101 protein-coding genes, 2 tRNA genes and 2 pseudogenes (2 of these 105 running past the window's edge) are annotated in these 114497 nt (G+C 63.5%); 44 read left to right on the top strand and 61 right to left on the bottom strand.

What is annotated here, in order from left to right; translation table 11 throughout:
• The 7 genes from DQ397_RS03370 to DQ397_RS03340 all read right to left on the bottom strand — a co-directional run.
• Positions 1-75 carry the 5' portion of a hypothetical protein gene (locus DQ397_RS03370; RefSeq protein ID WP_052352487.1) on the bottom strand. The gene continues 834 nt to the left of window position 1, outside the view, so only the first 75 of its 909 coding nucleotides appear in the window; it begins with the start codon at positions 73-75; its stop codon lies off the left edge, out of view.
• Positions 76-283: 208 nt separating this feature from the next.
• Positions 284-1777, bottom strand: a complete 1494-nt coding sequence (locus DQ397_RS03365) for an amidohydrolase family protein (RefSeq protein ID WP_043213628.1) — start codon at positions 1775-1777, stop codon at positions 284-286.
• Complete coding sequence (locus DQ397_RS03360) at positions 1774-2973, bottom strand: amidohydrolase family protein (RefSeq protein WP_043213626.1); 1200 nt, start codon at positions 2971-2973, stop codon at positions 1774-1776. Before DQ397_RS03360 ends, DQ397_RS03365 begins: the two co-directional genes overlap by 4 nt.
• A 51-nt stretch (positions 2974-3024) precedes the next feature.
• Positions 3025-4077, bottom strand: coding sequence for an extracellular solute-binding protein (locus DQ397_RS03355; RefSeq protein WP_043213625.1), 1053 nt, complete (start codon positions 4075-4077; stop codon positions 3025-3027).
• 46 nt (positions 4078-4123) lie between these two features.
• On the bottom strand, positions 4124-4918 hold the full coding sequence (locus tag DQ397_RS03350; protein ID WP_043213623.1) for an ABC transporter permease: 795 nt from the start codon (positions 4916-4918) through the stop codon (positions 4124-4126).
• Between the two features lie 4 nt (positions 4919-4922).
• A complete protein-coding gene (locus tag DQ397_RS03345; RefSeq protein ID WP_043213620.1) occupies positions 4923-5831 on the bottom strand; it encodes an ABC transporter permease in 909 nt (302 codons plus the stop codon).
• 1 nt (position 5832) lies between these two features.
• Positions 5833-6915, bottom strand: coding sequence for an ABC transporter ATP-binding protein (locus DQ397_RS03340; protein ID WP_043213616.1), 1083 nt, complete (start codon positions 6913-6915; stop codon positions 5833-5835).
• Between the two features lie 142 nt (positions 6916-7057).
• Between DQ397_RS03340 and DQ397_RS03335 the strand changes: the two genes are divergently transcribed.
• From DQ397_RS03335 to DQ397_RS03305, 7 genes are all read left to right on the top strand, one after another.
• A complete protein-coding gene (locus tag DQ397_RS03335) occupies positions 7058-7747 on the top strand; it encodes a GntR family transcriptional regulator (RefSeq protein WP_043213610.1) in 690 nt (229 codons plus the stop codon).
• A gap of 237 nt (positions 7748-7984) precedes the next feature.
• Positions 7985-9595, top strand: a complete 1611-nt coding sequence (locus DQ397_RS03330) for a hypothetical protein (RefSeq protein ID WP_043213608.1) — start codon at positions 7985-7987, stop codon at positions 9593-9595.
• A gap of 7 nt (positions 9596-9602) precedes the next feature.
• Positions 9603-10025, top strand: a complete 423-nt coding sequence (locus DQ397_RS03325) for a hypothetical protein (RefSeq protein WP_052352486.1) — start codon at positions 9603-9605, stop codon at positions 10023-10025.
• A gap of 17 nt (positions 10026-10042) precedes the next feature.
• The gene (locus tag DQ397_RS03320) at positions 10043-11086 is read left to right on the top strand and encodes an MBL fold metallo-hydrolase (RefSeq protein ID WP_043213606.1); all 1044 of its coding nucleotides are present in this window, start codon (positions 10043-10045) and stop codon (positions 11084-11086) included.
• Between the two features lie 221 nt (positions 11087-11307).
• The gene (locus DQ397_RS03315) at positions 11308-12075 is read left to right on the top strand and encodes a hypothetical protein (protein ID WP_043213605.1); all 768 of its coding nucleotides are present in this window, start codon (positions 11308-11310) and stop codon (positions 12073-12075) included.
• A gap of 133 nt (positions 12076-12208) precedes the next feature.
• Positions 12209-13102 (top strand): hypothetical protein, encoded by an 894-nt coding sequence (locus DQ397_RS03310; protein ID WP_148921470.1) that lies wholly within the window; start codon positions 12209-12211, stop codon positions 13100-13102.
• 40 nt (positions 13103-13142) lie between these two features.
• Positions 13143-13613 (top strand): hypothetical protein, encoded by a 471-nt coding sequence (locus DQ397_RS03305; RefSeq protein ID WP_043213602.1) that lies wholly within the window; start codon positions 13143-13145, stop codon positions 13611-13613.
• Positions 13614-13687: 74 nt separating this feature from the next.
• Here DQ397_RS03305 and glsB read toward each other — a convergent pair whose 3' ends face one another.
• Complete coding sequence (gene glsB / locus DQ397_RS03300) at positions 13688-14596, bottom strand: glutaminase B (protein WP_043213650.1); 909 nt, start codon at positions 14594-14596, stop codon at positions 13688-13690.
• A 230-nt stretch (positions 14597-14826) separates the two neighbouring features.
• Here glsB and DQ397_RS03295 point away from each other — a divergent pair, with 230 nt between their 5' ends.
• Together DQ397_RS03295 and DQ397_RS03290 are read left to right on the top strand one after the other, a co-directional pair.
• A complete protein-coding gene (locus DQ397_RS03295; RefSeq protein WP_043213648.1) occupies positions 14827-15864 on the top strand; it encodes a diguanylate cyclase in 1038 nt (345 codons plus the stop codon).
• Between the two features lie 266 nt (positions 15865-16130).
• A complete protein-coding gene (locus DQ397_RS03290; RefSeq protein WP_238556632.1) occupies positions 16131-17042 on the top strand; it encodes an HNH endonuclease in 912 nt (303 codons plus the stop codon).
• A 306-nt stretch (positions 17043-17348) separates the two neighbouring features.
• On the opposite strand, the gene DQ397_RS03285 is transcribed toward DQ397_RS03290, so the two are convergent.
• Positions 17349-17582, bottom strand: coding sequence for a hypothetical protein (locus DQ397_RS03285; RefSeq protein ID WP_043213600.1), 234 nt, complete (start codon positions 17580-17582; stop codon positions 17349-17351).
• 552 nt (positions 17583-18134) lie between these two features.
• Here DQ397_RS03285 and DQ397_RS03280 point away from each other — a divergent pair.
• Both DQ397_RS03280 and DQ397_RS03275 read left to right on the top strand, forming a co-directional pair.
• On the top strand, positions 18135-18518 hold the full coding sequence (locus tag DQ397_RS03280; protein WP_043213598.1) for a nucleotide pyrophosphohydrolase: 384 nt from the start codon (positions 18135-18137) through the stop codon (positions 18516-18518).
• Positions 18519-18546: 28 nt separating this feature from the next.
• On the top strand, positions 18547-20460 hold the full coding sequence (locus DQ397_RS03275) for a DUF2075 domain-containing protein (protein WP_052352484.1): 1914 nt from the start codon (positions 18547-18549) through the stop codon (positions 20458-20460).
• 253 nt (positions 20461-20713) lie between these two features.
• Here DQ397_RS03275 and DQ397_RS03270 read toward each other — a convergent pair.
• The 9 genes from DQ397_RS03270 to thrS form a co-directional block, all read right to left on the bottom strand.
• A tRNA-Pro gene (locus DQ397_RS03270) sits at positions 20714-20790 on the bottom strand.
• Between the two features lie 100 nt (positions 20791-20890).
• Complete coding sequence (locus DQ397_RS03265) at positions 20891-21247, bottom strand: MerR family transcriptional regulator (RefSeq protein ID WP_043213594.1); 357 nt, start codon at positions 21245-21247, stop codon at positions 20891-20893.
• Positions 21228-21530 carry an integration host factor subunit alpha gene (gene ihfA, locus DQ397_RS03260; protein WP_003250679.1) on the bottom strand — a complete coding sequence of 101 codons (303 nt, stop codon included), beginning with the start codon at positions 21528-21530 and terminating at the stop codon, positions 21228-21230. Before ihfA ends, DQ397_RS03265 begins: the two co-directional genes overlap by 20 nt.
• Positions 21531-21533: 3 nt before the next feature.
• Entirely contained in the window at positions 21534-23915 is a 2382-nt protein-coding gene (gene pheT, locus DQ397_RS03255) for a phenylalanine--tRNA ligase subunit beta (RefSeq protein ID WP_148921469.1), read from the bottom strand.
• Positions 23916-23946: 31 nt separating this feature from the next.
• Positions 23947-24963 (bottom strand): phenylalanine--tRNA ligase subunit alpha, encoded by a 1017-nt coding sequence (gene pheS, locus DQ397_RS03250; RefSeq protein ID WP_043215859.1) that lies wholly within the window; start codon positions 24961-24963, stop codon positions 23947-23949.
• A gap of 111 nt (positions 24964-25074) precedes the next feature.
• On the bottom strand, positions 25075-25431 hold the full coding sequence (rplT, locus tag DQ397_RS03245; RefSeq protein ID WP_003250671.1) for a 50S ribosomal protein L20: 357 nt from the start codon (positions 25429-25431) through the stop codon (positions 25075-25077).
• Positions 25432-25459: 28 nt separating this feature from the next.
• Positions 25460-25654, bottom strand: coding sequence for a 50S ribosomal protein L35 (gene rpmI / locus DQ397_RS03240; protein WP_003250667.1), 195 nt, complete (start codon positions 25652-25654; stop codon positions 25460-25462).
• Between the two features lie 60 nt (positions 25655-25714).
• The gene (infC, locus tag DQ397_RS03235) at positions 25715-26266 is read right to left on the bottom strand and encodes a translation initiation factor IF-3 (protein ID WP_170831750.1); all 552 of its coding nucleotides are present in this window, start codon (positions 26264-26266) and stop codon (positions 25715-25717) included.
• Positions 26266-28188 carry a threonine--tRNA ligase gene (gene thrS / locus DQ397_RS03230; protein ID WP_043215858.1) on the bottom strand — a complete coding sequence of 641 codons (1923 nt, stop codon included), beginning with the start codon at positions 28186-28188 and terminating at the stop codon, positions 26266-26268. The genes infC and thrS overlap by 1 nt, the downstream gene beginning before the upstream one ends.
• Positions 28189-28521: 333 nt before the next feature.
• On the opposite strand from thrS, the gene DQ397_RS03225 reads away from it, so the two are divergent.
• The gene (locus tag DQ397_RS03225; protein ID WP_043215857.1) at positions 28522-28824 is read left to right on the top strand and encodes a hypothetical protein; all 303 of its coding nucleotides are present in this window, start codon (positions 28522-28524) and stop codon (positions 28822-28824) included.
• A 161-nt stretch (positions 28825-28985) separates the two neighbouring features.
• Positions 28986-29198: a cold-shock protein gene (locus DQ397_RS03220; RefSeq protein ID WP_070091905.1), complete on the top strand. Its 213-nt coding sequence runs from the start codon at positions 28986-28988 to the stop codon at positions 29196-29198.
• Between the two features lie 75 nt (positions 29199-29273).
• Here the strand turns inward: DQ397_RS03220 and DQ397_RS03215 are convergent, their stop codons facing one another.
• Positions 29274-29597, bottom strand: coding sequence for an I78 family peptidase inhibitor (locus DQ397_RS03215; protein WP_070571896.1), 324 nt, complete (start codon positions 29595-29597; stop codon positions 29274-29276).
• Positions 29598-29869: 272 nt separating this feature from the next.
• Here DQ397_RS03215 and DQ397_RS03210 point away from each other — a divergent pair, with 272 nt between their 5' ends.
• A complete protein-coding gene (locus DQ397_RS03210) occupies positions 29870-30082 on the top strand; it encodes a hypothetical protein (RefSeq protein WP_043214792.1) in 213 nt (70 codons plus the stop codon).
• Here the strand turns inward: DQ397_RS03210 and DQ397_RS03205 are convergent.
• The 7 genes and pseudogenes from DQ397_RS03205 to DQ397_RS03175 all read right to left on the bottom strand — a co-directional run bounded on the left by DQ397_RS03205 (position 30054) and on the right by DQ397_RS03175 (position 37170).
• Positions 30054-31060: pseudogene (locus DQ397_RS03205) on the bottom strand (nucleoside hydrolase). The gene DQ397_RS03210 and the pseudogene DQ397_RS03205 overlap by 29 nt on opposite strands.
• 113 nt (positions 31061-31173) lie before the next feature.
• The gene (gene rbsD, locus DQ397_RS03200; RefSeq protein WP_043214794.1) at positions 31174-31572 is read right to left on the bottom strand and encodes a D-ribose pyranase; all 399 of its coding nucleotides are present in this window, start codon (positions 31570-31572) and stop codon (positions 31174-31176) included.
• Positions 31569-32477: a ribokinase gene (rbsK, locus tag DQ397_RS03195; RefSeq protein ID WP_043214797.1), complete on the bottom strand. Its 909-nt coding sequence runs from the start codon at positions 32475-32477 to the stop codon at positions 31569-31571. Before rbsK ends, rbsD begins: the two co-directional genes overlap by 4 nt.
• Positions 32478-32486: 9 nt before the next feature.
• Positions 32487-33509: a LacI family DNA-binding transcriptional regulator gene (locus tag DQ397_RS03190; RefSeq protein ID WP_043214798.1), complete on the bottom strand. Its 1023-nt coding sequence runs from the start codon at positions 33507-33509 to the stop codon at positions 32487-32489.
• Between the two features lie 4 nt (positions 33510-33513).
• Positions 33514-34509: an ABC transporter permease gene (locus DQ397_RS03185; protein ID WP_043214800.1), complete on the bottom strand. Its 996-nt coding sequence runs from the start codon at positions 34507-34509 to the stop codon at positions 33514-33516.
• Positions 34506-36056, bottom strand: a complete 1551-nt coding sequence (locus DQ397_RS03180) for a sugar ABC transporter ATP-binding protein (RefSeq protein ID WP_043214804.1) — start codon at positions 36054-36056, stop codon at positions 34506-34508. Before DQ397_RS03180 ends, DQ397_RS03185 begins: the two co-directional genes overlap by 4 nt.
• Positions 36057-36216: 160 nt before the next feature.
• A complete protein-coding gene (locus DQ397_RS03175) occupies positions 36217-37170 on the bottom strand; it encodes a sugar ABC transporter substrate-binding protein (RefSeq protein ID WP_043214806.1) in 954 nt (317 codons plus the stop codon).
• A gap of 355 nt (positions 37171-37525) precedes the next feature.
• Here DQ397_RS03175 and DQ397_RS03170 point away from each other — a divergent pair, with 355 nt between their 5' ends.
• The 3 genes from DQ397_RS03170 (at position 37526) to DQ397_RS03160 (ending at position 39791) form a co-directional block, all read left to right on the top strand.
• Positions 37526-38614: an asparaginase gene (locus tag DQ397_RS03170; protein WP_043214809.1), complete on the top strand. Its 1089-nt coding sequence runs from the start codon at positions 37526-37528 to the stop codon at positions 38612-38614.
• Between the two features lie 235 nt (positions 38615-38849).
• The gene (locus DQ397_RS03165) at positions 38850-39092 is read left to right on the top strand and encodes a DUF1654 domain-containing protein (RefSeq protein ID WP_043214811.1); all 243 of its coding nucleotides are present in this window, start codon (positions 38850-38852) and stop codon (positions 39090-39092) included.
• Between the two features lie 6 nt (positions 39093-39098).
• Entirely contained in the window at positions 39099-39791 is a 693-nt protein-coding gene (locus tag DQ397_RS03160) for an endonuclease (protein ID WP_043214814.1), read from the top strand.
• Here DQ397_RS03160 and DQ397_RS03155 read toward each other — a convergent pair whose 3' ends face one another.
• Together DQ397_RS03155 and DQ397_RS03150 are read right to left on the bottom strand one after the other, a co-directional pair.
• Positions 39792-40217: a GTP pyrophosphokinase gene (locus DQ397_RS03155; RefSeq protein WP_043214816.1), complete on the bottom strand. Its 426-nt coding sequence runs from the start codon at positions 40215-40217 to the stop codon at positions 39792-39794.
• Positions 40218-40317: 100 nt separating this feature from the next.
• Complete coding sequence (locus tag DQ397_RS03150) at positions 40318-40887, bottom strand: SPOR domain-containing protein (protein ID WP_043214818.1); 570 nt, start codon at positions 40885-40887, stop codon at positions 40318-40320.
• A gap of 105 nt (positions 40888-40992) precedes the next feature.
• On the opposite strand from DQ397_RS03150, the gene DQ397_RS03145 reads away from it, so the two are divergent.
• The 3 genes from DQ397_RS03145 to DQ397_RS03135 all read left to right on the top strand — a co-directional run bounded on the left by DQ397_RS03145 (position 40993) and on the right by DQ397_RS03135 (position 44410).
• A complete protein-coding gene (locus DQ397_RS03145; protein WP_052352510.1) occupies positions 40993-42030 on the top strand; it encodes an AraC family transcriptional regulator in 1038 nt (345 codons plus the stop codon).
• A 327-nt stretch (positions 42031-42357) separates the two neighbouring features.
• Positions 42358-43677 (top strand): OmpP1/FadL family transporter, encoded by a 1320-nt coding sequence (locus tag DQ397_RS03140; RefSeq protein WP_043214822.1) that lies wholly within the window; start codon positions 42358-42360, stop codon positions 43675-43677.
• A gap of 64 nt (positions 43678-43741) precedes the next feature.
• A complete protein-coding gene (locus tag DQ397_RS03135) occupies positions 43742-44410 on the top strand; it encodes a DUF3313 domain-containing protein (protein WP_043214824.1) in 669 nt (222 codons plus the stop codon).
• A 337-nt stretch (positions 44411-44747) separates the two neighbouring features.
• On the opposite strand, the gene DQ397_RS03130 is transcribed toward DQ397_RS03135, so the two are convergent.
• The 10 genes from DQ397_RS03130 to speB all read right to left on the bottom strand — a co-directional run bounded on the left by DQ397_RS03130 (position 44748) and on the right by speB (position 58466).
• Positions 44748-45869: a glycosyltransferase 61 family protein gene (locus DQ397_RS03130; RefSeq protein WP_043214826.1), complete on the bottom strand. Its 1122-nt coding sequence runs from the start codon at positions 45867-45869 to the stop codon at positions 44748-44750.
• Between the two features lie 312 nt (positions 45870-46181).
• Positions 46182-47684: a glycine betaine/L-proline transporter ProP gene (gene proP, locus DQ397_RS03125; protein ID WP_043214829.1), complete on the bottom strand. Its 1503-nt coding sequence runs from the start codon at positions 47682-47684 to the stop codon at positions 46182-46184.
• A 578-nt stretch (positions 47685-48262) separates the two neighbouring features.
• A complete protein-coding gene (locus DQ397_RS03120; RefSeq protein ID WP_043214831.1) occupies positions 48263-49522 on the bottom strand; it encodes an MFS transporter in 1260 nt (419 codons plus the stop codon).
• 29 nt (positions 49523-49551) lie between these two features.
• On the bottom strand, positions 49552-50616 hold the full coding sequence (locus tag DQ397_RS03115; protein ID WP_043214836.1) for a sugar phosphate isomerase/epimerase: 1065 nt from the start codon (positions 50614-50616) through the stop codon (positions 49552-49554).
• 114 nt (positions 50617-50730) lie between these two features.
• The gene (locus DQ397_RS03110) at positions 50731-52227 is read right to left on the bottom strand and encodes a PLP-dependent aminotransferase family protein (protein WP_148921468.1); all 1497 of its coding nucleotides are present in this window, start codon (positions 52225-52227) and stop codon (positions 50731-50733) included.
• Positions 52228-52537: 310 nt separating this feature from the next.
• A complete protein-coding gene (gene betA, locus DQ397_RS03105; protein ID WP_043215795.1) occupies positions 52538-54223 on the bottom strand; it encodes a choline dehydrogenase in 1686 nt (561 codons plus the stop codon).
• On the bottom strand, positions 54220-55698 hold the full coding sequence (locus DQ397_RS03100) for a cytosine permease (protein ID WP_043215794.1): 1479 nt from the start codon (positions 55696-55698) through the stop codon (positions 54220-54222). Before DQ397_RS03100 ends, betA begins: the two co-directional genes overlap by 4 nt.
• Positions 55695-55874, bottom strand: a complete 180-nt coding sequence (locus tag DQ397_RS03095) for a hypothetical protein (RefSeq protein ID WP_043215793.1) — start codon at positions 55872-55874, stop codon at positions 55695-55697. Before DQ397_RS03095 ends, DQ397_RS03100 begins: the two co-directional genes overlap by 4 nt.
• A gap of 96 nt (positions 55875-55970) precedes the next feature.
• Positions 55971-57479, bottom strand: coding sequence for an aldehyde dehydrogenase (locus DQ397_RS03090; protein ID WP_043215792.1), 1509 nt, complete (start codon positions 57477-57479; stop codon positions 55971-55973).
• Between the two features lie 15 nt (positions 57480-57494).
• Complete coding sequence (gene speB, locus DQ397_RS03085; RefSeq protein WP_043215790.1) at positions 57495-58466, bottom strand: agmatinase; 972 nt, start codon at positions 58464-58466, stop codon at positions 57495-57497.
• A 302-nt stretch (positions 58467-58768) separates the two neighbouring features.
• Between speB and DQ397_RS03080 the strand changes: the two genes are divergently transcribed.
• Complete coding sequence (locus DQ397_RS03080) at positions 58769-59683, top strand: LysR family transcriptional regulator (RefSeq protein WP_043215789.1); 915 nt, start codon at positions 58769-58771, stop codon at positions 59681-59683.
• Between the two features lie 761 nt (positions 59684-60444).
• Here the strand turns inward: DQ397_RS03080 and DQ397_RS03075 are convergent.
• From DQ397_RS03075 to DQ397_RS03040, 8 genes are all read right to left on the bottom strand, one after another.
• Positions 60445-60900, bottom strand: coding sequence for a transposase (locus DQ397_RS03075; RefSeq protein WP_043215924.1), 456 nt, complete (start codon positions 60898-60900; stop codon positions 60445-60447).
• Positions 60901-61062: 162 nt separating this feature from the next.
• Positions 61063-62703 carry a fatty acid--CoA ligase gene (locus DQ397_RS03070; RefSeq protein ID WP_256664333.1) on the bottom strand — a complete coding sequence of 547 codons (1641 nt, stop codon included), beginning with the start codon at positions 62701-62703 and terminating at the stop codon, positions 61063-61065.
• An 11-nt stretch (positions 62704-62714) separates the two neighbouring features.
• A complete protein-coding gene (locus tag DQ397_RS03065; protein WP_148921466.1) occupies positions 62715-64487 on the bottom strand; it encodes an acyl-CoA dehydrogenase C-terminal domain-containing protein in 1773 nt (590 codons plus the stop codon).
• Positions 64480-66954: an RND family transporter gene (locus DQ397_RS03060; protein WP_043215714.1), complete on the bottom strand. Its 2475-nt coding sequence runs from the start codon at positions 66952-66954 to the stop codon at positions 64480-64482. The genes DQ397_RS03065 and DQ397_RS03060 overlap by 8 nt, the downstream gene beginning before the upstream one ends.
• A gap of 28 nt (positions 66955-66982) precedes the next feature.
• Positions 66983-68050: a YCF48-related protein gene (locus DQ397_RS03055; protein WP_043215715.1), complete on the bottom strand. Its 1068-nt coding sequence runs from the start codon at positions 68048-68050 to the stop codon at positions 66983-66985.
• Between the two features lie 61 nt (positions 68051-68111).
• Entirely contained in the window at positions 68112-69473 is a 1362-nt protein-coding gene (locus DQ397_RS03050; RefSeq protein WP_043215716.1) for a DUF1329 domain-containing protein, read from the bottom strand.
• 18 nt (positions 69474-69491) lie between these two features.
• A complete protein-coding gene (locus DQ397_RS03045; protein WP_043215717.1) occupies positions 69492-71426 on the bottom strand; it encodes a DUF1302 domain-containing protein in 1935 nt (644 codons plus the stop codon).
• 84 nt (positions 71427-71510) lie between these two features.
• Entirely contained in the window at positions 71511-72077 is a 567-nt protein-coding gene (locus DQ397_RS03040; protein WP_043215718.1) for an alpha/beta hydrolase, read from the bottom strand.
• A 276-nt stretch (positions 72078-72353) separates the two neighbouring features.
• On the opposite strand from DQ397_RS03040, the gene DQ397_RS03035 reads away from it, so the two are divergent.
• A complete protein-coding gene (locus DQ397_RS03035) occupies positions 72354-73367 on the top strand; it encodes an AraC family transcriptional regulator (RefSeq protein ID WP_043215720.1) in 1014 nt (337 codons plus the stop codon).
• 115 nt (positions 73368-73482) lie between these two features.
• On the opposite strand, the gene DQ397_RS03030 is transcribed toward DQ397_RS03035, so the two are convergent.
• From DQ397_RS03030 to DQ397_RS03005, 6 genes are all read right to left on the bottom strand, one after another.
• Positions 73483-73806, bottom strand: a complete 324-nt coding sequence (locus DQ397_RS03030) for a Rieske 2Fe-2S domain-containing protein (protein ID WP_043215721.1) — start codon at positions 73804-73806, stop codon at positions 73483-73485.
• On the bottom strand, positions 73803-74444 hold the full coding sequence (locus DQ397_RS03025) for a DsbA family oxidoreductase (RefSeq protein ID WP_148921465.1): 642 nt from the start codon (positions 74442-74444) through the stop codon (positions 73803-73805). The genes DQ397_RS03030 and DQ397_RS03025 overlap by 4 nt, the downstream gene beginning before the upstream one ends.
• Complete coding sequence (locus tag DQ397_RS03020; protein ID WP_043215842.1) at positions 74441-75748, bottom strand: MFS transporter; 1308 nt, start codon at positions 75746-75748, stop codon at positions 74441-74443. The genes DQ397_RS03025 and DQ397_RS03020 overlap by 4 nt, the downstream gene beginning before the upstream one ends.
• Positions 75749-75849: 101 nt before the next feature.
• Entirely contained in the window at positions 75850-76902 is a 1053-nt protein-coding gene (locus tag DQ397_RS03015) for a 3-keto-5-aminohexanoate cleavage protein (RefSeq protein WP_043215843.1), read from the bottom strand.
• A 55-nt stretch (positions 76903-76957) separates the two neighbouring features.
• A complete protein-coding gene (locus tag DQ397_RS03010; protein ID WP_043215844.1) occupies positions 76958-77806 on the bottom strand; it encodes a TauD/TfdA family dioxygenase in 849 nt (282 codons plus the stop codon).
• A 13-nt stretch (positions 77807-77819) separates the two neighbouring features.
• Positions 77820-78800 (bottom strand): quinone oxidoreductase, encoded by a 981-nt coding sequence (locus DQ397_RS03005; RefSeq protein ID WP_043215845.1) that lies wholly within the window; start codon positions 78798-78800, stop codon positions 77820-77822.
• Positions 78801-79038: 238 nt separating this feature from the next.
• Here DQ397_RS03005 and DQ397_RS03000 point away from each other — a divergent pair, with 238 nt between their 5' ends.
• The gene (locus DQ397_RS03000) at positions 79039-79605 is read left to right on the top strand and encodes a hypothetical protein (RefSeq protein WP_238556651.1); all 567 of its coding nucleotides are present in this window, start codon (positions 79039-79041) and stop codon (positions 79603-79605) included.
• Positions 79606-80080: 475 nt separating this feature from the next.
• On the opposite strand, the pseudogene DQ397_RS02995 reads toward DQ397_RS03000, so the two are convergent.
• Together DQ397_RS02995 and DQ397_RS02990 are read right to left on the bottom strand one after the other, a co-directional pair.
• A pseudogene (locus DQ397_RS02995) lies at positions 80081-80239 on the bottom strand (4-hydroxy-2-oxovalerate aldolase); the annotation flags it as partial.
• 636 nt (positions 80240-80875) lie between these two features.
• Entirely contained in the window at positions 80876-81763 is an 888-nt protein-coding gene (locus DQ397_RS02990) for a LysR family transcriptional regulator (RefSeq protein ID WP_043209252.1), read from the bottom strand.
• A 95-nt stretch (positions 81764-81858) separates the two neighbouring features.
• Here DQ397_RS02990 and DQ397_RS02985 point away from each other — a divergent pair, with 95 nt between their 5' ends.
• From DQ397_RS02985 to DQ397_RS02955, 7 genes are all read left to right on the top strand, one after another.
• Positions 81859-83292: an aldehyde dehydrogenase family protein gene (locus DQ397_RS02985; protein ID WP_043209250.1), complete on the top strand. Its 1434-nt coding sequence runs from the start codon at positions 81859-81861 to the stop codon at positions 83290-83292.
• A gap of 13 nt (positions 83293-83305) precedes the next feature.
• Positions 83306-84292, top strand: coding sequence for a dipeptidase (locus DQ397_RS02980; protein ID WP_043209248.1), 987 nt, complete (start codon positions 83306-83308; stop codon positions 84290-84292).
• Between the two features lie 54 nt (positions 84293-84346).
• Complete coding sequence (locus DQ397_RS02975; RefSeq protein WP_043209246.1) at positions 84347-85897, top strand: BCCT family transporter; 1551 nt, start codon at positions 84347-84349, stop codon at positions 85895-85897.
• A gap of 26 nt (positions 85898-85923) precedes the next feature.
• Positions 85924-87618 (top strand): hypothetical protein, encoded by a 1695-nt coding sequence (locus DQ397_RS02970; protein WP_043209244.1) that lies wholly within the window; start codon positions 85924-85926, stop codon positions 87616-87618.
• Positions 87619-87620: 2 nt separating this feature from the next.
• Entirely contained in the window at positions 87621-88316 is a 696-nt protein-coding gene (locus tag DQ397_RS02965) for a DUF3726 domain-containing protein (RefSeq protein ID WP_043209242.1), read from the top strand.
• A gap of 29 nt (positions 88317-88345) precedes the next feature.
• A complete protein-coding gene (locus tag DQ397_RS02960) occupies positions 88346-88717 on the top strand; it encodes a RidA family protein (RefSeq protein ID WP_043209241.1) in 372 nt (123 codons plus the stop codon).
• 287 nt (positions 88718-89004) lie between these two features.
• Entirely contained in the window at positions 89005-90921 is a 1917-nt protein-coding gene (locus DQ397_RS02955) for a tyrosine-protein phosphatase (RefSeq protein ID WP_043209238.1), read from the top strand.
• Between the two features lie 26 nt (positions 90922-90947).
• Here DQ397_RS02955 and DQ397_RS02950 read toward each other — a convergent pair whose 3' ends face one another.
• The gene (locus tag DQ397_RS02950) at positions 90948-91919 is read right to left on the bottom strand and encodes an AraC family transcriptional regulator (RefSeq protein WP_043209237.1); all 972 of its coding nucleotides are present in this window, start codon (positions 91917-91919) and stop codon (positions 90948-90950) included.
• A 449-nt stretch (positions 91920-92368) separates the two neighbouring features.
• On the opposite strand from DQ397_RS02950, the gene nhaA reads away from it, so the two are divergent.
• Positions 92369-93562 carry a Na+/H+ antiporter NhaA gene (gene nhaA, locus DQ397_RS02945; protein ID WP_043209264.1) on the top strand — a complete coding sequence of 398 codons (1194 nt, stop codon included), beginning with the start codon at positions 92369-92371 and terminating at the stop codon, positions 93560-93562.
• 117 nt (positions 93563-93679) lie between these two features.
• Entirely contained in the window at positions 93680-94801 is a 1122-nt protein-coding gene (locus DQ397_RS02940; protein ID WP_043209235.1) for a mechanosensitive ion channel family protein, read from the top strand.
• On the opposite strand, the gene DQ397_RS02935 is transcribed toward DQ397_RS02940, so the two are convergent.
• Positions 94785-95258, bottom strand: a complete 474-nt coding sequence (locus DQ397_RS02935; protein ID WP_238556603.1) for a nuclear transport factor 2 family protein — start codon at positions 95256-95258, stop codon at positions 94785-94787. The two genes, DQ397_RS02940 and DQ397_RS02935, sit on opposite strands and share 17 nt — an antisense overlap.
• Positions 95259-95598: 340 nt before the next feature.
• On the opposite strand from DQ397_RS02935, the gene DQ397_RS02930 reads away from it, so the two are divergent.
• Entirely contained in the window at positions 95599-97719 is a 2121-nt protein-coding gene (locus tag DQ397_RS02930; protein WP_052352427.1) for a TonB-dependent siderophore receptor, read from the top strand.
• A 49-nt stretch (positions 97720-97768) separates the two neighbouring features.
• Here the strand turns inward: DQ397_RS02930 and DQ397_RS02925 are convergent, their stop codons facing one another.
• The gene (locus tag DQ397_RS02925; RefSeq protein WP_052352426.1) at positions 97769-98857 is read right to left on the bottom strand and encodes a sigma-54-dependent Fis family transcriptional regulator; all 1089 of its coding nucleotides are present in this window, start codon (positions 98855-98857) and stop codon (positions 97769-97771) included.
• Between the two features lie 378 nt (positions 98858-99235).
• Here DQ397_RS02925 and DQ397_RS02920 point away from each other — a divergent pair, with 378 nt between their 5' ends.
• Both DQ397_RS02920 and DQ397_RS02915 read left to right on the top strand, forming a co-directional pair.
• On the top strand, positions 99236-101461 hold the full coding sequence (locus DQ397_RS02920; protein ID WP_043209258.1) for a TonB-dependent receptor: 2226 nt from the start codon (positions 99236-99238) through the stop codon (positions 101459-101461).
• A gap of 47 nt (positions 101462-101508) precedes the next feature.
• Entirely contained in the window at positions 101509-102582 is a 1074-nt protein-coding gene (locus DQ397_RS02915) for an ABC transporter substrate-binding protein (RefSeq protein WP_043209228.1), read from the top strand.
• 74 nt (positions 102583-102656) lie between these two features.
• On the opposite strand, the gene DQ397_RS02910 is transcribed toward DQ397_RS02915, so the two are convergent.
• Positions 102657-103391, bottom strand: a complete 735-nt coding sequence (locus tag DQ397_RS02910; RefSeq protein ID WP_043209224.1) for a class II aldolase/adducin family protein — start codon at positions 103389-103391, stop codon at positions 102657-102659.
• A 331-nt stretch (positions 103392-103722) separates the two neighbouring features.
• Here DQ397_RS02910 and DQ397_RS02905 point away from each other — a divergent pair, with 331 nt between their 5' ends.
• The 9 genes from DQ397_RS02905 to DQ397_RS02865 all read left to right on the top strand — a co-directional run bounded on the left by DQ397_RS02905 (position 103723) and on the right by DQ397_RS02865 (position 112558).
• Positions 103723-104889, top strand: coding sequence for an LLM class flavin-dependent oxidoreductase (locus DQ397_RS02905; RefSeq protein ID WP_043209223.1), 1167 nt, complete (start codon positions 103723-103725; stop codon positions 104887-104889).
• A gap of 21 nt (positions 104890-104910) precedes the next feature.
• A complete protein-coding gene (locus tag DQ397_RS02900) occupies positions 104911-105966 on the top strand; it encodes an ABC transporter substrate-binding protein (protein WP_043209220.1) in 1056 nt (351 codons plus the stop codon).
• A 58-nt stretch (positions 105967-106024) separates the two neighbouring features.
• On the top strand, positions 106025-107077 hold the full coding sequence (locus DQ397_RS02895; RefSeq protein ID WP_043209218.1) for an ABC transporter substrate-binding protein: 1053 nt from the start codon (positions 106025-106027) through the stop codon (positions 107075-107077).
• On the top strand, positions 107064-108254 hold the full coding sequence (locus DQ397_RS02890; protein WP_043209216.1) for an MFS transporter: 1191 nt from the start codon (positions 107064-107066) through the stop codon (positions 108252-108254). Before DQ397_RS02895 ends, DQ397_RS02890 begins: the two co-directional genes overlap by 14 nt.
• A 4-nt stretch (positions 108255-108258) precedes the next feature.
• A complete protein-coding gene (locus tag DQ397_RS02885; RefSeq protein WP_178113766.1) occupies positions 108259-109017 on the top strand; it encodes an ABC transporter permease in 759 nt (252 codons plus the stop codon).
• Positions 109014-109787, top strand: a complete 774-nt coding sequence (locus DQ397_RS02880; protein WP_178113765.1) for an ABC transporter permease — start codon at positions 109014-109016, stop codon at positions 109785-109787. Before DQ397_RS02885 ends, DQ397_RS02880 begins: the two co-directional genes overlap by 4 nt.
• 9 nt (positions 109788-109796) lie before the next feature.
• A complete protein-coding gene (locus DQ397_RS02875; RefSeq protein WP_043209210.1) occupies positions 109797-110591 on the top strand; it encodes an ABC transporter ATP-binding protein in 795 nt (264 codons plus the stop codon).
• A gap of 118 nt (positions 110592-110709) precedes the next feature.
• Entirely contained in the window at positions 110710-111537 is an 828-nt protein-coding gene (locus DQ397_RS02870) for a 5'-nucleotidase, lipoprotein e(P4) family (protein ID WP_043209208.1), read from the top strand.
• A gap of 196 nt (positions 111538-111733) precedes the next feature.
• Complete coding sequence (locus DQ397_RS02865; RefSeq protein ID WP_043209205.1) at positions 111734-112558, top strand: SDR family NAD(P)-dependent oxidoreductase; 825 nt, start codon at positions 111734-111736, stop codon at positions 112556-112558.
• Between the two features lie 192 nt (positions 112559-112750).
• Here the strand turns inward: DQ397_RS02865 and DQ397_RS02860 are convergent.
• From DQ397_RS02860 to uvrC, 3 genes are all read right to left on the bottom strand, one after another.
• Positions 112751-112826, bottom strand: a tRNA-Gly gene (locus DQ397_RS02860).
• A 64-nt stretch (positions 112827-112890) separates the two neighbouring features.
• The gene (gene pgsA, locus DQ397_RS02855; RefSeq protein WP_043209203.1) at positions 112891-113451 is read right to left on the bottom strand and encodes a CDP-diacylglycerol--glycerol-3-phosphate 3-phosphatidyltransferase; all 561 of its coding nucleotides are present in this window, start codon (positions 113449-113451) and stop codon (positions 112891-112893) included.
• Between the two features lie 33 nt (positions 113452-113484).
• Positions 113485-114497 carry the 3' portion of an excinuclease ABC subunit UvrC gene (uvrC, locus tag DQ397_RS02850; protein ID WP_043209201.1) on the bottom strand. Its footprint extends 811 nt past the window's final position, so only the last 1013 of its 1824 coding nucleotides appear in the window; its start codon lies off the right edge, out of view — the gene reads right to left on this strand; the stop codon is at positions 113485-113487.

Here is a 114497-nt window from a genome sequence, read left to right as displayed (position 1 = left end):
CAGTTGTTCGACGCGCATCCGCGCCAGGTAGGTCGAGGGGCGTGCTCCGAGTTCGTCCAAGCGTGTAAGTCTCATCAAGCATCCTGTCTGAAGAACCGACATGGCGCAAAACCAGCCGCCACGTGCAAAACCCGCAGCGTACGGAGCCCTCGATAGTCTGTATGTCGGTGCCTTCCGAAGCGCTTCGTCATCTCTCTACCTGGCCCTTGGACGCCTTTTCGCCCGCCCACTAAAAAAGCCGCCCCAATTGGGGCGGCTTTCGTAGACTCATGCAGAGTCGGTATTACTCGCCAGGCGGCTCGACATCGCTCAACGGTGCCCGCGCACTGGTCGCATCCGCATAGGGGATGACCGGATGGAACAGCTCCCGCCAAAACGGCTCGCCTGGGGCACGCAGGGCGTGGTGTTGCATCTGCTTCTGGAACAATAGGTCCGCCCTGCCCTGCAACGCCTGCAGGTCGATGCCGGGCAACTGGCCGTTCTGCATCACGCAGCGCCCATCGATGTAGCTGGCGATGCAATCGTCCCCGCGCCCGGCGGTGACCAGGTTCTTGATCGGGTCGAAGAACGGCCCTTGGTGGAAAGCGCCCAGGCGAAACACAGTGATGTCGGCGCGCGCGCCGGGGGCCAGGCGGCCCAGGTCGTCGCGACCGAGCGCGCGGGCGCCGCCGAGGGTGGCGGCGTTGTAGAGGTCGATGATGCGGGTGCGCTCGGCGTTGCCGTCCATGACTCGGGCGATGTTCAGGCCCTGGCGCAGGTTGTCGAGCATGTCCGCCGGGAAGGTGTCGGTGCCCATGGCCAGGTTGATGCCCTGTTCGAGGTAGGCGCCGAACGAGTCCAGCGCCTCCCCCTCACGGGCGAACACCACGGGGCAATGGACCACGCTGGCGCCGCTTTCGAGCAGCCGAGCAAGGTCATCGGGGGCGTCCAGGTAGATGCCGTGGGGCAATATGGTTTTGCGGTTGAGCAGGCCGAAGCCTTCGAGCCATTGCAGCGAACTGACACCGCGCAACTCGCGCACCAGGTTGACCTCGAAGCGGGACTGGCAGCAGTGCAGGCGCAACGGCGCGGCCAGCTCGGCCTGCAGTGCGGCGCTGCGCGCCAGCAGGTCGGGCGTGCAGGTTTCGATACGATCCGGCAGCAGCGCCCCACGAATCAGGCCCTGGTGATGGCCGTCGTAGTCGCGAAAGAAACGCTCCGCGGCGGCCAAGCCCGCGAGCCCGGCGGCTTCATCCCAGTGCTGGGCCGGCGAGCCGTCGGTCTTGGCGTAGGTCATGCCGCTCATGTAACAAGGGCCAAGGTAGGTGCGCAAACCCAACTCGGTGGCGACCTGGGCGACACCTGCGAATTCCTCGTAGGTCTCAGCCCAGCGCCGGTAGTACATGGAGGTGATCGGCATGGCCGTGGTGATGCCGTTGCGGATCAACTGGGCGAAGGCATAGCGGTACTTGAACAGCTCTTCCTCGGCGCTGTAGCACTCCTGGGGCCCGCGCTGCAGATACTGCTCGGACCAGGTGCGCCCCATGCGCCATTCGCTTCCGTTGTCCAGGGCGAGGACGGTGGAGTCCAGGTCTCCCAAGGCATCCAGGTCGATGAAACCGGGGCCGATCACGGCATGGCCGTAGTCGATCCACTGGCTCACCTCACCGGGGAAATCACGCCCGACGAAGATGATCTGCCCACCCTCGAACACTACCTCGCCCTGGCGCCACAGCACGTGCTGCTGGCCATCGAAGCCGACCACGAAGCTGGCCTTCAGGCCAGTGCGCGCGCTCACAGGCGGCTCTCCAGCAAGCGGCCATCCTGGGCCACACAGCGGCCGGCCTTGAACACCTGGCGCGCACGGGGCCGTGCGACCACCGCCTCACTGAGGGTTTGCGCCGGGAGCAGGATGAAGTCCGCTGGCGCACCTTCCTCCAGTACCGCAGGTGCGCGGCCCAAGGCGCGGGCACCGTTGCAGGTGGCGGCGGCAAAAGCGCGGGCCAGGTGTTCCTCTTTGCACAGGTCGAAGCGAAACGCCAAGAGCATCGCGCGCTCGAGCATGTCGCCGTTGCCCATCGGTGACCAGGCATCGCGGATGCCATCGGAGCCCAGGCACAGGTTGACACCGGCCGCGTCCAGCTCGAGGAACGGCGGCACCGCGCAGTCCGCCGGAGCCGAGCTCATCAGGGAAATGCCCAAGGCCGCCAGGCGCCTGGCCAGCGGCGCGACCCGCTCCCAGGGCGCCATGCCCAGGCAGTAGGCGTGGCTGATCATCACCCGCCCTTGGCGGTCGAAACGCTCGGTGTAGTCGGCGATCCGGGCGATCTGCCACAGGCCCAGCTCGCCTTTGTCGTGCAGATGGATATCCACGCCACGGTCGAACTCCACCGCCAGACCAAAGACGGTCTCGAGCTGGGCGATGGGGTCGTCATCGATGCCGCAGGGGTCGAGCCCGCCGACCACCTCGACGCCCCGCTCAAGGGCTTCCCGCATCAGTTGCGCCGTGCCGGGCCGGGAGACCAGGCCAGTCTGCGGGAAGACCACGAACTGCATGTCGATCAGGTCGGCGTAGCGCTCGCGCACCTGCATCATGGCTTCGACATGCCGCAGCCCGAGCTCGGGGTCGATGTCCACATGGCAGCGCAAGGTCAGCGAGCCGCTGGCGATGCACTGCTCCAGCAGCGCCCCGGCACGGGCGGCGATGGGCACGTCGATCTCGCGCAGCACGCGCCGCTCGTTGGCGATGTAGTCCTTCAGGGTCGGGCCGGCGCTGTTGACGTGCCAGGGCGTGCCCCAAAGGGTCTTGTCCAGGTGGCAGTGGCTTTCCACCAGGGGCGGCAGCAGCAGTTGGCCGGCGCCGTCGACCTCGCCGGCGGCGATGGGCACGGAGGATGCGGGCCGACGCTCGGCGATCAGGCCGTCGCGCAGGTACAGGTCTACGGCCGGGCCGCCGAGCGGGCGGACATTGCGCAGCCGAAGGGAATCAGTCATGGCAAACCTCGGTTCAGGGGCGGCCCGCCAGCGCAGGCCGCCAGGGGTGGATCAGCCCTTGAGCTTGGACCAGATGCGGTCCTGCAGCTCGCGCGAGTTGTTGCTGCACTCTTTTTCCAGGCGCAGGCGCGAGGCGTACTCGGGCGGCATGTTGATCGCGTCCATGGCACGCCACTTCTTGTCGATCAACGCATCGCTCTCGATGCCGTTGGTGTAGGCGATGGCGTTGGACACTGCCGCCGCGTTCTCGGGTTTCATCATCCAGTTGATGAACACTTTGGCGTTTTCCGGGTGCGGCGCGCTGGTGGGCACCGCGAAGACGTCCTGGAACATCGCCACCCCTTCACGCGGATAGACGTACTTGATGGTGCTCTTTTGCAAGGTGGCGCGGGCGGTGGAGCCGTTCCAGTTCTGCATCATGATGACCTCGCCGGAGGCCATCCGATCGACGGTGTTGTCCGAGCTGTACATCTTCAGGATCGGCTTTTGCTTGAGCAGCAACTCGAGGATGCGCTTGGCCTCCTGGGGTGTTTCGGGGCACTCGTCGATGTTCAGGTAGTGGGCGGCGGCGTTGATCAAGAAGCTCGGGGCATCGAGCGCGCCGATCTGCCCGGCGAGCTCGCTGCGCGGCTCGAAGAACTCCTTCCAGCTGTCGTCGAGCTTGCCACCGGGCACCCGCGCGCTGTCATAGGAGAACCCCGTGGTGCCCCAGAGGTAGGGCGCGGAATACTTGCGCCCCGGGTCGAACGACGGGTCGCGGAAGGCTGGCTTCACGTACTGGAAGTTGGCCATCTTCGGCGCGTCGATCTCCTGCAAAAGGTTCTGCTGGATCAACGACTGCATGATGGTGTGCGACGGCACGATCACGTCATAGCTGGCGCCGCCCGCCTGCAGCTTGGCCAGCAAGGTTTCATTGCTGTCGTAGCCGTCCATGGTGACCTTGATGCCGGTCTCCTTCTCGAACTTGCCGAGCAGCTCGACCGGGTAGTAGTCGGTCCAGTTGTAGAAGTACAGCACCTTGGCTTCTTCGGCCTGGGCGCCGGTGGCGAACAGGCAGGCCAGGGACAGGCCGGCGAAGGTACGGCGCAGGTTGGTGAGTTTCATTGCATTCTCCACGACGGATACTGGGGATCGAAGGGGCACGCGTGACTCAGTTCGCCTTGCTCCGGCCGCGCTGGCCAAGCCAGTACGACAGCACCACAAGGACGATGGACACCACCAGCATGACGGTGGAGATCGCATTGATTTCCGGCGTCACCCCGGCGCGGATCGCCGAGAAGATGTACACCGGCAAGGTCGTCGAGCCGGGGCCGGCGACAAAGAAGGTCATGATGAAATCGTCGAGGCTGACCACGAAGGCCAGCACCGCCCCCGACAACACCGCCGGCCAGAGCAGCGGCAGGGTCACCCGACGAAACACCTGGTACGGGTTGGCGTACAGGTCTCCTGCGGCTTCGAGCAGGCGCTTGTCCATGTCGTTGAGCCGTGCGCGGATCGGCAGATAGGCAAAGGGAATGCAAAAGCCCACGTGGGCGATGGTGACGGTCACCAGGCCCAGTTTGATTCCCAGGGACATGAACAGCAGCAGCGTGGCCACGGCGATGACGATCTCGGGCAACAGCAACGGCAGGTTGATGCTGCCCTCCACCACACGCCGGCCATAGAACGGCCGCGAGGTGGCCAGGGCCGCCAGCAGCGCGATGCTGGTGGACAGCACCGTGGCGATGCTGGCGACCACCAGCGAGTTCAGCGCCGCCACCTGGATGGACGGGTTGTTGATGATCCGTTCGTACCAGGCGAAGGAGAACTCGGTCCAGACCGTGGCCGAGCGGTTGGCGTTGAAGCTGTAGCCGATGAGCACGAAGATCGGCAGGTACAGGTAGGCCAGGACCAGCAGGCTGGTTTCGCGGGTCAACGGCAGTTTCTTGAGGTGCTGGGCAATCATGCGCCTACCCCCGATGCATGGATTTGGCCGCCTTGCGGCTGTACAGGGCGAACAGGATCAGCGCGAGCAGCATGATCCCCAACAGCAGGAACGACAGCGAGCCGCCCAACGGCCAGTTGCGCGCGGTGCCGAACTGCTGCTGGATGAGGTTGCCCACCATCAGTGTCTTGCCACCGCCCAGTAGCGCCGGGGTGATGTACGCGCCCAGGCTGGGCACGAAGACCAGCAAGGCCCCGGCGACCACACCGGGCATGGTCAGCGGCAGGATCACCCGGCGCAGCGCGAGCCAGCGGGTGGCGCCCAGGTCATAGGCGGCCTCCACCAGACGCCAGTCGAGTTTTTCGAGAGTCGAGTAGATCGGCAGGATCATGAACGGCAAAAAGCTGTAGACCAGGCCGACGCTGACCGCGAAGTCGTTGTAGAGCAAGGTGATGCCACCGGCCTGGGGGAACAGCGCGTTGACTGCCTGGGCCAGCCAGCCGTTCTCGCGCAGGATGATCAGCCAGGCGTAGTTGCGGATCAGCAGGTTGGTCCAGAACGGGATGGTGATCAGCAGCACCATGAGGTTGCGCGAGCGCTCGCTCAGGCTGGTCATCCACAACGCCACCGGGAAGCCAAAGGCAAAGCACAACAGCGTGGTGCCGCCGGCCTGGGCCAACGAGCGCAACAAAGCCTGGGCGTAGACCCAGTTGAGTTCCAGGTTGCCGTCGAAGTCCTCCTGGAAAAACAACTGCACGTAACTGTGCCATTGCCAGTCCGCCTGCCAGTCGACACCGCCATAGAGGTTGCGTGGCAAGAAGCTGATGTAGCCCATGATCGCCAGGGGAATGAGGATCAGCCCAAGCAGGGTGAGCCCTACCGGGCCGAGCAAGAGCAGACGCCGGACGACCGGCTGGGAGCCGATAGTGCTCATCTCAGGCCTCCATCAGCAGGCAAGCCTGGGGCGGCAGGTGCACCGCGACGCCCTCGCCGACGTTTCGCGCCAGGCCTCCTTCGTTGCTTTCGCGCAGGGTGATCTGTGATGAGTCCGGCAGGCGGCAGCGGTACAGCGTGGCGGTGCCGACGTACATCACCGTCTCGATCACCGCACGCAGGTGATGCGGCTGCGACGGGTCCACTAGCCTGGAGCGCTCTGGCCGAAACGCCAGTTGCACCCGCGACAGGTCGATCCCGCTGGGCGGCAGACAAGGAATGTCCACCGGCATGGCGGCCGGGCGGAACACCGGCTGGTCATGGCCGGGGCGCATCTGCCCAGGCAGGAAGTTGATATCGCCGATGAACTGGGCAACGAAGCGATGCTGCGGGCGCTCGTAGATATCGCCGGGGGTGCCGATCTGCATGATGTTGCCCGCGGACATGACCGCGATGCGGTCCGAGAGGGTCAGCGCTTCTTCCTGGTCGTGGGTGACGAAGATGAAGGTGATGCCCGCCTCCTGCTGCACCCGCTTGAGCTCGACCTGCATCTCCTTGCGCAGCTTCAGGTCCAGGGCCGACAGCGGCTCGTCCAGCAACAGCACGGCAGGTTGCGGCGCCAAGGCGCGGGCCAGGGCCACCCGCTGCTGCTGACCGCCAGACAACTCGGCCGGCTTGCGACTGGCCAGGTGCTCCATCTGCACCAGCGCGAGCATCTCCTTCACCCGCTTGGGCACGGCCTGTTTGCCCAGGCCCTGCATCTCGAGCCCAAAGGCGATGTTCTCGGCCACACTCATGTGCGGGAACAACGCATAGCTCTGGAACACCGTGTTGATCCGGCGCCGGTACGGCGGCAGGTCGTTGATCCGCTCGCCGCCGAGGAAGATATCGCCACTGCTCACCGTCTCGAACCCGGCGATGGCACGCAACAGCGTGGTCTTGCCGCAGCCTGAGGGCCCCAACAGGGTGAAGAACTCGTTGTGGGCGATGTTCACCGACACATTGTTCAGTGCCGGCGGCAGCGCGGGATCGTCCAGGTAGCGCTTGACGACATTGCAAACATCGACAGCCGATGAGTGACCCATAATGGTGCATTGCCTCTTATTTTTGTATGCCATTTTTGGATGCAATCAGATTTACCCGGTTTAAATTCCCGGTGCAACCGGTTTTTACCCGGGGGGTTTTGCGGCATCATCCGCCGATGCACTTCAGCTTGTGAGGCGGTCAATGAACAAACACCAGGGCTCGGCGGTAGAGCGCGTCTACCATGGCATCTACGAAGCCATCCGCAGCCACGCCCTGCGCCCCGGCATGAAACTCGTCGAAGCCTCGTTGGCCGAACTGTTCAGCGTCAGCCGCACCTCGGTGCGCACCGCCTTGAAGCAACTGGAAGCCGAAGGGCTGGTATCCAGCGAACTGAACCGCGGCGCCTGGGTGTCCTTGCCGGATGAGAACGAAATCCGCGCACTGTTCCAAGCCCGCCGCCTGATCGAGATCGGCATCGTCACCGAGCTGTGCCGGCGCTCCGACGGCGGCGCCATCCTCGACCTGCGCGAGCACATCGCCCGAGAAGAAGCCGCCGCCCATGCCCACGACCACGCCGAGTTCGTTCACCTGCTCGGGGAGTTTCACTTGAAGCTGGCCCAGGCGTTGAACAACCCGGTGCTACTGGACTGCTTTCGCAAGCTCGTGGAGCGCGCCTCGTTGTATGCCGCGACGATGGACAACGAGAAGCGCGATACCTGCCGGGAGAATGAGCACTTGCGGTTGATCGAGTACATCGAAGCCGGGAACCAGGCAGCGGCGATCGAGCTGGTGTGCTTGCACGTGGGGGAAATCGAGCGGGCGATCCTGGAGGGGGCTGCGCAGTTGAAGAAGGGGTATCACCCGTTGAAGCATTTGATTGGGACACAGTGACCCATCCCGGGCGACGCGAGGCAGGTGTAGGAGCGGCCTTGTGCCGCGAAAGGGGCGCGAAACGGCCCCCTGGCCCCTCGCCCAGTAGAGTCGCCGCGTGCCTAGCGCCATACCTGTTTCAGCGCTGAAACACGTCAAGCACGCCGGTTTGACAAGGCCGAAACGGCTGGCTAAACCCTCACTCAATGATCCCCCATTTCGCTGTTGGCCGATCTTCCTCAACCCAAGGAGCGAGCCATGGCCAGCATCGTCCCCGCCAACAAAAGAGACAGCCACACACCCGAAGACGTCGACGTTCGCATGGAGGCCCGCGAACCGGACGCGGACCCGACCCTGGGTATCGCGGTCAAGCTCAAGTCTGTCGCCGGCAAGAGCCTGAACAAGCTGGTCACCCTCGGCGACTCGGTTACCCATGGGTTTCAAAGCGGCGCGATCTACAACACCCGGCTCAGCTGGCCGAAGATCGTTGCCTACGAAGCAGGCTGCGACGCCAGTTTCCGCTTCCCGCTCTACGATGGCTTCGGCGGCCTGCCGCTGAATATCGAATACCTGCTGCGCTCGCTGGAACTCAAGTTCGGCAAGGAGATCGACTTGCTGGAAATACCGCACGCCGCCTTTGAGTTGCGCCACCAGATGGCGCTGATCGAGGACTACTGGGAAAGCGGCCCCGGCGCCAAGGCGCCCATCACCAATGCAATCATGCACAACCTGGCCGTCTATGGCTGGGATGTGCGGGACGCGCTGAGCAGGACGGCGAAAAACCTCAGGGCCGACATGGTCAAGCCCAAGGACAATGTGTTTTCGCAAGTGGTCGAAAACGCCAATATCCGCGCGGCACTCGGCGTCTATGGCTCCATGGACGACAATGACACCGTGCTCGACGCAGCGATGAAACTGGGCGAGCAAGGCGCCCTGCCGGGCAGCGGTGGCAACAGCCAGACGCCCGGCATCGAAACCTTGGTGGTGTTTCTGGGTGCGAACAATGTGTTGGGTTCGGTTACGCAATTGAAGGTCAACTGGAGCGATACCGGCTACAACAAGCTAGGCCCAGCCAAGAACCGCTACACGGTCTGGCGACCGACGCATTTCGAGGCGGAATACCAATTGCTCGTGCAGCAGATTGAGCAGGTCAACGCCCAACACGTGATTCTCATCAACGTCCCCCATGTGACCATTGCACCCGTAGCACGCGGGGTGCAAAAACAAGTGGAAGACACCTCGCGCTACTTCCCCTACTACACGCGCCCATGGATCAACGACCAACAATTCAACGCAGCGCATGACCCGAAAATTACCGAGAACCAGGCCCGCGCCATCGACAGCGCGATCGACCAGTACAACGATGTGATCAGCGATGCCGTGCGGCAACAGCGCAAGGCCGGCAAGGACTGGTATGTGCTCGACATCGCCGGCATGCTCGATCGTCTGGCCGCCCGCCGCTACCTCAGCAACATACTGGCCCGCCCCACTTGGTGGACACCCTACGAGTTGCCAGCGGCGCTCAAGGCCCTGCAACCGGAGCCCAACTCCCGCTTCTTCGCCTCTGGCCCCCTGGGACGGCAGGACGGTGGCCTGTTCAGCCTCGATGGCGTCCACCCCACCACCATCACCTACGGCCTGATCGCTCAGGAGGTGATCAACATCATGCAGCGGGCCAATGTGCAGTTCTACCACCGCGATGGCGTCACACCACGCAATGGCCCTGTGCAAGTCGATTTCCAGCGGCTGATCCAGCTCGACTCGCTCATTTCCCGTCCACCGACCTCCCTGTCCGGGGACATGAAGATCATCGGCTGGCTCGACCAGACCGCCGATGTCTTCAGCAAATTCAACCCCTTCAGCCGGTAACGCAACGATGAACGATCACGTCGCACAACCGCCTCAGGGTGCCTCGAGATTGCTGGTGCGCAAAGTGGTGCACAGTTGCGAGCGCTGGGTGAAAACAGATGTGAACCTGGTGCAAGGCGCACGCTACTACTTCCGCGCCACCGGCACCTGGCGTGACGCGTGGATCCCGTGCGATGCAAACGGCTACGACCGCCCTTATCTGGGGTGGGTAAAAGGCACCTTGCGCTGCCACGCGGACGGCGCGCGCTGGTTCACGTTGATTGGCGCGATCGATCGAGCCGGCGCCAGCCTTTTCGCTATCGGCGATGGCAGCCGGTGGGCCGAGGGATGGCGAGCCTCGGCGGCGGGCAGGCTCGATGTGTTCGCCAACGACACCGCCTTGATGTACTGGAACAATCACGGGGCAATCACGCTCGAGGTCTGGCAGTAGCCCCTTGGAGGCCTATCATGGGTAAGCTGTTCGGCAGCTTGCTGCTTATGCTACTCGGTTTCTGCACCACTGCACAGGCACTAGACATCACTCGCTCGCACAACCTGAGCGAACCGAAGATCCAGTACCTGGGCGTTGGCGGCTGGCTGCTGCACTGGCAGGGTGAAGGCCTGCTCATCGCGCCCTCGTTCAGCAACCCCGCCCTGTTCGACCGCGAGGGCTGGCCACCGCTTCGGGTCGCGGCGAATACGCAGCGCATCGACAAGTACATGCCGAAAGCAGATGACGTGACCGTATTGCTGGTAGGACATGGCCACTATGACCATCTGCTGGACGTACCTTGGGTGATGCACAAGCACACACCCAAGGCCACCCTCTATGGCTCACACACCGTCATGCATATTCTCAAGAGCATGAAGGACAAAGACGGCGGCACTGTCGCGCTGGACCCGGCGCGCCTGGTAGACGTCGAGGACAGCATGGCCAAACTGCCCGGTGACGGCCAGCCGCCGACACCGGGCAAATGGTTCGAATCCAGCGCCAAGCACATCCGCATGATGCCGATCCAGAACGCGCATGCCGGGCACATCTTCGGCATCAACCTGATACAGGGCACATACGATGCCCCCCTGGACGAACCGCCGAGCACGATTTTCGGCTGGCGGCCCGGCCAGCCCATGGCGTGGTTGATCGACCTGATGGAGGGCGAACGGGTTGTCTACCGGATTCACTACCAAGACAGCACCGCACAACCTCCCAACGGTCTGCCGCCCACCCTGCCCTCGCCCGACGACAAGGCCGTGGATGTCGAGATTCTTTGCGTCGCTTCTTGGGAGCAGGTGGATGACTACCCCCAACGGCTGCTCGCCACCACTCACCCACGCATGGTCGTGCTGGGGCATTGGGAGAACTTCTTCGGAAATGATCCTGCAAACCCGCAGCCGCTGATTGGCCAGGACGTCGAGGGGATGGTGCAGGCAGTGAAGCAAGCACTAGGGCCGGGTGTTCCGGTGTACCTCCCGGCGCCGCTGGCTGAAATGGCTTTGCCCAGTGCGCGATGACTGTCTCGAAGAGGGCAATGGATATGGGTTAAGCCCCGCTGCTATCGGGCAAGCGGTGAAGGGATTGTCAAAAATGTGAGATGTGCGAAATTGCTTTCTGGTCATTCATGGCGGGCTTCCACCAGGACTACATCGCCGACCTTATCGAAACCATGAAAGACAAATCCAATCCCCCTTGATCAATGGGGCCATTGGTTACCACGGAAGGCATCCGAGCCGTCATGACCCTCTTCTACCTCAAGCTCATCGTCACCCCATTGCTAATGTGGGCCGTCTCCCTCGCCTCACGACGCTGGGGCGGCCTGCTGGGCGGGCTGCTGTCCGGCTTGCCCATTACCTCCGCCTTGGTAATGACCTTCCTGTGCCTGGAACAAGGCAGCGCCTTCACCCTACGCGCAGTGCCCGGTGCCCTGGGCGGCCTGGCGGCGGTGCAAGCCACCTACGTCTGCTACCTGTACGCGACCCGGCGCACCGGCATCGGCTGGGCCGCCCTGCTGGCGTTGGTGCTCTATGCCGTGGCCGCCTACACCTTCACCCATGGCGGCAGCCTGTACCTGTCGATCGCCGCCGCCCTGGCGCTGATCACCTGGCTGATCCGCGCCACCGACCGTGAACCCAAGCCCGACCTGCTGGCCAAACCCCGTCATCGCTACTGGGAAATTCCCCTGCGCATGGTGGCCGCCACCACCTTGCTGATGGTCACCACCGGCTTTGCCAGCTGGCTGGGCCCGGCGGCGAGCGGGATGCTGGCGCCGATTCCGGTGATCGCCTGGCCGTTGGTGGTGTTCGCCCATGTGCAGGGCGGGCGCGCGGGAATGGCGGCGATGGTGCGGGGCAATGCCATTGGCGCGGTGGGGGTGATTGCGTTTTATCTGGTGGTGGCGGGGCTACTGGAGACGTTGGGGATTGCGGCCACGTTTACCTTGGCCGTGGTGCTGGCGGTGGTGTTGACCGTGGCGTTGGCGGCGGGGTTGCGGCGCGGCCGTTGATGCAGCCATGGCCAACGTTCTACAGCGCACCGAAAAGGCTCAAGTTCTCCGAACGGTGGGCGATCTAGCTGGGAACCCTTGATTCTTCTCGCGACCTTCGGACAAAAACGTGCAGTCGAGTATCCAACCGCTCTTGAGCAACCTGCAGCAGGAATACTTCTCCAAGCTCGATAACTGGAACGAGCTGATACAAACCCCGTTCTTCGACATGCTCGTCGTCTGGGGCATTGTGACCTTCGTCGCCGCGATCATCCCGCTGAAGTTGAGCACCGCACGTGGCCTGATGCTGGGGTTTACCTTCGCCATCTGCGGGGCGGTGGTCATCACCGCGGATATTGCCGCGGGGAACCTCAGCGCCAAGAAACAACTGATCGAGGTGGAGGCGCAACTCTCAGAGCTCAAAGCGCCGGCCCCCTTGGATGAGAAACGCACGCCTGCTCAGGCAACTACACCGCCCAAGAACGCCGCCTCATTGAAGAACGAACGCGAGCGGCTGCTCGGCAAGATCGAGTTGGCTGGCCTGCTGACGACGTTCACCGCCATGACACTCGGAGGCCTGGGGGGAGGATTGCTGACGGCCGCCGTGAGCATGCCGAGAAACAGACAGGAGGAAGAACGCCAGGAAAAGCCTCTGCTCGAGCGCATCTTGAATGGATACTTCTACCTGTTCGCCTTTGTATTGACCTCCTCCCTGATCCTCCTGGCTGGCGCATATACCTTAATTGCTCGCCAGCTGGCCTACGCCGGCACTGCGCATCCACTCTTGCTGGTCCCTATCGTTGGGTTCCTGTTGAGCATCGTGTTCAGCGGCATTGCCTTCGACAGAACCCGCAGCCACTTGAAAAAAGACAAACCGCAGTTGCTGCTGCAGTCGATCATCGGGCTGTTTGCGCTGTTCTTCTATCTCAATACGGTTGCGCACGTCTGGTACGACATCGGCGCGATTTCCATGGCCTTGCACATCCCCGTGGTCCTGGCCTTGTCCCTTCATGCCCTGCATCGCTATCGCCAACCCGAGCGCAGATGACACGCCAACACGCCTACTCGATCCCTGCCCAGAGAATCCCATGACCGAATTCACCGTTGTCGATATCTCCTGGTCCGATCGGATCAAGATCCACTATGACGCCAACATCCAGGTGCATGGGCTTCCAGAGGCAGACGACTTTCAGCGCACCGGGTTCTACTGCCTCTATGGGCGTCATCCGGTCTATGGACCGGATGTACTTCTGTACATTGGCGAGACGAAAATGTCCGCCACTGGCCGGTCTTTTCGGGCGCGGCTGGGGGAGCATCTAAAGGGCCGCTTCTGGTATCACGCCAATCTCTCGGTCTCCCTGGGCACCCTTGAAAAGGGGCAACAGCTCACCGCGCAAGCAATCCGCGCCGTGGAGTCGGTGTTGATTGCAGCGCACAAACCGGCGCTCAATCGCCGCCATATCGACTGCGCGCTGCCGGGTGCGGAGCAGTACCTGATTCGAAACTGGGAATTCCCGGGGGCGCTTCAACATGAGTGTTCAGGGTACTACTGGCGGTAGGCTGCGTGGCGAGGTTTTACAGCACGACAGCCCTCAAGCTGTCGTGCTGTAAAGATGTTGCGGCCGAGTGCCGATCAGAACACCGACCAGCCGATCCTTGAGCTGAGCAACTCGAGCGCCGCCATCCCGGCCAGCGAGTTGCCTGCGGCGTTCAACTCCGGTGACCACACGCAGACCGTGAACTGCCCCGGCACGATCGCAACGATCCCGCCGCCTACGCCACTCTTGCCGGGCAAGCCCACGCGGTAGGCGAAGTTTCCGGCTTCGTCATACAACCCGCTGGTGGCCATGATCGAGTTCACCTGCTGGGTCTGGCGCTGGGTCAGAATCTGGTTGCCGCTGTGCTTGCAGAACCCATCGTTGGCCAGGAAACAGAACGCCTTGGCCAAGTCCAGGCAGTTCATTTGCAGCGCGCAGTAGCTGAAATAACTGCGCAGCACCGTCTCGACCTCGTTATGGAAGTTGCCGAATGACTGCATCAGATAAGCCATGGCCGCGTTGCGCGCGCGGAACTGATACTCCGAGTCAGCGACCCGGGTATCGATCGCAATGTGCGGATTGCCCGACAACCGCCGCACGAAATCGCGCATCGACAACGTGGGCGCGGCGAAACGCGACTGGTTGATGTCGCAGATCACCAGCGCTCCGGCATTGATGAATGGGTTACGCGGACGCCCGCGCTCGAACTCCAGCTGCACCAGGGAATTGAACGGCTGGCCCGAAGGCTCATGACCCAGCCGCTCCCAGATCGCCTCACCCGAGTGCTCGATCGCCTGGACCAGGCTGAACACCTTGGAAATACTTTGCACCGAAAAAGGCACCAGCGCGTCGCCTGCGCAGTAATAACTGCCATCGTTGCCATAGACCGCGATGCCCAGCTGGTTCGCGGGCACATCGGCCAGCGCGGGAATGTAATCAGCCACTTTGCCCTTGCCGATCAAGGGACGCACTTCGTCGAGAATTTCGTTCAACAGCGTTTGCATGGAAGGCCCAGTCATCAGTCCCCCAGACGACAGCGAGGGGTGGCATTCTTGACGACAATCGAGTGGGAGAAATCACATGTTCGCGAAGAAATGGATGACGGGCGTTCAGGGCGTGTCCTTACTGTCGTAGTCTTGATGCCATGACCTATGCTGTGCTTGGTTTGACGAACGAACAGAAACTGCACCTTGCCAACTCCGGAAGCCGTGAACCAAGGAATGGGAGATTGAACATGCCAGCTTGCCCTTTGCCCGTTGACGAAGCGCTTCGCCAGCGCGCCCTCGATGACATGAACCTGGTCGATACCCCAGCCGAGCACTACCTCGATACCTTAGTACGGCTCACCCAAGATCTGGCCCACGTGGACACGGTGCTCATCAGCCTCATCGACCAGGACAGGCAGTGGTTCAAAGCCCGAATCGGGCTCGAGGTAAGCGAAACGACACGGAGTATTTCCTTCTGCGGCTACGCCATTCTCGGTGAAGATACCTTGATGGTCCCCGACGCCAGGTACGATGAGCGCTTCGTTGACAATCCGCTGGTGCTCAACGCGCCCCATATCCGCTTCTATGCCGGCCACCCGCTACGCGCTGGCAACGGCAAGGCCATCGGCACGCTGTGCATGTTCGACCCCCGCCCCCGCGTGCTCAGCGACACCCAAAAAGCGAACTTCAAGGACCTGGCCACCCTCGCGGAGGGCTATCTGCAAATGCGCGCCTTGGCCCAGGCCAACCGCGACCTGCGCCTTGAAATGGATCGAGAGCACCGTAAAGCGCTGCTCGACCCTTTGACACAACTGTGGAACCGCGGCGCGTTGACCGCGTTTGAAGAGCACCAACGGCGCATGTCCGCAGCCAGTGGCTTACGCCTGGCTGCGATTTACGCAGACCTCGATCATTTCAAATCCATCAACGACAAGTACGGCCATGCAAGCGGAGACAAAGTGCTCTGTGAATGTGCACGCCGCCTGCGAGCCGCCCTTCGCCCCGACGACCTGCTCGTGCGCCACGGCGGAGAAGAATTCGTCGCTATTTTGCAGGTCAACGACAACGAAGAACTGAAGCGGATTGCCGAGCGCATTCGTGAACAGGTCGGCAGCAGCCTGATGCAACTGCCCAGCACTCAGTTGAAGGTTAGCGTGAGCATCGGCTGCACCCTCTTCGCCCCGGGTGAAAAAATCGATGACGCACTGGAGCGCGCCGACAAAGGGCTCTATGCCGCCAAGCAGAATGGGCGTGACCAGGTTGTGTATGTCAGGCCGCCGGTGTGAGGGCGGCAGGCTGACATTCAACGCCAAAGGTAAACGCTTTACGTGTGGTAGCGGGCTTTTGTCGTGATGGGCTACTCGGTGCTTAATTTGCGGTACGGGCACAAAAAAGCGCTTCTGGCAGCCACCAGAGGCGCCTATCCATCTGCCATCTGTAACTAGAGAATTCTCCTACATGCTTCCTCATTAATTCTGAAGGAAGTAAGGTATCGGGCATCCCTGGCAGCGCCGAAATGTAGGCCCCTGCCCTCGCTTGCAAGGATGCCCTCGTGACGCTGCCCTCCACTCTTCCACCTAACGGAATCTCACCCAGCGTATTCACATCGCAGCAGTTGGAGCCAGGCAGCGTTTACAGCCGAGCGGACCTCAAGGCACGCTTCGACATTCACGACGCCACGCTCAACACCGGGATCTTCCGCCCGAAGGGGTACGACTCTGTCTGGCTGTTCATCACCGAACACAAGACGTCTGACAGAACCCAATACGAAGACACCCTGGAAGGCGACACCCTTCGCATGCAAGGACAAACCCTGGGGCGAACCGATGCCCTCATTCTGGAGCATCGTCAGCGAGGCCTGGAGTTGCTGGTTTTCTATCGCAAGGCGAAGTACGAACATCCCAATGCGGGTTTTCGGTACGAGGGTGTTTTCACGTGTGAAAGCAGTGAAGGCAGTCGACCGACATCGTTCGTATTGAAGCGTGTACCAGTCGCGGCTGGAGAAGATCTTCCGGTAACGATCGAGCAAGCACTGGAAACCCAAGGCGCCTTCAATCCCGATGACCTGAGCGACGCGCGCACGCGCACCCTGGCGTCGATCGTTCGGCGACGCGGCCAACCTCAATTCCGAAAGCAACTGCTCAAGGCCTACAAAGGCCGCTGCGCCATGACAGGCTGCACCTTGCCGCAGGTGTTGGAAGCAGCCCATATCCACCCCTACCTCGGCGATGAAACCAACGTAGTCACCAATGGGCTGTTACTGAGGGCTGACGTGCATACCCTATTCGACTTAGGGCTGTTATGGGTCAACCCAAGCGATATGCGAATTGGCATCGCCGACGCGTTGAAGCAGAGCGAATACGTTTCGCTGGAAGGCCAACCCTTGTATCTGCCGGAAAACGAAGCAGACCGCCCTAGCCTCCGAGCGCTGGCGTTTCGCTTCAACGCGATTGCAGCCCGCTAATTGCACGCCCCCTGTGTAAAAGCGTCTTTGTGCCGCGATGGCCCGCAAGGCGATCCCCGCCTTTCATCACTTGCCCTCAACGCAAAAAAAAGCGCCCCTGGGTATCCACCAGAGGCGCTCACTGATTCAAGGGCTCGTCGCTCAACATCAACCAGAGCGACCAAACCAACCTGCGCAACCCTACGCAAATCTCTGCCCATAGCCTGGCCAGCCCTGGTCGATGAAGAACACGAACACTGCGAGGCTAGATCATCTAGCCAGGCTTACGAGGGAACTCGCGTCATTTGGGAAACGGACTACAAGTGATCAGTGCTGCGCCTGCACACGACTCAGCGCCATCTCCGCCAAAGCGTGGGCGCGCTCGATTTCGTGCATGGCTGCCAAGGCCAGGACCTGGCCGGGAGGCTTGGCGTGAAGCTGGACGCTGTGCTGGGACACGGTCAGGGCGCAGACGAGGTATTCGGAAATCTGGATGAGGATCTCTTCGAGGGTGGTGAGGGATTCGGATGGTATGGGTGGGTCGGGGACGATTTTGAGCATGACAAACTCCGATATCAATGAAGCTGCCACGTCTCTGCTGTCAAACAAATGGGTGGCAGCTGTACGCGGGTTGACAGACCGAGGATATCGGAACTCGGCGCACCGAAGTGCCCCACGACAGCTGCCATAAAGCGATGCGCTGTGGTCCGAAAATCAGAGTCGGCCTGTCAAAACCGGTCGTTGAATTTGCAACGACCCGGCGAGACTAGAGCGCTGATGGAGCGACAGCAATGGGCTGGAAGGCGGTAGAAGTATGTTTGGGAAAGGGACTACAGGGAAGTGGGAAAGTCTGATCCAACCCACCGCAGCTATTGCAAGTAGCTGCACCACGTTTCATCAACAGCACGCTCAGTGAACATCTCAATAGCGATTTCTAGCTTGGAAGGCAGCTGTAACTTCTAGGCCATGCGCAAAAATCATGCAGAGTACATAGATTTTTCTTACGATCTTCCTCATTCAGTCTGAAGGAAGTAAGGTGTCGAGCATACGTAAAAAAGGCGAAACGATGGCACGCCCGCCCTGTTCGCCTGCTCGACACCACAGGAAGCATCCGTGACAGCCCAAACTCCCTCCTCGCCCAAACTCGTCGAAGTCAGCCAACTCGCACAGGCGCTTGAGCAGTTCGCCACTGACCGCAATTGGGCTCAGTTCCACTCGCCCAAAAATCTGGTCATGGCGCTGAACGGCGAAGTGGGAGAGCTGAACGAGATATTCCAATGGCTGACCGAGGAAGCATCGAAGTCTGCCGCTCGCTCGCCCGAGACCGGCCAAGCAGTTCAAGACGAGTTGGCCGACGTGCTGATGTATCTGGTGCGCCTGGCATCGGTCCTGGGCGTCGACCTCAATGCTGCCGTGCAAAACAAGCTGCGAATCAACGGCGAAAAATACCCCGTCGATAAGGCTCGGGATACCGCCAAGAAATACGACCAGCTCTGATTGCAGCCTTGAATAAGGAAGAAAGGCCTTGATCGTTTACGAAGCGACCAAAGTACGGTTTTTGCACGACAACGATAACGATGACATCGAAGACGTGATCTTACAGAGCTTCAAAACTGCGACCGGCAAAGCCGTGGCCGTTGCGGAGATGAACGCCTGGAAGAACTCCCTCGGCGCCATGGCGAAGGTACTGCGCGATACCGAGATCCCGGATGACATGGGGGTAGCGATTGAGCTGCACATTCCCCAAACCTCCAAGCGCATCGACATCACCCTCACCGGGTATAACGCCCAAGGGCAACGCAATGCCCTGTTGGTTGAACTCAAGCAGTGGAGTTCGGCCAAGGCGACGGGTAAGGACGCTATCGTCAAAACGGCGCTGGGCGGCGGTCTACGTGAAACAGTTCATCCGTCTTACCAAGCTTGGTCGTACGCCTCGTTGCTAGAAGGCTTCAACGAAGCAGTATATTCCGGCGGCATCCAAGTCAATGCATGCGCCTACCTGCACAACTACGTAGGCGATGGCATGATCGATGCCCACCATTATCAGGACTACATCAGTAAGGCCCCGCTCTTCCTCAAAGGTAAAGAAGAGCTCGCTCGCATGCGCACCTATATCAAGCAGCACATCGCCATGGGTGATGAGAACAGCGTGCTGCATGACCTGATGGCCAGCCCGATCCGGCCTTCAAAAGCGTTGGCCGACTCGTTGAAAGGCTTACTCAAAGCGCAGCCCGAATTCATTCTGATCGACGACCAGAAAGAAGTATTCGAAGCCGCTGCCGCCGCTGGTACAGCCTCGTCCGCAGAGCATCCCAGAGTCGTCATCATTGAAGGAGGGCCCGGCACCGGTAAAACCGTGGTGGCGCTCAATCTGTTAGTCAAACTCACCAGCCATGGTCTGGTCGGTAAGTACGTGTCGAAGAATGCTGCACCGCGTAAGGTCTATGAGAGCAAGCTTGCCGGCTCCATCACTCGCAGCCGCTTCTCTCACATGTTTACTGGCTCCGGCGCGTTCGTCGATACCGAAGCGAACACCTACGATTTCCTGGTCGTGGACGAAGCCCACCGCCTCAACGAAAAAAGCGGGCTGTATGGCAACCTCGGCGAGAACCAGATCAAGGAACTGATCAATTCCTCCAAGTGCACGATCTTCTTTATCGACGAAGACCAGCGTGTAACCCTGAGCGATATAGGCAGCCGCGAAGCCATTCGTGCATTTGCCAAAGCCAAGGGCGCCGAGGTCGAAGAATACAGCCTGGCCTCACAGTTCCGATGCAACGGTTCGGATGGATACCTCGCTTGGCTCGATGATGTACTGGAGATTCGAAATACCGCCAACCGCCATCTCGATACAAGCACCTACGAGTTCAAGGTATTCGAAACACCTGAAGCGCTACATGAAGCCATTCGAGAGAAGAACAGCCAAAACAAATCCCGCGTAGTGGCCGGTTACTGCTGGCCCTGGAGCAGCAAAAAGCAGGCGTCTGCCTACGACATCGTGATCGGTGAAAATTATCGGCGTAAATGGAATCTCGACCAGGACGGTAGCCTTTGGATCATCGCCGAAAACTCGATTGAGCAAGTGGGGTGTATCCATACCTGCCAAGGGCTGGAAGTGGACTATATCGGCGTGATCATCGGGCCGGACCTGGTTATCAGGAATGGCCGAGTCGTCACCGCACCGGAAATGCGCGATAAGCAGGATCGCTCGATTCGGGGTTACAAGACTCGCATGAAGTCTGAGCCGGAAGAGACCCGTAAGCTGGTCGACCTGATCATCAAGAACACCTACCGCACTCTGATGACACGCGGGATGAAGGGGTGTTACCTGTACTGCACGGATGAGCAGACTGCACGGTACTTCCAGGAGCGCTCGATGTCAGTGGAACTGGAGGTCAACGCCTCCGCGCTACGGCAACCCACTGCCTCGATGGCGTAACGTATAACCTTGGCTTGCCAACTGCGGATCAAGTCATGACGATCCGCTGGCATAAAGCTTAAGCCTCATTAAATGAAACTGAATCGCTCCTAGTTTCGCCCAAAGCCCTGAAATTGACTTCCTCTACGAGCAATCGCTACTCATCCAAGCTGATCACCACTCGCCGTGCCGCCCAGTCTCCCGAGGCACTCGAAAACCACCAGACATAAAAAAATCCAGTCACCTCGCGGTGACTGGATTTTCTAGGGATTTTTGGTCGGGACGGAGTGATTCGAACACTCGACCCCTTGCACCCCATGCAAGTGCGCTACCGGGCTGCGCTACGCCCCGACATCATTCTCGATATTGCTGAGAACGGTGAAGAATCTACCCTAACCTTTTGAATAATGGAAGCTTTTTTTCAAAAAACTTTCCATTCATCGGGTTCGGTTCACTTCTTCAACACCACCAACACATCCTCCAACTCGGCAATCATCTGCCGGATCAGTTGCTTGTACTGGGTAGTGTCATCCTTGGCCTCGTCACTGGAGAGGCGCAGTCGCGCCCCGCCGATGGTGAAGCCCTGGTCATACAGCAGCGCGCGGATCTGGCGGATCATCAGCACGTCTTGGCGCTGGTAATACCGCCGGTTACCGCGGCGCTTGACCGGGTTGAGTTGCGGGAACTCCTGTTCCCAATAACGCAGCACGTGCGGTTTTACCGCACAGAGCTCACTGACCTCACCGATGGTGAAGTAGCGCTTGCCCGGAATGGGGGGCAGCTCGTCGTTATGGCTTGGTTCCAGCATAGGCCTCAACCCGGGCTTTCAGTTTCTGCCCTGGACGAAAGGTGACGACGCGGCGAGCGGTGATCGGGATCTCTTCCCCTGTCTTGGGGTTGCGGCCCGGCCGCTGGCGTTTGTCGCGAAGGTCGAAGTTGCCGAAACCGGACAGCTTGACCTGCTCGTTCTCTTCAAGTGCGTGCCGAATTTCTTCGAAAAACAGCTCGACCAGCTCCTTGGCCTCTCTCTTGTTGAGCCCCAGCTCCTCGTACAGCCTTTCGGCCATCTCAGCTTTCGTCAGAGCACCCATACGCTATTTCCTTAACGTGGTGTTCAACCTTTGTTCAAGCGAGGTGAGGATGTTTTGCAGGGTAGTGTTCACCTCATCGTCGTTAAGAGTGCGCGATGGATGCTGCCAGGTCAAGCCGACGGCCAGGCTTTTTCTATCAGGATCAATGCCTTTACCTTGGTAGACGTCAAACAGCCTGAGGTCTGTGAGCCATTCGCCCGCATTGTCACGAATTACTTCAAGCACGGAGCTAGAAGCAACATCACGTCCTGCGATCAAAGCCAGGTCACGCCTCACTTCTGGGAACTTGGACAGTTCGCTGAACTTCGGCAGGCGGCCTTCGACCACGTCGCCCAGTACCAGCTCGAAGACGAACACCGGACGCTCCAGGCCCAGGGTCTTGGCGAGCTCTGGGTGGATAGCGCCGATGTAGCCGACTTCCTTGCCGTCGCGCTCGATGCGGGCGGTCTGGCCAGGGTGGAGGGCTGGGTGCTTGCCGGCGACGAACGTGAAGTCGTCCAGGGCGCCCGAGTAGCCCAGCAGGGCTTCCACGTCGGCTTTCACGTCGAAGAAGTCGAGGCTGTCACGGCCGTTCGCCCAGCCTTCCGGCAGGCGGCTGCCCGTGGCGACGCCGGCGATCATCGGCTGCTGCTTGAGGTCGCCCAGCTGGCCGACGAAGCGCAGGCCGCTTTCGAACAGGCGTACGCGGTCCTGCTGGCGGTTGAGGTTGTGCTGCAGCGCCTTGACCAGGCCCGGCCACAGGGACGCGCGCATGGCGGCCATGTCGCTGGAGATAGGGTTGGCCAGCAGCAGCGGCTCGACGCCGGGGGTGAACAGCTCGAACAGTTTCGGGTCGATGAAGCTGTAGGTGATGGCTTCCTGATAGCCGCGGGCGACCAGCAGGCGGCGCAGGGTCGGCAGCTCGCCACGGGCTTCCGGGCGGGTCTGCGGAGCCAGGCGGGCTTGCGGGTAGCGGACCGGCAGGTTGTTGTAGCCGTACAGGCGGGCCAGCTCTTCGATCAGGTCGACTTCGAGGCTGATGTCGAAGCGGTGGCTTGGGACTTCGACAGTCCACTGCCCTGCCCCATCAGCGCTGGTTTTCAGCTCCAGGGCGTTGAGCAGTTGCTCGACCTGGGCAGCGTCCATGTCCATGCCAAGCATCTGGTTGATGCGGTCGGCGCGCAGGGTGACCGGCGCGACCTTCGGCAGGTGCTGCTCGCTCACGGCCTCGACGATGGGGCCGGCTTCGCCGCCGACGATCTCGAGGACCAGGGCGGTGGCGCGCTCCATGGCTTCACGGGCCAGTTGCGAATCGACGCCGCGCTCATAGCGGTGCGAGGCATCGGTGTGCAGACCGTAGGAACGGGCCTTGCCTGCGACGGAAATCGGCTCGAAGAAGGCGCTTTCCAAGAACAGATCGCGGGTCTTCTCGGTATTCACGCCGCTGTGTTCGCCACCCATGACGCCGGCGATGGCCAGGGCGCGGGTGTGGTCGGCGATGACCAAGGTGTCGGCACGCAGGGCGACTTCCTGGCCGTCCAGCAGGACGAGCTTCTCGCCCTCCTCGGCCATGCGTACGCGGATGCCGCCGTTGATTTCGGCGAGGTCGAAGGCGTGCATCGGCTGGCCGAGTTCGAGCATCACGTAGTTGGTGATGTCGACAGCGGCGTCGATGCTGCGCACGTCGCTACGGCGCAGGCGCTCGACCATCCACAGCGGGGTCGGCTTGCTCAGGTCGACGTTGCGGATGACGCGGCCCAGGTACCGTGGACAGGCCGCCGGCGCGCAGACTTCAACCGGGCGCACTTCGTCGTGGGCCGGGGCAACGGCAGGCACTTGAGGACGGGTGACCGGCACGTCGTACAGGGCGCTGACGTCGCGGGCCAGGCCTGCGATGGACAGGCAGTCGCCGCGGTTCGGGGTCAGGCCGATTTCGATGCTGGCGTCGTCCAGGTTCAGGTACTGGCGAATGTCTTCGCCGACCGGGGCGTCAGCCGCCAGTTCCAGCAGGCCGTCGTTCTCTTCGCTGATCTGCAGCTCGGCGGCCGAGCACAGCATGCCGAAGGACTCGACGCCGCGCAGCTTGGCCTTCTTGATCTTGAAGTCGCCCGGCAATTCGGCGCCGATCATGGCGAACGGGATCTTGATGCCTGGGCGCGCGTTCGGAGCGCCGCAGACGACCTGGAAGGTTTCCTGGCCGTTGCTCACCTGGCACACGCGCAGCTTGTCGGCGTCCGGGTGTTGTTCGGTGGCGAGGATCTCGCCCACCACGATGCCGCTGAACTGGCCGGCAGCGGGGGTCACGCTGTCTACTTCAAGGCCGGCCATGGACAGGCGGGCGACCAGTTCGTCACGGGAGACTTGCGGGTTTACCCAACCGCGCAGCCACTGTTCACTGAATTTCATGCTGTTCTCCTAGAAAGTGCGTCGATTGGGCCTAGCGGAATTGGGCGAGGAACCGCAGGTCGTTGTCGAAGAACAGACGCAAATCGTTGACGCCATAGCGCAGCATGGCCAGGCGCTCGGCGCCCATGCCGAAGGCGAAGCCCTGGAACTCTTCCGGGTCGATGCCGGACATGCGCAGCACGTTCGGGTGGACCATGCCGCAACCCATGACTTCGAGCCAGCCGGTCTGCTTGCACACGCGGCAGCCATTGCCGGAGCACATCACGCACTGGATGTCGACTTCAGCCGAAGGCTCGGTGAAGGGGAAGAACGACGGACGGAAGCGTACCGCCAGTTCTTTTTCGAAGAACACGCGCAGGAACTCTTCGATGGTGCCCTTGAGGTCGGCGAAGTTGATGCCGCGATCGACCAGCAGGCCTTCGACCTGGTGGAACATCGGCGAGTGGGTAATGTCCGAGTCGCAGCGATAGACGCGGCCCGGGCAGACAATGCGGATCGGCGGCTGGCTGGACTCCATGGTCCGCACCTGCACAGGCGAAGTGTGGGTGCGCAGCAGCATGTTGGCATTGAAGTAGAAGGTGTCGTGCATCGCCCGGGCCGGGTGATGGCCGGGGATGTTGAGCGCTTCGAAGTTGTGGTAGTCGTCTTCGACCTCAGGGCCTTCGGCGATGCCGTAGCCGATGTGGGTGAAGAACTGCTCGATGCGCTCGAGGGTACGGGTGATCGGGTGCAGCCCGCCGGTGGTCTGGCCACGGCCTGGCAGGGTCACGTCGATGCATTCGGCGGCCAGGCGAGCGTTGAGCTCGGCTTCTTCGAAGGCAGCCTTGCGTGCGTTGAGCACGTCGGTGACGCGCTCTTTGGCGTCGTTGATCAGCGCGCCGACTTTCGGGCGCTCTTCGGCTGGCAGGTTGCCCAGGGTCTTCATCACCTGGGTCAGCTCGCCTTTCTTGCCGAGGTATTGGACCCGGATCTGTTCCAGGGTAGTGATGTCTTCAGCGCGTTCCACGGCCTCGAGGGCTTGGGCAACCAGCGCGTCCAGGTTTTCCATGTACAGACTCCAGATACGAAAATAGGGGAAGAGCTTTTGAAGGCTCTTCCCCTATCGATGACGTTTTACACCCGACGACGCAAAGCGCCGCCGGATGATTGTCGTGGGTACTTAAGCCAGGACGGCTTTAGCTTTCTCGACAATCGCAGCAAACGCCGCTTTTTCGTTCACTGCCAGGTCGGCCAGAACCTTGCGGTCGATTTCGATCGACGCTTTCTTCAGGCCAGCGATCAGACGGCTGTAGGACAGACCGTTGGTGCGGGCACCGGCGTTGATACGAGCGATCCACAGAGCGCGGAACTGACGCTTCTTCTGGCGACGGTCACGGTAGGCGTATTGGCCAGCCTTGATGACAGCCTGCTTGGCAACGCGGAATACGCGCGAGCGTGCACCGTAGTAGCCTTTAGCCAGTTTCAGAATTTTCTTGTGACGCTTACGAGCGATGACGCCACGCTTTACACGAGCCATGAGTAACTTCCTCTATCGTTGACCAGAATTAACGTACGCGCAGCATGCGCTCGACTTTTGCCACGTCAGACGGGTGCAGCAGGCTGGCACCGCGCAGTTGACGCTTACGCTTGGTCGACATTTTGGTCAGGATGTGGCTCTTGAAAGCGTGCTTGTGCTTGAAGCCGGAAGCGGTTTTCAGGAAACGCTTCGCAGCACCGCTCTTGGTTTTCATTTTTGGCATGTTGGAACTCCGCATTCGATAAAATTACACATAATCATCAGGCCTGCCGTGCCCGGGAGATTACTTCTTCTTTTTGGGGGCGATGACCATCATAAGCTGGCGTCCTTCCATCTTCGGATGCTGCTCAACGGTGCCGTATTCGGCGAGGTCAGCTTCGACCCGCTTCAACAGCTCCATGCCCAGCTCCTGGTGGGCCATCTCACGGCCGCGGAATCTCAGAGAGATCTTGGCCTTGTCCCCATCGCTAAGGAAACGTACCAGGTTGCGTAGTTTTACCTGGTAATCCCCTTCTTCCGTCCCTGGACGAAACTTGATTTCTTTGATCTGGATCTGCTTCTGGTTTTTCTTGGCTTCGTTGGCCTGCTTCTTCTTCTCGAAGAGGTGCTTGCCGTAGTCCATGACCTTGCAGACAGGCGGTTGCGCGTCTGCAGAGATCTCCACCAGATCCAGCTTCGCTTCATCAGCGATACGCAGCGCTTCATCAATCGAGACGATGCCAATCTGCTCGCCGTCAGCGCCAATTAACCGAACCTCGCGTGCCGAGATATTCTCGTTGATCGGGGCTTTCGGTGCAGTTCGTTTATCGTTTCTCATTTCACGCTTAATAGTCATTACTCCGATTCTAGGCGACCGCGCTGAGCCACGGCGTCAGCGAGCAGTTGGGTGAATTGGGAGACGGGCATGGAGCCCAGGTCTTTGCCATCACGGGTACGCACTGCAACGGTCTGCGTTTCGACTTCGCGGTCCCCTATAACCAGAAGGTATGGGACCTTGAGCAAAGTATGCTCGCGGATTTTAAAGCCGATCTTCTCATTTCTCAAGTCGGACTTGGCACGGAAACCAGCCCCATTGAGGGATTTTTCCACTTCGAGTGCGAAATCGGCCTGCTTGTCGGTGATGTTCATGATCACCGCCTGGGTCGGGGCCAGCCACGCCGGGAATACCCCCGCGTAGTGCTCGATCAGCATGCCGATGAAGCGCTCGAAGGAACCGAGGATCGCACGATGCAACATGACCGGGCGCTTACGGTTGTTATCTTCGGCGATATAGCTGGCATCCAGACGCTCCGGCAGGTTCGGATCGTACTGCAGGGTGCCGCACTGCCAGTTACGGCCAAGGCAGTCACGCAGGGTGAATTCGATCTTCGGACCGTAGAAAGCGCCCTCGCCCGGCTGGTATTCCCACTCCAGGCCCGACTCGTTCAGCGCATCGGCCAGGGCGCCTTCGGCGCGGTCCCACAGCTCTTCGGAGCCCACACGCTTGGCGGGACGGGTCGAGAGCTTCATGGCGATGTCGGTGAAACCGAAGTCCTTGTAGACATCCAGGGTCAGCTTGATGAAGTCGGCCGCTTCTTTCTTCACCTGATCTTCGGTGCAGAAGATGTGGGCGTCGTCCTGGGTGAAGCCACGCACACGCATGATGCCGTGCAGGGCGCCGGACGGCTCGTTACGGTGGCAGGCACCGAACTCGGCCAGGCGCAGCGGCAGGTCACGGTAGGACTTCAGGCCTTGGTTGAACACCTGTACGTGGCACGGGCAGTTCATCGGTTTTACCGCGAAATCGCGACTTTCCGACGAAGTGGTGAACATGTTCTCGGCGTAGTTGGACCAGTGGCCGGAACGCTCCCAGAGGATGCGGTCGACGACCTGCGGCGTCTTGATCTCCAGGTAGCCGTTTTCGCGCTGCACGCCGCGCATGTACTGCTCGAGCACCTGATAGACGGTCCAGCCGGCCGGGTGCCAGAAGACCATGCCCGGGGCTTCTTCCTGCAGGTGGAAGAGGTCCAGCTGCTTGCCGATCTTGCGGTGGTCGCGCTTTTCGGCTTCTTCGATGCGCTGGATGTAGGCAGCCAGTTGCTTCTTGTCAGCCCAGGCGGTGCCGTACACGCGCTGCAGCTGCTCGTTCTTGGCATCGCCGCGCCAGTAGGCGCCAGACAGCTTGGTCAGCTTGAAGGCCTTGAGGAAACGGGTGTTCGGCACGTGAGGGCCACGGCACATGTCGACATATTCTTCGTGGTAGTACAGGCCCATGGCCTGTTCGTCCGGCATGTCCTCGACCAGGCGCAGCTTGTAGTCTTCGCCACGGCTCTTGAACACGTCGATGACTTCGGCGCGCGGGGTCATCTTCTTGATGACGTCGTAGTCCTTGTCGATCAGCTGTTGCATGCGCTGTTCGATAGCGGCCATGTCTTCTGGGGTGAAGGGGCGCTCGTAGGCGATGTCGTAGTAGAAGCCTTCGTCGATCACCGGGCCGATCACCATCTTGGCGGTCGGGTATAGCTGTTTCACTGCGTGGCCGACCAGGTGGGCGCACGAGTGACGGATGATCTCCAGTCCCTCTTCATCTTTAGGGGTGATGATCTGCAGCGTGGCGTCGTTCTCGATCAGGTCGCAGGCGTCGACCAGCTTGCCATCGACCTTGCCGGCCAGCGTGGCCTTGGCGAGGCCCGCGCCAATGGAGGCGGCGACTTCGGCAACGGTGACGGCCTTGTCGAACGTACGTTGACTGCCATCGGGAAGAGTAATTACGGGCATGGCGCCTCCTCTCCTAGTGGTGACCCCTACCAAAGGTCACATGGGTTGGGATGAGCCAGTACAAGATCCGACCTGCCTTTCCCGCGGGAAAGCCTGCCTCACAGTGGCAGGAGCCTTTCGGCCAACCAGGGACGAACCAGAGTGACTGGAAAGAAAAATGGAAAACAGCTGCCAGGGTGCAGCTGCAAGCCGAGCATGCTAGCACGCGGCTTGGGCGGCAGGCAGAAATATTTGGAAATTAAGCCGTCTGGGTGAACTTGTTCGGAAAATTCCACCTCAGAGTTTCTGAAGCATCCTACTCTTGATGAGATCCAACCCAAGGAGTGTGTGGTTATGCGACTTCAGTCTCTTCTGGCCCTGACCGCCGCCAGCGCCCTGCTGCTGCCCCTGGCGGCACATGCCGAGTGGCCTGCCGGCAAGAAAGGCGCCTACATGGAGCAGTGCGTCCAGGTGGCGTCGGCTCAAGGTGTCGATGCGAAAACGGCGGACCAGCACTGCAAGTGCGGCGCTGATGCGATCGAGAAGAACTTCACCAAGGCGGAAATCGAAGACCTGGACAGCAAGGACGGTGTCGACGCCAAGCTGATGCAGCGGGCGCAAACCGTGGTACGTCAGGCCTGCGCACCTAAGAGCTGAGCCTTTTTGCGGGGCGATGCACGCATTATTTGCCGTGGATCAGTATCCTGCGAAGGTAACAGGCGCTAGATACGCAGAATTAGACTATGATGTCGCCGGTGCTGCGTAGCCTCGGCAACATCGCACCTCGAAAAAAAACCATGTTTCTGGAGATTCACCCCATGTCCAATCGCCAAAACGGCACCGTCAAATGGTTCAATGATGAAAAAGGCTACGGCTTCATCACCCCAGCAGGCGGCGGCGACGACCTGTTCGTACACTTCAAGGCCATCGAAACCGACGGCTTCAAGAGCCTGAAAGAAGGCCAGTCCGTTTCCTTCGTTGCCGAACGCGGTCAGAAGGGCATGCAGGCTGCGCAGGTTCGTCCGGAGTAATTCGGATACGAATACAAAAAACCCGCCTTCATGGCGGGTTTTTTGTGGGTGTTCGCTTTTGTCGCAGGCGAAACCTCAACCGCAGTTAACGCGGGTCACCACGCCTTTGTCATCGACGTTCAGGTTCAGCCGCTCGGAGCGGTATTCCAGGGTGATTACATCGTGGGGCTTGAGGATACGTGCCAGTTGCGAACCGCTGGCCTTGCGTGCCTGCTCCAGCAGCGCCGGGGTGGCCTGTTTGCCGATGGTGAAGTCGGCACCGCTGGCCTCGCAGCGACCGCCGTTATCGGCCGAGGTGCCTGGGGCCTTGTCGCCACCGCTGGAAGAACCGCCTGTGCTGCAACCTGCCAGGACTGCAGCCGCCAGCAAGGTCGCCAGGTAAGCACGGGTACGGAACATGAATCCTCCTAATCATCATGGGAACTGTCTCATGCGACAGCTCCGCTCAACTTTTGTTGCAAAACCGGGCAAGTCTGCCTGAACCGGCCCCTGATGGCGAAAGGGAATCGTGACTGGATTTTGCGCCGTACGCCTGGCGGTTTATTCGCCAGCGGTCGTGCGACGAATGCAAAGGCATGATTTACTGCAACAACCGGAGCGCAGCACGCCTCCCTTCGAACGCCAGGGTCCGGTGTTCGCCCCTTAGCCCAGGCTTGCCACGAGAGCCTCCCATGAGCAGCCACAGCATCGACGCCGACATCAAGGTCAAATGGGCCGAGGGCCAGAGCGCCTACAGCCCCAGCACCCCCGAAGAACTGCTGCTGATCGCCATCGACTTGTTGGTCCGCGACCGCGGCAGCGAAGCAGCGCGCAGCTTCATCGAGCAGGTATTCGAGCGCTACGCCCCGCACGCCGCTATTGCAATCGAGCCAAGCGCTCGCTGAGCAGGTCGAAGAAGCCCTGGGCATCGCCCTCGTTCAGCCACAGCACATTGGCCGGACGCTTGAGCACCGCGTACCAGTCAACGACGGTCTGGCCAAAGGTCGGGCCTTCACGGCTGTCGACCTCCAGGTGGGCCCGCCTGCCGCTGAACAGCTCGGGCTTGATCAGGTAGGCGATGACACTGGCATCGTGCACCGGGCCTCCGGGCATCCCGTACAGGTCCATGTCGTGCTTGACGTAGGCGTCGAGGATATCCACCACACGCTGGCTGGCCTGATTGTTGATGGCTGCCAACTGCTTGAAGCGCGCTTCACTGGTGATCACCTTGTGGGTCAGGTCCAGGGGCACGTAGGTCAGCTTGACGCCGCTGGCCAGCACCACCTGCGCAGCATGGGGGTCGGCGTAGAGGTTGAACTCGGCCACCGGGGTGATGTTGCCGCCATTGAAGTGAGCACCACCCATTACCACCACTTCCTTGATGCTTTTGGCGATCTCGGGCTTCTGGATCAACGCCAGGGCCAGGTTGGTCTGCGGGCCGAGCATGGCCAGGGTGATGCTGCGAGGCTCGGCGTGGGACAGCGTATCGACCAGGTACTGCACGGCATTGCCCTGGGCCAGCCCCTGTTTGGGCTCGTGGACCTTCACCCCTTCCAGGCCCTCCCGACCATGGATATCGTCAGCGTAGATCGGCTTGCGCACCAGCGGGCGCCCTGCCCCGGCGTAGACCGGGATGTCTTCGCGCCCAGCCCATTCCCGCGCGAGGCGAGCGTTGCGTGAGGTCTTGTCCAGACGCACGTTGCCGGCCACGGTGGTGATGGCGCGAATGTTCAAGTCCTCGGCGAGGCCATGGCGAGCAGCAGCGCGACGACGTCGTCGGCACCCGGGTCGGTGTCGATGATCACATCCCGCGTAGCGGCCTGGAGGGAGGTGGTGGCCACGGCTGACATGAGGACGACTCCTTTGAGGAGGTGTTTGAACATAGGGCACTCCTTGTTGCCTTCGATAGTGGGGCCGCGTTGCGGCCTTTCGTGGGTAAACCCGCTCCCACAGGGTTCGGCGCAGGACCGGGTTTACCCGCGAGTGGGCCTTGACCTCAGAACGTGACACCCGCCACTAGCGCGATGTTGCTGTAGGGTTTGCACTCCCCGGTTCGCACCACGGCCTTGGCCTGGCGGCACAACTCTTTGAACGCTTGATGGCTCAGCAGCTCGCGCACGCCCAGCTGTCCTTGCAGCCCCTGTACCTGCGCCAAGGCTGGCGGCGCTACCTCGAGCATCTGCTCGGCCAGCACATGCCGCTCCACTTGCATCTCTCCCAGCACCGCCTGCAACACACTGGCGAAATCCGGCACACCGGGGGTCACGGCTAGATCGATCAGTTCTACGCCCGGCGGCACCGGCAGCCCGGCATCGCCGATCACCAGGATGTCACCGTGGCCCAGCCCGGCGACCACCCTGGACAACGCCACGTTCAACAATCCGGTCTTCTTCATGGCGCAAGCTCCGCCAAATAGGGAATCGAAGGCTGGGCGCCCACGCGGGTCACCGACAACGCCGCGGCCCGCTGGCCGAAGGCGATGGCCTCGCCCTCCTCCAATCCGCGCACCAGGCCGGCAGCGAAGCCGCCGATGAAGGTATCCCCTGCCGCGGTGGTATCCACGGGCTTGACCACCGGGGCGGGAAAATGCCGGCTACCCGCAGGGCTGAGGAACAACGCACCCTGCGCCCCCAGCGTGACGATCACCTTGCCCGCGCCCAGCTGCAACAGCCGTTCACCGGCGCGGCGTGCACTGTCGATGTCGTTCACCGGCAGCCCGGTCAAGGCTTCGGCCTCGCTCTCGTTGGGCGTGAGGTAATCGATATGGGCGAACCAGTCCGACGGCAGCGGGCCGGTGGCAGGCGCGGGGTTGAGGATCACTGTCTTGCCCAGTTCACGCCCACGGGCCAGCGTCCAGGCCACCGTGGTCATGGGCACTTCCAGCTGGCAGATGATCACCTCGGCCGCTTGCAACAGAGCGTCGAAACGCTGCACGGACGCCGGCGTCAGCTGGCCGTTGCCGCCGGGGATGATGACGATGGAGTTCTGGCTGGCGGCATCGACCATGATCAGCGCCACGCCGCTGGAGACACCTGGGCATACGCCCACCGCCTGGCAATCGATGCCCTCCTGCTCCAGGGCCTTGCGCAGTTGCTGGCCATAGGCGTCGTCGCCCACGTTGCCGACCATGGCCACCCTGGCCCCAAGCCGAGCCACGGCCACCGCCTGGTTGGCGCCCTTGCCGCCGGGCACGGTGAAGAAGCTGTCGCCGGCCAGCGTCTCGCCGGGCCGGGGCAAACGCTGGGTGCGGGCCACCAAGTCCATGTTGAGACTGCCGACCACCACGACCTTGGCGCTCATGGTCACTCCTTAGCGGTAATCATTGAACAGGTCCGGGCGCGGCCCGGTGGATTCACGCAGCACGATGCGCGGGGCGACGATGCGCTGCTCCACGCCGCCGCTGCGGGGGGTGGCGATGCGCGAGAGCAGCAGCTGCGCGGCGCTTTCGCCGAGCTCGCGGATCGACTGGCCGACCGTGGTCAACGGCGGGTACACGTAGCGGCTGAGCTCGATGTCGTCGAAGCCGACCACCGACAACTCGCCCGGCACGTGGATGTTGCGCTCGGCCGCCGCACGCAACACGCCAAAACCGATCATGTCGTTGCCGGCGAAGATCGCCGTGGGCCGCGGGCCGTCGAGCAGGTGCACCGCGGCGTCGTAGCCACCGGGGCTGCTGAAGTCACTGTGCAGAATGCGATTTTCACCCTCCGCCACGCCCTGCTCGGCCATGGCCCGACGGTAGCCCGCCAGGCGTAACTGGGCAGGCCCTGAGTCGGCCGGCCCGCCGATGCAGGCGATGTCGCGATGGCCCAGGTCCAGCAGGTGCCGGGTGGCGAGGTAGCCGCCCTGTTCGTGGTCGATGCGAACCAGGTCGGCATCGATGCCATCCAGGGCGCGATCGACGATGACCATTGGCGTGCGCACGCAGGCCAGGCTTTCCAGCAGGTCGCTGTCCTGGCCGACCGAGGCGACGATCAGGCCGTCGATGCGCTTTTCCAGCAAGACCCGAAGGTAGCTGCGCTGCTTTTGCGGATTGTCGTCGGAGTTGCAGAGGATCACGCAATAGCCATTGCGCTCGCAGCCGTCCTCGATACCCCGGGCCAACTCGGCGAAGTACGGGTTGACGCTGTTGGGCACCAGCAGGCCGATGGTGGCGGTGCTGCGGGCCTTGAGCGAACGGGCCACGGCGCTGGGCACGTAGTCGAGCTCGGCGATGGCCGCCTCGACCTTCAGGCGCACATGCTCGCTGACCGGGCGGGTCTTGTTCAGTACATGGGACACGGTGGTATAGGAAATACCTGCCAATGCCGCGACGTCTTTGATGGTTGCCATGGGTTCAGTTCCGCCGGCCTGCGCGCCGGCTCCGGTAAGTGTCGAGCACCACGGCGATCACGATGACCGCCCCGGTGATGATGCGTTTGGTGGGTTCGGAGGCACCGATCTGCGCCAGCCCCGCGGCCAACACAGAGATGATCAGCACACCGAAGAAAGTGCTGATGACCGAGCCGCGCCCGCCCATCAGGCTGGTGCCGCCGATGACCACGGCGGCGATGACCTGCAGCTCCAGGCCAGCGCCGGCATTGGGGTCGGCGGCTTCCAGACGGGAGATCTGGAACAGCGCGGCCAGGCCCGCGAGTAGCCCCATCAAGGCGAACACCAGCACCTTGTAGGGGCGCGGGTCGATGCCGGCCAGGCGCACGGCCTCCTCATTGGTGCCGATGCCGATCAGGTAGCGGCCGAACACCGTGCGGGTCAGCGCCAACTGGGCGACGACGATGACCAGCAAGGCGATGATGAAGGCTGGCGAAATACCGAAGGCGATGGGGTTGGAGAACCAGGCGAAGGCATCGCCGATGTAGGCGGTGCGCGAGTCGGTGAACTGGTAAGCCAGGCCTCGGGCCATCTCCAGCACGCCCAAAGAGACGATGAACGATGGGATGCGCCAGGCCACGGTGATGCCACCGGTGACGCTGCCGGCCAGCGCCGCCACGGCCATGCCCAGCAACGCCGCAGGCAACGGGCTCCAGCCCCAGCCCAGGATCGCCACGCTGACCGCCGAGGCGGCCAGGGCCAACACCGAGCCCACCGACAGGTCGATGCCGCCGATGATCAGCACGAAGGTCATGCCCACCGCCAGCACCATGAGGTCCGGGATCTGGTTGGCCAGGGTACTGAAGGTGGCGTAGGACAAAAAGTGGCTGCTCAAGAACGAGAACAGCACGATCATCGCCAGCAAGGCGCCAGCCAGGCCCAGGTAGGTACCCAGGCCGAAGTAATTGGCGCTGCGGCGCACGGGGGCGCGGCCCGGGGTGTCGAGGGGTGTGGTCTTCATGGGTCCATCCTGGGAGCTGCTTCATGCAGCAATGCGTCACGTTTCTGATAGCCGGCGAAGGCGGCGGCGAGCAGTTGATCCTGGCTCCAGCGCTCGCGGTCGAAGGTGTCGATCAGCCGGCCCGCCGAGAGCACAGCGATGCGATCGCAGATCAGCATCAGCTCGCGCAGGTCGCTGGACACCACCACCAAGGCCTTGCCCTGGCGCGCCAGCTCGGCCAGCAGGCCATAGATGTCGAACTTGGCGCCGACATCGATGCCCCGGGTCGGCTCGTCGAACAACAGCACCTGGCAGTTGCGCTCCAGCCAGCGGCCGATCACCACTTTCTGCTGGTTGCCGCCGGAGAGCTCGCCCACGGCCTGGGCCGGGCTGGCGCTGCGAATGCGCATGGCATTGATCTGGCGCAGCGCCTGGGCGCGCTCGGCTTCGGCGTCGAGTATGCCCGCGCGGGACACCGCCCCCAGGTTGCCCAGGGCAATATTGGCGCTGATCGATTGAGTGAGCAGCAGGCCTTCGCCCTTGCGGTCCTCGGTGATCAACGCGATGCCCGCGCGCACCGCCGCCTTGGGCGAATCGAGGGTGACCGGCTGCAAGGGCTGGCCAAGTTCGATCTGCCCGCTGTCGGCGCGGTCGGCGCCGTAGATCAGGCGCAACAGCTCGGTGCGTCCGGCGCCGATCAGGCCGGAAATACCGAAGATCTCCCCTGCCCTGACCTCGAACGACACCTCGCGCACCTTGTCGCCACGGCTTAGCTTGTTGACCTTGAGCAGCGTCTGGCCGATCTCGCGACGACCGAGGTCGATATGCTCGCCCAGCTCGCGACCGACCATGAGGTTGACCAGCTCGGCGCTGCTGTAGCGCTGGATCGGCTCGACGCACACCAACTTGCCATCGCGCAGCACGGCGATGCGCTGGGCCACGCGCTGCAGCTCTTCCAGGCGATGGGAGATATAGACGATGGCCACGCCGCGCTGGCGTAGGCGTTCGATCTGAGTGAACAGCAGCTCCACTTCGCGAGCGGTGAGCATCGCCGTGGGCTCGTCGAAGATCAGCACATGGCAATCGCCAATGAGGTTGCGGGCGATCTCCACCATCTGCTGATGGCCGATGCCCAACTCGCCGACCGGGGTGTCCGGGTCGATGGCATCCAGGCCGACCTGGGCCATGGCGGCGGTAGCCAGTTGGCGCAGGCGTTTCTGACTGATCCAACCGGCGCGGCTGGGCAGGTTGTCGAGGAACAGGTTCTCGGCCACGGTCAGGGTGGGCAGCAGGTTGAGCTCCTGCATCACCATGCGCACGCCCAGGCGCTCGGCCGCGCTGCGACTGCCGGGCGCGTAGGGCTCGCCGCGATAACGCATCTGCCCTGTGGTGGGCGTTTCCAGGCCGCTGATGAGCTTGGACAGCGTGCTCTTGCCCGCGCCGTTCTCGCCGGTGAGCGCCAGCACTTCGCCCGCGCGCAGCTCCAGCGTCACATCGCCGAGCACCGGCTGGGTGTAAGTCTTGCCCAGGCCGCTGACGGCAAGGGTGACCTCATTCGCTTCTTTCATGGCAGACACCCCGCCCCAGGGAACGCAGCGGTCTTGTATTGGCTGTGCTGGCCTCCTCGCGGGTGAGCCGGTGCCCACAGACCTTGCGCAGGCCTGGAAAACCCTGCTGTACCTGTGGGTGCGGTCCTACCGGCGAAACCGGCGCCGCGATGCCGCATCATCATTTGGTAACCAGTTCGACCGGGGTCTGGATGACGTTGTCGGCATCCACCGCAGGCTTTTCGCCCTTGAGCATCTGCAAGGCCGCCTGGATGCCGAACACTGCCTGGTCGGCGCCATGCTGCTCGAGGGTGGCAAGCACACGGCCGTCCTTGAGCATGGGCTTGATGGCGCGGATGTTGTCGTACCCAACCACTTGCACCTGGCCGGTCTTGCCTGCCGCCCGCACCGCCGACACAGCGCCCAGGGCCATGCTGTCGTTGCCGGCCAGCAATGCCTTGAGATCGGGGTATTCGTTGAGCATGGCGGCGGCGACGGCGTTGCCCTTGTCGATCTCCCAGTTGCCCGACTGCACCGAGACCACTTTCATCTGCGCAGCTTCCATGGCGTCCTTGAAGCCTGCGGTGCGCTGCTGGGCGTTGGTGGTGGTCGGCACGCCTTCGATGATACCGACCTGGTCCCCGGCCTTGAGCTTCTGCTGGGCCAGGTAGTCGCCGACCAGGCGAGCGCCCTTGCGGTTGTCGGGGCCGACGAAGGGCACGCTCAGGCCTTTGCTCTTGAGCACGTCGGGGTCGAGGCGGTTGTCGATGTTGACCACGGTGATGCCCGCGTCCATGGCCTTCTTGATCACCGGCACCAGGGCTTTGGAGTCGGCCGGAGCGATGACCAGGGCGTTGACACCGGAGACGATCATCTGCTCGACGATGCGGATCTGGTTGCCAGTATCGGATTCGTCCTTGATGCCGTTGGCCACCAAGTCGAAATCATCAGCGTGGGTTTTCTGGTAGGTCTTGGCGCCGTCTTCCATGGTCAGGAAGAACTCGTTGGCCAGGGATTTCATGACCAGGGCGACCTTGGGTTTGTCCTGGGCCTGGGCGGCGGACACGGGGAGCGAGAGGGCAAGCGTGGAGAAGACAGCCAGGGCCAGCAAGCGGCCAGGGAATGGCAATTTCATGAATTTGACTCCGAATCTTGTGTTTTTTATCGGATCGCAAACGTTTGCGTTGCCTAACTATGGAAACAAGACCTGCTTTTGTCAAATCCCTCACGCGGTTTTGCCCAGGCCGCGTACGTCGGGATTATCCGAAAAATTTCCGAAAAACCGAACACCTTTTCCTACTCTCATTCGGGATACCGAACGGAACAGGCTGTCATGCAGCCCGAACCAGTCTCACAGGTTTGTCGTAACGCGCCCTGATCACGGCCTCATCCAGCCCTTGCTGGGGCCACGGCCCCCGCTGGTACGAAACCTGCCTGCTTTAGGGCGCGACACAGCCAACCGTCTCATTTGGAAGAGAGAAAATAAAAACATGAATGCTGCAGTGAAAACCTTCGCCCCAAGCGCCCTCGCCCTGTTGCTGATCCTGCCGACCGGCCTTAGCGCCAAGGAAGCCGAGCAACAGCAGAAGCTGGCCAACGTGGTCATCCTCGCCACCGGCGGCACCATCGCCGGCGCCGGTGCCAGCGCCGCCAACAGCGCCACCTACCAGGCCGCCAAGCTCGGTGTCGACAAACTCATCGCCGGCGTACCGGAGCTGGCCACCTTGGCCAACGTGCGCGGCGAGCAGGTGATGCAGATCGCCTCCGAGAGCATCAGCAACGACGACCTGCTCAAGCTTGGCAAACGCGTCGCGGAGCTGGCCGACAGCAAGGACGTCGACGGCATCGTCATCACCCACGGCACCGATACCCTCGAAGAAACCGCCTACTTCCTCAACCTGGTGGAGAAGACCGACAAGCCAATCGTGGTCGTCGGCTCCATGCGCCCGGGCACTGCCATGTCCGCCGATGGCATGCTCAACCTGTACAACGCCGTAGCAGTAGCCAGCGACAAGCAGTCCCGCGGTAAAGGGGTGCTGGTGACCATGAACGACGAGATCCAGTCCGGCCGTGACGTGAGCAAGTCGGTCAACATCAAGACCGAAGCGTTCAAGAGCGCCTGGGGCCCGATGGGCATGGTGGTCGAAGGCAAGTCCTACTGGTTCCGCCTGCCGGCCAAGCGCCATACCGTCAACTCGGAGTTCGACATCAAGCAAATCAGCGCCCTGCCCCAGGTGGACATCGCCTATGGCTACGGCAACGTGACCGACACCGCTTACAAGGCGCTGGCGCAAAATGGCGCCAAGGCTCTGATCCACGCCGGCACTGGCAATGGCTCGGTATCGTCGCGGGTGGTGCCAGCCCTGCAAGAGCTGCGCAAGAACGGTGTTCAGATCATTCGTTCGTCCCACGTCAATCAGGGTGGTTTCGTGCTGCGCAACGCCGAACAGCCTGACGACAAGAACGACTGGGTCGTGGCCCATGACCTGAATCCACAGAAGGCGCGGATCCTGGCGATGGTGGCGATGACCAAGACCCAGGACAGCAAGGAGCTGCAGCGGATCTTCTGGGAGTATTGATTCGTTGCCATGACGTCGGGCCGGCGCGTTGTATGAGCCGGCCCCTTCGCGGGTAAACCCGCTCCCACAGGGTCCAGAGCGGACGTGGGAGGAGCGGGCTTACCCGCAACTGCATTCACCCGAGAGTGAACCAATTACATCCCTGCGGTCATAGACGCTTTCGCCTTACACGCTGTTGCGAAATGCCTTACAGTGAAATACTGTATGCGCATACAGCAAAACAAGGAAAAGCCCCGTGGCCAGTACCTCTGCAGCATCCCCTAGCACCTACGAACAACTGGGTCTGCGCATCCAGAAGATCATCAACAGCCCCATCGCCCAGCGCAGCCGCGCGGCCTTGATCTTCCGCCTGGAGCACGAGTCGCCCGACGACTGGGAAACCCTGCTCGAGGAAATCGCCGAAAACGACAACGTCACCCTCGCCCACCGCGATGACGGCGGCGTGCAGATCTTCTGGACTGTGCCCAAGGAAGACTGACCGCGCATGAGAGTTTCGCTTTTCGCAGGCCTGTGCCTGCTGTCCACCGCTGTCACTGCCCACGCCGACGCCCCACGCACCTTCCAGGAAGCCAAGAAGGTCGCCTGGCGCCTGTATGCACCGCAATCCACCGAGTTCTACTGTGGTTGCAAGTACAAAGGCAACAAAGTGGACCTGGCCTCTTGCGGCTACACCCCGCGCAAGAATGCCCAACGCGCTTCGCGCATCGAATGGGAACACATCGTGCCTGCCTGGCAGATCGGCCATCAGCGCCAATGCTGGCAGAATGGTGGACGCAAGAACTGCTCGCGCCACGATGAGGTGTACAAACGCGCCGAAGCCGACCTGCACAACTTGGTACCGAGCATCGGCGAGGTCAATGGCGACCGCAGCAACTACAGCTTCGGCTGGCTGCCGCAGCAACAGGGTCAGTACGGCAGCTGCCTGACCCAGGTGGACTTCAAGGCCAAGAAAGTGATGCCGCGCCCGTCGATCCGCGGGATGATCGCGCGCACCTACTTCTATATGAGCAAACAGTACAACCTGCGCCTGTCCAAGCAAGACCGGCAGTTGTTCGAGGCCTGGAACAAGACCTATCCACCGCAGACCTGGGAGTTGCAGCGCAACCAACAGGTGGCGTGCGTGATGGGCCATGGCAACGACTTCGTCGGGCCGGTGAACATGCAGGCCTGTGGCTGATCAGTTGAGGGTCTGCAGGTAGGCGCTGGCCTGCTGGTAGCGGCAAAGCCGGGCCAGGTCCGCCGGGCCCGGGCATGGGATACGCGACAGGTCACTGTTGTCGGCCAGGTCCGCCAGCTTGACCTGCCGCGCCAGCGGGTCGCCGCCAAGGCGCACCACGAACGCTTCGTAGCTCTCGCCTTCACGCCGGCTCAACGCCAGCACGGCGGCGAGGATCTTCAGGGGGAAGCCTTCGCGCGCGAGGTCCGACAGGGTCAGCGGGGTGTCTTCCAACACGTCGTGGAGCACCGCGACGATCCGCTGCTCGGGCGTCGAAACCCGCATCATCACCCGCAACGGGTGGAGAATGTAGGCCGCCCCACCCTTGTCGTATTGCCCTTCATGCGCCCTGGCAGCGACGGCAATGGCCCGTTCCAGCGTAGACATGAGGCCTTTCCCCCTCAACCACCTGCTTCCCTGCAAGCATAGCCGCACACGCCCCGGACATGCATTTTTGACGCCCTGGAGCCGCTGTGCGGCCCGTGCCTTAGCGCTGTGCGCCGTGCTGGATGACGATCGAGTCCGTGCCCAGGCGCGCCATGACATCGGCCTTGCGTGCCTCGGCCTCGGCCTTGGTGGGGAATGGCCCCATCAACACCACCGGCTTGCCATTGCGATACTCGACCGAGGACGGGATGCCCTTTTCGATCAGGCGGGCAGTCATGTCGGTCAAGGCGCCCATGTTGGCCCCTTGGATCACTTCCACATCCCAGCCTTCCGGGGCCGGCTGGTCAGCCAGGGCATCGGCGCGGCGTTGCAGCTCGGCACCGCCGCAGACCTCACGGATGCGCAGGTTGTTGCCGGTGTCATCGACGAGGATTTCATACTGGCCATCGTGCTTGATCGCCACATAACTGCGGTACGCCTCGTACTGCCCGGCGTCGTCCTTGCCGCGCACCTGGCCGCAGATCGAGCCCTGGGTGTCGATCCGCACGTTGGCGAACTTGGCCGTCTTGGGGTTGTGCAGGTGTTCGGCCACCTGTTTGTGGACACCTTCGACCTCGTTCTCACAGCCCGCCAGGGCCAGCACTGCCATTACCACTGCCAGTTTGCGCACGCGTCTACCTCCTGATTCGAAGCGGCGGATTCTAGCATGTCGCGCGGACAGCCTAGACTTCGGCGACCATACTCAGTGCGAACCTGCTGAACACAAGGCCAGAATATGGACAGCATTCGCGGTACCGCCTTCTTGCAGTTCGGGGAGCTGCTCGCCGCCCACGGCGCTTGCATGCGCGACTATCTGTCGCCCCACCGTATCACCCTGGATGTAGTCGGCAACTATGAGAAACGCTTCGCCTACCAAAGCCTGGTGCAGATCTTCGAAGGCAGCGCCCATGCCCTGCGCTTGCCCCAGCTCGGCCTGGAGCTGGCGACCCGCCAGGGCTTGACCCTGCTCGGCCCGCTGCAGCATCTGGCGCGCTCGGCCCCCACCGTGGGCGAGGCGCTGGTGGCCGTGCTGCGCTACATGCGCGTCTACAGCCCGGCGATTCAATTCAGCCTGGAGCGCCGGCCAGGCAGGGCCCTGCTGTATTTCGACAACACTCTGCCCAGCAGCCAGCCCATGCCGCAGATCGTGGAAAAGTCCATCTTGCATGGCAACCTGCTGGTCAGCGAGCTGCTCGGTATCGCATTCAAACCCAGGGCCGTGCTCTTTCGTCATCAACCCCAGGCTAGCCTGGCGCTCTACCGACGCTACTTCGACTGCCCCGTGCTGTTCGGTCAAGACCACAACGCCCTGGCTCTCCATCCCGAAGACCTGCAAAAAACCAGCGTTCAATACGACCCCACGCTACACGACATCATGCGCCTGCACCTGGAGGGGCAGTGCGCCGAAAACATCGACCTGCAAGACAAAGTCCGCCAGCACATCCTGCTCATGCTACCCAAGCGCCGCTGCAGCCTCGAGCAGATCTCGCTGGTGTTGGGCCTGCACCCGCGCACCCTGCAACGTCGCCTGGCCAGCGAAGGGATCGAGTTTGAACAGCTGGTCGAGCAGGTGCGCTGTCAGCAAGCGCGGCAACTGCTGCAAAGCACCTGGCTCAGCGTCGCCCAGATCGCCCAGGAGCTGGGCTATCTACGCACGGCCTCGTTCTGCCGCGCCCACGCCCGCTGGTACGGCTGCACACCCCTGGAGCACCGTCGGCAGTTGAGCAGCAAGAGCGTCGTGGCGACACCGGTCCCTGGGCGTATTCACATTTGATGACGGATGCCTGGAACCCCTATGCCGCACCGCTCCGTTCAGTGCGACGTCGCATTCGCCGGATTGACAGCGCAAGGCGTCATGGAAAAAACAAAACCTTCACCTAAAGTCTTTTGAGTTCGAAATCGATGGGATCAGCCGTCCCTGGCTGTCGTAAAAGGAATACAGGCCACCCCGTCGAAATTGCTATAGCGCCGCTATGCTACTGGGGAAAAACGAGTAGCCCGAAGTGATGAGTTACGTCACAGCGAAAAGGAGTTTTGTATGTAGCGATGCGTGACGCATCGCCTACCTACCGATCCTCAACCTGAGGGGACATTGAAGTCTATGCATGCTTTGCTTCCATTCCCGGCTACGCGGACTCACCCACGCCCTTGGTGGCGCGCCCCTACCCTCGCCTGCGCGCTGCTGCTCGGCAGCCCGACCGTCTCTGCCGGCGGGATCTTCATCTATGAAGCCGGCCAGGAAGGCAACGGCCTGGCCAACGCAGGCTCCGCAGCCCTGGCCAAGGACCCGAGCGTGCTGATGAACAACCCGGCGGGCCTCACGCAGTTGCGGGGTACCCAGGTCAGCGCCAATGCCCAGGTGATCCTGGGCGATCTACGTTTCTCCCGCGACAGCAACAATCAGTTCGATGGCAACGAAGGCGGTAATGCCTTGCAGTACCTGCCCGGTGCCAGCCTGTTCATCAGCCACCAGCTCGATGACCGCGCCGCGATCGGCTTTGGCATGTATGGCAATTTCGGCTTGGCGCTGGACTACGACGACGATTGGGCCGGGCGCTATTTCACCCAGGAGGCTGCGATCATCGGCGTCTCCTTCCAGCCGACGCTGGCGTACAAGTTCACCGATGACCTGTCCGTGGGCGTCGGCCCGCGCATCATGTACGGCTATTACCGCACTGAAATGGCGGTCAACAACAACCTGCTGGGGCTGCGCGACCGCCCGGACGGGCAACTGGAATACAAGGACACCGACGTCGGTACTGGCGTCAACCTGGGAGTGCTGTACCAACTCACTCCACACACCACGCTCGGCTTTGCCTACACCAGCAAGATCAAGCTGGAGTTCGAAGACAGCCCCCACGTACGCAACATCAGCAACCCGATCCTCAACGCCGGTTTGCGCAGGCTGGATGTGGACGCCCTGGAGCTGGACCTGAATGTCCCGCAGACCGCCACGTTCAGCGTGGCCCACCGGCTGGACGAGCAGTGGACACTGCTGGGCAGCCTTGGCTGGCAGGACTGGAGCGATTTCGGCGACGTGGGCGTGGACGTAGACGCCAACAACGCAGGCGCGAGCCGCACGGTCGACCGCAAGTACAAGGACACCTGGCACGCCTCGCTTGGCGCCCAGTACCAGGCCACACCGCGCCTGCGCTGGAGCATGGGGCTGGGTTACGACAGCTCGGCAGTGGACGATGACGACCGCACGGTAGACAACCCTATGGGCGAGACCTGGCGCCTGGCCACGGGTGTGAATTACATGCTCGATGAAGGGCTCGACGTACACCTGGCCTATACCCTGGTGTGGCTGGGCGACATGGACGTTGAACAAACAAAATCGCGCTCGGGCAATACATTGTCCGGCAGCTTCGACAACAGTGCGCTACATATCATTGGAGGAGGCGCAACCTGGCGCTTCTAGATACATCACGCGTAACTCGCCACAAGACCGCGGAGCAATGCCCAATGTCCCAAGGAGAAATTGCATGAACCTGAAGTCGTTCGCTACAACCTTGTGCCTGTCCTCGCTACTGCTCTCCGGTTGCGCGAGCAAATACGTGGAGTCCGATCAGTATTCCGGCTTTCTGAAGGACTACAGCATCCTCAAGGAAGAAAAGTCCCCCTCCGGTGCGCCGGTGATGCGCTGGATCAAGCCTGGCGTCGACGTCAACGCCTTCCGCAGCGTCTACATCGAGCCCAGCCAGCTCTATCCGCGGCCGCAGCCGACCGAGAAGGTTCCGCAGTCCACGCTTCAAGGCATCACCCAGTACTACGACCAGACCTTGAAATCACACTTCTCCAAGGTCCTGCCGCTGGCCACCAGCCCAGGCCCAGGCGTGTTGGTCGTGCGCCCGGCGATCACTGCGGTCAGCGCCTCCACCAAGAGCCTGCGCCCGTATGAAGTGATCCCGATCGCCCTGATCGCCGCGGGTATCAGCACCGCCACCGGCATTCGCGACCAGGACACCAGCATCGCCACCGAGGCGGCCTTCATCGATGGCAGCAGCAACCAAGTAGTGGCCGAGGTGGTGCGCAAAGGCGCCGGTACAGAGCTGGAGAACTCGTCGCAAGTCATGCAGGCCAAAGATGCCAAGGCCGTGCTCGACGGTTGGGCGCAGGACATGGTCAAGTCGTACCAGGCCCTGAAGAAATGATCCTTGTCGGCGCTGCCCTTCTGCGTGGCGCCCGCTTCGCGGGTGAATCGGTTCGGTGTCCGGTTTACCCGTGAAACCTGCACGACCTCACGGTTTTGTCGCGGGCACGGCTTCGAGCAGCGCGCTCACGGCATCCAGATCACAGGCTTCGGCCAATGCACACATATGGGCCGCCAGCATCTCGAGCTCCTGCGGAAGACCTTGCACCCATTCGAACAGGTCCGTGACCGCCCCCGGCAGAAGAGGTTGGTGACCGAGCAGGAGTGGATTCAAATGGTGAAGACGGCAAACCTTCTCCTGGCCCGGGCCACATCCTGAACGTGCTCTGGGTCACGGCTCACGGCGGTGGAATCAAATCCAACGTGCGCTCCACTTCCTCGATGTCGATCCTGAAACCGTCGCCATCGGGGGTACCGACCACATAAGCGAAGTGCTGGTTGTCTCGGTCGGTGTGGTACTTGTAGTAGCTGACGAAGCGATTGGGCGGTTGCAGGGCGAGCAAAGCACCGCCCGGTTGCAGGACATTGACCCCATGCACCAGCTGGCTGCCCTCGACACCGATCACCACCTGCGCCCCGGCGCAGGCCGCAACGATGGACGGCACGTCGCTTTTCAGCGGATCGACCACGTGAAAACCACGGGTTCGACGCAGGTGCTCGGCCAACTCCAGTTCGTTGCGCAGCAAGCGCAGGTCGCCGTCGCCACCGCGCAGCAAGAACACGCCGGGGTGAGACTGATAGTTCACCCGCGACAGCAGCTTGTCGCCCATGGCGCGAAAACGCAGATACTTGTTGCGGTTGTTACAGAAGTCATCGAACAGCACCAGTTCATGGAAGTAGGCGCCACTCAGGCGCCTTGGCTTCATGCCGAGCCAGTCTTCGTAGGGCGGCGCCTGGGTGTAGATGGGAAACCGCGCCGACGGCCCGACAGTGACCGGCACACCTTCCTCGGCGGCCAGGGGATAGGTCACGCAGTCTTCGACCATCCAGTTGCCGAACCAGGTATTGCCGTTGACCGAACAGTAGATCGCCCCGCGGTCGATCTCATGCTCCACGACCACAGGCGGGAATGCCCTGGGCCGTTGGGAAAGCCAGAAACTGGCCCGCCCCTTGTACAACACTCCGTCGATCAACCAGACGTCCTTGAGCAGATAGCCCCGGGTCGGGCCCTGCACCACTTCGCCCAACCCTGCCATGGTGCGGGCCGGGTGCTCATATGGATAGAAGCGTTTTTCCTCCCAGCCGGTGACGCGCTCCAGCTGGCCGGGCAGCGCAATGGCTGGCGGAGAGAACGACAGGCAACCTGGGGCGATGTCCCAGCTTCTTTCCGCGATGCTTTTCAGGCTGATATCGACATGACGAGCCAGCCGTTTTCGCGCGATGTATTTATACGCGGCCAATGTCCAGTGCCGACGATGATGGGAATCCAATTGACTGAACGCCGACACCTCACTTTCCATGAACAGTCCTCCCCACTGAGCGGGACCCGTCAGGAACGGCAAACCCATAAAGGATGTAGCCACCCTTTATGAACCTGACAAATAGGCCGGAATATCAACGCGAAACGTCAATGCACCCTTTAACTCATCGATATGAAAGCCACGCTTCATTGAAACAGCGCCCCTCATATCCAGTAACAAGTAAAGGTGCCAACAAATGACTTTGCAAGCGCTCTACCTCGGGTATTTGCCAATTATTTTATGGCGTCAAATTAATCACCCGACTTAAATAGTTTGCACTTGCAATGAACATTCAGACTCCGCTTCGCGCCGTCAGTCGATATGAGGATGCTGTTGCGCCAAACGTGCGCGCTGGGCTTGAAGCTCGGCAATCTTCGCGTCGATGTCTTCGATCTTCTGCTCCAGCGTGTCGTGGTGTTCCTGCAGCAGCTCGCGCGCTTCTTCGATGTCCGAGGCAGCGGGGGCAGCGCCGTGCAGGGGCTTGTTGGCCGTCTCCTTCATCGACACGCCCGTGGCCAATCCCACCAATGCGATCACCATCAGGTAGTAGGCCGGCATGTACAGGTTTTCGGTGCTCTCCACCAGCCAGGCGGCGATGGTTGGGGTCAGCCCGGCGATCAGCACCGAAATGTTGAAGGCGCTGGCCAAAGCGCTGTAGCGGATATGGGTGGGGAACATCGCCGGCAAGGTAGAAGCCATCACCCCGATGAAGAAATTGAGCAGCACGGCCAGGATCAGCAAACCGGCGAAGATCACCCCGAGCACGCCGCTGTTGATCAGCATGAACGCCGGAATGGCAAGCACCAACAGCCCCACGCTGCCACCGATGATGAAGGGCCGGCGGCCGACCTTGTCGCTCAACAGGCCAATGATCGGCTGCACGAACAACATGCCGACCATGATCGCGATGATGATCAGCACCCCATGGTCTTCGCTGTAGTGCAGGTTATGGGACAGGTAGCTGGGCATGTAGGTGAGCAGCATGTAGTAGGTGACGTTGGTGGCGATGACCACACCCACGCAGGTCACCAGGCTGCGCCAGTGCTGGGTGGCGACCTCCTTGAACGACACCTTCGGGCCTGAAGCCAGGCCCTCGCGATCGCCCTGCTCCAGCTTGTCGACATGCTGCTGGAAAGCTGGCGTCTCTTCGAGGGCGTGGCGCAGGTAGAGGCCGATCAGGCCCAGCGGCAAGGCCAGGAAGAACGGCAAGCGCCAGCCCCACTCCAGAAACGCCGCCTCGCCCAGTGCAGTGGAGATGAGCACCACCAGGCCCGCGCCCAGCACGAACCCTGCGATCGAACCGAAGTCCAGCCAACTGCCGAGAAAGCCCCGCTTGCGGTCCGGTGCGTACTCGGCCACGAAAATCGACGCCCCGGTGTATTCGCCGCCCACCGAGAACCCTTGGGCCATCTTGGCCAGCAGCAACAGGATCGGCGCCCAGATGCCGATCGAGGCATAGGACGGGATCAGCCCGATGGCGAACGTACTCAAGGACATGATCACGATGGTCGCCGCCAGCACCTTCTGACGCCCATAGCGGTCACCCAACGCGCCGAAGAACAGCCCACCCAGCGGGCGGATCAGGAATGGCACCGAGAACGTGGCCAGTGCCGCGATCATCTGCACCCCGGGGCTTGCGTTAGGAAAGAACACCTTGCCCAGTGCATAGGCAACGAACCCATAGACACCGAAGTCGAACCACTCCATGGCATTGCCCAGCGCCGCCGCGGTGATCGCCTTGCGCATCTTGGCGTCGTCGACGATGGTGATGTCCTGCAAGCCGATCGGCTTGACGGTCTTTTTCCGTGATTTCATGGCCAGTCCCTGTCGCGGATGCATGTTCTAAGGCATCAGATACAGCGGAACGTAAAAAAATTCACCGTGAACGCTGGGCAGGCTTTGTGGCGCTGCACGGCGCAGCCTTCTGCAAGAGCAGATTTACCCAAAGACTGCACAATCCTGTGGGAGCGGGTTCACCCGCGAATGCGGTAGTGGATTCACCAACGTATTCGCGGGTAAACCCGCTCCTACAGCTGGCGAGGCAAGCCCCAGTAAAGTGTTAACGGCGATGCACTGCGCAGCCGCCTGCAAGAGCAGATTTACCCAAAGACTGCACAGCCCTGTGGGAGCGGGTTCACCCGCGAATGCGGTAGTGGATTCACCAACGTATTCGCGGGTAAACCCGCTCCTACAGCTGGCGAGGCAAGCCCCAGTAAAGTGTTAACGGCGATGCACTGCGCAGCCGCCTGCAAGAGCAGATTTACCCAAAGACTGCACAGCCCTGTGGGAGCGGGTTCACCCGCGAATGCGGTAGTGGATTCACCAACGTATTCGCGGGTAAACCCGCTCCTACAGGGATCGCGCCAGCCCAAAAGCCAGCGCCCCAAACGGGATCAGGCAATCGCCTGGGCCCCCGCGGCCTCGCGGTGGCGTCTGACCATCCGCTGCAGCAGGCTGGACACCACCACACCCACCACCGCCAGCACGCTCATCAGGCTGAACACATAGGTGTAGCCCTGCTCGCCTGGGTAGTGGTCCAGCAACGCGCCATAGATCACGTAGGCGAACATGCCCGGCGCATAGCCGATCAGGCAGCCGATGCCGAATGCGGAGCCGGTGATGCGCGAAGGGATGCCCACTTCGCTCATCGGCGCCCAAAACACCCCACGCATGGTGAACACCACCAGGGCGAAGGACAGTGTCGCTGCCAGGCCCGCGTAGATGTAGCTTTCACCACGCGGAATGCTGAGGATGACCAGCATCAGCGGCAGCAAGGCAACGAAGGCCCATTTGAGGTAGCGGCTCGAACTCTTGAGCTGTTTGTCAGCGATGAAGCCACCGGCCGGGCCACCGAGGACCTTGAGGAAGTACTGGTTGATGATGCCGTAGGCGCCCACGAGTGCCACCGGCAGGTGGTACATGTCCTTGAGGTATGGGATGAAGTAGGTCAGGCCGCAGTACACGATGTAGACCATGAACACGTTCAGGCTCACCAGCCAGATCCCCGGCATGCGCACCGCCTCCAGCAGCCCTGACAGACCGATGGGCTCGCGGGTGCTGTTGACCTGGCGCGCATCCTTGAGCAGGAACAGCGCCAGCACGCCAACTCCAATGTCGATCAGCGAATAGAACGCGATGGCCGCCTTGAGGCCGGCCGCACCGGAACCCAGGGCAACGAACACGCCGAGGGCGGAAAACGCCACCAGCGTGTCCACCGCGCCCCGCCCGCCTTCGAGCAGGCCGAACATGCGGCTTTGCTCCTGGTCATTGCCCAGGTTGCGGATGGCCTTGAGCAGCGAAGGCCAGAAGATGCAGTCGGCGCACACCGCCAGCAGGCCGAAGATGATGAGCAACTGGTTGTAGCCCGGGAAGCTCGCCAGGTACAGGCCCAACCCACCGATGCTCACCAGCCCCAGCGGGATGAGCTTGCGCGTTTCGAAGCGGTCGGCCAGAAAGCCCCCCACCACGAATAGCGCGGTGGCGACGATGGCGTTGACGCTCAGCAACGTGCCGATCTGGGTATGGGTCAGGCCCATGTGCTCCTGCATCGGGATGTAGAAAGCGTCCTTGAGGTTGGACAGTTTGTAGATGGTCCCGCCGCCGAGGACGAGGATCAAAAAGCGTAGCCACTTGGCTTTGACCGAAGCTGTCATTGTTGTTCTCCACGGTTCCAGGGTGAGGGTCAGGCGTCGGCGGCCAGGGTCAGCTCGGCCAACACGCGCATCTCGGCCAGCAGCTCACGGACATAGCGCACCTGGTCATTGGCCCAGCGGTGCTCGTCGGCCAGCATCTGCTCCAGGCTGTAGCCCGGTGGCAAGGGTGTTTCGCTCATCTCGCGGTAGACGATGAAAGGGTCGGCGTCTTCGCCCACCTGGCGGAACGCCGGGGCGATGTAGTGGTTTTCCTGCTCGAGGATGAACGCCACCACCTGGGGTGTGGACTCACCCAGCAGCAACAGTTCCATCAGCATGCGCGCGCCGGGCAGTTGATCCTCGGCGCTGCCCTGCAGCACGCCGTAATGGCCAAAACCGTTGGCCTCGGGCACCACGCGCACGCCCTTGAGGTGGACCTGGCGAATGAACGGCGCCAGGTTCGCCAGCGCAGGCAACGGCTGCTCGCAGGCATTGATCATGTTGCCGAAGTCGAACAAGGCATTCAGACGTGGGTGCCCGACCCGACGTAGCAAGGTGGCGATCTCGTCGCTCTTGAGCTCTTCGTGTTGCTCGAAGTCGAAGTTCAGGTCGTGCTCATCGGCCAGGCGCGCCAGGCGGCGCAGGTCATCCTCGATGATGCTCATCACCCGCGACAGGTGCCCTTCGTAGCGCGAATACACGCGGATGTTGCGGCTGCCGATGGCACGGGCGACGGCCACAGCCTGGTCAACGTCCGCGGGCAGCGTGCTGCTGATCTCCAGGTGCACGTCCAGCCCGAGGCCACGGGCTTTGTCAGCGAAGGCCGCCAGGCGTTCGGGCGTCATGCGCGAGAGGCTGTTGTGCTCGCCATCGAGCAAATGCAGCGAGAGACCGTCGAGCCCATGCCGGTAGGCAAAGTCGAGCATGTCCTCGGGGGTGACCCGTCCGTGGGTGAGGTTGGTCAGAAGCGGATAACCGTGGGCGAACAACCGCAGGCTGTCCAGACGCGCCAGCAGACGGCGGGCAAGGTCGGCGGTGAGCAGCACGGGCGTGCACGGCGCCTGCGCGTTGTGGCCCATGAGACCGGCGAAACGGGCTTGGATAGGATTCATTATTGTCATTTCCTCAGAGCGATGCCGGGGTGGCCGGCCGTGCCTTTATCGCTCCGAAGTGGCCCCATCCATAGAGCCATTAATCTTTTGTTGGTATAGCCATTTTGAAGGCCTGGCTCAGACCCGCATACCCAACGCGTCAAGGGCCTGGGCAAGCTCGCGCACCCGCTGCGTGGCCTGCTCGGCGGGCGTGGCGGCAAAGCCCAGCAGCAGGCCCGGCGGCAGGTAGCGCTGCAGGCAGTAGTCGTTCAGCGCATAGGTATAGACCTGGTGGTTGCCCAGCCCGCGGGCCAGGGCATCGTCGTCCACGCCCTCGGGCAGCCAGCCGATCAGGTGCAGCCCCGCCTCCACTGGCGCCACCGAAAGCAACCCGCCCAACTGGCGTTGCAGTGCCTCCACCAGGCTGGCCTGGCGCTCCTGGTAGAGCGCGCGCATATGGCGGATATGGCCGAGGAAGTGGCCGTCAAGCATGAAGTCGGCCGTGGTCGCCTGGTGCAATGTGGAGGGGCTGCGGTCCATCACCGCACGGATCGCGCAGAACGGCTCCACCAGCGCTTCGGGCAGGATCACATAGCCCAACCGCAACGACGGATAGAGCACCTTGCTGAAGGTGCCGACGTAGATCACCCGCTGCCATGGATCCATCGCATGCAGCGCCGGCAGCGACCGGCCCACGTAGCGGAACTCGCTGTCGCAGTCATCCTCGACGATCCAGCCCTGGCTGCGCGCGGCCCAGTCGATCAGCTCCTGGCGCCGTGGGTAGCTCATGGTGGTGCCCAAGGGGTGCTGGCGCGAAGGCGTGGTGAAGACCAGGCGCGCTTCAGGGCACTCACGTATCCCTTGCTGCACGTCCAGCCCCTGCTCGTCGATCCGCAGGGGCACGAGCTGGCAGCCCAATGCCTGGAAGGCGATGCGCGCGGCAATGTGCCCGGGGTCTTCCATCCACACCCGGTCACCTGGGTTGAGCAGCAGCATGCCCAACAGGTTGAAGGCTTGCTGGGCGCCGGAGGTGATCACCACCTGCTCCACGTTGCACTCGATGCCACGCGCGTCGAACACATATTCGACGATGGCCTCGCGCAGGCGCTGCAGGCCTTTGAGTTCGCCATAGGCCAATTGGGCTTTGTCGGGTTTGCGCAGGTGGCGGTTCATCAGGCGCTTCCACACCGGCATGGGAAACGCATCGTAGGCCGGGTGGCTGGGCAGCAAGGACACCGGGCGCTGCGGGTCCCAGGCGCTGTAGGAGATACCGCTGAAGTGCTCGCTGCGCAGCGAATGCACGGCCTGGCTCAGGCTCGACAGGCGTGGTGGCTTGGTGGGCAGGTCGGCCTGGGCCACCCTGCCCTGCCATTCGTTGCCCACGTAGGTGCCGGCCCCGGTGCGCGAGGCGAGAAAGCCCTCGGCGGTGAGCAGGTCGAAGGCGTTGAGCAGCGTGATCCGCGACAGCGACAGTTCCTTGCACAGGGTGCGGGTAGAAGGCAGGCGCGTGCCACCGGGCAAGCGGCCGCTGAGGATCTGCTTGCGCAGTTGCAAGTAGAGTTGGCGGTAGAGCGGGATCGAGCTGCCGCGATCAAGCTCGACGCCGCTGAGCAGCACGCCACCGGGGGTTTTCATGGATTTCGTGTCCTGAGGGCCAGAGGGCTATTGTGCGCTGGCTCTCACCTTCCATGAAACGGGTTTACCCGCGAATGCGATAGTGAACTCACCGACGCTTTCGCGGGTAAACCCGCTCCCACAGAGATCGCAGCGTACCTGGAGATCCTCGACGTTTTCGTAGGTAACCACACCCACAAAGATCGCAGCGCGCCTGCGGATTCTCAGGTTGCCGCAGCCCATTGTGGGAGCGGGTTTACCCGCGAATGCGATAGTGGATTCACCAACGCTTTCGCGGGTAAACCCGCTTCTACAGCGATCGAGGCGCGGTTTAGGCCCGCACTTTGCGCACGGGCTCGGCGCTGCGTTGTTGCTCTTCCCAGCCTTCCACCAGTCCGACCGGCACATCGGCAGGCGCGAGCGGCTGGCGGCCGCGGACCAGGTCCGAGGCGCGTTCGGCGAGCATGATGGTCGGCGCGTTGAGGTTACCGTTGGGCTCGCTCGGGAACACCGAGGAGTCGATCACCCGCAGGCCTTGCAGGCCACGTACGCGCAGCTCGGAGTCGACCACCGCCATGTCGTCCTCACCCATCCGGCAAGAGCCGCAGGGGTGCATGGTGCTCTCCATGTTGGCGCGCACGAAGGCGTCGATCTGCTCGTCGGTCTGCACATGGGGGCCGGGCGCCAGTTCCTCGCCACGGAAGCGGTCCATGGCCGGCTGGGCGATGATCTCCCGGGTCAGGCGCACGCAACGTCGGAAGCCTTCCTTGTCCTCCTCGCTTTCCAGGTAGTTGAAGCGAATCTCCGGGTGCTGGTACGGGTCGGCCGACAGCGCCTGCACATGGCCTCGGCTCTTGGGCTTGTTGGGCCCGGTAAGCACCATGAAACCATGGCCCTTGAACGGTTTGTCGCCGTCATAGCGCATGGCCGCCGGCAGGAAGTGGAACTGAATGTCCGGCCAGCGCAGGCCCTTGGCCGAGCGGATGAAGCCACCGGCCTCGAAGTGGTTGCTCGCCCCCAGGCCATCCTTGAACAGCAGCCAGCGCAGGCCGATCATCGCCTTGCCCAGCAGGTTCATCTTGCCGTTGAGGGTCACCGGCTCCTTGCAAGCGTACTGGATGTAGATTTCCGAGTGATCCTGCAGGTTCTCGCCCGCGCCCGGCAGGTCGTGGCGCACTTCGATGCCGGCCTTCTTCAGCACCTCCTGCGGGCCTATCCCTGAGCGCTGCAACAGGTGCGGCGAACCGATCGGGCCCGAGGACACCAGCACTTCGCGGTTGCAGTAGACCTTATGGGTCTTGCCGCCCTCGTCGTATTCGACCCCCACCGCGCGCTTGCCGTCGAGCAGGATGCGCCGGGTCATGGCGTGGGTGACGACGGTCAGGTTCGGGCGAGTCATGGCCGGGCGCAGGTAGGCATTGGCGGTGGACCAACGCACGCCATCCTTGACCGTCATGTGCATGGCGCCAAAGCCTTCCTGCATGTAGCCGTTGCAGTCGTCGGTCTTGATGTAGCCAGCCTCGGCGCCGGCTTCCACCCAGGCGCCGTACAACGGGTTCTGCATGTTGTTGCCGTTGTTGGTGGCCAATGGGCCGCTGGCGCCGCGGTAGTCGTCACCGCCGAACTTGAAGGTCTCGGCACGCTTGAAGTACGGCAGGCAGTTGCGATAGCTCCAGTTCTTGGCCCCCAGGCTTTCCCACTCGTCGAAGTCGTGGGCATGGCCGCGGATGTAGACCAGGCCGTTGATCGAGGACGAGCCGCCCAACACCTTGCCCCGCGGGCAGTGCAGGCGCCGGCCATCGAGATGGGGCTCGGCGACGGTCTCGTAGCGCCAGTTGTATTTCTTGGTGTTCATCGGCAGCGAGAAGGCGCTGGGCATCTGGATCAGCACGCTGCGGTCGCTGCCGCCGAACTCCAGGACCAACACCGAGGTGCCGGCGTCTTCGGTCAGGCGGTTGGCCAGGACGCAGCCGGCAGAGCCTGCGCCGATGATGATGTAGTCATATCGCTTGTTCATTTGCTGTAACCCTTTGCTCCGAGGCCTGCTGCCTCGATGTTGCGTTCATTGCCCTTTGGGTAGCCACCCCAGCCCAGGCGAGTGGCCAGTGCGCGGGTCAGCCCGTAGTGCACCAGCCCAGCCAGCAGGCAGGACGGCAGCGAAGCGGTGGCGAAGGTGAAGAAGGAGGTGTGGGCCAGGGTCTGCGGGTTGAACACCACCACGTAGATCACGAAGCCTGCCACCAGCGCCACCAGTGCGATGGGGTTGAAGCCGCCGCAGAAGCGCAGTGGCGATGTGTCTTGCGCGGCATAGAGCTGGCGCAGGTTCACCAGCTTATGGCGCAGGAAGAAGTAGTCGGCGATGCCGATCCCGGCCAGGGCGCTGTTGAGTGCCGAAGTCCACACCAGGAAGATGAAGAAGCCGTCGTAGATGCCTGGGAAGAACAGCACGATGGCCACCGGAATCACGCAGAACAGCCCCACCAGCACACCCCAGCGCACACTGCGCAAGCGCTCCCCGGTCACTTGCCGCAAACCGATGACCGCGGTGTAGAGGATGTTGACCATGCCAGTCAGGTTGGCCAGTGCCAGAAAGCCCAGCGCCACCACGCCGAAGGCCATGCCACCGGCCAGGCGCATCCAGGCGGTCGGGTCGCTGCTGCCCAGGGTCGATGCGGCGAACAGGCTGACGGTCTCACCCAGGGAGGCGGCACCGAAGATCCCTACCAGGTTCGGCCAGAAGGCCGTGCGCTGGTTGCTGCACAGACGCGACAGGTTGCCGATGTAGGGCCACCAGGAGAACCCGGCCGCGATGTTGATCTCCACGGCGATCATGAAGTTGATGCGCGAGTCGGCGAACGGCGGTTGCAAGGCTGGCATGGCCAGCAGTTGGTCCAGGCTGTGGCTGCGGGAGATGAAGTACATCAGCGCCAGCATGATCAGGATCAGACTGGGTGCGATGATCGCGCTCAGCAAGCGGATCATGTCCGGCCCACGCATGGCCACCAGCGCCGCCAGCACGATGGCCAACAAGGCACCGCCGGTCACCAGCCAGCCGTCGCCATCGGGCGGGACTTGCTGCACCAGGGTTTCCAGGTTGTCCAGCGCTCGCCCACACATCAGCCCCAGCACCGCCAGCCAGCCCATGGTGAGCACCACCACCGACAGGATGTAGACCAGGCGGCTGCCATTGAGGCCGAACATGCTGCGCAGGAAGGTGAACTGCTCCACCCCATACTTGCCGCACGGCACGCAGGTGGAGAACGCCGCGAGGATCACCCCCACGATGTTGCCGATGACGATGGCGCAGATCCCTTGCTTGGGGCCGACGAACAGCGCCGTAGCGCCGCCGATCAGAAACACCCAGGTGGCCACCGCCAGCGCGGAGTTGGCGTAGGCATAACCCCAGAAGCCCCAGACCCGCTCGCTGGGCAACAAGGGGGTGTCGCCGCGTTCGGCGGCCAGTCGGAATTCCTGCTCTTTGGACGGGCTCATGCTTGGCCCCCCCACAGATAGAAGCCCACCATCACGACCAGGGCGAACACCGCCAGCGCCAGGTAGTCACCGACGCCCATCGCACCTGGCCAATCCGTCCGTCCTTCCAGTTCCTCATAGGCGCACAAGCGCCTTTCCAGATCTTGCGCTCGCTCTACATCTGCTTGGCTGTTCATGGGCATCACCTCGATAGGTTCTTGTTCTTGAAATTCGATGCATCCGATAAATCAGCGCCGCCCGCCAACCTCAGCGGCGCTGGCCAGCCCTGGACCTCAGGGCAAGGTGATCCAGACCGCCTTGGTCTCCAGCAAGAACTCCAGTTGTTCGGCGCCCATGTCCTTGCCATAGCCCGACTGCTTGTAGCCGCCGAAAGGCATGGAAGGATCGAGGGTGCTGTGCGCGTTGACGTAGACGGTCCCTGCCCGCAGACGCGGAATCAGCCCGTGGACCCGGCCCAGGTCGTTGGAGTAGATGGCCGCGGCCAAACCGAACTCCGAGTCGTTGGCCAATTCCACCGCCTGCTCCTGGGTATCGAACGGCTGGGTCACCAGCACCGGGCCGAAGATCTCCTCACGCACGATGCGCATGTCGTGGGTGCAGTTGGCGAAGATCGTCGGCTGCACGAAGAAGCCTGGGCCTTGGACCGGCTCACCGCCGTAATACACCTGCGCGCCTTCGGCCTTGCCGAGGGCGATGTACTCCAGCACCCGCTGCTGTTGCTGACGCGACACCATGGGGCTGATGAAGCAATCCGGGTCCAAACCGGGGGCGATCTTGAGCGTTGCGGTGTAGCGTGCCAGCGCCTCCAGGAAGGCCGGATAGATGCTGCCCTCGATGTAGACGCGGGTCCCGGCGTCGCACACTTGGCCTGAGTTGAAGAACACGCCGTTGGCCACCGCCTGGGCGGCGGCTTCGACGTCGGCATCGGCGAACACGATCACCGGCGACTTGCCACCGAGTTCCAGGGTCAGGCGCTTCATCTGGTCCATCGAGGCCTTGCCCACCGCACAGCCGACCGGGGTGGAGCCGGTGAAGCTCAGCTTGTCGATGCCTGGGTGGCTGGACATGGCGTTACCCACCACGCTACCACGGCCGGTGACGATGTTCACCACGCCGTCGGGCAGCCCGGCTTCCTGCACCAGCTCGGCGAAGCGCAGGGCCGAAAGCGAAGTGAGCTCAGCCGGTTTGACCACCACGGTGCAGCCAACGGCCAAGGCCGCGCCCAACTTCCAGGCCATGGTCTGCAGCGGGAAGTTCCACGGCACGATCACCCCGACCACGCCCACCGCTTCCTTGCGGGTGTACGCCAGGTAGTTGCCCGGCAGCGAGGGTTCGACGGTGCGCCCGTGGATCTTGCTGGCCCAGCCGGCGAAATAGCGGAAGGTGTCGATGGTGCCCTGGATGTCCACGGCACGCGCCTGGTCGACCGACTTGCCCATGTCGATGGACTCGATCTGCGCCAGCTCCTCGCCATTGGCCTCGATCAGATCGGCAAGGCGGTGCAGCACGCGCTCACGCTCCAGCGGCTTGAGCTGGCTCCAAGGGCCGCCGTCGAACTGCGCACGCGCAGCCTTCACGGCGCGGTCTAGGTCCTCGGCGGTGCCCATGGGGATGCGGGTGAGCACCGCTTCGGTGGAGGGCTCGACCACCTCAGCGGTGGCGCCATCGCTGGCCTGCACCCAGGCGCCGCCAATGAACATGTGCTGCTGTTTGGAGAGAAAGCGCTGGGTCGCCTCGGAAACACCGAAGGTCTGCAGGTAGTTTTTTACCTTGTTGTCCACGTTGGAAACTCCGGATCAGCGAGCTTTGGCGCGCGCGTGGAAGATGAAGCCGATGCTGTTCATCAGCAGTTGCGCGGCGAGGATGGACGTCACGCCAGCAGGGTCATAGGCCGGGGCCACTTCCACCAGGTCCATGCCGACGATGCGGCCGTTGCTGCGCTTGGCCAGCGCCTGGATGATCTCCAGCACTTCGTAGTACTGGAAGCCGCCATGGCTCGGGGTGCCGGTGCCCGGGGCGATGGACGGGTCGAAGCCATCGATGTCGATGGTGATGTAGTAATCGATGTCCTGGGGGATCTTCGCCAACACGCCTTCGACACCCAGGCGGCGCACGTCGCGCACCGAGAGAATGTTCGAGCCGGCATCGCGGGCGGCGTCGTAGTCGTCGCGGTTGGAGGAGGACACGTTGCGGATGCCCATCTGGGTCATGCCGGTGATGTTCGACAGCTCCGAAGCGCGGCGCAGGGGGTTGCCGTGGCCATAACGCACGCCGTGGCGCTCGTCGACGAAGTCCAGGTGGGCGTCGAAGTGGATGATGTGGATCGGGTCGCGTCCTTCGAAGGCCTTGATGACCGGCGCATGGATCGAGTGGTCACCGCCCAGCACTACCGGCATGGCGCCGCTGGCGAGGATCTGGCGCACGGCCGATTCGATGTTGGCGTTGCTGGTGGCCATGTCGGTGTGCACGATGTCGGCATCGCCCACATCGACCATGCGCACCTGGTCTTCGGTCAGGTAAGTGGCGTCATCTTCGTGGTCATAGGCGCCGGAGTGGCCGAAGGAGAACAGCGTGGATGCCTCGCGGATGCCGCGCGGTCCGAAGCGTGCGCCGGAGCGCCATTGGGTACCCATGTCGTTGGGCGCACCGAGGATCGCCACATCGGCGTCGATGGCGTTCCAGTCGGTGCAGATGGGCGACTTGGCGAACGTGCAATGCCCTACGAAGGGCAGGTTCAGGCGGCCGGATTCATAACCATGCTTTGCCATGTTCGAGCTTCTCCAATTTCTTGTTCTGGTCAGGAGACGGGGCGACTGTGCGACACCTTTGAATCCACTATGGGCCCGGCCAGGCCCTGGAAAAATGCGCAAGTCCAGATGCATACATCGGCTGCGCCGAAGTATCTGGCGCGGCCGATGTCTGCATCTGCGCAGACCGACGCTGCCGCAGGCGTTTTGCCAAACGCCGGGATTGCGGTTGCTCTGCGTGCAGGGTTAGCTTTGGCAAAAACACATTCAGCCGAGCGTTCATATCAGCAACCCGCGATGTGACCTCGGCCCGGGAGGCCGCGGTGATCCAGCTCCACGATGTCGATCTGAAGCTCCTCAGGGTGTTCGCCACCATCGTCAAGTGCGGCGGGTTTTCCGCGGCGCAGGCGGCGCTGAACACCGGCCAGTCCACCATCAGCGAACAGATGACGCACCTGGAGACCCGCCTGGGCGTCAAGCTCTGCCAGCGCGGGCGCAGCGGCTTTCGCCTCACCGAGCAGGGCGTGGCCATCCATGAAGCCACGTTGCGCCTTTTGAGCGCGGTGGAAAGCTTCTGCATGGACGCCGACGTGCTCAAGCAGCACATCAGCGGCCAGCTCAATTTGGGGATCATCGACTCCACGCTGACCGACCCCGACTCACCGCTGCCGCGCACCACCCAGCGCTTCGTCTCCCGAGGCCACGATGCCCAGCTGAACATTTACATCGGCGCCCCGGCGGAGCTCGAAGAGCGGGTACTGGACGGGCGTCTGCACCTGGCCATCGGGCACTTTCCCCTGAGGGTGCCGGGGCTGTCCTACCTACCGCTGTACAACGAAGCCCTGGGGCTGTATTGCGGCCGTCGCCACCCGCTGTTCGCCAGCAAACCGGCCAACGGGCGCCTGCTCGAAGAGGTGCGCGCCTGCCGGATCGTGGTGCGCGGCTACATGCAGCAGTACGACCTGACGCAGTTGGGCATGAGCAAGGCCGACGCCACCGTGGAGAACATCGAGGCGGCGGCGATCCTGATCATTTCCGGGGCCTATATCGGGTTCTTGCCGGTGCACTTCGCCGAGCAGTGGGTCAAGACCGGCGAGATGTACCGCTTGGGCGCCAACACCCTGGACCTCACCTCCCCCTTCGACGTGATCACCCGACGCGGCGTGACCCCGCCGCCGATCCTGCAGGCGTTTCTGGAGGACCTGAACACGTGTATGTATCTGCCCGGCTTTGCGTGAATACGCGTCGAGCAGTGGTTGGTTTTGAGGTTGTGAGTTTATCCATTTGACCTGGCGACGCTCGTTCACCTTTGCGCCCTTACGGCGGTGCCTGGGCTGGCGTTATTTCATTCAGTGGTTTTCGTGGTGAACTTTTTGGCGCATTCGCGGGTAAACCCGCTCCCACACGGATCGCGTCGCTCTTGGGGTTGTGTTGCGCCTGTCAGACCGGGCGCAAACGTTAGGACGACGCGATACCTGCGGGTTTACCCGCGAAGAGCGCACCATGGATTCAAAGCCAGACTGCATCCCAGTGCAGGTACTCCCTGACTGAGCACAGACGCCAGGGCGACGCGATTCCTGTGGGAGCGGGTTTACCCGCGAAGGGAGCACCACGGATTCAAAGCCAGACGGCATCCCAGTGCAGCGGGTTTACCCGCGAAGGGAGCACCACGGATTCAAAGCCAGACGGCATCCCAGTGCAGGTACTCCCTGACTGAGCACAGACGCCAGGGCGACGCGATTCCTGTGGGAGCGGGTTTACCCGCGAAGGGAGCACCACGGATTCAAAGCCAGACGGCATCCCAGTGCGGGTACTCCCTGACTGAGCACAGATGCCAGGACGACGCGATCCGTGTGGGAGCGGGTTTACCCGCGAAGGGAGCACCACGGATTCAAAGCCAGACGGCATCCCAGTGCGGGTACTCCCTGACTGAGCACAGACGCCAGGACGACGCGATCCGTGTGGGAGCGGGTTCACCCGCGAAGGGAGCACCACGGATTCAAAGCCAGACGGCATCCCAGTGCGGGTACTCCCTGATGCTACTCACCAAGCCCGCACGCAGCGGGTTGGCCACAATGTACCTGGCCACTGCCTTAACCTCCTCCTCCCGACGCAGCGCCCGGTCTTGGTAGCCCGGTTGCCAAATCGGATGATCTTCAACACCTGACTGATGCAAGGTACGGCTTGAGCGCGACTTGAACCTGCGCATCAAGGTGCCCAGCGTTGCAGCCTTGAGTTCGATCAACCAATGAAGATGATCCGGCATTACCACCCATGCCAACGATCGACAGGCCTGCTCCTGGTCCAACAGACGTAGATGGTGAATCACCAGGCGAGCAGGTCGAAGATTGCAAAACAGCGGTTTGCGACGATGCGTGACAGTGGTCAACAGGTACAACCTGCCAGGCGCCGAGTAGCGGCCACGGCGCAGCAGGTGGGATTTGGCGAGAGGCATTGGATCTTCCTTGAGTCAGGTCTCGCCTTAAGCCTAATGATTCGGTCGAACTACCCAAGTGGGGAATGGTTTCTGGATATGCTTGTGTTGTCCTCTTCGCGGGTAAACCCACCTGGTCCGCGCAGCCCCTTGTGGTGGGTTTACCCGCGAAAAGCCCAGTGCCTAAAGGCAGGTCTGGCGAATGCGCTTCTTGTCGATCTTGCCCACGCTGGTCTTGGGGATTTGGTCCACGAAACGCACCTGCCGGGGCACGGCCCATTTGTTCAGCCGCCCGTTGTCGACATATTGCTGCAGATGCCGGGCAAGGGCTGGCTGGTCCAGCGTCATGCCTTCGGTGCAGACCACCAGGGCCAGCGGCTGTTCGCCCCAGCGCTCGTCCGGCAGGCCGATCACGGCGACCGAGTCGACGCCGGGGTGCTGGCTGATCAGGCTTTCCAGCTCTACCGAACTGATCCACTCGCCTCCGGTCTTGATCACGTCCTTGATCCGGTCGCGGATGCGCATCACCCCGTGCGCGTCGATGCACGCCAAGTCGCCCGTGTGCAACCAACCGCCAGCCCAGAGCGCGGCGCCTTGCTCGGGCGCATTGAGGTAGCCCTGGGTCAGCCAGGGCGCACGCACCACCACTTCGCCGAGGGTTTCGCCGTCATGGGCCACGTCTTGGCCCTCGCCATCGACGATGCGCAGATCCACCAGCGGGATCGGCACGCCGGCCGCGATACGCAGGGGCACCTGCTGCGCCATGGGCAGCGCCAGGTCCTCGGCACTCAGGCAGGTCAGGCTGAGCAATGGGCAGGTTTCGGACATGCCGTAACCGCAATGCACGCGAATGCCCCGCTCGCTGGCTCGCTGGGCCAGGCCCTGGGTCAGGGCGCTGCCGCCCAGGAGCATCTTCCAACCCTTGAGGTCTGTGCGCTTGCCCTCTTCGCAGTCGAGCATCATCTGCAGCAAGGTGGGCACGCAATGGGAGAAGGTCACCCCTTCGTCACGGTACAGGCGCACCAACTGATTGGCCTCGTAACGCCCGGGGTAAACCTGCTTGATACCCAGCGCCGTGGCCACATAGGGCACGCCCCAGGCATGCACATGGAACATCGGCGTGATCGGCATGTACACATCGCCCGTGCGTAACAGCGGCTCACCACCACAGGCGGCGAGCGTGCCCAGTTCGTTGAGGGTGTGCAGTACCAGCTGGCGATGGGTGAAATACACGCCCTTCGGATCGCCAGTGGTGCCAGTGGTGTAGAACAGCGTCGCGACGGAGTTTTCATCGAAATCGGGGAAGTCGAAGTGGCTGTCCACCGCCGCCAGCAAGGCCTCGTACTCGCCCACCAACGGCAGGCCGGTCACCGGCACCAGGCCTTCGCCGAGGCGGATGAAGCGCTCGACCGTGCCCAACTCGCCGTGCAGTTGTTCCATCAGCGGCAGGAAATCGTCATGCACCAGCACCAATCGGTCTTCGGCGTGGTTCATGGTGTAGCGGATCTGCTCGGCGGACAGGCGCACGTTGACCGTGTGCAGCACCGCGCCGAGCATCGGCACGGCGAAGAAGCATTCCAGCGCCCGGTGGCTGTCCCAGTCGAGCAAGGCCACGGTATCTCCCGGGCGCACGCCGGCCTCGGTGAGCACATTGGCCAAACGCTGGATGCGCGTCTGCAAGGTGGTGTAGCTGTAGCGCAACTGGTCGGCGTAGACGATCTCCTGCCCCGGCTGGTAGCGCACGCCCGACAGCAGCAGGCGCTTGATCAGCAGCGGGTAGGTGTAGGCCTCGGCCGCCGGTGCGATGACGCGGGTCTTGATCATGGCGCCCTCCATCACAGCTGCGCCTCGTCGAGCAGGTAGAGGCTGTCGCTGCCTGCCTTGACCACGGCGCTGAGCGAATGGATGCGCGGCAGCACGCGAGCGAAGTAGAACCGCGCCGTGCCCAGCTTGCTCTGGTAGAACGCGCCCTCCTGCGCCATGGCCACATCGGCCATCCGCGCCCACAGGTAGGCGTACAGCGTGTAGCCGAAGGCGTGCAGGTACTCCACCGCCGCCGCGCCGATTTCTCGCGGGTTGCCCTGGGCGCGGTCGAGCACCCAGGCAGTCAGTTCGTCCAGGTTGTCCAGCGCGGCCAGCAACGGCGTGCGGAACTCGCCGCGCGACGGCGCCAGGCCTTGGGCGAATGCGCGCATCTCATCGCACAGCAATTGATAGCTGCGCCCGCCGTCGGCGACCAATTTGCGACCCACCAGGTCCAGGGCCTGGATGCCATTGGCCCCCTCGTAGATCTGGGTGATGCGGCAGTCGCGGATCAACTGCTCCTGGCCCCACTCGCGGATATAGCCATGGCCGCCGAACACCTGCTGGCCATGCACCGTCGTCTCCAGCCCCATGTCGGTCAGAAACGCCTTGGCCACCGGCGTCAGCAATGCCACGCGAGCCTCGGCCTGGCCGCGCGCGTCGGCTTGCTCGCTGTACTTGGCCACGTCCAGTTGCTGCGCCACGTAGGTGGAAAACGCTCGCCCGCCTTCGTTGAGCGCCTTCATGGTCAGCAGCATGCGGCGCACGTCCGGGTGCACGATGATCGGGTCGGCCGCCTTGCCGGGCGCCTCGGGGCCGGTGGGCGCCCGGCCCTGCAGGCGGTCGCGGGCATAGGCCACGGCGTTCTGGTAGGAGCGTTCGCCCAAGGCCAGGCCCTGGATGCCGACGCCCAGACGCTCGTAGTTCATCATGGTGAACATGGCGTTCAGGCCCTTGTTCGCCTCCCCCACCAGGTAGCCGAGGGCACCATCGAAGTTCATCACGCAGGTGGCCGAGGCCTTGATGCCCATCTTGTGCTCGATGGAGCCACAGCTGACCGCGTTGGCCTCGCCCAGCTCACCATCGTCCTCGACCATCACCTTGGGCACCAGGAACAAGGAGATCCCCTTGGGTCCGGCCGGCGCGTCAGGCAGCTTGGCCAGCACCAGATGGATGATGTTTTCGGTCAGGTCCTGTTCGCCGCCGGTGATGAAGATCTTGGTACCGGTGATGCGGTAGCGGCCATCGGCCTGGGGCTCGGCGCGGGTGCGGATCAGGCCCAGGTCGGTGCCGGCGTGGGGCTCGGTCAGGCACATCGACCCAGTCCAGCGGCCTTCATACATCGGCGGCAGGTAGCGGGCCTTGAGCGCGTCGCTGGCATGGTTGAGCAACGACAGGCAGGCGCCGGCCGTGAGCATCGGGTAGAGGCCGAACGACAGGTTGGCGGCGTTGAGCATTTCCTCGACCTGGGCGCCGATCACCTTGGGCATGCCCATGCCACCGAACGCCTGGGAGCCCGTCACACCCACCCAGCCATCGGCCGCGTAGGTCCGGTAGGCGTCGAAGAAGCCATCCGGGGTCGTCACCGTGCCGGCCTCGAAGCGACAGCCTTGTTCGTCGCCGCTGCGGTTGAGCGGCGCCACGACCTGGGCGATGACCTTGCCAGCCTGTTCGAGCACGGCCTTGGCGGTGTCGGCATCGACCTGTTCCACCAGTGCAGGCGTCTGCGCCCACCAAGCCGGGATATCGAAGACTTCGTTGAACAGAAAATCCATATCGCGCAAAGGCGCAAGGTAATCAGACATGAAACGAACACTCGGCTTCTTGGTTGTTGGAGTGCAGCCCACCTTGGGTGCGGGGGCTGGTGGCGTTCGCCCGGACCTTGTCGCCGGGCAGGAGGAAGTACGACAGCGCCGGGATCAGCACCAGCGCGCCGAGCATGTTCCACAGGAACATGAAGGTCAGCAGCAGGCCCATGTCGGCCTGGAACTTGATCGGTGACCAGGCCCAGCCCACCACACCGGCGGCCAGGGTGATGCCCACCAGGCCCACGACCCGGCCGGTGAAGGCCACGGCGTTCTGGTAGGCCTGGGCCAGCGAGAGCCCCTTGCGCTGGTAATGCAGCTGCACGCTGAGCAGGTACAGGGCGTAATCCACACCAATGCCCACGCCCAGGGCGATCACTGGCAAGGTGGCGACCTTCACACCAATGCCCATGGCCACCATCAGCGCCTCGCACAGCACCGAGGTGAGCATCAGCGGCAGCACCGCCACCAAGGTGGCGCGCCAGCTGCGGAAGGTCACCAGGCAGAACAGCGTGACGGCCAGGTACACCAGCAACAGCATGGTGCGGTTGGCTTCGCGCACCACGATGTTGGTGGCGGCCTCGATCCCGGCGCTGCCGGCAGCCAGCAGGAACTGCCGATCATCACTGCTGTTGGCCTGGGCGAAACGCTCGGCGGCAGCCACCACCTCGTCCAGGGTGTCGGCCTTGTGGTCCTTGAGGTAGGCGATCACCGGCATCAGCGAGCAATCGTTGTTGAACAGCTCTGGGGCGTTGACCGAGGCCTGCTGGGCGGCGTAGTTGAGCACGTCCTGGTTGCGCTGGATGCTGTTGAGCTTGGGGTTGCCCTCGTAAGTACCGGCGGTGATCTGGCGCACGGCGTTGGTCAGCGACAGCGTGGTCTGTACACCTGGCAGCTGTTGCAGCTCCCAGGCCAGGCGATCGGCCAACACCAACGTCTGGTAGCGCAGACAGCCTTCAGGCGCGGTCTTGACCATGACCGCGAAGGTGTCGCTGGAGAGCGCGTAATGGTCGGTGATGTAGGCGTTGTCGCGGTTGTAGCGCGAGTCGGCGTGCAGCTCCGGGGCGCCGCTGTCCAGGTCGCCGATCTTCAGCTGCAGGCTGGCCCACAGCCCCCCTGCCCCCATTGCCACGGCCACCAGCACCGCCGCCGTGGCCCACTTGCGCTCGGTAAAGCGGTCCAGCACATCCCACAGTTTGCCGAAACCTCGGTGCGCGGCGGCGCGCGAGTCGATGCGCAAGGCGCGCTCAGCGGCCTTGCGCCCGACACCGATGTACGACAGCGCCACCGGCATCAACAGCAGCGAGGTGAAGATCAGCACCGCCACGCCGATGCTGGCGGTGATGGCCAGGTCCTTGATCACCGGAATGTCGATCAGCATCAGCACGGCAAAACCCACCGCGTCGGCCAGCAGCGCCGTCACCCCGGCCACGAACAGGCGGCGGAAGGTGTAGCGGGCCGCGACCTGGCGGTGGGTGCCGCGCCCGATGTCCTGCATGATGCCGTTCATCTTCTGCGCGGCGTGGGACACGCCGATGGCGAAGATCAAGAACGGCACCAGAATCGAGTACGGATCGATCGCGTAGCCCAGCCAGGCGACGATGCCCAACTGCCAGACCACCGCGGTCAGCGAGCACAGCACCACCAGCAAGGTACTGCGCACGCAGCGGGTATACAGGTAGATGATCACCAGGCTGGTGACCACCGCCAGGGCGAAGAACAGCATCACCTGGATCAAACCGTCGATCAGATCGCCCATCAGCTTGGCGAAACCGATCACGTGGACCTTGTAGGGGCCGGCCGCTTCGTAGTGGCTGCGCAGCTGTTCGAGCTGGCGGGAGAACGCGTGGTAGTCCACGCCACGGCCAGTGGCCGAATCCCGGTCGAGCAGCGGCACCACCAGCATGCTCGACTTGAAGTCGCGGGCCACCAGGCTGCCGACGATGTTGGCGCGCTCGATGTTCTGGCGCAGCTGCTCGATGTCCGCCTGGGCCCCCTGGTAGCCGTCCGGCATCACCGGGCCGCCCTGGAAGCCCTCCTCGGTGACCTCGGTCCAGCGCACAGCCGGACTCCACAACGACTTCATCCAGGCGCGGTCCACGCCCTGGCTGAGAAACAGCTCATCGTTGATGTGCCGCAGGGCCTGCAGGTAGGCCGGGTCGAAAATGTCGCCCTCGGTGTTCTCCACCACCACCCGCAACGAATTGCCCAGGCCGCGCAGGGACTGGCGGTTGTCCAGGTAGTTCTGGATGTAGGGGTGGCTCTGCGGAATCATCTTCTCGAAGCTTGGACGCAGTTCCAGGCGGGTCAGCGCCACGTAGCCCAGCACCAGGGTGGCCAAGCACATGGCGAGCACGAACGCCAGGCGATGGTTGAACACCAGGCGCTCCAGCCCGTTGCCCGAGCGCGTGTCGAAATCTTCGAGGTTGCGGATCACCGGCAGGGTGTCTTGTTGGATATCGGCCATCAGGGTTTTCTCTTGTTATGGGTGGCGCTTACTGAAGCGCCAGCGTGCGTACGCCGCGCTCGCCCACCAGCACCAGGTCGGTGGCGGTGTCGAAGGCGCTGGCACTCACGGGGGTGCGCGAGGTTTGGCGCACCAGGATGAAACTGGCGCCCCCATCGCGGCTTTGCAGCAGGTCACCGGCCTGGCTCGACAACCAGAACTGGCCGTGGCTGTCCAGGCTGGCAGCGGTGAGGCTGGTGGCCAGGCCCGTGTTCACCGGCTGCCAGTTCAGGCCGCCGTCGGTGCTGCGGTAGGCATGGCCGCGCAGGCCGTAGGCCAGCAGCACCCCCGCTTTGCCGGTGATGCCGAAGAACGTGCCGCTGTAGGGCGTGGCCAGCCGGGTGAAGCGCTGGCCGGCGGCATCGAGCTTGAGCAGCAGGCCCTGCTCGCCGGTGATGTACAGCGCGCCGTCGACCTGCGCCAGACTGGTCAGGTGCAGACCCTGGGGGTTGTCGCTGCGCTCGAGCCAGGGCGTCCAGCTGCGCCCGCCGTCAGTGGTGTGCAGCAGCAGATTGAACACGCCGACGGCAAAGCCGTGCTGCTCATCGGTGAACCACACATCCAGCAGCGGCTTGTCAGCGCCTTCGGCCACCAGGCGCTCGCCCTCGGCCACCCAGGCGGCCCAGCGTTCATCCTGCGGGGCGGCCTGGGCCTGGGCGAGGTACCAGGCGAGCACTTGCTCTGCGAGCACGCGACCGTCCAGTTGTTTTTCCCAATGCTCGCCGCCATCGCCGCTGTGCAGGATCACCCCGTCGTTGCCCACGGCCCAGCCACTGCGGGGAGTGGGGAAGCTCACCGCATTGAGGTCGGCGCTGACCGGTACCTGAGCCTGCTGCCAGTGCGCGCCGTGGTCATCGGAATACACGATGTGCCCACGCGGACCGACAGCCACCAGCCGCTCACCGGCACGGCCCACATCGCGCAAGGGGCTGACCGGCGCCAGCGCGCTGGGCATCGCTGGCAGGTCCAGCACATCCACGTAGGGCGCGGCCTGGGCCAGGCCCTGCAGGGCGGCACAGAGCATCAGCACCTGGGCGCTTGATTTGAAGACAGACATCCCGAACCTCCCGATTCGTCGGACGAGGCCTGCGCAAGGCAGCCGCGCAGGCCCCAGGCACTCAGCGAATACCGGCCCCCGCCAGGGACTCGGGCGACCATTGGGTCTTGGACAGGGGGTCGATGTAGCGGATACCGCCGTAGGCACCGACCACGCCATTGAGGTTGTAGGTGCCACCGATCAGGTCGTAGATCATGAACGGCGTGGCATCGGGGGTGGTCTTGTCATAGCTCTGGGTGAGGAAGGCGAACGAGCCACGGTACAGCTGGCCACGGGCGTCGTACTGGTCCGAGGCCAGGGCGACCCAGCTGTCTTCATCGAGGTAGAAGCGGCGCTTGTGGTAGATGTGGCGCGCGCCGTCCTTGAGCTTGCCCTCCACCACCCAGACCCGGTGCTTCTCCCAGCGCACGAACTGCGGCGCCAGGTGGTTGGGCGTGGTCAGCTGGCTGACATCGGTGTTGTAGGTCAGCTTGTAGGTGTTGTACGGCACGTACATTTCCTGCTTGCCCACCAGGGTCCAGTCGTAGCGGTCCAGGGCGCCGTTGAAGACGAACACGTCATCGTAGGTGCCCGAGCCCGAAGTGCCCGGGTTAGGCGTGTCGTAGGCCAGGTTCGGCGCCAGCTTCACCCGGCGCTGGCCCGGCAGGTACTGCCAGGCGCTGCGTGGCTGGGCCAGGGGGTTGGCGGCGTCGCGCAGCATCATCGCTTCGCCGGCGCGGCGGGCTGGGGCGGTGTACACCAGTTTCATCTGGTAGTAGGTGTCCTTGGCGCCGATGGTCTTGCCCATGTCTTCATAGACCGGGTAACTGATGTTGGCCTGGCCTGTGGTGGACAAGGTGGCCTTGCCGGCCGCATCGACGTTCCAGGAGTCGTACTTGGCGGTCATGCTCACGCCCTGGTAGCGCAGCAGGAAGTTCCACATGGCCTCGGCGCCGGTCTGCGGAATCGGGAACGGGATGCCCGGCAGCACATTGTCCACCGCGGTACCGCCCTCCTGGCTGCGGGCGCCGGTGGCGTTCTTGAGGGTGTTGTCCAGCACCGGCTGCGGCAGCGCGACGGTACGGTGGGTCGGGTAGACATCCACCTGGAAGGTGGGGAAGCGCTTGAGCAGCTCCAGGGTGGTGGCGGTGAGCTGCGCCTTGTACTGCTCGGCGTTGGCAGCGTTGATCACCAGCAGCGGCTTCTCGCTGGCGAAGGGGTCCGGGCGCATGCTAGCGCCCTGCTGGTAGCTGGCCGGCGGGGTGACCAGGCCGCCCTGATAGGCCGGGATGCTGCCGTCGGCGCTGGCAGCCTTTTCGGCCCCCACCGACGTCAGGCTGGTGCCCAGGCGCGCGGCCTGGTCACTGGAGACTGCCGCCTGGGCGACATTGAGGGCGAGCAGTGACAGGCACGAGGCCAGCAGGGTGTTGTGCAACGTTTTCATGATTGGGGGTTCCTGTACTCAGAAGGTGGTCTTGAGGGTCAGGTAGAGCGCACCACGGTCCTCGGTGGTGGCGCCGCCACCGGAGAAGGAGGCGTAGCCGCCGCCATAGCAGGTGTAATCCTGCTCACCATCCAGGGCATTGGGGGTCGAGCCGTCGGTCTGGCCGTCCTTGCAGGACTCGGCCTTGCCGAAGCTGTCGACGTACTTGAGATCGACGAAATACTGGTTGTAGAGCGCAGCGCTCACACCGACGGCGTAGTTGCCGGTGTCTTCGGCGCCACCGCCCTGGACCGGCGACACACCGTCCAGGCCGACGTTGATCGACAACGGCAGGCTCATGTCCACGCCGGGGAACACCTGGTACCAGGTGGGGGTGAAGTTGACCGCGATGCCCCAGTTGTCACGGGTGGGCTTGTCGATGCCGCGGTAGCTGCCCTTGCCCTTGTACAAGGCCTCGTTGTGGCTATCGAGCTTGAGCAGGTTGCTGTAGAACAACTCGCCCAACAGGGTCGCCGAGTCGAACAGCGGCGTGTCGCCGATGCTCATCAGGCCGTTTAGGGTCCAGTGCAGGGTGTCGCCGGTGGCGCTCATGCTGTCGCCATCGTGTGGGGTCTCGTAGACCACGCCACTGCTGGGCAGGCGCGGCGGCAACAGGCCGAAGCCGTTGCCCAGGCCGCCCTGACCAGGCGCGCTGACGATCGCCGGGATGCTCGAGAGCGGCATGTTGTGGCGGATGTTCAGGTCGCTGCCGACGCTGATGCCATCGACGTCCTTGGACAGGCTCAAGCCATAGATGTCGATGTCGTCGGCATAGGCGAACTGGTACGTGGCGCTCTGCAACGAGTTGTACAGGTTGCCCACGGCGCCCTGCAGCCCGGCCGGCGGGTTGCCGAACGGGCCGCGGGCGACGGTCAGGCCGCGGGCATCGAGCCAGGCCTGGGGCAGGATCTCCGAGCTCTTGCGATAGTAGAAGCCCAAGGTGCCATCCAGCCATTCGGGCGACCATTTGGCCATGACGCCCCAGTCGCCGCGCTTGCGCGGGGTGAGATCGTGGCCACGGCGAATGTTGGTCAAGGCGCCCTGCACCGGAATCAGCCCTGGGGTGCCGGTGTGGCCGAGCAGGAAGCTCTGGGCGCCCTCGCCCACCAGGTCAGAGCCGCCGTAATAGGTGCCCGCCTCCGGCAGCCGCGCGGCGTCCCAATCCAGGAAGTATTGGGCACCCAGGGTCAACTCGGGATTGACCAAAAACGAGGCCGACAGCTGGTTGCGCGGCACGAACAGCTCCTTGGCCTCGGTGCCGGGCGAGGCCGCGAGCTTGGCCAGGTCCAGGCCGGACTGCCCATAGCTCAGCGAATGCACCGGGTTGAGCAGGGTCTCGCCCCAGAACAGGTTGTGCTGGCCGAGTTTGCCGCTGAGTTCGGATGCCTCGCCCACCTCGGTGCGCATGAACACGAACGCATCGAGCACTTCACCGGACGGCCCGCTGTAGTAGCGCTGGGCGTAGTTGCTCAGGTGCGGGCTGCCCAGCGGCACACCGGTGCCGGGCAGGCCATTGAGGCTGGGGTTGATGCCCGATTGCTCGCCGTTGCCGTTGACGAAGGGGTTGGAATTGGAACCGGTGTTGTCGTAGGCCTTGTCGTACCAGCTGGCAGCGCTGACACGAAAGCCCATGCGCTGCTGGTAGATCACATCCAGTTCGGTCAGCAGGTCGACCCGGTTGGTGACGGTGGTACCGGCCTTGCGAAAGTTGTAGTCGCCGTCGTTGTTGTTCGGCGTGGCCAGCATGCGCTTGTCGGCGCTCTCGGTGCGGACGCCGTAGTTGTACTTGACGGTGTTGTCCAGGCGAACGGACCAGTCCTCATGGCCGGTATCGACTTCGAAAGCCTGGGCACCAGGCAAGGTGAGCAGGCCAACGGTGCAGGCCAACAGGCAGTGGGTGCGTGACTTGGGCATTGCGTGACTCCGGTTATTGTTATTGTTCTGTTCACCGCCCGTCATGCGCGGGCGTTGGTCAAGCGGTGTTGCGGTATTACGGTGTCAGCGGTCGAGTTGCTGGATGAGGGCCTCGGCCTGGGGCCAGGGGCCAAAACCGGCAGCCGGGTTGAGATGACCGACCGCGCCCAGCGCCAGCAACTCGCTGCCCCAGGCCTGGGCCATGGCGGCGGCGGCGTCCAGGCTGGCCAGGTGATCGTTGCTGCTGGCCGCGACGATGCTGGGGAACGGCAACGGCGCGAGCGGCAAGGGTGTCCAGCCGTTTTCCTGCAGGCGTTCGGGGCTTGGATAGGCGGCGGGCCACTGGGCCTGCAAGTCCGGCGGTGCGGCCAGCAGCGCGCCCTTGATCGGTCGCTGATGGCGCGTCGCCCAGTGGGCCACCATCAGCACCCCGGCGCTGTGGGCCACCAGCACCACGTCGCCGTCGATCTGCTCGATCTCACGCTGGATCGCCTCGACCCGGGCAGTGCAGTCCAGGCCATTGACCTTAAGCGGCGGCACCGTACGCACCTTGGCCAGGCGTGCGTGGAGCAAGGTCTGCCAATGCTCGGCAACGTGCTCGCGCAGGCCGGGAACGATCAAGACGGTCGCGTTGGTATGCAGTTTTTCCACGTCGGCACCTCAGCCAGGGGTGGTGCGCCACCTGGTCGCAGGGGCGCGTTGGACCTCACAGTAATGAGCGGTCCAAACAGGCGCTTTACATTGGGCGTCAGTGACTTTTCATTTGATGACAGCGACTTTGCCGGGGGTCGGCATCGCCTGGGTTATGGGGAAATGGCCGAAATTTCCAGACCAACAGCAGCTTCTCATTTGGTGACACCCGAGCTATAAGAAGAGACCCGTGGGCCGTCGCGGGTCACCTAATGAGAACGCGTGGAAAACAATAAAATGACCGCCCTCGTACGTGCTGCAAGCCTGACCAACTACCTCGAAGTGTCCCGTCATCTGGGGCTGAACCCCCATGCCTTGCTGGCCCAAGTCGGGCTCAGCGCCAGCCTTCTGGACGACCCCAACCAGCGCATCCCTGCCGCCACGGTGATCGCCTTGCTGGAGGCTTCGGCACAGGCCAGCCATTGCGAGACCTTCGGCCTGCGCATGGCAGAACTGCGCCAGTTGTCGGACTTCGGCGAGATCAGCCTGCTGCTCAGCCACCAGCGCACCCTGCGCGATGCCTTGCAGGTGATCGTGCAGTATCGGCACTTGCTCAACGACGCCTTGGCCATCCATGTCGAGGAAGCCGGCAAGACAGTGATCATTCGCGAAGAGGTGGTCACCGACCGCGCCCACGGCAGTCGCCAGGCCACGGAACTGGCCATCGGCGTGATGCTGCGCCTGTGCGCGGCCCTGCTGGGCGCGCACTGGCGGCCGATCAGCGCCAACTTCACCCATACCGCGCCCGCCGATCCGACGATCCACCGGCGTATCTTCGGCTGCAAGCTGGTGTTCGGCAGTGAGTTCAACGGCATCGTGTGCCCGGCGACCGACCTGGACACCACCACCCCGTTGGCCAACGAAGCCATGGCACGCCTGGCCCAGCGCTACCTGGACACCCTGCAGGCCAGCGGCACACCGTCGCTGGAGCTGGAAATGCGCAAGACCATCTATCTGCTGCTGCCCATGGGCCGCGCCACCATCGAACAGGTGGCGCAGACCCAAGGCATGAACGTGCGCACGCTGCAGCGGCGCCTGGAGGACTGTGGCGTGACCTTCAGCGACCTGGTCAACGGCGTGCGTCGCGACCTGGTGCTGCGCTACCTGGAGAACCCCAATTACTCGTTGGGACGCATCGCCGACATGCTCGGCTATTCGATGCCCAGCTCCTTCACCCGCTGGTTCATCGCCCAGTTCGGCATGCCACCGGCCAGCTGGCGGGCCCAGCATCCCCAATCGGCGGCGCATTGAGGTTTTTGGGGCCGCTGCGCGGCCCATCGCGAGACAAGCCCGCTCCTACAAGAGATGGCGCTGGACCTGTAGGAGCGGGCTTGTCCCGCGATGGGCTGCGCGGCTGCCCCAGGGATCAACAGACCACCTCGGCCTCGAGCAGGATGAACACGGACTCCCCTTCCCGCTCCACCGGATAACGGGCCACCTTCAGTGCCGTGGAATTGAGCAGGTACCCGCTGGCCAGGTCGAAGCGAAGCCCATGGGCGCAACACTGGATGGTCCGCCCTTCCAGCCGCCCGCCGCACAGCGAGGCCCCCTGGTGCGGGCAACTGTCGTCGATGGCATAGAGCACACCTTCGACATCGAACAAGGCCAGGCTTTTTTCCTGGTACTCGAACAATGCCCTGCCGTTACGCGGCGGCAACTTGCCCGGCGGCACCGCGACACGCCGGCTCATGCCGGCTGCGCCTCGCACAAGGCCTCGAACAACACATCAGCAGGTTGCGCGCCCGACACCACGCGACGCCGGTCGACCACAAAACACGGCACCCCACCCGCCGCCCGACCCTGCTCGCCCACGAACGTCCGTGCATCCTCGCGCAGGCAGTCGGTAACCTGCGCGGGCATCAGGCCACAGCCCTGGGCGATAGCGAGCAAGGTGGCGCGATCGCCCAAGTCCTGCCCTTCATGGAAATACGCCGCGAACAATCGCATCAGCAAGGCATCGGCCTGTTGCCGGTTGCCCAGCGCCTGCACGCGCTGCAACAGGCGATGGGCATTGGCGGTATTGGGCATGCGCCGGATCCGGGCAAAGTCGATGTGCTCACCCACCGCGCTCGCCGCGTCGCGCACCTGGGCCTGGCGCTGGCGCACAGCTTCTTCGCTGCCCAGCCGCTCGCGGTAGAACGCCTCGAACGGCACCCCTTCAGCAGGGAGACCAGGCAACAACTGCACTCCCCGCCAGTGCACCCGGACCTGGCGCTGCGGCTGCTCGCGACGCAACCGCGCCAGGGCCTGGTCCAGATGGCGCTGGCCGATCAGGCACCAGGGGCAAATGAAGTCAAAGAACACCTCCAACGTCACCGTCTGCATCATGGCTGCGCTCCGGGGACCAGGGGTGGCTCGTTGTCCTGCAAACGGGCCATGTCCCGGTGGTAGTGACGCTTGGCGATGAAGAACACCAGCGCAGCGCCAAGGCTCATCAACGGCACCAACTGCATCGCCGCGTGCAGGCCAAGCACATCGGATACGCGGCCAGTGATCAGCGGCCCGGTGGCTAGCCCCAGCAGGTTGTTGGCCAGGGTCAGGGTGGCGAACGCCGTGCCGTGCACCGAATAGTGGGTCAGGTTGGCGACCATGGCGCTGGACGGCCCGCTGGTGCCCGCCGCGACCATCATCCCCAGGCAGATCAGCACCAGTTGCGCCGTGCCCGTGGGCAAGGCGAAGGCCACCGACAGCAGCAGGCAACTGCCCAGGCAATAGGCGATGGCCAGGCTGATCTTGCGGTCCTGGCGTACCCGCCCCAGGCGGTCGCAGAGCATGGCGCAGAGAATCATGCCCACACCGCTGCACAGCACGATGATCGCGGCGATCACCCCGGCCCGGTCGGTGCCCATGGCGTAGTAGCGGCTCAGGTAGCTGGGCATCCACACGATCACCGTGCCGCCGACGAACAGCTGCAGGCCGCTGCCGACGTAGGCGGCGATCACCGAGCGGCTGCTGTACAGGGTGCGCAGCGGCCGGGCTGCCTTGCACAGGGCCTTGTCCAGCCGCCGCGGCGCGACCTTGGCCTCCTTGACCACCAGGGGGTAGATCAGGGCCAGCAGCAACCCGAACAGCGCCATGCCGGCGAACGACCAACGCCAGCCGAAGTGCTCGGCCAGCACCCCGCCCAAGGCCATGCCCAGCACCGAGCCGAACATGCCGCCGGCCATGAAGGCGCCCGCCAGGGTGGCGCGCAAGTCGCGGGGGAACACCGCGACCACCACGGCGATGCCGACGCTGCCATAGGCCGCCTCGCCCACCCCCACCAGAAACCGCGCCACGAACATCTGCGGGTAGTTCTGCGCCAGGGCGCAGCCCAAGGTGGCCAGGCTCCAGAGCACGGCCATCAGCACCAGGCTGCGGACTCGGCCGAAGCGGTCGGCCAGCAGCGACAGCGGAAAGGTCAGAAGCCCCACCATCAGCGCGACGATGCCGCTGAGCAGCCCCAGCTGGCTGTCGCTCAGGGCCCACTCTTGCTTGAGCAAAGGAAAGACCGCATTGAGTACCTGTCGCGACATGTAGTCGGAGATCAACAGGCCAAAGGTCAGGGCAAAGACCATCCAGGCATATCGCCTGGATATGCCACGGGGAGTGTCAGCGTCATCGTCTGCGGCGCTGGCGAGATAGGCGGCCATGGTGCCTCCTTGGGGTATCTGGCGTGGATGTTGTTTTTGTTGTTATGAGATGAAGCCAAAAAACCTGGGCCGCCTTTTTAAGGCACAGGGCCCGCACGCTATCAGGCGCGTTGCGGCACGCCCTTGCGCCCGGGCTGGCGGTTGGGCGCCATGCCATTGGCCTTGAGGGTCTGCTCGATGCTGCTGTACTGCTCGCCAATGCGGTAGATGGCGCGGGCCTCTTTGCCGGTGGCAATTTCCCGGCCCAGCTCGTGGGCCACGCGCACGGTCTGCTGGATCTGCTGCACCGAGGTAAAGCGCTTGCCGTGCTGGTCGATGATGGTGTCTTCGTTGCCGCAGCGCGGGTGCAGGCCCATGGCCAATGCCATGGTGTTGAACGGCAGCACGTTCTTGAGCAGCGATTCGGCGGTCAGGGTGCAGCCATCCGGCGCGCGGTGGATGAAGTTGAAGAAGTTGAACGGATTGGGGCCGTCGAAACCGCCGCCGATGCCGATCCAGGTCAGGTTCAGCGGGCCCATGTAGTCGCCCCGCCGCACGATGCGCTCGAGGGTTTCCAGGGCATGCATGCCGGTCAGCTGGAAGTGCGGCTGGATGTTGCTGGCCTGCAGGCGACGCAGGTGCTCGCGCACCCAGGCCGGCCCGGCTGGCACGGTCATTTCGCTGTAGGCCGCCTGGATGGCCGGATGGGCCAGGGAAGTGCCTTCGAGGTACTCGGGGTACAGCAGCTCCATGATGTTCATCTGGGTGGTGTTGATCGCCACCGTCACCTGGTCGGGCTTGGGCGTCAGCTCGGCCAGCATGTGCCGGGTGTCGTCGGACAGCCACTTGGCCGCCTCGCCCTCGCTCTCCGGGGCAAAGGAAATCGAGCCGCCCACCTGGATGATCATGTCCGGTACCGCTTCACGCACGCCGGCGATCAGCTCGTTGAACTTGGACAGGCGCTTGGAGCCCTTGCCGTCCAGCTCGCGCACGTGCAGGTGCAGCACGGTGGCGCCGGCCTCGTAGCAGTCGACTGCCTTTTGCACCTGCTCGTCCATGGTCAGTGGAATGTCCTCGGGGAAGTCCTCAGGCATCCACTCCGGGCCATAAGGGGCCACGGTGATCACCACCTTTTCCATGTTTTCCGGGTGCAACGAGTCGTCGAAGAATTGCATGAAGTTGTCCTCGCTATTGTTATTGTCCTGGTGCCACCAGCCGGCGACGGGTGACTCAGAAAGTGCGATCGCCCTTGATCCCGGCCCGCTCCATCTTGCGGTGGCAGGGCGGGTAGTCCATGACCGCGTAATGCTGGGTGCTGCGGTTGTCCCAGATGGCGATGCTGCCCGGCGACCAGCGCCAGCGGACCTGGTACTCGGGCAAGTAGGCCTGGCTGACCAGATAGCGCAGCAGGTCTCCGGCACCGGGGTTGGCATCCTGGCCGAAGCGCACCCGCTGCGGGGTGTGGTAGTTGGTGAAATGGGTGGTGAAGGCGTTGACGAACAGTACCTGCTCCCCGGTTTCCGGGTGGGTGCGCACCACCGGGTGCTCGGCGTCGGGGTACAGGGCCTTCAAGGCCAGGCGCTTTTCCAGCGCCATGGCGGCGCCGAAGCTCGCCTCGATGCTGTGGCGCGCGCGCAGGCCTTCGATCTTGGCTTTCACCTCGTCCGGCAGGTTCTGGTAGGCCAGCACCATGTTCGCCCACATGGTGTCGCCCCCTACCGGCGGGCACTCCACGCAGCGCAGCACACAGCCCATGGGCGGGGCCTCGCGCCAGGTGGCGTCGGTGTGCCAGGCGTTTTCGTAGCGATCGGCCGGCTGGTCGGGGCGTTTGTAGATTTGCACCAGGCCTGGGTGGTCCGGGTCGCTGCCGGCCACCGGGTGGTCCTCCAGCTCACCGAAGCGCCGGGCGAAGGCCACATGCTCGGCGCGGGTGATGGTCTGGTCGCGCAGGAACAGCACGCGGTGCTTGAGCAATTGCGCACGGATCTGCTCGAACAGAGCATCGTCGTGGATCGCGTCCGCCAGCTTGACCCCGATCAGCTCGGCACCGATGGCGCAGGTCAATTGTTCTACGTGCATGGTGTTGCCCTCTTCAGATGATGAAGATCGACGAGCCGGTGGTTTTGCGTGCTTCCAGGTCACGATGGGCCTGGACCGCGTCCTGCAAGGCGTAGTGCTGGTTGATCTCGATCTTGATGCGGCCGCTGCTGACATGGTCGAACAGCTCGCCGGCAAGATCGGCCTTCTCGGCCGGATCGGCGATGTAGTCGGCCAGCGCCGGGCGGGTCAGGTGCAGGGAACCCTTGATCGCCAGCAACTGCGGGTCGAACGGCTCGATGGTGCCGGAGGCGGTGCCGACGCAGACCATCAGCCCGCGACGCTTGAGCGAATCGAGCGAGGCCATGAAGGTGCTGCGGCCAACGCTGTCGAACACCACGTTCACGCCGACCCCGTCGGTGAGTTCGCGCACGCGCTTGGCCACATCCTCGACGCTGTAGTTGATGATGTGGGTGCAGCCGTGGGCGCGGGCAAGCTCGGCCTTGGCCTCGGTGGACACCGTGCCGATCACGTTCACGCCCAACAGCTTGGCCCACTGCGAGACGATCAGGCCGACGCCACCGGCGGCGGCGTGCAGCAGCACCGTGTCACCGGGCTTGAAGTCGTACAGCCGGCGCATCAGGTAGGCCGAGGTCAGGCCACGCATGGTCATGGCCGCCGCGGTTTCGAAGGCGATGGTTTCCGGCAGTTTGATCAGTGCATTGGCCGGGATCAGGCGCTCGGTACAGTAGGCGCCCAGGGTGTTGAGAAAGCCGGTGTAGGTCACCCGGTCGCCCACCACCACGCCGGTCACGCCCTCGCCCACCGCCTGCACCACGCCGGCCGCCTCGACGCCGATGCCGTTGGGCATCGGGATCGGGTAGGTGCCATTGCGAAAATACGTATCGGCATAGTTCAGGCCCACCGCCACATGGCGCAAGCGCACCTGGCCCGGTCCGGGCTCGCCGACCTCGGCATCTTCATAGCGCAATACCTCGGGACCGCCAGGTTCATAGAAGCGTACGACTTTGGCCATGCTCTCACTCCAATCGATCGATCTGGACGCACTGCGTCAGTTCAGGTTGATTGGACTCTAAGCGCTGCGCCCGGCAGGTGCTTCGCATCCGACGACACGGGTTTTTCATTTGGTGACAGCTGCGGCGCTTCGTCACGGGCTGTCCAGGTAGCAGGCATATCGCCAGTGGCTGGCTATGCTTGGTAGGCGCGTGCGTAGCGCACGCCTAACCGGAATCGACGACATGGAAAGAAGCCCGATGAAATTCACCCGCTCCCTCGCCCTTGCCTCGCTGACCTGCGCCGCCAGTTTCACCGCCGTTGCGGCCCCGCTGCCGCTGGGCAGTGAAGCCCTGGAAAGCCACGTCTCCACCCATGTACTGGCGGTCGATGCACCGAATTACCAAGTCACCGTCGAAGGCCCCAACAAGAAACCCGTGACCTTCCAGCTCACCGAAAAAGCCAAGGCCCTGCCCAACCTCAAGGTGGGGGACAACGTGGACATCTACGTGACCCGGGCGGTCGCCTACGCACTCAATACCGAGGTCGGCGGCGCGCCGAAGATGAGCGAGGAATCCGGCACCATCCGCGCCACCAAGGACAACCCCAACCCCGGCGGCGAGGCGTTCCGCCAGGTCAAGGTCACTTCCAAGATCAGCAAGATCGACCTGAAGAACCATGAAGTGACCCTGCTGCCGCCAGAAGGCAAAGTGCAGGTGGTCAAGGTCGAGAACCCCGACCTTCAGGCCCGCATGAAGAACCTCAAGGTCGGCCAGACGGTCGATGCCATCTACACCGAAGTGCTGCGCGTCGAGACCTCACGCTGACGTCGGGGGCTGCTTGGCAGCCCCTTGCAGGTTTCCACCGATTCAAGCGCGACGCGGTACCTGTGGGAGATTCTATGGTGCTGGACAACCTCGAATCGCCTTCGGTTGGTATTCCTTGACACGGCTCAGCCGGGCAAATACCCGCCCAGGCTTCGTCGGCTTCCACCGGAATTGCACTGCTCTCAAGACTTGCGCAATCCCTGTGGGAGCGGGTTTACCCGCGAAGGAGGCACCACAGAACAAGGCCAAGCGTTGACCTGACAATCGGCGCAAACACGTGTAGGCGCTGGCGAAGCCTGCGATGGGCTGCAACGCAGCCCCATGCCGCCACATCCTAGGGCCGCTGCACGGCCCTTTCGCGGCACAAGGCCGCTCCTACAGATACTGCGCAATCCGTGTAGGACATGGGTTGAGCTGTACGGGTGTAGGAGCGGCCTTGTGCCGCGAAAGGGCTGCGCAGCAGCCCCGTGGGATTTCAGGTCGGCAGCACGCCTCGGGCGCGGGAGAGGGTCAGGGCGAGGTCTTCGATCATGTCTTCCTGGCCGCCTACGGTGCCTCGGCGGCCTAGCTCGACCAACAGCTCGCGGGCAGAGATGCCGTACTTGAGCTCGGCGCGTTTGGCGAACAACGGGAACGGCTTGCGCAGCGGGGGGGAGTTGGGCTTGGGCTTGGGCTTGGGCTTGGGCTTTCAGTTTGGGTGAATATCCGGTTTTAGCGGTGGCGCCACTGGCGCTTTTCGCCTTTACGGCGACCTACTTTTGCTCTTGGGCAAAAGTAGGCAAAAACCGCTGGCTCCCACATCCGGCCCCGGCGCTGCGCGCCGGGATTCCCTCGTTGCGGTGTCTTGCGGGGCTTCGCGGCCTCCGGCTGGCTGCGCCAGCCTCCATCTCGCGACTTCGGCTCTCGCCGAAGGGCGCTACGCGCCTGCCCCTCCAGACACCTCCACTCGGCCTCCTGAGGTCGCGATTGGTGGTGCCTGGTCCATCGCGCATCAACGGCAACGGCAACGGCAACGGCAACGGCAAATAAGCTAATTATTTGTTGACAGTTCCGACCTATTCGCGGGTAAACCCGCAGGTCAGCGCCGGGGCTCAACCGTGCAAATACCAGCCCTGGCGCAGTTCCCACAGACACAGCGGTGTTGTTGAGAACACCGGAGAACCTGTGGGGCGGGTTTACCCGCGAACACCGGCGCAGCCGGTGCCCTAGCTTTGCGGGGGAGCTCCCACACAGGCCGTGCAACATCTGTCAGCGGTGCACGCCCAGGCCTTCATTCAGTGCTCGGCAACTGCGCCCGCAAGAACGCCATCAGCGCCCCCGCCGCCGGTGACAGGCTGCGCCCTTTGCGGGTGAGCATGCCGATCTGGCGCTCTACCTTGGGCGCGGCCAACGGCAGGAAGGCGAGTTTCTCGTTCTCCAGCGGAAACGCCAGGTACGGCAAGGTGCTGACCCCCACCCCTTCTTCCAGCATCGCGATCAACGAAATCATGTTGGAGACGAACAACCGGCTGTGCTCCAGCAAACACGCCGCATCCGTGCCTTCGAGCAGCCGCGAGGTGCCGTTGCCGATCATCGGCAGGCCCTGCAATTGCGACCAATGAAGGGCCTCACCCACCTGCACCAGCGGATGATCGGCCCGGCACACCACGCCCACCTGGTCATGGGCGATGGGCGCGAACTCGATCTGCTCATCCTCCATCCACAGGCTGCTGATGCCGAAATCCACCTGCCCTCTGGCCAGCAGTTGCTGGACACTTTCGGCGGTGCCGTCCTGGATGCTGACCTGCACGTTCGGGTGCTCGGCCACGAAACGCGCCAACGGCCCTGGCAGCAAACGGCTGGCCACCGAGGGCACGGTGGCGATGCTGACCTGGCCGATCTCGTGCCGGGCCAGCAAGGTGGCCTCGCGGGCGATGCGGTCGTGGTGTTCGATCAAGCCGCGAAACAGCGGCAGGCAATGCTCGCCGAACGGCGTGAGCTCCACGCGGCCACCGCCCTTCTCGACCAGGGCCTGGCCCAGTTTCTGCTCCAGCTCCCGCACCGCCAGGGAAATGGCCGGTTGGGTGCGAAACGCCTGGCGTGCGGCGGCGTGGAAGCTCTTGAGTTCGGCGACCAGCACGAAATAGCGCAGTTGGGCAATCTTCAGTTCGGGCAGCATGGTTAGCGATCCTTATCAAAGCATTTTTTTTATTAATTTTTATTTGCTGCATATTGCTCGCAAGATGAGAGCCAGGCAAACGGAGGCTTTCATCCATGACGTACAAGAACTACATCGATGGCCAGTGGTGCGAAGGCCAGGCCACCCTGGCGAATCACAGCCCCTCGGATACTCGCGACCTGATCGGCGAGTACCACCAGGCCAGCGCCGAACAGGCCCGCCAGGCCATCCAGGCCGCCCGCGCCGCGCAACCCCTGTGGGCCGCCTCGGGCCTTGAGGCCCGCCAGCAGGTGCTGATGGCCATCGGCGACGAGCTGATCGCCCGCAAGGAAGAACTCGGCGAGCTGCTCTCGCGTGAAGAAGGCAAGCCGCTGGCCGAAGGCATCGGCGAGGTCTACCGCAGCGGCCAGTTCTTCCACTACTACGCCGCCGAAGTGCTGCGCCAGATGGGCGAGACCGCCGCCTCCGTGCGTCCAGGGATCGATATCGAAGTGCACCGCGAGCCAGTGGGCGTGGTAGGCATCATCACCCCGTGGAACTTCCCCATGGCTACGGCGGCCTGGAAGATCGCCCCGGCCCTGGCCTTCGGCAATGCCGTGGTGTTCAAGCCGGCCAATCTGGTGCCGGCCAGCGCCTGGGCCTTGACCGAGATCATCAGCCGCCAAGGCCTGCCCGCCGGCACCTTCAACCTGGTCATGGGCAGCGGCGCCAGCGTCGGCGAAACCCTGGTCAACGCGGCCGACATCGACGCCCTGACCTTCACCGGATCCCTGGAAACCGGCCGCCGCGTCGCCGTCGCCACCGCCGGCAACTTGGTGCGCTGCCAGCTGGAGATGGGCAGCAAGAACGCTCTGGTGGTGATGGACGACGCCGACCTGGACCTGGCGGTGGAATGCGCGCTCAACGGGGCGTTCTTCGGCACCGGGCAGAAGTGCACGGCGTCTTCGCGCTTGATCGTCTGCGAGGCAATCCACGACCGCTTTGTCGAGGCCCTGCGCCTGCGCATGCGCCAGCTCAAGGTCGGCCATGCCCTGCAAGCCGGGGTGCAGATCGGCCCGGTCGCCGATGCGCGCCAGCTGGAGCAGAACCTGGAGTACCTGCACCTGGCCCAGGCCGAAGGCGCCACCTTGATCGAAGGCGGCGAACGCCTGCAGCTGGACACCGACGGCTATTACATGCGCCCGGCGCTGTTCATCGACAGCCGCAACGACATGCGCATCAACCGCGAAGAGGTCTTTGGCCCCATCGCCTGCGTAATCCGCGTGCGCGACTTCGAAGAGGCCCTAGCCACGCTCAACGACACCCAATACGGCCTCACCGCCGGCATCATCACCCAGTCCCTGCGCCACGCCAGTGAGTTCAAGCGCCGCGCCCAGACCGGCTGCGTGATGGTCAACCTGCCCACCGCCGGCACCGACTACCACGTGCCGTTCGGCGGTCGCAAAGCGTCGAGCTTCGGCCCGCGCGAACAGGGCCAGTACGCCCGCGACTTCTACACCGTGGTCAAGACCACCTACCTGCGGCCCTGAAGGAATACGCGCCATGCATGACCTCTTGATGATCGACGGCCTGCAGTACTCCAACTGGGGCCCGGAGATATTCCAGCAAATGCAGGCCGGTGGCCTGAGCGCGGTGCACGCCACCATCGCCTACCACGAGAACGCTCGCGAAACCCTGTCGCGCCTGGGCGAGTGGAACCGCCGCTTCGAGACCTGGCCCGAACTGATCCGCCCGGTACGCTCGGCCAGCGACATTCGCCTGGCCCATGAAGAGGGCCGCGTGGGGATCTTCTTCGGCTTCCAGAACTGCTCGCCGATCGAGGACGACATCGCCTTGGTGGAAGTCTTCCGCCAGCTCGGGGTGTTCGTCATGCAGCTGACCTACAACAACCAGAGCTTGCTGGCCAGCGGTTGCTACGAGCGCGAAGACAACGGCATCAGCCGCTTCGGGCGCCAGGTGATCGCCGAGATGAACCGCGTCGGCATGCTGATCGACATGTCCCACAGCGCCGAACGCAGCACGCTGGAAGCCATCGAGCTGTCGACCCGGCCAGTGATCATCTCCCACGCCAACCCGTCGAGCTTCCACGCCGCCAAGCGCAACAAGTCCGACGCGGTGCTGCGCGCAATCGCCGAGTCCGGCGGGCTGCTGGGCTTTAGCACCTACCCGTTCCACCTCAAGGGCGCTTCGGAGTGCTCCCTGGAGAGCTTCTGCGACATGGTCGCGCGTACCGCCGACCTGATGGGCGTCGAGCACATCGGCATCGGCACCGACCTGTGCCAGGGACAGCCGCTGTCAGTGCTCGAATGGATGCGCAACGGCCGCTGGAGCAAGGAGAAAGACTACGGCGAAGGCTCCAAGGACAACGCCAACTGGCCAGCGCCGTTGCAATGGTTCCGCGACAGCCGCGACTTCCCCAACATCGCCCAGGGCCTGCGCGCCCGTGGCTTTGCCGAGGAAGACGTGCGCAAGATCATGGGGCTGAACTGGTTGCGCCTGCTGGAATCCGCCACCACGGCGCAGGCCTGAGCCCCTCGCACGGACAGCCTTACAAAAACAACAATCACAGGTTCCGGAGGCTAAATGAAAAACCCAACCACCCTGCCGGCTGACGACCAGACCCTGCGCCTGCCGCTGTCGCGGGACATCGACTGGCCGCTGTTTCTGATCAGCGGCGGTTTCCTTGGCGCATTCCTGTTGGCGGCCCTGATCGACATCGATGTGGTCTCGGCCCTGGTCAACACGTTGTTCGCCTGGTCGACCAAGGCCTTTGGCCTGTATTGGCAGGTCTTGATGCTGGCGACCTTCGTGGTCAGCCTGGCCATTGGCTTTTCCAAGTGCGGGCGCGTACGCCTGGGCGGCGTGACCCAACGCCCGGACATCAGCACCTTCAACTGGATCGCCGTGATCATGTGCGCCCTGCTGGCCGGCGGCGGCGCCTTCTGGGCCGCGGCCGAGCCGCTGATGCACTTTGCCAGCCCGCCACCGCTGTTCGCGGGCGTGCAACCGCACAGCGAAGCGGCGGCCACTGCAGCCCTGGCGCAGTCCTTCGTGCACTGGGGTTTCCTGGCCTGGGCGGTGCTCGGCAGCTTGCTGGCGATCGTGCTGATGCACCTGCACTACGACAAAGGCTTGCCACTGGCTCCGCGCACCCTGCTCTACCCGCTGTTCGGCGAACGCGCGCTCAAAGGCCCGATCGGCACCCTGGCCGACGCCACCTCGATCATCGCGGTGGTCGCCGGCACCATCGGCCCGATCGGTTTCCTGGGCTTGCAGATCAGCAGCGCCTTGCATGCGGTGTGGGGTGTCCCCAACGGCATCGTCACCCAATCGATCACCATCGTGCTGGTCACGGCGATGTACACCGTCTCCTGCCTGGTAGGGCTCAAGGGCATCCGCTTCGTCAGCGAAATCAACGTCTGGCTGATGATTGGCCTGGCGGTGTTCATGGTGGTGTTCGGGCCGACGCTGTTCATCCTCGGCGGTTTCCCGCAGGCCTTCGCCCTGCATGTGGAGCACTTCATCCCGATGACGATGTTCCGCGCCGATCCCAAGTGGCTGGACTGGTGGACGGTGTTCTACTGGGGCTGGTTCATCGGCTATGCGCCGATGGTGGCGCTGTACGTCGCGCGGATCTCGCGGGGCCGCACCATCCGCGAGATCATCATGACCCTGTCGATCATCGCACCGTTGGTGACCATGTTCTGGTTCACCGTGGTCGGCGGGACCGGCATTGGCCTTGAGTTGCAGACCCCAGGCATTGTCACCGCTCATGGCGCCCAACCCGAGGACCTGCTGCTGGGCGTGACGCAGAACCTGCCGCTGGGCGGCTTGATCAGCGCGCTGTTCCTGTTCCTGAGCTTCATCTCGGTAGCCACCAACGGCGATGCCATGGCCTTCACCGTGGCGCTGGCGATGTCCAGCAACGATAAACCGAAGAAATGGCTGTGCGGCTTCTGGGCCATCGGCATGGGCCTGGCGGCGGTGGTGCTGATCACCATCGGCGCAGGCGGCGTGACCGCCCTGCAGTCCTTCATTGTCATCACCGCGGTGCCGGTGTCGCTGGTGATCCTGCCAGCGTTGTGGGATGCGGTGCGCATCGCCCGGCACATGGCCCGCGAACAAGGCGTCTGAACATGATGCATCCAGGTACGACAACAATGTCCAACACCGTGCTTGCCACCCCCACGCTGCGCCCTGCCGACCAGGTCATGGACTTGGCCCGGTTGGGCAGCCACTTCCAAAGCCCGCTGAGCTTCGTGCGCAGCAGCATGCGGCGGATGATGAACCAGCGCTGGCAGATCCAGCGCAGCCGCTTCGACCTCGATGGCGAAGGTTTCGGCACTGTGATTTACCGCATCGACACGCCGAGTGCCCATTACCACTGCGTGATCTTCTCGGCCTACCTGCCGCCGGAAAAGCGCAGCGACCGGGTGATCGCCGACCAGTGGGACGTGACCTTCGTGCTGGTGGCCGGGGATGTCGACGCGGCGCAACTGGACGACCTTGCGCGCAACGTGCCGCTGCAGGAAGCCGGTCGCTTCGATGCCCGCGTGCTGGTGCTGTCCCGGGCCAACCGCAGCCTGCGCAATTTCGACCGGTTCCTGGCGGCGCTGGCCGAAGGTCAGCAACCGGACCCGCGTCAGCTGGCCGAGGTGGGCTACCTCTACCGCACCACCGCCGTCTACGGCAACGGTAAGTTCGGCATCGCCGACTTTGGTTGCCTGCAAGACAACCCGGACTTCAACCAGCCGTTCAGCGCGCAGATGTTCACGGTGTACCTGCTGCGCCATTTCAGCATCGAGCAGATCGAGCACATGGCCCGTGCGCTCAACCCACAACGGGCGGTACAGCTGGCCCCGGCACTGCAACGCTACCTGGGCGTAGGCAATGCCACGGGCCTGGGCATGGCGCCTTTTTTGATCAATCACCCGCAGCTCGTGGAGCGCTGGATCAGCACGCGGGAAACCGCCCTGGCGCAGGTACTGGCACGATCGGCCGAACCTGCGCATCTGGCCCGCCTTCAGCGGTTGCTCAGCCGCGCCCACCTGCACCTGAGCCAGACCCAGACCGAAGATGTGCGCCAGCATGAGCAAAACCTGCGCACCCTCGCCGAGCTGTCGGCGTTGGCCGACTGGCTCGGTGGCCAGCCGGCGGGCGACGATCTCTGGCCGCGCCTGCTGGCCTGGAGCGAAGCCCACGCCGGGCTAGGTTGCCAGGAACTGCTGGTGAGCCTGTTGCTGGAGCTGTACCCCGAGCAAGTCACGCCGCTGGCCGAGCAGATGGGTGTGGTCGAAGGCCTGCGCCTGGATGCCCAGATGCCCCTTGCGCAGTTACGTGAACTCATCGAGCGGCAGTACGCCTGGGCCCTGGCCTACGACTTCGGCAATGTCGAAGCCGAGCATTTCTTCTGGTACCGCTCGGCCGAAAAAGAAGAGCCGCGCCTGGGCATGCGCGCCGAGGAGCCGGGCGCCGAAAAAGAGATGCAACTGGGCATCGCCCGCAATATCCAGCGCTGCCATGGAGCGTTAGTCGAGCACCTGCGCGAGCAGCCCCAGGCACTGACCGCGCATTTCCTCATCGCCCAACCGGCGTTCAAGGGCACGGTGCGCCGCCTGCAAGGCATGGCCCATACCAGCTATGGCGAAATCCGCGCCAACCTGCTGGCCCAGGACATGCTGCCGATCCACCTGCTGCGCTGCAAACTGGCGTTCTTCGGCGCCGGCAAGTTCGACCCCAAGTCCAGTCGCTGGGTACGCATCACGCTGTTCCAGGGCGCGCCGCTGGTCAGCGACATCGGCCAGCCGTTCGATGACGACTGGAACTTCGCGGTGATGCCGCAGGAGGGGCTGTGACCATGCGCGTATCGCTCAACGAAATCCAGGTGATGTGCCGCAAGGCCTTCGAAGGCATGGGCTTTGCCGCTGGCGACTGCGAGGACGCCGCCGACCTGGTCGGCTGGTTGCACCTGCAGGGGCTGGACGGCATCGGCACGCTGGAAAAAGCCCTGGACTACCTGCAAAGCGAAGCCGAGCAGCCGTTCACCCTGTGCTACGAAGACAGCGCCCTGCTGGTGATCGACGCCAAGGGCCAGAGCGTGCTGCGTTGCGCCGCGACCGTAGTGGAACTGGCGCTGGGCAAGGCCCTGCGCAGCGGTCAGGCGGTGCTGCGTATCCACCACTGCCACAACCGCCTGCTGTTGCTGGGCTACCTGAGCCGGGCGGCCGAGATGGGGCTGCAGGTGCAGGCCCGCTGGGACGATGCCCGCCAGCGCCATGTGGCCAGCTTCGCCGCAGGCGCCAACCATCCTCAACTGCACTGCGACGCCCCGCCCGGTGCCGGGGATGCGATCGAGCAAAGCATCACGGTGTTGTTCAGTCGGCCTGCCCGGGCCATCGCTCCGGTCGCCGCGACCCACAGCCTGCTCAACCAAGGGTTCACGGTCAGCGAACACACCTGGCGCAGGCTCAAGCAGATGGCCGATCACATCCTCGTCGAAAGCACCGAAGCCTCCCGCCGCCATGGCGCGGGCGGCGGCAGCGATGCCGACTGACCCTTACCGAACACTCAGGAATTTCCTTCATGAAACATGCGATCAAGACCAACCTGTTCGCCTCCAAGGCCCCATTGGAATGGGCGGTCGTCGGCAATGGCACTCTGTACACCGCACAGATTCCCATCGACGCCCACGGCCAGGTCGTCGCTGGCGGCATCGAGGCCCAGACCCGCCAGACCCTGGACAATCTGCGGCACACCCTGGAGGCGGCCGGCAGCTCGCTGGACGCCGTGACCCAAGTGCTGATCTACGTCACCGACCGCAGTTACCTGGCCACGGTCAACAGCCTGTACACCGATTATTTCCATGCGCCCTACCCCAACCGTGCAGCCGTGGTGGTGGCCGGTTTGGCGCGGGAGGAAATGCTGGTGGAACTGGTGGTCTACGCCTGCGTGTAAACCCACCCTGAGGCTGCCTGGCAGCCTCGCCCGCGCAAGGCACCGGCCGTGCCGTTCACGGCAGTTCGGTTAACCCGCTCGCACAGGATTCACCGGGGGCCAGGTGGGTGTCGATTTGCACGCGAATGGGCCTCGAGAGCCCTGCAAGAACAGGAGGTGGATAGACAGATCGCGCACCGCGCAGACCGATCGCGCACTCATCGTCGTTGCCAGGGGCCTGTGCAATATCGCGGCCCAAGGAACGCGCTAATAGTGGCTAGCCCCTACACAACAACGAGGCTAGATCCGTGTATTCACGCGTCCTGTGTTCCCTGTCCCTGCTCACCCTCGCCATTGGCGCCGCTCACGCCGCCGACCCGCTCAACACTCCGCGCCTGGTGGGCATGGACAACTTCCGCGACATTGCCGGCACCACCACCGCGTACAGCACCGCCCACAATGGGACCCTGCGCGCCGGCGTGTTCTACCGCACCAACGCCGTGACACCGACCAACGCGGACATGGCCACCCTCACCAGCCTGAACATCGGCAAGGTGTTCGACCTGCGCACCCCCAACGAGATCGCCGTCACGCCTGACCGCCTGCCGCCCGGCGTTCGCTACCAGAACATCGACATCATCGGTGCGACCACCTCGGGGGTGGACATCACCAACACCACGTTCCACAACGCCGACGAGGCGATTGCGATGATGAAGGAGACCAACCGCGCATTCGTCTATGACGCGGGCATGCGTAGCCAGTACACCGTGCTGTTCAACGAACTGGCCAGCGCCGAAGGCGCGACATTGTTCCATTGCACCGCCGGCAAGGACCGCACCGGCTGGACCGCTGCGGTACTGCAAAGCATCGCCGGGGTGGACGACGCCACCATCATGGCCAACTACCTGGCCACCAACGACTACACCGCTGACCGCATCGCGGCGACGCTGGCAGCGCTGCCGCCGAACCTGGCGGCGATCTACGGGCCGATGATCGGCGTGGACGCCAGCTACCTGCAGGCTGGGCTCGATGAGGTCAAGGCGCGCTACGGCACCATGGACAACTACCTCAAACAGGGCCTGGGCCTGTCCCAGGAAACGATCTACGTGCTGCGCGGCAAGATGGTCCGCTATAACAGCCTGCCCGGCCAGGCCAGCCTGCAAGGCAACGCTGCCGCCGGCGCAGGTCTGTTGCAGGACCTGCAGGACAGCTCGCTCTCTGGCACTTACAGCGCCTACAACTACTACCTGCAATCGGCCATCGATGCCGGCACTTTGGGGGGCTTGGAATCCACTGTCGGGGGCCAGGTGCATGCGGATGCGGCCAGCTACCTGCTGCGCCAGGGCGCGATGATCGACCAGGCAGCAGCGCCCTTCACCCATGGCGCGGACCTCAAGCCTGGTCAGTCGCGCCTGTGGAGCACGGCGCTGGCCGGCTATGTGGGCACCGACGGCTCGTCCCACGCACAAAGCAGCAACGAGCACAGCCAGGGTCTGATGATCGGCGTGACCCAGCGCGTTTCCGAGCAGCTCAGTGCCCATGCCGGCTTCGGTTACAGCAACGGCAACGTCGGCGGCGCTGGCGGTGAGGCAGACACCGACCTGACCTTCCTCAGTGCAGGTGCCCGCTTCGCTCCCGGCAGCCTGGAGCGAGGGCTGTTCATCGATGCCAAGGCCAGCGCCGGGTGGTTCGACTATCAAAGCAAGCGCGATCTGGGCGGCGGCCTGGGCCGGGCCAAGGGCGACAGTCACGGCAACCTGGCGGGGGCGAGCGTTGCCTTGGGCTATCGCCTGAACAGCGGCGCGCTGGTGCTGGAACCGAGCCTGGGCGTGAGGGTCAGTCATGTGGACCTGTCGGGGTTCACTGAAAAAGGCAGCGAGCTGGCCCTGGACGTCGATGGCACCGGGCAGACCCGACGCAGCGCCGTGGCCAACCTTCAGGGCAACCTGGCGGCGGTGCACCTGGACAGCGGCTGGCAGCTGGTGCCGGGCTTCTCGGTGGGTTACGAGCATGTGCTTGGGGATCATCAGGTGGACAGCGAAGGTCATCTGCTGGGGCTGGATATCGAACAACGCGCCGCGTTCGACAATCGCGACCAGTTCACCGGCGCGGTCAACCTCATGGCCAACCTGGGTGCGTTCAGCGTGGGCGGTGAAGTGGCGGCCATGGGGGGCGGTGACAGCCATGGGGTGAGCGGGAGCCTGAAGGCCAGCTACGCGTTCTGACCCCCACTGCTCTGCAGAGCGGGGGCTTACACTCCCCGCAGCACCTGAGCGGGGCTCACGCCATAGGCCTGTTGGAAGTAGTGCGAAAACCGCCCGGCGTTGCTGAACCCATGACGCAACGCCACCTCCGACACCGAGCCGGACTCCCCACGTGCCAGGGCTTCATAGGCCCGCTCCAGGCGTACCTGGCGTTGATAATCGACGATCGATGCCCCCACGAACCGCTTGAAGCCCTGCTGCAGAGCCCGCAGGCTGACGTTGGCCAGCGCTGCCAGCTCGGCCCCGCTGGTCAGGCTGTGGGGGTTGGCGCGGATGTAGTCCATGGCCAGCTTCACATGCCGCGGCGCGATTTGCGGCGAGGGCCGGCGCAGCGCTTCGCTGTGGTTGTGCGGCCAGGCCTCGAGCACCGCGTCGACCAGCATTTCCTGCAAGCGCACTGGCATCAGCACGCCCGCGTGGATCAACGAGTCGAACGCGTTCCCCGTGGCCAGCTCGAGCAACGCACGAATGCCCTGGAACGCCGCGACACCCAGGTCCACCACCGGCTCGAAGCGGATCGGCTGTAATACCGGACGGCCCAACAGGATCGCCAGCCGCTCGGTGATCAGCCCCCGGCGGATCGACATGCCGCACTGGGCATGGTCGTCGGCAAAATGCAGGGTCCGGATCGCTCGCTTGTCGATGGCCAGGCCCATACCGGGCCGGCCGGTCGTCTCGACGCCGTGCTCGAAGACGACCCGCCCGGCGCTGGGCAGCACGAAGGTGATCTCATCTTGCGGGGCGCCAAAGGTGATGGAGCAATCGCCCCGGTAGTGCATGCGGCGAAAGCTGACGCCCTCGTGCCGCCCATAGACGCCACTGATGACGATGTCGTCCGACAGCGCCAGCGAGTCGGCATAGAGGTTGTCGAACATCTGCGAGAACAACGCACCGAAAGCGTCGCTGCGCAGGCCTCGGGAGCGGAGGATGATCTGTTTGCGGGGCGTGCCGGAAAACACCTTAGGGTCACCTTCTTGTTGTTTGGACGCATGGGCGCCTGACCTTACCAAGGGGGCATGACAGCGACGTGACCTGCACATGGCCAGGGCTTGAGCAAAACAAAACACAACCGCGGCAACATTTCGAAGTAAATTCCTACAGAAAGTAGCGAATTACCCTCGTAGAATTGTCGCCTGGCGTGTGCTGCGTGCGCCCGGGAGCCTTCCCGAATACGGAGAACATTCATTTGTTTTCCGAGAGCTATTTTCATGTTGCATGCAGCCTCCACACTGTTTTGGCGTTCCCCGCTCCGCCGTGTCTCGGCCGGGCTTTCCAAGCGCCATCCCCTTCCCTTCTTCCCATCCTTTGCTGCAGTGGCCCGGAACGTCCGGGGCCATCGTTTTGCTGTGTCCGCATTCCGACGCGCCGCTGCCCTCGCGAAGGTGACGTCATGAACGAGGACTCCCGTATGAATGCACCTGTGCCCACCCTTGCGCGGCCGTCGCTGCTGCACCGCCTGCTGACCAGCGAGGCCGCTGGCGGCGTGCTGCTGATGATCACCGCTGCCCTTGCCATTGTCCTGGCCAACAGCCCTTGGGCCAGCACTTACCAACATCTGTTGCACTTGCCCGTGGGGCCCACGCTCAGCGACAAGCTCGGCCCGATGACCGTTCACCTGTGGGTCAACGACGGGTTGATGGCGGTGTTCTTCCTGCTGGTGGGGCTGGAAATCAAGCGCGAGCTGGTCGATGGCCGTCTGGCCACCTGGGAGCAACGCCGCCTGCCGGCGTTGCCCGCCTTGATGGGCATGGCCGTCCCGGCGCTGATCTTCCTGGCGGTCTCGCGCAGCGAACCGGGCCTTGCCAGCGGCTGGGCCATCCCCGCGGCCACGGACATCGCTTTCGCCGTCGGCGCCCTGGCGCTGCTGGGTCGGCACGCACCGCTGTCGCTGAAGGTGATGCTGGTCTCGGTGGCGATCATCGATGACATGGGCGCCGTGGCGATCATCGCGCTGTTCTACACCTCGTCGATCAACCTGCTGGCCCTGGCTGCAGCAGGCGGGATCATCCTCGTGCTGCTGGCGTTCAACCGTCTGCGCGTGGTGTCGCTGTGGCCGTACCTGCTGGGTGTCGCTGCGCTGTGGTACGTCACCTTGCTGTCGGGTGTGCACGCCACCATCGCTGGCGTGGTCGGCGCACTGTTGATTCCCTACAGCGCCGGGGTCGGCAAAGCCAGCCCGCTGCTCAAGCTCGAGCACGCCCTGGCGCCATGGGTCGGGTTCTTGGTCGTGCCGGCCTTTGGCTTTGCCAATGCGGGGGTTTCCTTCAGCCACTTGAGCGTGAGCGATGTGCTCGCCCCGCTGCCACTGGCCATTGCCCTGGGCCTGTTGCTGGGCAAACAGCTGGGCGTGTTCGCAGGCGTCTGGCTGGCGGTCAAGACCGGCCTTGCGGCCAAGCCGCGCGGCGCCAGCTGGCTGCAGATCTATGGGGTGGCGATGCTGTGCGGCATCGGCTTTACCATGAGCCTGTTCATCGGCGAGTTGGCTTTCCCAGGGCAGCCCGAGCGGATCGACGAGGCCAAGATCGGCATCCTGCTCGGCTCGCTGGTGTCGGCGCTCGTCGCCTGCGCCATCCTGCGCTTTGCGCCCAAGCGCCAAGCCTGAAGCGCGGCAGTCACGCGCGCACCGTTCGTCGAGGGCCGCACACATGCGGTCCAACCCCCGATGCCAATGCCCTTCTAACGAGCACGTGTTCAACACTGCCTTGGAGGGCAACCGACGATGAACGAACGATTCCTCGAATCGCTGACGACCACGACGCTCTTTGGCATCTCTGTGCTCAACCTGATGCTTGCCCTGGCGGTCAGCATCCTCACCTTCCTGATCGCTCGCTGGGCGATCAGCTTCGTCAAGCGCCGGGTCCAGCATTGGTCCTCCCACGATGGGCATTTCGCCCAAGTCCTGGCCAAAGTCCTCGATGGCACCAGCAACGTGCTGTTGCTGCTCGCCGCGCTGCTGGTGGGCCTGGGCGTGCTGGACCTGCCCGAGCGCTGGCTGGACCGGGTCGGCAGCCTGTGGTTCGTGGTCGCCGCCCTGCAGATCGGCCTGTGGGCCAACCGCGCCATCGCCCTGGGCCTTGCCCGCTATTTCGCGCGGCACAGCGCCGAGGGCTTCTACCAAGGCAGCGCCCTGGCCACCCTGTCGGCCTGGGGCGCGCGGGTGCTGCTGTGGTCGATGGTGTTGCTGGCGATGCTGTCGAACCTGGGGGTGAACATCACCGCCTTCGTCGCCAGCCTCGGCGTGGGCGGGATCGCCGTGGCGCTGGCGGTGCAGAACATCCTCGGCGACCTGTTCGCTTCCCTCTCCATCGCCGTGGACAAGCCATTCGAGGTGGGCGACTTCATCGTCATCGGCCCACTGGCCGGCACGGTCGAACACATTGGTCTGAAGACCACGCGCATCCGCAGCCTGGGCGGCGAGCAGATCGTCATGGCCAACGCCGGCATGATCAGCAGCACCATCCAGAACTACAAACGCCTGCAGGAACGGCGCATCGTCTTTGAATTCGGCCTGTCCTACGACACGCCCACCGAGGCGGTGAAAAAGGCGCCGGGCATCGTCGCCCAGGTGATCAAGTCCCAGCAGCAGGTACGCTTCGACCGCGCGCACCTGCGCGGCTTCGGCAAGGAGTCGCTGGAGTTCGAATGCGTCTACATCGTGCTCGACCCCGGCTACAACCTGTACATGGACATCCAGCAGGCGATCAACTTCCAGTTGCTTGAGCAGTTCGCCAGCATCGGGGCCAAGTTCGCCGTGCCGGCGCGAGCGATCAAAGTGACCTCCCTGCCCCAGGCTTCGAACCAGATGGGCCGCGAAGCCGGCGTGTTCAAGGCCAGGGACTGATCGGTCCGGGCTTTGGCCGCACCACTTCGAAGTGCCCGCGAAATACCGTTTCGACGATGCGCCACTGACCCGCCTCTCGTCGGTAGCGGTCCTGGTAGAAGCCACCAAGCTGGCGGGTCACGCCGGTTTCAGCGTCGCGGTTCTGGTAGTGCAAGGCCCAGCGCGCCTGGGCGTTGTCTGGGTCTTGGTAGTCGATCTGCGGGTTGGCGGCGTGGTGCAGATCGATCACCCGGGGCACACAGGCCAGTTCGCGGTATAGCGCCAGGAACGGTTCGCGGTCGTTGAACACGCCCAGCGGGCCGTAGTCGATCAGCACCGGGCCTTGAGCGAAACAGTCGCGAATCGCGGCCACGTCCTTGCGATCGCATGCGTTCAAGTAACGATGCTTGAGCTCTCGGATGGCCTCCAGGGCCTCGAGGCGGGCGATGCGTTGCTCCAGTGTCATTGCGTCTTGCATGAGGTTCTCCCTGGGATGGTTGCCACCAGACGCTGTTTTCATCTGCTGCACCTTGGGCAGGTGCGCGCCCTCGCAGCCCCCTGCCCTTGAACGTTCCGGGCGCCGCCTGCTGCTTGTCCTGTCGCGGACGGTGCTAGCAAACCTATCCTTACGCGAACGCCCGATGCACCCTCCATTTGGACTAGGTCTGTAGCACAGACCCCGACACCCTCCAACGACATCCCTTTGCCCACTCTCGCCATGCATAAGCATTCGATTGAGTGCGCGCTTCTTTACACTTGCTTTACATTTGTGAATCGTTACTATTTGCGACAGAAAACAACAACGCGAGTGATTCGTAATGGCAAAAAGGTCTGTCGCCCCAGCATCGCTGTCGATGCTGGGCCTGTTGGTAATCCCTGCCGCCTACGCTGAAACCCAGCAAACGCTGGCCTTGCCAGCGACCTCGGTCACCGGTGCCTACGAGCAGCAAAGCTACAAGGCCAGCGAAAGCAAGAGTGCCCTGAAGATCGATGCGCCCCTGCGCGACATTCCCCAGACGGTCAATGTGGTGCCAGAGAGCGTGATCAAGGATCAAGGCGCACAGTCCATGGAAGACGTGCTCAAGAACGTGCCCGGGGTCGGACTCTCCAACGGCGATGGCCAACGCGACCAGGTCACCATTCGTGGCTTCAGTGCTATCGGCGATATGTACATCGATGGGGTTCGCGACGACGCCTTGTATTTTCGCGATCTGTCCAATATCGAGCGCGTCGAGGTCATCAAAGGCCCGGCTGCCGTGCTCTACGGCCGTGGTTCGTCAGGTGGCTTGATCAACAGCGTCAGCAAGAAACCAGGCTTTGCGCCCAAACACGAAGTGGGGATGACCTTCGACACCGAAGGCAAGCGCCGCACCCAGTTCGACACCGGCTATGCCGACCCGCAGGGCAACCAGGCCTATCGCCTCACCGGCGCGTTCGAGGACAGCGACACCTTCCGCGACGATGGCTACATTGATCGCAAGGCCATCGCACCGTCGGCGTATTTCCGTCTTTCTGACGATTTGGAATTGAACCTGGGTGCCACCTACCTGTACGACAAACGCCTGATCGACTTCGGTATCCCGGCCCTGGGCAACCGCCCGGTGGATGTGGACCGCGACAAGCGCTTCGGCTCCGGCGACGCCGACCAGGACTACGCCCGCAGCGAAGTGTTTTCCTTCACCGCGAGCCTGGACTACCGCATCAACGACGACTTCACCCTGACCAACACCAGCCGCTACTACCACTACGATCTGGACCGCAACAACACCCTGGCCGACAGCAGCCCGACCCGCTTCGTCACCGCGCCGGACGGCGAGCTGTTGGTCAAACTCAACCGCGGCAACGTGGCCCGCGACGAGTACGGCGTGTTCAACCAGACTGAGCTCAAGCAGCAGGCGCAACTGGCCGGCATGCAGCACAACCTGCTGTATGGCGTGGAAGTGGGCTATCAAGACAAGTACCAACGCGTGTTCAGCCAGAACAACGTCGCTCAGGTACCGGTGTATCGCGACGGCTTGGTCCCGGTCCCGGAGCATGCCGCCAACCTGACCTCAAAGGGCACCAATTACCAGCAGACCGCAGGCTTTTACGTGCAGGATCTGATCGAGCTGAACGAGCACTGGAAAGCGCTGGTCGGCGTGCGGTATGACATCTTCGGCCAGGAGTACGACGACATCCGTGCCGACGACGTCGACCTTGACCGTACCGACAAGACCTGGAGCCCACGCGTGGGCCTGGTGTACCAGCCCGACCAGATCCAGTCGTACTACGTATCCGTCAGCCGCAGCTACCAGCCTTCAGGGGAAATGTTTGCCGTCAACGCCGGCAACGCGGATTTGGAGCCTGAGAAAACCACCAACTACGAGTTGGGCGCCAAGTGGGACTTGCTGGACAACAAGCTGGCGGTGACTGCAGCCATCTTCCGCCTGGAGCGCACCAACATGCGGACCCCAGACCCGGTCGTCCCAGGATTGACCATCCTGGCCGGCGAGCAGCGTACCGACGGCTTCGAGGCGACGGTCACCGGTCAGCTCTCGGACAAATGGCAGGTCTATGCCGGCTACGCCTACCTGGATGCAGAAATCATCAAGTCCAACGCCAAGACCAACGGCATTGCCAACGAAGGCCAGACCCCAACGCTCACTCCACGCAACAGCGCCAACCTCTGGCTGGTACGCAGCCTCAACGCACAGTGGCGCGTCGCCGCCGGCGCCAATTATGTGGACGAGCGCTACACCGCCTTGGACAACCGTGTGGTGATGCCTGGCTACACCACCTTCGATGCCGCGCTGCTGTACAGCGAACAGCACTGGGACATGGCGCTGCGCTTGAAGAACGCATTCGACCGGGACTACTACGCCTCTGCCCATGGCTCGGTGGACCTGATCACCCCAGGTGCCCCTCGTACCCTGGAAGCCAGCCTGGCCTACCGCTTCTGATGCCACAGGCTGTCCTGGTGCCTGACCAGGACAGCCTGCCACTTGCCACTCACCCCGACGCCAGCCACCGCTCATTGGCTTTCAATGTCCGGCTGGAAGGCTCCAGTTCCCCGATCCGCTCCAGCCGAGCCCGCACGATGTTGCGGCTGATGCCCAGCAGCCGTGCGGTCTGCAACTGATTGCCATGGCAGTAGCGATAGGCCGTGCGAAACACGGCCTCCTCGATGTGCTCGTAGAGGTCCGGCAGGTTGCGCTCGTACAACGCCAGCAACGCAGCATCCAGGCTCGCTTCGAGGGGCGGGGCGGGTAGCGCCTCATGGCGTGACGCAGGGGTGCGCATGTCGGCCAGGTGCAAGTCGCCCGGCTGAACCCGCTGCTGGCGGCAGACCAGCAGCGCATGGTGGATGGCGTTCTCCAGCTCGCGGATGTTGCCAGGCCAGCTGTGCCCGAGCAGCTTGCGTTCGGCCTCGGGGCTCAAGATGGCGCGCTGGTAGCCCAGACGCTGGCAATGCTCCTCGACGAAGAACCTGGCCAGCGGCAGGATGTCCCCGGGCCGTTCGCGCAGCGGCGGCAGGCGGATGGTCGCCACGTGCAGGCGGTAGAACAGGTCCTCGCGAAAATGCCCGGCCACCACGGCATCGGCCAGGTTGACGTTGGTCGCCGCCACCAAGCGTACGTCGATGGGGATAGCGTTGCGCGAACCCAGGCGCACCACTTCGCGCTCCTGCAGCACCCGCAGCAGCTTGACCTGCATGTTCAGTGGCAGATCGCCGATCTCGTCGAGAAACAGCGTGCCGCCATTGGCCGCCTCGAACCAGCCGGCCTTGCTGGTGGTGGCCCCGGTGAAGGCGCCCTTCTCGTGTCCGAACAGCTCGCTCTCCACCAGGCTCTCGGGGAACGCGCCGCAGTTCACGGCAACGAACGGCGCCCGGGCGCGTCGGCTCAACTGATGGATATGGCGGGCGACCAGTTCCTTGCCCGTGCCCGTCTCGCCGATGATCAACGCATTGGCTTCACTGGGGGCAAGGCGCTCGATGCGGCTGAGCAGTTCGCGCGAGCGCGGGTCCTCGAAGACCAACACGGTGGCACGCACCGATTTGCTCAGTTCACGGGCGTGGGGATGGGTGAGCAGCGACATGGCGGCAAGTCCTTTGGCAGGCAATGGGTCGATAGTGCCCGAAAATCCTTATTACAAAATAATTATAAATATGCATTTGCTTATAACTTTAGTGGCACTGTTGCACCAGCAGCACAGCAGCAGCAACCCTTGCTGCCAGCGCAGATCCCCCCAGCCCATGCGACAAGCCCGCCAAAAACAAGAAAATCACAATAAATTCAATTAGTTATCCAGCAAAAATAAAAACCGGTACGGTTGTTGCCCTACCCCCAAGGTGTCCTGCCAGACCAGGACGCGCCGGATGCCATGCGCGCCAGCCAACGGACGCACGCACCGTCATTACGACAACGCAGCCACACCGCTGCACGACGTCCGTTCCGAATGCCATTGGGGATCAGCATGTTCAAACGCACCGCACTTTCCATCGCCGTCGCCCTGGGGGGGCTGCCCGCATTGACGGCGCTGGCTGACGAAAGCCTTACGCCCAGTGAGTCGACCACCGTCGACAGTACCGGCTCTACCTTGTCCAAGGTGGTGGTCACCGCGCAGAAGCGCGAGGAGACCGCCCAGGAAGTTCCAGCTTCGATTTCAGTGCTCAGCGGCGACAAAATCCGCGACAGCTCGCTGCAATCGGCCAACGAGGTCACACGCTTCATCCCCAACGCTTCGGCCGGTACTACCGAGGGTCATGGCCGGCCGCGCTGGTGGATTCGCGGCCTGGGCACCGGCGATCAGGGCGCCAATACCGTGAGCCCCGTGGGCATCTATGTCGATGACGTATACATCGCCAACATCAGCGCCACAGGTTTCCCGCTGTTCGACCAGGAGCGCGTCGAGGTCCTGCGCGGCCCCCAAGGTACCCTCTGGGGCAAGAACACCACCGCCGGCGCAATCAACTTCATCTCGCGCAAGCCGACCTTCGAACGCTCTGGCTATGCCAAGGCCGGCTATGGCGACTATGACGATCGTGTGCTCGAAGGCGCCATCAGCGATGCCCTGGTGAGCGATCGCCTGGCCGCACGCCTGTCGTTCCGCCATCAGGGCCGCGATGGCTACAACGAGAACATCGCCGACCACAACGACCAAGGGGCGCTCGAGGACGACGCCGCGCGGCTGCAGTTCCTGGCTTACATCAACGATGATCTGGAGGCCAACCTCAACCTGCATGCCCGCAGCTATCACGACACCGGCGGCTACAGCACCGTGAGCTATGGCCTGCGTCCCGATGGCAGCAACCAGTTCGGCTACCGTATCGATCCCAAGCAGGGCAAGGTCAACTACAACGCCAAATACCAAGTGCAGATCGACCAGGTCGGCACCAACCTCAACCTCAACTGGCAGTTGGGCGACTTGACGCTCACCTCCATCAGCGCGTTCGAGCACTTCACACGCGACGGTTTCAGCGATTCGGACAACACCCCGCTCGAGCTGCAACGCAGCTACGCCTATGCCGACAGCCAGCAGTGGTCCCAGGAGCTGCGCCTGGCCTCGCCGCGCGAGGACCGGCTGAACTGGGTGGTGGGCCTGCACTACTTCAACGAGGACCTCGACTCGCGCAACGCCAGCGCCGCCCTGGACAACCCGTTCATCCCTCGCTACTACAACAACCTCAGCTACAACCAGGGCACCGAGAGCTACGCGGTCTTCGGCAGCAGCACGTTCCGCTTCACCGAGGACTTCAGCATCACCGCCGGCCTGCGCTGGACCCGCGAAACCAAGGACATCGACCTGCGCCGGGTGCAGAACCAGGGCCAGGCTGACTTTTCCAACGGCGACTGGTGGAAGCCTGGCAGCGTGTCCAGCCCGCTGGTGGTCAACGCTGTGCAGGACGAGCGCAACACCTGGAGCGACTGGACTTACGATCTCACCCCCGAGTACCAGATTTCCGACAACGCGCGGGTGTACCTGCGCTACGCCTATGGCTTCCGCTCCGGCGGTTACAACACCGGCGCGACCAGCCAGGCGACCGTGGCCACGGTGAACCCGGAATACCTGACCTCCTACGAGCTGGGGGTGAAGTCCGAGTGGCTGGATGGGCGGCTGAACGCCAACGCCGCGCTGTTCTACTACGACTATGAAGACATCCAGCTGAATATCGTCAGCGCGGTGAACAACCAGACCGTCTCGCGCCTGGCCAACGGTGCCGAGGGCGAGGCGTACGGCGCGGAGTTCGAGCTCGAAGCGGTGCCAGTGCAAAACCTGCACCTGAACTTCGCCCTGGGTCTGTTGCACACCGAGTTCACCGACTACACCTCCGGCAGCAACGACTATTCGGGCAACAAGTTCGTCCGCGCACCGAACGTCTCGGCGGTGATCGGCGCGGACTACCGCATCCCGCTGCAAGTCGGCGGCGCACTGGTGCTGGGCACCGACTGGAACACCCGCAGCCGCCAGTACTTCTTCTCCAACGACCAGAGCCAGAACATGCGTAGCGGCGGCTATACCCTGGGCAACGCGCGGATCACCTACGAGCTGCCCGGCGACACCACTCAAGTGAGCGCCTATGTCAGCAACCTGACCGACAAGGAGTACCGCAACCACACCCTGCCGGGCGGCTTCCAAACTGCCGGAGTGATGTTCGGCGACCCGCGCACCTTCGGCGTTTCCGTCACCACCGAATTCTGACCCCAACGCCCGCGGCATGTGCCGCGGGCCTGCTCGAGGAGCCCATCATGCCCATCGCTACCCTGCCCCGGCTGCTGCGTCACCTGCTGCTGCCCGCCGCGTTGCTCACGGCCCAGGCCCAGGCGGCTGAACCACAGACCGTGCGCATCGCCACCGTGGCCTATGCCAATGCCGGCAAGACCATCTTCAATGGCCCGTCCTACGTCATGGATCGGGACAAATGGCTCGAACAGCAGCTGGCCCAGCGCAACATCAAACTCCAATGGGTACCGGCCGCCACTGCCTCGGTGGGGACATTCGTCAACGAAGAGTTCGCCAACCGGCGTATCGATTTCGCCTTCTATGGCGACCTGCCGTCGATCATCGCCAATGCCTCAGGCGTCTCGACCCAACTGATCGTGCCTGGCGGCAGCGGCAACAACGTGTACTTGGTGGTGCCGCCGGGGTCATCGGCCAAATCCATCGCCGACCTCAAGGGTAAGCGCATCGCCCTGCACCGCGGACGGCCCTGGGAGCTCTCGTTCGCCAAGTTGCTCGACGCCAACCAGCTGCGGTTCGATGACTTTCGCATCTTCAACCTCAACCCCCAGGCCGGTGCCGCTGCGCTCAGTGCGGGGCGTGTCGATGCGCTCTTCACCCTGAGCGATGCGTATCTGCTCGAAGACAAGCAGGTCGGGCGCATCATCTGGTCGAGCAAGCAGGCCCCCGCTGACTGGCGGATGCGCGCCGAACTGTGGGGCGCCAAGGATTTCATCGCCCAGCAGCCTGAGATTACCCAACTGGTGGTCGATGCCTACCTCAAGGCCGCCCACTGGACCGCGCAGCCAGAGAACCAGGCGGCGTACCAGGCCTACCAGGCGCAGTCCGGGCAACCTTTGAGCGTGTTGCAGCGCGAAGCCGAGGGCCAGCCTTGGGCGCAGCATTTCAGCCCCCTGTACGACCAGGCGCTGCGCCAGCATTACACCGACGCCATTGCCTATGCCCTCAAGGCTCGGTTGATTCGCGGCGAGGTGAACGTAGAGACCTTGCTCGAGCCGAAGTTCGTGCAGCAAGGGTTGCAGAATCTGCAGTTGCAGCAGTACTGGACAGTGCCTGTGGCTTCGGTCGCCACCCAGCCCTGATCAACACCGCCGGGGCTGCTGCGCAGCCCATTTGCGGGTAGGCCCGCGAATGGGCTGCGCAGCAGCCGCCGGGCTCAGGCCACGCGTTCCAGCAACTTTTGGCCCTGTGCCCACAGCCCGGTCATCTTCCACTGCTGCTCCAGCACGCCCGGGCCGAACTCCTGGGAGCCGCCGAACAGTTCAGCCAGCCCTTGGAAGTGCGCGCCCTCCTCGATCAGCAAAATCAACTTGGACACCTGCAACAACGACTCACCCCAGAACGTGGCGCCGCCATTGGCTTCGAGAATGGCCGGTGTATGCGGGTTCTGCTCGATACGCTCGACGATGAACGCTTGTTCAGGCTGGCGACGGTCGATGTAGATCGGCAGCTCGCGGGCCAACGTCACGCGCTGGGAGGCGGCATAGCGGATCGGCAGTACCCGGTGCGCACTGGCCCAGCCCCCCAGGTACGGGGTATGCACGTGAATCACCACATTCACCTCAGGACGCCGCTGGAACACCTGGGCGTAACGCTGGCCATTGCCGCCGGCCTTGCGTCCGCTCAAGGGGGAACTGCCGTCGGCGGTCTCGTCCAGCACCACCTCGCCATCGTAATTGGCAACCACTGCGCGAATGGTCGGGTCATCGGCCCAGGGGCTTGGGGCGTGCAGGGCGATCACCAGATCGCTGTCCGGCACACGCAGGTAGGCCTGGAAGGTATTGGTGGCGCTCAGCGTGCGGGTATCGCGCAACACCTGGAAGGCCTTGGCGAAATCGTGCCGCACGCGATCGAGCTGGGCGAGCAGTGCCGGGGTGATTCGATGGGACATGGTGCAACTCCTGTGTAGCGCCTCGGAAAGTCGGGCTAGCACTGTCTGAGCAGAAGTTGTGCCACTCCTGAATTTCAAGTTTTTTCAATCACTTATCCGTTACAAGATCAATTTCCACGGCACGTACGGCCCGCATCTGCTGCGGCGCCAACAGCCGTTGCTGACCAAGTGTTGCTGGATCAGCAATCGCGCTCATGGATGCGGCTTGAACCACGCTGCACCCCTTGCTGCACAAGGCTTCCAGACTTTCGGCACAGCCCTTGCTCAATGACTGGCAAGCCCACGCTGGATGCGTTCGGGCCTTCCTTCATGCAGCCACTGGAGCACAGCCATGAGCACCGAATTCTTCTGGCGCCTACCCTTGGGTAGCGACGGCCCTTACCTGGCCACCGACAAGAACAACCGCGGCGCCCCGACTTACCGTCCGGGCAACATTGCCCCCGGGCGTCTGCCCAACGGCGAGGCCGACGGCTTCACGTACATCGACTACATCGCCCAGGTGGCCAAGGCCGCCGAGCTTGCAGGCTTCGAAGGGGCCCTGCTGCCCACCGGGCCGGAGCCGTGGATCGCCGCCGCGGCTTTGGCCCGGGAGACCCGCCGCATCAAGTTCCTGGTGGCCTTCCAGGCCACCTGGACGCTGCCGGCCTATGCCGCCCAGCAAGCCGCGATCCTGCAGAACCTCAGCCACGGCCGCCTGGAGTGGAACATCATCACCGGTGGCAACCCTGCCAGCCAACGCGCCAACGGCGACTTCCTCGAACACGACAAACGCTACCAGCGCACCGGCGAATTCCTCGACATCATCGAGGGTCTGTGGCGCAACGAACAGTTCAGCTACCAGGGCGATATCTACCAACTGGAGAACGGCGCGTTGCCACCAGGGCTCAAGCACGAGCGCAAGCCGAGCATCTACTTCTCCGGCTTCTCCGACGCCGCGCTGGACGTGGCCGCGCGCCACGCCGATGTCTACCTGAACTGGGCAGAGCCGGTGGACAAGCTCAAACCCCACTTGGACCGTGTCCGCGAGTTGGCCGACAAACAAGGCCGCCAGGTGCGCTTCGGCATCCGCATCGACCTGTTCGCTCGCGAAACCGAAGACGCCGCCTGGCGCGAGCTGCGCCAGCAATACGAGCGGATCGACACCCGCACCAGTGCCGCGATCAAGCACTTCGCCAGCGGCTCCGACTCGGTGGGCGCCGCCCGCCAGAGCGCCTATCACCAGCACCTGGAACGCTTCGACGACCTGATCCTGGGCCCCAACCTCTGGGCCGGTTTCGGCAAGGCCAAGCCAGGGCCCACCGTGGGTCTGGTGGGCAGCCACGAGAACGTCGCCGAACGCCTGGCCGAATACCGCGACGCCGGTTTCTCGACCTTCATCCTGGCCGGCAATCCGCACCTGGAAGAAGCCCTGCGCATCGGCCAGGAAGTGCTGCCGCTGGTGCAGACCCGCCGTCACTCGCAAGACGACCACCCCACCGCGCTGAAGGCCAGCGCCTGACCCTGCAAGGAGCTGCACATCATGAGTCAACCGCTCGATACCCTCTGGTACACCCGCTGCCCCGTGCCCACCGGGCTCGGCATTGCCTTGCAGAAAGGCTGGCTGGAACAGGCCCTGGGCGACCAGGGCACGCGCATCCAGTCGCTACGTGAGTCCGCCAGCCAGGCAGTGCGTGAGTCGCATTTCGATCACAGCCTGCAGAACTCGGTGCGCCACGGGGGCAGCATTCCGGCCATCTGGGCCCGCGCCAGCGGGCGCGAGACTCGGGTGATCGGCTTGTCTTGGGCCGACGAGGTGCAACTGATCCTCAGTTTGCCGGACAGCGGCATCCGCTCCGTCAAGGACCTCAAGGGCCGGCGCTTCGGCCTGCCCCACTGGACTGGCGCACAGATCGACTTCACCCGCGCCCAGGCCATCCGCGGTCTGGAAAATGCCCTGCGTCTGGAAGGCCTGGAGGTCAAGGACGTGGAGTTGGTGGACTTCATCCAGGGCGGCACCTTCAGCGATGAAGCGCCCCAGCGCATCGCCGGTCTCGGGGCCTTCGGCGGCAGCCGCCGTGGCGGGCAGAACCCGGAGCTCACCGGGCTGCTGCGCGGTGAAGTGGATGCGATCTTCCTCAAGGGGGCTCATGCGGTGCAGCTGGCCCAGCAGTTTGGCCTGCACACGGTGATCGACACCGGCTCGCACCCTGAGCCGCTGGTGCGTTCGAACAACGGAACGCCGCGCACCCTGAGCGTCGATCAGCACCTGCTCGACCAGCACTTCGACAGTGCCGTGGGCATCCTCGGTGCGGTGCTGCGCGCCGAGCAATGGGCCCATGCTCACCCGGAGGACACCCGCCGCTACCTCGCTCGCGAAGCCAACAGCAGCGAGTATTGGGTGGTCCAGGCCTACGGCGAGGACGCGCACCTGCGCCTGCACACCGCGCTCGACGAGCGCGCCGCCACGGCCTTGCAGGACTTCACCGACTTCCTGCACCGCTGGGGCTTCATCCCCGAGCGCTTCGTGGTGCGCGACTGGATCGACCCGCGCCCGCTGGACGCCCTGCGCAGCGCCGTCGCCAAGCGCGCCAGCTGAGCATCATCTGGCCCCGGCGCAGGCTGGGGCCGACTGCCCATCCGCACAAGGCTCTTGCATGAACAACCCACTCGACACCCTCTGGTACACCCACAGTCCGGTACCCACGGGGCTCGGCATCGCTGTCGAATCCGGCCGACTGGCCCGGGCCTTCCAGCCCTGGGGTACGCGCATCCAGGCCCTGCGCGAATCCTCCGACCGCGAGGTGCGTGAGGCGCACTTCGACCATCATCTGCACAATTCGGTACGCCATGGCGGCAACATCCCGGCCATCTGGGCCCGCGCCAGCGGGCGCGATACCCGCGTGCTGGGCCTGTCATGGAGCGACGAGGTGCAGTTGATCGTCACCACCGCCGATAGCCCTGTGCGCGGTATTCGCGACCTGCGCAACCGCCGCTTCGGCCTTCCCAAGTGGGCCAACGTGCAGATCGATTTCACCCGTGCCCAGGCCATCCGGGGCCTGGAAAACGCCCTGCGCCTGGAGGGCCTGAGCCCCCATGACGTGGAGCTGGTGGACTACCCCTATGGCGGTACCTACAGCGACGACCCGGTGCGCCACGTGCACGGTGCCCAGGTCAGCCTCGGCGACCGTGTGCGCCAGCGCAACAACGAGTTGATCGGCCTGCTGCGAGGCGATATCGACGCGATCTTCCTCAAGGGCGCCCACGGCCTGCACCTGGCCGACGAATTCGGCCTGCGGGTGGTGGTGGACATCGGCTCGCACCCCGATCCGCTGGTGCGCGCCAACATCGGCACCCCACGCACCCTGACCGTCGACCAGCACCTGCTGGACCAGCACTTCGACGCCGCGGTGCTGATCCTCGACAGCGTGCTGCGTGCCGAGCAATGGGCCTGGGCCCACCCCGAAGAGACCCGCCGCTTCCTCGCCCGCGAGCTGAACACCAGCGAGTACTGGGTCGCGGCGGCCTATGGCGAAGACGCCCACCTGCGCCTGCGCACCAACCTGGCGGAGCGCTCCATCGAGGCCTTGCAGGACCTCACGGACTTTCTCGAACGCTGGGGGTTCATTGCGCGCCGCTTCGATGTGCGTCAGTGGATCGAACCCCGGCCGCTGGCGCACCTGCTGGAGAACGTCAATGTCGCCATCTAGGCCGCACGGCTTCATCGCCAGCTTCATGTTCCTGGCGACCTTCAGTGGCGCCACCATCGGCATGGCGAAGATCGTCACCACTCTGTACGCCATGCACCTGGGCGCCAGCCCGTTGCAGTTGGGGGTGATCTCGGCCATGGAGTCGCTGGGCATGGTGCTGCTGACCCTGCCGGCGGGCTTCGTCATCGCCCGCTTCGGTGCACGCCGGGTGTACTTTCTGGCCAGCCTCGGGCCGCTGCTGCTGAACTTGGCGATCCCGCTGTTCGCCCATTGGACCTGGCTGGCCGTGGCTCGGCTGCTGATCGGCCTGTGCATCCCGTTTCGCATCGTGGCCATGAACAGCGCCTTTCTGCGTCAGTTGCGCCACATAGGCCGCGACAAGGCCGGCTGGTATCGCGGCGCGCTGACCCTGGGCATGGGCTTGCTCGGCCCGTTACTGGGCAATGCCCTGAGCGGTGGCAGCTTTACGTTGGGCTTCGTGGTGATCGGGCTGTGCTTCGGCTCGATGGCGGTGTACAGCCTTGGTTTTTGGGAGCACGAAAACCCGGCCGAGACCGCCCCCGAGATTGACGGCGGCATCCTCGCCCAGTCCCGTGCCTTGCTCGGCCATGCCGAGGTTGCCGAGAGCTGCCTGATCGAACTGTTGTCCGGCGCCACCGGTGCGTTGTTCGGCACCTTCGTCATCGTGCTGGCCATGGAGGTCGCACACCTGAGCCAGGAGCGTGCCGTGAGTCTGGTGATGATCCAGGGCCTGGCGGCGGTGCTGGGCCTGTTCAGCCTTGGCCGCTTGGTAACGCGCGCGGGGCGGCGCCTGACCTACCTTGCAGGGCTGGGCCTGGCAGTGACGGGCCTGCTGCTGCTCGGTCGTGGCCAGGGCTATGCCTGGCTGGCCGCGGGGGCAGTGCTGCTGAGCGTGGCCAGCGCCCTGGCGCACTTGGTGAACATGGCGCGGATGAGCGACTCGCCGCTGGACAAGAGCAAGCTCTCGGGCCTGTTCAACCTGGCCGGGATGCTTGGCGGCTGTACCGGTGCCTTGCTAGGTGGGGTGATCAGCCACTGGATCGGCACGGCCAACCTGTTTTTGGCGTGGACCCCGCTGGTGCTGCTCACCGCCCTGTTCTGCTGGCTGCGCCACGTGCGGCGCGGTACGACCCCTGTCATCGTCGTGGAGGGCTGACTCGATGCGCACACTCCCTTGGCATCACCTGACTCTGCTCGTCTCGCCGCTGGCGCTGCTCGCGGCGTGGATAGTGCTGGCCGACAGCGGCGCCTTCCCGCGCCAGCTGCTGGTACCACCGCGCGAGGTCTGGCAAACCTTCGAGCAGTTGCTGGCCAGCGGCGAGCTGCGCGAACACCTGGGCAGCAGCCTGTCGCGCTTGGCCCTGGGCTTCGTGTTCGGCGCCGGCGCAGGCCTTGCCTTTGGCTGTGCCATGGCCCTGTCGCCCGCTGTCGAGGCCTATTGCGGGCCACTCTTCCATACCCTGCGCCAAGTCCCGTCGATTGCCCTGATCCCGATGTTCATCCTGTTCTTCGGCGTCGAGGAGACGTTCAAGATCGTGATCGTCATCAAGGCCACGTTCTTCCCTGTGGCCCTTGCGACCTGCGAGGGCGTGCGCGGCATCCCGCGCAGCTACTTCGAGGTCGCCCAGGTGCAGCGCCTACCCCTGCCGACCCTGCTCACGCAGGTCGCCTTCCCGGCCGCCGCGCCACCGATCCTCACTGGCCTGCGCATTGGCCTGAGCCGCGCCTGGATGGTGCTGGTGGCTGCTGAGCTGCTGGCCGCCGACAGCGGCCTGGGGCAGATGATCGAGATGAGCCGGCAGATGCTGCGCATCGATGTGGTGATGGTCGGTGTGCTGGTGACCGGGCTGGTGGGCTTCACCCTCGATCAAGGTCTAAGACTGCTGGAGCGGCGCGTGCTGCGCTGGAAACCCCTATGAACCGACTGATTTCATTGGCCCGCCGGGGCCGCGGGCTGGTACTGCCCCTGTTGTTGATCGCGGCCTGGGACATCGCCTCGCGCCAAGGCGCCAGCCAGGCCTATGCCTTCGTACCGCTCGAGCGCATCGGCCAAGGCCTGGTCGAGCTGCTGGCCAGCGGCGAGCTGTGGTTGAGCGTGCAGGCCAGCCTGCAACGCACCTGCCTGGGGCTGCTGTTCGGCGTGCTGGCAGGCTTCGCCCTGGGCGCCGGGATGGCCTCGTCGCGCTGGCTGGAGCGGCTCTTCGCGCCGTTGTTCCATGGCCTGCGCCAGGTTCCCATCCTAGGGCTGATCCCCCTGTTGGCGTTGTGGTTCGGCAGCGGCGAAGCGACCAAGGTATTGATCGTCTCTCTGGCGGCGTTCTACCCGATGACGCTCAACGCCTTCGAAGGCTTCAGCCACGTGGAGAAACGCTACCGGGAAGTCGGGCGCCTGTATGCCCTGTCGCCCTGGCAGCAGTTCGCGCAGATCCTCCTGCCTGGCGCTCTGCCCAGCTTGTGCAACGGCGTGTTGCACGCGCTGGCCTTCGCCTGGGTCAGTTCGGTGGGCAGCGAGCTGTTCCTCTCCACCGGCATGGGCCTGGGCAACCTGATGATGAACGCCGAGACCGGCTCGCGCATGGAGGTCATCGTGATCGGCGTGCTGTGCATCGGCTTGCTCGGCTATGCCATGAACCAACTGTTCTCCCGCCTCAGCCGGCACCTGCTGCGCTGGCGCGCTCTTCGTCGATAGGTGACCGTGATGACCGCATTGCTCAATTCCGTTCTACCCGCCTACACCCTCGGCCAACCCGGCGCCTTGCAGATTCGTGGGCTGAACAAGCACTACCAGATCGACGGCAAGCCGTTGCAGGTGCTCAAGGACATCGATCTGCAGGTGCTGCCGGGCGAGTTCGTCTGCATCGTCGGCGCCAGCGGGTGCGGCAAATCCTCGCTGTTGCGGCTGATCGTGGGGCTGGAGCAAGACTACGCCGGGCACATCCATCTGGATGGCGAACGCGTACAAGGCACCAGCCTGGACCGGGGCCTGGTGTTCCAGGATCACCGCCTGTTTCCCTGGAAAACCGTCGAACAGAACGTGGCCCTGGCCCTCAAGCCCCTGCGCCTGGGCAAACGGGAAAAAGCCGAACGGGTCGCCGAGCATCTGGCGTTGGTCGGCCTGCAAGGCTTCGAGCACGCCTACCCGCACCAACTCTCCGGCGGGATGGCCCAACGCGCAGCCATTGCCCGGGCGTTGATCACCCGGCCTAAGCTGCTGTTGCTCGACGAGCCCTTCGGCGCCCTGGATGCCCTGACCCGCATCCACCTGCAACGCGAGCTACAACGCATCTGGCTGCAACAGGGCAGCAGCATGATCATGGTGACCCATGACGTGGAGGAAGCCCTTTACCTGGGCGACCGGGTCATCGTGATGGACCCTCGCCCTGGGCGCATTCGCCATGAAGTGCGCGTGGAGCTACCGCACCCGCGGGAACGGCACGCGCCGCGATTGCAGAAGCTGCGCGACGAGCTGCTGGCCGAGCTCACGGGAGCCTGACGATATGGCGCCAGGTTGCTACCCAATTGCGTCACCGCGATTGAGACAGCCGCCCGGCTTGTGTTACGAGGTTCCTAGGCCCGCCGACCCGCAGCGGGTGAGACAAGGAATCTCGTACATGCCCACGCCAAGAACAATAATCGCCACCACCGCTCTGCTACTCGCCGCGCCCTTCCAGTTGGCGCTGGCCGATACCGCCCCCGCCAAGCCCAACCTGCTGACTGCCGCCGTCGCCTGGCGGCAGACTGCGGCCGAATACCGTGCCTTGTACTACCAGGGCTTCAACTTGGCCAAGCTGCGCCTGGACCAGGCCCTCGCCGAGCGCAAACCTGGTGCCAAGCCGCCAGCGATCATCAGCGACCTGGACGACACGATCCTCAGCAGCAACACCTACTGGGGCGCGCTGATGAACGAGGATAAGGACTTCTTCGACGATGCCCTCTGGGACCGCTGGGTCGCCGCCAACGGCCCGACCCTGACACCAGGTGCACTGGCGTTTCTCGAATATGCCAAGTCCAAGGGCGTGGAAATCTTCTATGTATCCAGCCGCGATCAGGGCGACAAGACCGACGCGTACGCACTCGAAAACCTGCGCGCACTGAAGGTGCCCTTCGCCGACAAAGAACACGTGACCATCCTGCGCGAAAGCTCCAACAAAGAGCCTGCGCAAAAGGCCATAGCCGAGCACCACGACGTGCTGCTGATGCTGGGCGACAACCTCAACGACTTCAAACGCCGGTACTACGTCGACAACGTCCAGCAGCGCGCCACGTTGCTCGATGAAGACCGTGCCCAGTTCGGCGATAAGTTCATCGTCTTCCCCAACCCGACCGACGGGCACTGGATGAAGGCGATCTTCGGGGAGTCCGAGCCTGCCGACACGCCCGAGAATCGCGCCAAATTCCGCGCGGCAGCGGCCTCGGGTGCCTGGAAGGCCAAGCCATAGGTGCTCGCATTGGGTGGACGCGCAGTGCATGTGCACACAGTTGAGCGGCGTTTGCCTGCCCCAGAGGCATGACCTTCGGGTAGCTGAGCGCTTCATTGGCTCTCGTTCAAACGGACGATGCGAGGGTTCGACCTCTGGGTCATGGTGGGTGCCTGCGCAGGTAGGCGTCCACTCTCAACCCGACAGAAAACCGAAGATGACGACATCCATTCGTTTCGAAGGCGGTACCGCGGTCATTACCGGCGCGGCCAGTGGCATCGGCAGTGGGCTGGCGCGGCATGCCGCCAAGCTTGGCATGCGTGTGGTGCTGGCCGACCTGGACCGCGACAAACTCGAGGCCGTCGCGGCCACGCTCGACACCGAGACGCTGTGCGTACCGACCGATGTGCGCAATCCGCAAGCGCTCGAGGCGCTGGCCGAGGCCACCTGGCAGCGTTTCGGCGGTGTCGATCTGCTGTTCAACAATGCCGGCATCATGGCCACGGGCTTTAGCTGGGAGATCTCACCGGAGCGCTTCGAAAACAGCTTTGCGGTCAATGTCCATGGCGTGCTCAACGGCCTGCGCAGCTTCGTGCCACGCATGCTAGAGCGCAACGCGCCGGCGCGCATCATCAACACCGCATCGGTGGGCGGGTTTTTGGCAAGCCCACTGATGGCGCCCTACTCGGCGACGAAGTTCGCTGTCGTCGCCCTGACCGAGTCGCTGCATGGCGAGTTGAAAATGCTCGGCACGCCCGTGGGGGTGTCGCTGCTCGCACCGGGCCCGGTGCGTAGTGGCATCTTCGACAATCCCTTTGGCGATGCGCTCGACCGCCCCGAAGTGCGAGGGTTCGTCGACACCATGCGTCAGATGCTGGACGCGCATGGGCTGACCCCGGACCAGTTCGCCGAACGGGTATTCGAAGGAATTCAGGAGGAACGTTACTGGCTCATTCCACAACCGCAGGTGCTCAATGATGCCCTGCAACGACGTGTGGAAGATATTCTCGCCGGACGTGAGCCGGTGATGCCGACGCTCTGACACTTACCATACGCACCGCCAACGGCACGAACGTCCAGGCGGTGCCCATCCCCCTGGTTCAGCCGGGAGCTTGCGCCTCTGAATGGCGTGGCGTATTGGAAACGGGAAAAACAAAAAAGGCCAAAGATAAAATCTTTGGCCTTTTCTGGAAGCGTTCCGGGATATCGGGTGACACCCCATGAACGCTGAATTTGGAGCGGGAAACGAGACTCGAACTCGCGACCCCGACCTTGGCAAGGTCGTGCTCTACCAACTGAGCTATTCCCGCGTCGTGATGGGTGCCATTGTAGCGATCTGCAAAACAACGTCAACCCTTTGATTCAAAAAAACTTTTACTTCTGCTCCGAGCCTTCGCGCAGGTGCGGCCAGGCAGCGACCAGGTAGTGGACCATCGACAGCAGCGTCAGGCCAGCGGCGACCAGCAGCAAGGCGTAGCCGAGCACCACCCAGAAGGTCAGCACCGGTGGATTGGCCAGCAGAATGACCAGCGCCAGCATCTGCGCGGCGGTTTTCCACTTGCCGAGGTTGGACACGGCCACATGCGCCCTCGCCCCCAGTTCCGCCATCCATTCACGCAGCGCCGAAACCACGATCTCGCGACCGATGATCACCGCAGCCGGCAACGTCAGCCAGAAATTGGCATGCACCTGCACCAGCAACACCAAGGCGACCGCGACCATCAGCTTGTCCGCCACCGGGTCCAGGAAGGCACCGAATGGCGTGCTCTGCTGCAGGCGACGGGCCAGGTAGCCGTCCAGCCAGTCAGTGGCGGCGGCAATGGCGAACACCGTGCTGGCGGCAATGTAGCTCCAGTGATAGGGCACATAGAACAGCAGGATGAAGATCGGGATGAGCAGGACGCGTAGAACGGTGAGCAGGTTTGGAATATTCATCGGTACGACTGGCTGCGGGTTGAGGGTGGCATTCTACTCGCTATGCAGGCTGGCATAAATCGACTCGGCAAGCTTTTTACTGATGCCTGGCGCCTTGGCGATTTCATCGATGCTGGCGCGGTTGAGCTCCTGCAGGCCGCCGAAATGTTTCAGCAGGTCACGGCGGCGCTTGGGCCCGACCCCGGCCACGTCCTCCAGGCTCGAGGTGCGCCGAGCCTTGCCGCGCCGGGCACGGTGGCCGGTGATGGCAAAACGGTGGGCTTCGTCGCGGATCTGTTGGATCAGGTGCAAGGCCGGTGAATCCCCCTTGAGGGTGAACTCGTGGGCCACGTCGTTGAGGTACAAGGTCTCGAAACCAGCCTTGCGCGTCACACCCTTGGCCACGCCGAGCAAGGTCAGGTCGGTCAGGGCAAGCTCCTGCATGACCTCGCGGGCCATGTTCAACTGTCCCTTGCCGCCGTCCACCAGGAGCACGTCGGGCAGCTTGCCCTCGCCGTCCTTGATGCGACCGAAGCGGCGCGTCAGGGCCTGGTGCATGGCGGCGTAGTCGTCGCCGGCGGTCACGCCTTCGATGTTGAAGCGTCGATAGTCGGACTTGAGCGGTCCTTCCGGGCCGAACACCACGCAACTGGCCACGGTGGCTTCACCGCTGGAATGGCTGATGTCGTAGCATTCCAGGCGCTGGGGCACTTCATCGAGGCCCAGCACCTGGGCCAGAGCCTCGAAACGCGCGGCCATGTGCTGGCGGTTGGCCAGGCGGGCGTTGAGGGCCTGTTCGGCATTGGTGACCGCCAACTGCTGCCAGCGTGCCCGCGTGCCACGCACCCTATGGCCGATGGCCAGTTCCCGGCCACGCAGGGTCTGCACCGCCTCGCTGATGGCGGCAAAGTCTTCGTGGGTCACGTTGACGATCAATTCGCCCGGCAGTTCGCGCTCGGCATTGCCCAGGTAGTACTGAGACAAGAACGCGGCCATGACCTCGGCCACCTCCTCCTCGATGCCCACCTGGGGAAAGAAGTTCTTGCTGCCCAGTACCCGCCCGCCCC

It is taken from the genome of Pseudomonas sp. CK-NBRI-02 (genome assembly GCF_008124495.1).
GTDB lineage: Bacteria > Pseudomonadota > Gammaproteobacteria > Pseudomonadales > Pseudomonadaceae > Aquipseudomonas > Aquipseudomonas guariconensis.
This window is presented reverse-complemented; position numbering and strand designations above follow the sequence as displayed.

What these genes read in the sequence shown, in the direction of transcription:
- DQ397_RS03360 (WP_043213626.1), bottom strand. Translation starts at nt 2,973, where the DNA reads ATGACTGATTCCCTTCGGCTGCGCAATGTCCGCCCGCTCGGCGGCCCG.
- DQ397_RS03355 (WP_043213625.1), bottom strand. Translation starts at nt 4,077, where the DNA reads ATGAAACTCACCAACCTGCGCCGTACCTTCGCCGGCCTGTCCCTGGCC.
- DQ397_RS03350 (WP_043213623.1), bottom strand. Translation starts at nt 4,918, where the DNA reads ATGATTGCCCAGCACCTCAAGAAACTGCCGTTGACCCGCGAAACCAGC.
- DQ397_RS03345 (WP_043213620.1), bottom strand. Translation starts at nt 5,831, where the DNA reads ATGAGCACTATCGGCTCCCAGCCGGTCGTCCGGCGTCTGCTCTTGCTC.
- DQ397_RS03340 (WP_043213616.1), bottom strand. Translation starts at nt 6,915, where the DNA reads ATGGGTCACTCATCGGCTGTCGATGTTTGCAATGTCGTCAAGCGCTAC.
- DQ397_RS03335 (WP_043213610.1), top strand. Translation starts at nt 7,058, where the DNA reads ATGAACAAACACCAGGGCTCGGCGGTAGAGCGCGTCTACCATGGCATC.
- DQ397_RS03330 (WP_043213608.1), top strand. Translation starts at nt 7,985, where the DNA reads ATGGCCAGCATCGTCCCCGCCAACAAAAGAGACAGCCACACACCCGAA.
- DQ397_RS03325 (WP_052352486.1), top strand. Translation starts at nt 9,603, where the DNA reads ATGAACGATCACGTCGCACAACCGCCTCAGGGTGCCTCGAGATTGCTG.
- DQ397_RS03320 (WP_043213606.1), top strand. Translation starts at nt 10,043, where the DNA reads ATGGGTAAGCTGTTCGGCAGCTTGCTGCTTATGCTACTCGGTTTCTGC.
- DQ397_RS03315 (WP_043213605.1), top strand. Translation starts at nt 11,308, where the DNA reads ATGACCCTCTTCTACCTCAAGCTCATCGTCACCCCATTGCTAATGTGG.
- DQ397_RS03305 (WP_043213602.1), top strand. Translation starts at nt 13,143, where the DNA reads ATGACCGAATTCACCGTTGTCGATATCTCCTGGTCCGATCGGATCAAG.
- glsB (WP_043213650.1), bottom strand. Translation starts at nt 14,596, where the DNA reads ATGCAAACGCTGTTGAACGAAATTCTCGACGAAGTGCGTCCCTTGATC.
- DQ397_RS03295 (WP_043213648.1), top strand. Translation starts at nt 14,827, where the DNA reads ATGCCAGCTTGCCCTTTGCCCGTTGACGAAGCGCTTCGCCAGCGCGCC.
- DQ397_RS03285 (WP_043213600.1), bottom strand. Translation starts at nt 17,582, where the DNA reads ATGCTCAAAATCGTCCCCGACCCACCCATACCATCCGAATCCCTCACC.
- DQ397_RS03265 (WP_043213594.1), bottom strand. Translation starts at nt 21,247, where the DNA reads ATGCTGGAACCAAGCCATAACGACGAGCTGCCCCCCATTCCGGGCAAG.
- ihfA (WP_003250679.1), bottom strand. Translation starts at nt 21,530, where the DNA reads ATGGGTGCTCTGACGAAAGCTGAGATGGCCGAAAGGCTGTACGAGGAG.
- pheT (WP_148921469.1), bottom strand. Translation starts at nt 23,915, where the DNA reads ATGAAATTCAGTGAACAGTGGCTGCGCGGTTGGGTAAACCCGCAAGTC.
- pheS (WP_043215859.1), bottom strand. Translation starts at nt 24,963, where the DNA reads ATGGAAAACCTGGACGCGCTGGTTGCCCAAGCCCTCGAGGCCGTGGAA.
- rplT (WP_003250671.1), bottom strand. Translation starts at nt 25,431, where the DNA reads ATGGCTCGTGTAAAGCGTGGCGTCATCGCTCGTAAGCGTCACAAGAAA.
- rpmI (WP_003250667.1), bottom strand. Translation starts at nt 25,654, where the DNA reads ATGCCAAAAATGAAAACCAAGAGCGGTGCTGCGAAGCGTTTCCTGAAA.
- infC (WP_170831750.1), bottom strand. Translation starts at nt 26,266, where the DNA reads ATGACTATTAAGCGTGAAATGAGAAACGATAAACGAACTGCACCGAAA.
- thrS (WP_043215858.1), bottom strand. Translation starts at nt 28,188, where the DNA reads ATGCCCGTAATTACTCTTCCCGATGGCAGTCAACGTACGTTCGACAAG.
- DQ397_RS03225 (WP_043215857.1), top strand. Translation starts at nt 28,522, where the DNA reads ATGCGACTTCAGTCTCTTCTGGCCCTGACCGCCGCCAGCGCCCTGCTG.
- DQ397_RS03220 (WP_070091905.1), top strand. Translation starts at nt 28,986, where the DNA reads ATGTCCAATCGCCAAAACGGCACCGTCAAATGGTTCAATGATGAAAAA.
- DQ397_RS03215 (WP_070571896.1), bottom strand. Translation starts at nt 29,597, where the DNA reads ATGTTCCGTACCCGTGCTTACCTGGCGACCTTGCTGGCGGCTGCAGTC.
- DQ397_RS03210 (WP_043214792.1), top strand. Translation starts at nt 29,870, where the DNA reads ATGAGCAGCCACAGCATCGACGCCGACATCAAGGTCAAATGGGCCGAG.
- rbsD (WP_043214794.1), bottom strand. Translation starts at nt 31,572, where the DNA reads ATGAAGAAGACCGGATTGTTGAACGTGGCGTTGTCCAGGGTGGTCGCC.
- rbsK (WP_043214797.1), bottom strand. Translation starts at nt 32,477, where the DNA reads ATGAGCGCCAAGGTCGTGGTGGTCGGCAGTCTCAACATGGACTTGGTG.
- DQ397_RS03190 (WP_043214798.1), bottom strand. Translation starts at nt 33,509, where the DNA reads ATGGCAACCATCAAAGACGTCGCGGCATTGGCAGGTATTTCCTATACC.
- DQ397_RS03185 (WP_043214800.1), bottom strand. Translation starts at nt 34,509, where the DNA reads ATGAAGACCACACCCCTCGACACCCCGGGCCGCGCCCCCGTGCGCCGC.
- DQ397_RS03180 (WP_043214804.1), bottom strand. Translation starts at nt 36,056, where the DNA reads ATGAAAGAAGCGAATGAGGTCACCCTTGCCGTCAGCGGCCTGGGCAAG.
- DQ397_RS03175 (WP_043214806.1), bottom strand. Translation starts at nt 37,170, where the DNA reads ATGAAATTGCCATTCCCTGGCCGCTTGCTGGCCCTGGCTGTCTTCTCC.
- DQ397_RS03170 (WP_043214809.1), top strand. Translation starts at nt 37,526, where the DNA reads ATGAATGCTGCAGTGAAAACCTTCGCCCCAAGCGCCCTCGCCCTGTTG.
- DQ397_RS03160 (WP_043214814.1), top strand. Translation starts at nt 39,099, where the DNA reads ATGAGAGTTTCGCTTTTCGCAGGCCTGTGCCTGCTGTCCACCGCTGTC.
- DQ397_RS03155 (WP_043214816.1), bottom strand. Translation starts at nt 40,217, where the DNA reads ATGTCTACGCTGGAACGGGCCATTGCCGTCGCTGCCAGGGCGCATGAA.
- DQ397_RS03145 (WP_052352510.1), top strand. Translation starts at nt 40,993, where the DNA reads ATGGACAGCATTCGCGGTACCGCCTTCTTGCAGTTCGGGGAGCTGCTC.
- DQ397_RS03140 (WP_043214822.1), top strand. Translation starts at nt 42,358, where the DNA reads ATGCATGCTTTGCTTCCATTCCCGGCTACGCGGACTCACCCACGCCCT.
- DQ397_RS03135 (WP_043214824.1), top strand. Translation starts at nt 43,742, where the DNA reads ATGAACCTGAAGTCGTTCGCTACAACCTTGTGCCTGTCCTCGCTACTG.
- DQ397_RS03130 (WP_043214826.1), bottom strand. Translation starts at nt 45,869, where the DNA reads ATGGAAAGTGAGGTGTCGGCGTTCAGTCAATTGGATTCCCATCATCGT.
- proP (WP_043214829.1), bottom strand. Translation starts at nt 47,684, where the DNA reads ATGAAATCACGGAAAAAGACCGTCAAGCCGATCGGCTTGCAGGACATC.
- DQ397_RS03120 (WP_043214831.1), bottom strand. Translation starts at nt 49,522, where the DNA reads ATGACAGCTTCGGTCAAAGCCAAGTGGCTACGCTTTTTGATCCTCGTC.
- DQ397_RS03110 (WP_148921468.1), bottom strand. Translation starts at nt 52,227, where the DNA reads ATGAAAACCCCCGGTGGCGTGCTGCTCAGCGGCGTCGAGCTTGATCGC.
- betA (WP_043215795.1), bottom strand. Translation starts at nt 54,223, where the DNA reads ATGAACAAGCGATATGACTACATCATCATCGGCGCAGGCTCTGCCGGC.
- DQ397_RS03100 (WP_043215794.1), bottom strand. Translation starts at nt 55,698, where the DNA reads ATGAGCCCGTCCAAAGAGCAGGAATTCCGACTGGCCGCCGAACGCGGC.
- DQ397_RS03095 (WP_043215793.1), bottom strand. Translation starts at nt 55,874, where the DNA reads ATGAACAGCCAAGCAGATGTAGAGCGAGCGCAAGATCTGGAAAGGCGC.
- speB (WP_043215790.1), bottom strand. Translation starts at nt 58,466, where the DNA reads ATGGCAAAGCATGGTTATGAATCCGGCCGCCTGAACCTGCCCTTCGTA.
- DQ397_RS03075 (WP_043215924.1), bottom strand. Translation starts at nt 60,900, where the DNA reads ATGCCTCTCGCCAAATCCCACCTGCTGCGCCGTGGCCGCTACTCGGCG.
- DQ397_RS03070 (WP_256664333.1), bottom strand. Translation starts at nt 62,703, where the DNA reads ATGATCAAGACCCGCGTCATCGCACCGGCGGCCGAGGCCTACACCTAC.
- DQ397_RS03065 (WP_148921466.1), bottom strand. Translation starts at nt 64,487, where the DNA reads ATGTCTGATTACCTTGCGCCTTTGCGCGATATGGATTTTCTGTTCAAC.
- DQ397_RS03060 (WP_043215714.1), bottom strand. Translation starts at nt 66,954, where the DNA reads ATGGCCGATATCCAACAAGACACCCTGCCGGTGATCCGCAACCTCGAA.
- DQ397_RS03055 (WP_043215715.1), bottom strand. Translation starts at nt 68,050, where the DNA reads ATGTCTGTCTTCAAATCAAGCGCCCAGGTGCTGATGCTCTGTGCCGCC.
- DQ397_RS03050 (WP_043215716.1), bottom strand. Translation starts at nt 69,473, where the DNA reads ATGAAAACGTTGCACAACACCCTGCTGGCCTCGTGCCTGTCACTGCTC.
- DQ397_RS03045 (WP_043215717.1), bottom strand. Translation starts at nt 71,426, where the DNA reads ATGCCCAAGTCACGCACCCACTGCCTGTTGGCCTGCACCGTTGGCCTG.
- DQ397_RS03035 (WP_043215720.1), top strand. Translation starts at nt 72,354, where the DNA reads ATGACCGCCCTCGTACGTGCTGCAAGCCTGACCAACTACCTCGAAGTG.
- DQ397_RS03030 (WP_043215721.1), bottom strand. Translation starts at nt 73,806, where the DNA reads ATGAGCCGGCGTGTCGCGGTGCCGCCGGGCAAGTTGCCGCCGCGTAAC.
- DQ397_RS03025 (WP_148921465.1), bottom strand. Translation starts at nt 74,444, where the DNA reads ATGATGCAGACGGTGACGTTGGAGGTGTTCTTTGACTTCATTTGCCCC.
- DQ397_RS03020 (WP_043215842.1), bottom strand. Translation starts at nt 75,748, where the DNA reads ATGGCCGCCTATCTCGCCAGCGCCGCAGACGATGACGCTGACACTCCC.
- DQ397_RS03015 (WP_043215843.1), bottom strand. Translation starts at nt 76,902, where the DNA reads ATGCAATTCTTCGACGACTCGTTGCACCCGGAAAACATGGAAAAGGTG.
- DQ397_RS03010 (WP_043215844.1), bottom strand. Translation starts at nt 77,806, where the DNA reads ATGCACGTAGAACAATTGACCTGCGCCATCGGTGCCGAGCTGATCGGG.
- DQ397_RS03005 (WP_043215845.1), bottom strand. Translation starts at nt 78,800, where the DNA reads ATGGCCAAAGTCGTACGCTTCTATGAACCTGGCGGTCCCGAGGTATTG.
- DQ397_RS03000 (WP_238556651.1), top strand. Translation starts at nt 79,039, where the DNA reads ATGAAATTCACCCGCTCCCTCGCCCTTGCCTCGCTGACCTGCGCCGCC.
- DQ397_RS02990 (WP_043209252.1), bottom strand. Translation starts at nt 81,763, where the DNA reads ATGCTGCCCGAACTGAAGATTGCCCAACTGCGCTATTTCGTGCTGGTC.
- DQ397_RS02985 (WP_043209250.1), top strand. Translation starts at nt 81,859, where the DNA reads ATGACGTACAAGAACTACATCGATGGCCAGTGGTGCGAAGGCCAGGCC.
- DQ397_RS02980 (WP_043209248.1), top strand. Translation starts at nt 83,306, where the DNA reads ATGCATGACCTCTTGATGATCGACGGCCTGCAGTACTCCAACTGGGGC.
- DQ397_RS02975 (WP_043209246.1), top strand. Translation starts at nt 84,347, where the DNA reads ATGAAAAACCCAACCACCCTGCCGGCTGACGACCAGACCCTGCGCCTG.
- DQ397_RS02970 (WP_043209244.1), top strand. Translation starts at nt 85,924, where the DNA reads ATGTCCAACACCGTGCTTGCCACCCCCACGCTGCGCCCTGCCGACCAG.
- DQ397_RS02965 (WP_043209242.1), top strand. Translation starts at nt 87,621, where the DNA reads ATGCGCGTATCGCTCAACGAAATCCAGGTGATGTGCCGCAAGGCCTTC.
- DQ397_RS02960 (WP_043209241.1), top strand. Translation starts at nt 88,346, where the DNA reads ATGAAACATGCGATCAAGACCAACCTGTTCGCCTCCAAGGCCCCATTG.
- nhaA (WP_043209264.1), top strand. Translation starts at nt 92,369, where the DNA reads ATGAATGCACCTGTGCCCACCCTTGCGCGGCCGTCGCTGCTGCACCGC.
- DQ397_RS02940 (WP_043209235.1), top strand. Translation starts at nt 93,680, where the DNA reads ATGAACGAACGATTCCTCGAATCGCTGACGACCACGACGCTCTTTGGC.
- DQ397_RS02935 (WP_238556603.1), bottom strand. Translation starts at nt 95,258, where the DNA reads ATGCAAGACGCAATGACACTGGAGCAACGCATCGCCCGCCTCGAGGCC.
- DQ397_RS02930 (WP_052352427.1), top strand. Translation starts at nt 95,599, where the DNA reads ATGGCAAAAAGGTCTGTCGCCCCAGCATCGCTGTCGATGCTGGGCCTG.
- DQ397_RS02925 (WP_052352426.1), bottom strand. Translation starts at nt 98,857, where the DNA reads ATGTCGCTGCTCACCCATCCCCACGCCCGTGAACTGAGCAAATCGGTG.
- DQ397_RS02920 (WP_043209258.1), top strand. Translation starts at nt 99,236, where the DNA reads ATGTTCAAACGCACCGCACTTTCCATCGCCGTCGCCCTGGGGGGGCTG.
- DQ397_RS02915 (WP_043209228.1), top strand. Translation starts at nt 101,509, where the DNA reads ATGCCCATCGCTACCCTGCCCCGGCTGCTGCGTCACCTGCTGCTGCCC.
- DQ397_RS02910 (WP_043209224.1), bottom strand. Translation starts at nt 103,391, where the DNA reads ATGTCCCATCGAATCACCCCGGCACTGCTCGCCCAGCTCGATCGCGTG.
- DQ397_RS02905 (WP_043209223.1), top strand. Translation starts at nt 103,723, where the DNA reads ATGAGCACCGAATTCTTCTGGCGCCTACCCTTGGGTAGCGACGGCCCT.
- DQ397_RS02900 (WP_043209220.1), top strand. Translation starts at nt 104,911, where the DNA reads ATGAGTCAACCGCTCGATACCCTCTGGTACACCCGCTGCCCCGTGCCC.
- DQ397_RS02895 (WP_043209218.1), top strand. Translation starts at nt 106,025, where the DNA reads ATGAACAACCCACTCGACACCCTCTGGTACACCCACAGTCCGGTACCC.
- DQ397_RS02890 (WP_043209216.1), top strand. Translation starts at nt 107,064, where the DNA reads ATGTCGCCATCTAGGCCGCACGGCTTCATCGCCAGCTTCATGTTCCTG.
- DQ397_RS02885 (WP_178113766.1), top strand. Translation starts at nt 108,259, where the DNA reads ATGCGCACACTCCCTTGGCATCACCTGACTCTGCTCGTCTCGCCGCTG.
- DQ397_RS02880 (WP_178113765.1), top strand. Translation starts at nt 109,014, where the DNA reads ATGAACCGACTGATTTCATTGGCCCGCCGGGGCCGCGGGCTGGTACTG.
- DQ397_RS02875 (WP_043209210.1), top strand. Translation starts at nt 109,797, where the DNA reads ATGACCGCATTGCTCAATTCCGTTCTACCCGCCTACACCCTCGGCCAA.
- DQ397_RS02870 (WP_043209208.1), top strand. Translation starts at nt 110,710, where the DNA reads ATGCCCACGCCAAGAACAATAATCGCCACCACCGCTCTGCTACTCGCC.
- DQ397_RS02865 (WP_043209205.1), top strand. Translation starts at nt 111,734, where the DNA reads ATGACGACATCCATTCGTTTCGAAGGCGGTACCGCGGTCATTACCGGC.
- pgsA (WP_043209203.1), bottom strand. Translation starts at nt 113,451, where the DNA reads ATGAATATTCCAAACCTGCTCACCGTTCTACGCGTCCTGCTCATCCCG.